The sequence below is a fragment of the Bradyrhizobium sp. AUGA SZCCT0177 genome, from assembly GCF_018130125.1.
GTDB lineage: Bacteria > Pseudomonadota > Alphaproteobacteria > Rhizobiales > Xanthobacteraceae > Bradyrhizobium.
On record NZ_JAFCMA010000002.1, the window covers coordinates 55326 to 167305 of the forward strand.

114 protein-coding genes and 1 tRNA gene (2 of these 115 cut by a window edge) are annotated in these 111980 nt (G+C 62.7%); 38 read left to right on the forward strand and 77 right to left on the reverse strand.

Annotated elements, in window-relative coordinates:
* The 4 genes from JQ597_RS02515 to JQ597_RS02530 form a co-directional block, all read left to right on the forward strand.
* Window positions 1–229, forward strand: the 3' portion of a protein-coding gene (locus tag JQ597_RS02515; RefSeq protein ID WP_212262595.1) for a lytic murein transglycosylase. The gene continues 1175 nt to the left of window position 1, outside the view; only the last 229 of its 1404 coding nucleotides appear in the window; its start codon lies beyond the left edge, outside the window; its stop codon occupies window positions 227–229.
* 297 nt (window positions 230–526) lie between these two features.
* On the forward strand, window positions 527–1030 hold the full coding sequence (locus JQ597_RS02520) for a DUF1993 domain-containing protein (RefSeq protein ID WP_212262597.1): 504 nt from the start codon (window positions 527–529) through the stop codon (window positions 1028–1030).
* A gap of 97 nt (window positions 1031–1127) precedes the next feature.
* The gene (locus tag JQ597_RS02525) at window positions 1128–1988 is read left to right on the forward strand and encodes an SDR family NAD(P)-dependent oxidoreductase (RefSeq protein ID WP_212262599.1); all 861 of its coding nucleotides are present in this window, start codon (window positions 1128–1130) and stop codon (window positions 1986–1988) included.
* An 86-nt stretch (window positions 1989–2074) separates the two neighbouring features.
* Window positions 2075–3175, forward strand: coding sequence for an alkene reductase (locus JQ597_RS02530; protein WP_212262601.1), 1101 nt, complete (start codon window positions 2075–2077; stop codon window positions 3173–3175).
* A 214-nt stretch (window positions 3176–3389) separates the two neighbouring features.
* Here JQ597_RS02530 and JQ597_RS02535 read toward each other — a convergent pair whose 3' ends face one another.
* From JQ597_RS02535 to glpD, 7 genes are all read right to left on the reverse strand, one after another.
* Window positions 3390–5186, reverse strand: a complete 1797-nt coding sequence (locus tag JQ597_RS02535; protein WP_212262603.1) for an ABC transporter substrate-binding protein — start codon at window positions 5184–5186, stop codon at window positions 3390–3392.
* 74 nt (window positions 5187–5260) lie between these two features.
* On the reverse strand, window positions 5261–5587 hold the full coding sequence (locus JQ597_RS02540; RefSeq protein ID WP_212262605.1) for a DUF2160 domain-containing protein: 327 nt from the start codon (window positions 5585–5587) through the stop codon (window positions 5261–5263).
* A gap of 9 nt (window positions 5588–5596) precedes the next feature.
* On the reverse strand, window positions 5597–6403 hold the full coding sequence (locus JQ597_RS02545) for a carbohydrate ABC transporter permease (RefSeq protein ID WP_212262606.1): 807 nt from the start codon (window positions 6401–6403) through the stop codon (window positions 5597–5599).
* Window positions 6403–7305 carry a carbohydrate ABC transporter permease gene (locus JQ597_RS02550; protein ID WP_192738501.1) on the reverse strand — a complete coding sequence of 301 codons (903 nt, stop codon included), beginning with the start codon at window positions 7303–7305 and terminating at the stop codon, window positions 6403–6405. The genes JQ597_RS02545 and JQ597_RS02550 overlap by 1 nt, the downstream gene beginning before the upstream one ends.
* Window positions 7305–8390: an ABC transporter ATP-binding protein gene (locus JQ597_RS02555; RefSeq protein ID WP_212262608.1), complete on the reverse strand. Its 1086-nt coding sequence runs from the start codon at window positions 8388–8390 to the stop codon at window positions 7305–7307. The genes JQ597_RS02550 and JQ597_RS02555 overlap by 1 nt, the downstream gene beginning before the upstream one ends.
* A gap of 12 nt (window positions 8391–8402) precedes the next feature.
* Window positions 8403–9488, reverse strand: coding sequence for an ABC transporter ATP-binding protein (locus JQ597_RS02560; protein ID WP_192738499.1), 1086 nt, complete (start codon window positions 9486–9488; stop codon window positions 8403–8405).
* Window positions 9485–11026 carry a glycerol-3-phosphate dehydrogenase gene (gene glpD, locus JQ597_RS02565; protein WP_212262610.1) on the reverse strand — a complete coding sequence of 514 codons (1542 nt, stop codon included), beginning with the start codon at window positions 11024–11026 and terminating at the stop codon, window positions 9485–9487. Before glpD ends, JQ597_RS02560 begins: the two co-directional genes overlap by 4 nt.
* 280 nt (window positions 11027–11306) lie before the next feature.
* On the opposite strand from glpD, the gene JQ597_RS02570 reads away from it, so the two are divergent.
* Complete coding sequence (locus JQ597_RS02570) at window positions 11307–12080, forward strand: hypothetical protein (protein ID WP_212262612.1); 774 nt, start codon at window positions 11307–11309, stop codon at window positions 12078–12080.
* 77 nt (window positions 12081–12157) lie between these two features.
* Here the strand turns inward: JQ597_RS02570 and JQ597_RS02575 are convergent, their stop codons facing one another.
* The gene (locus JQ597_RS02575; protein ID WP_349628772.1) at window positions 12158–12652 is read right to left on the reverse strand and encodes a RidA family protein; all 495 of its coding nucleotides are present in this window, start codon (window positions 12650–12652) and stop codon (window positions 12158–12160) included.
* 68 nt (window positions 12653–12720) lie between these two features.
* Window positions 12721–13551 (reverse strand): DeoR/GlpR family DNA-binding transcription regulator, encoded by an 831-nt coding sequence (locus JQ597_RS02580; RefSeq protein ID WP_212033172.1) that lies wholly within the window; start codon window positions 13549–13551, stop codon window positions 12721–12723.
* 252 nt (window positions 13552–13803) lie between these two features.
* Between JQ597_RS02580 and JQ597_RS02585 the strand changes: the two genes are divergently transcribed.
* Window positions 13804–14946: a hypothetical protein gene (locus tag JQ597_RS02585; protein ID WP_212262614.1), complete on the forward strand. Its 1143-nt coding sequence runs from the start codon at window positions 13804–13806 to the stop codon at window positions 14944–14946.
* Between the two features lie 238 nt (window positions 14947–15184).
* On the opposite strand, the gene JQ597_RS02590 is transcribed toward JQ597_RS02585, so the two are convergent.
* Complete coding sequence (locus JQ597_RS02590; RefSeq protein WP_212262616.1) at window positions 15185–15376, reverse strand: hypothetical protein; 192 nt, start codon at window positions 15374–15376, stop codon at window positions 15185–15187.
* 246 nt (window positions 15377–15622) lie between these two features.
* Between JQ597_RS02590 and JQ597_RS02595 the strand changes: the two genes are divergently transcribed.
* Window positions 15623–16057, forward strand: coding sequence for a YMGG-like glycine zipper-containing protein (locus JQ597_RS02595; RefSeq protein WP_212262618.1), 435 nt, complete (start codon window positions 15623–15625; stop codon window positions 16055–16057).
* Between the two features lie 3 nt (window positions 16058–16060).
* Here the strand turns inward: JQ597_RS02595 and JQ597_RS02600 are convergent, their stop codons facing one another.
* The 4 genes from JQ597_RS02600 to JQ597_RS02615 form a co-directional block, all read right to left on the reverse strand.
* Window positions 16061–16414, reverse strand: a complete 354-nt coding sequence (locus JQ597_RS02600) for an acyl-CoA thioesterase (protein ID WP_249136113.1) — start codon at window positions 16412–16414, stop codon at window positions 16061–16063.
* 68 nt (window positions 16415–16482) lie between these two features.
* Window positions 16483–18579: a 3-hydroxyacyl-CoA dehydrogenase NAD-binding domain-containing protein gene (locus tag JQ597_RS02605; RefSeq protein ID WP_212262623.1), complete on the reverse strand. Its 2097-nt coding sequence runs from the start codon at window positions 18577–18579 to the stop codon at window positions 16483–16485.
* Between the two features lie 2 nt (window positions 18580–18581).
* On the reverse strand, window positions 18582–19865 hold the full coding sequence (locus JQ597_RS02610; RefSeq protein ID WP_212262625.1) for an acetyl-CoA C-acetyltransferase: 1284 nt from the start codon (window positions 19863–19865) through the stop codon (window positions 18582–18584).
* On the reverse strand, window positions 19865–22132 hold the full coding sequence (locus JQ597_RS02615; protein WP_212262627.1) for an acyl-CoA dehydrogenase: 2268 nt from the start codon (window positions 22130–22132) through the stop codon (window positions 19865–19867). Before JQ597_RS02615 ends, JQ597_RS02610 begins: the two co-directional genes overlap by 1 nt.
* Before the next feature lie 1212 nt (window positions 22133–23344).
* On the opposite strand from JQ597_RS02615, the gene JQ597_RS02620 reads away from it, so the two are divergent.
* Window positions 23345–23500: a hypothetical protein gene (locus tag JQ597_RS02620; RefSeq protein ID WP_212262629.1), complete on the forward strand. Its 156-nt coding sequence runs from the start codon at window positions 23345–23347 to the stop codon at window positions 23498–23500.
* Between the two features lie 221 nt (window positions 23501–23721).
* Here JQ597_RS02620 and JQ597_RS02625 read toward each other — a convergent pair whose 3' ends face one another.
* The gene (locus JQ597_RS02625; RefSeq protein ID WP_212262631.1) at window positions 23722–24705 is read right to left on the reverse strand and encodes an ABC transporter substrate-binding protein; all 984 of its coding nucleotides are present in this window, start codon (window positions 24703–24705) and stop codon (window positions 23722–23724) included.
* 938 nt (window positions 24706–25643) lie between these two features.
* Here JQ597_RS02625 and JQ597_RS02630 point away from each other — a divergent pair.
* The gene (locus tag JQ597_RS02630; protein ID WP_212262633.1) at window positions 25644–26120 is read left to right on the forward strand and encodes a hypothetical protein; all 477 of its coding nucleotides are present in this window, start codon (window positions 25644–25646) and stop codon (window positions 26118–26120) included.
* Window positions 26121–26542: 422 nt separating this feature from the next.
* On the opposite strand, the gene JQ597_RS02635 is transcribed toward JQ597_RS02630, so the two are convergent.
* From JQ597_RS02635 to JQ597_RS02680, 10 genes are all read right to left on the reverse strand, one after another.
* Window positions 26543–27904: a tetratricopeptide repeat protein gene (locus JQ597_RS02635; protein WP_212262635.1), complete on the reverse strand. Its 1362-nt coding sequence runs from the start codon at window positions 27902–27904 to the stop codon at window positions 26543–26545.
* A gap of 166 nt (window positions 27905–28070) precedes the next feature.
* Window positions 28071–28328: a hypothetical protein gene (locus tag JQ597_RS02640; protein WP_212262637.1), complete on the reverse strand. Its 258-nt coding sequence runs from the start codon at window positions 28326–28328 to the stop codon at window positions 28071–28073.
* A gap of 160 nt (window positions 28329–28488) precedes the next feature.
* Complete coding sequence (locus tag JQ597_RS02645) at window positions 28489–29121, reverse strand: flavin reductase family protein (protein WP_212262639.1); 633 nt, start codon at window positions 29119–29121, stop codon at window positions 28489–28491.
* A gap of 120 nt (window positions 29122–29241) precedes the next feature.
* Window positions 29242–29847: a TetR/AcrR family transcriptional regulator gene (locus JQ597_RS02650; protein ID WP_212262966.1), complete on the reverse strand. Its 606-nt coding sequence runs from the start codon at window positions 29845–29847 to the stop codon at window positions 29242–29244.
* Window positions 29848–29865: 18 nt separating this feature from the next.
* Window positions 29866–33018, reverse strand: a complete 3153-nt coding sequence (locus JQ597_RS02655; RefSeq protein WP_212262641.1) for an efflux RND transporter permease subunit — start codon at window positions 33016–33018, stop codon at window positions 29866–29868.
* Between the two features lie 38 nt (window positions 33019–33056).
* The gene (locus JQ597_RS02660; RefSeq protein WP_212262643.1) at window positions 33057–34163 is read right to left on the reverse strand and encodes an efflux RND transporter periplasmic adaptor subunit; all 1107 of its coding nucleotides are present in this window, start codon (window positions 34161–34163) and stop codon (window positions 33057–33059) included.
* A gap of 283 nt (window positions 34164–34446) precedes the next feature.
* On the reverse strand, window positions 34447–35772 hold the full coding sequence (locus JQ597_RS02665; RefSeq protein WP_212262645.1) for an MFS transporter: 1326 nt from the start codon (window positions 35770–35772) through the stop codon (window positions 34447–34449).
* A gap of 131 nt (window positions 35773–35903) precedes the next feature.
* A complete protein-coding gene (locus JQ597_RS02670) occupies window positions 35904–37073 on the reverse strand; it encodes a winged helix-turn-helix domain-containing protein (RefSeq protein ID WP_212262647.1) in 1170 nt (389 codons plus the stop codon).
* A 57-nt stretch (window positions 37074–37130) separates the two neighbouring features.
* Window positions 37131–37361, reverse strand: coding sequence for a hypothetical protein (locus tag JQ597_RS02675; protein WP_212262649.1), 231 nt, complete (start codon window positions 37359–37361; stop codon window positions 37131–37133).
* A 153-nt stretch (window positions 37362–37514) separates the two neighbouring features.
* Window positions 37515–37889, reverse strand: a complete 375-nt coding sequence (locus JQ597_RS02680) for a hypothetical protein (protein WP_212262651.1) — start codon at window positions 37887–37889, stop codon at window positions 37515–37517.
* On the opposite strand from JQ597_RS02680, the gene JQ597_RS02685 reads away from it, so the two are divergent.
* A complete protein-coding gene (locus JQ597_RS02685; protein WP_212262653.1) occupies window positions 37864–38493 on the forward strand; it encodes an OmpA family protein in 630 nt (209 codons plus the stop codon). The genes JQ597_RS02680 and JQ597_RS02685 overlap by 26 nt on opposite strands.
* Window positions 38494–38706: 213 nt before the next feature.
* Here JQ597_RS02685 and JQ597_RS02690 read toward each other — a convergent pair whose 3' ends face one another.
* Entirely contained in the window at window positions 38707–39915 is a 1209-nt protein-coding gene (locus tag JQ597_RS02690) for a phospholipid carrier-dependent glycosyltransferase (RefSeq protein WP_212262967.1), read from the reverse strand.
* Between the two features lie 284 nt (window positions 39916–40199).
* On the opposite strand from JQ597_RS02690, the gene JQ597_RS02695 reads away from it, so the two are divergent.
* Both JQ597_RS02695 and JQ597_RS02700 read left to right on the forward strand, forming a co-directional pair.
* Window positions 40200–40922, forward strand: coding sequence for a FecR family protein (locus JQ597_RS02695; RefSeq protein WP_212262655.1), 723 nt, complete (start codon window positions 40200–40202; stop codon window positions 40920–40922).
* Between the two features lies 1 nt (window position 40923).
* A complete protein-coding gene (locus JQ597_RS02700) occupies window positions 40924–42102 on the forward strand; it encodes a hypothetical protein (RefSeq protein ID WP_212262657.1) in 1179 nt (392 codons plus the stop codon).
* A 104-nt stretch (window positions 42103–42206) separates the two neighbouring features.
* On the opposite strand, the gene JQ597_RS02705 is transcribed toward JQ597_RS02700, so the two are convergent.
* The 3 genes from JQ597_RS02705 to JQ597_RS02715 form a co-directional block, all read right to left on the reverse strand.
* Window positions 42207–42695: a VOC family protein gene (locus tag JQ597_RS02705; RefSeq protein WP_212262659.1), complete on the reverse strand. Its 489-nt coding sequence runs from the start codon at window positions 42693–42695 to the stop codon at window positions 42207–42209.
* Between the two features lie 25 nt (window positions 42696–42720).
* Window positions 42721–43152, reverse strand: coding sequence for a VOC family protein (locus JQ597_RS02710; protein WP_212262661.1), 432 nt, complete (start codon window positions 43150–43152; stop codon window positions 42721–42723).
* A 212-nt stretch (window positions 43153–43364) separates the two neighbouring features.
* Window positions 43365–43910, reverse strand: coding sequence for a cupin domain-containing protein (locus tag JQ597_RS02715; RefSeq protein ID WP_212262663.1), 546 nt, complete (start codon window positions 43908–43910; stop codon window positions 43365–43367).
* A 133-nt stretch (window positions 43911–44043) separates the two neighbouring features.
* Here JQ597_RS02715 and JQ597_RS02720 point away from each other — a divergent pair, with 133 nt between their 5' ends.
* The gene (locus JQ597_RS02720) at window positions 44044–44259 is read left to right on the forward strand and encodes a CsbD family protein (RefSeq protein ID WP_212262665.1); all 216 of its coding nucleotides are present in this window, start codon (window positions 44044–44046) and stop codon (window positions 44257–44259) included.
* A gap of 91 nt (window positions 44260–44350) precedes the next feature.
* On the opposite strand, the gene JQ597_RS02725 is transcribed toward JQ597_RS02720, so the two are convergent.
* From JQ597_RS02725 to ggt, 9 genes are all read right to left on the reverse strand, one after another.
* Complete coding sequence (locus JQ597_RS02725) at window positions 44351–44809, reverse strand: FKBP-type peptidyl-prolyl cis-trans isomerase (protein WP_212262667.1); 459 nt, start codon at window positions 44807–44809, stop codon at window positions 44351–44353.
* Between the two features lie 108 nt (window positions 44810–44917).
* Window positions 44918–45253 carry a low affinity iron permease family protein gene (locus tag JQ597_RS02730; RefSeq protein WP_212262669.1) on the reverse strand — a complete coding sequence of 112 codons (336 nt, stop codon included), beginning with the start codon at window positions 45251–45253 and terminating at the stop codon, window positions 44918–44920.
* An 8-nt stretch (window positions 45254–45261) separates the two neighbouring features.
* Complete coding sequence (gene katE / locus JQ597_RS02735; protein ID WP_212262671.1) at window positions 45262–47397, reverse strand: catalase; 2136 nt, start codon at window positions 47395–47397, stop codon at window positions 45262–45264.
* A 203-nt stretch (window positions 47398–47600) separates the two neighbouring features.
* The gene (locus tag JQ597_RS02740; RefSeq protein ID WP_212262673.1) at window positions 47601–48443 is read right to left on the reverse strand and encodes a hypothetical protein; all 843 of its coding nucleotides are present in this window, start codon (window positions 48441–48443) and stop codon (window positions 47601–47603) included.
* Window positions 48444–48652: 209 nt separating this feature from the next.
* Window positions 48653–49132 carry a low affinity iron permease family protein gene (locus tag JQ597_RS02745; RefSeq protein WP_212262675.1) on the reverse strand — a complete coding sequence of 160 codons (480 nt, stop codon included), beginning with the start codon at window positions 49130–49132 and terminating at the stop codon, window positions 48653–48655.
* Window positions 49133–49193: 61 nt separating this feature from the next.
* The gene (locus JQ597_RS02750; protein ID WP_212262677.1) at window positions 49194–49703 is read right to left on the reverse strand and encodes a YciE/YciF ferroxidase family protein; all 510 of its coding nucleotides are present in this window, start codon (window positions 49701–49703) and stop codon (window positions 49194–49196) included.
* A gap of 103 nt (window positions 49704–49806) precedes the next feature.
* On the reverse strand, window positions 49807–49959 hold the full coding sequence (locus JQ597_RS37465; RefSeq protein WP_249133498.1) for a SemiSWEET family transporter: 153 nt from the start codon (window positions 49957–49959) through the stop codon (window positions 49807–49809).
* A 352-nt stretch (window positions 49960–50311) separates the two neighbouring features.
* Window positions 50312–51559, reverse strand: a complete 1248-nt coding sequence (locus JQ597_RS02760) for an NAD(P)/FAD-dependent oxidoreductase (protein WP_349628774.1) — start codon at window positions 51557–51559, stop codon at window positions 50312–50314.
* Between the two features lie 232 nt (window positions 51560–51791).
* Window positions 51792–53378: a gamma-glutamyltransferase gene (gene ggt, locus JQ597_RS02765; RefSeq protein ID WP_212262680.1), complete on the reverse strand. Its 1587-nt coding sequence runs from the start codon at window positions 53376–53378 to the stop codon at window positions 51792–51794.
* 203 nt (window positions 53379–53581) lie between these two features.
* Here ggt and trhO point away from each other — a divergent pair, with 203 nt between their 5' ends.
* The gene (trhO, locus tag JQ597_RS02770) at window positions 53582–54334 is read left to right on the forward strand and encodes an oxygen-dependent tRNA uridine(34) hydroxylase TrhO (RefSeq protein WP_212262682.1); all 753 of its coding nucleotides are present in this window, start codon (window positions 53582–53584) and stop codon (window positions 54332–54334) included.
* Window positions 54327–54542, forward strand: a complete 216-nt coding sequence (locus JQ597_RS02775) for a SlyX family protein (protein ID WP_212262684.1) — start codon at window positions 54327–54329, stop codon at window positions 54540–54542. Before trhO ends, JQ597_RS02775 begins: the two co-directional genes overlap by 8 nt.
* Window positions 54543–54596: 54 nt before the next feature.
* On the opposite strand, the gene JQ597_RS02780 is transcribed toward JQ597_RS02775, so the two are convergent.
* From JQ597_RS02780 to JQ597_RS02785, 3 genes are all read right to left on the reverse strand, one after another.
* The gene (locus JQ597_RS02780; RefSeq protein WP_192738391.1) at window positions 54597–54863 is read right to left on the reverse strand and encodes a hypothetical protein; all 267 of its coding nucleotides are present in this window, start codon (window positions 54861–54863) and stop codon (window positions 54597–54599) included.
* A 98-nt stretch (window positions 54864–54961) separates the two neighbouring features.
* Window positions 54962–55096 (reverse strand): hypothetical protein, encoded by a 135-nt coding sequence (locus JQ597_RS38020; RefSeq protein ID WP_283813384.1) that lies wholly within the window; start codon window positions 55094–55096, stop codon window positions 54962–54964.
* Window positions 55097–55117: 21 nt separating this feature from the next.
* Window positions 55118–55339, reverse strand: a complete 222-nt coding sequence (locus JQ597_RS02785; protein ID WP_212262686.1) for a hypothetical protein — start codon at window positions 55337–55339, stop codon at window positions 55118–55120.
* Window positions 55340–55463: 124 nt separating this feature from the next.
* Here JQ597_RS02785 and hemE point away from each other — a divergent pair, with 124 nt between their 5' ends.
* On the forward strand, window positions 55464–56507 hold the full coding sequence (gene hemE / locus JQ597_RS02790; RefSeq protein ID WP_212262688.1) for a uroporphyrinogen decarboxylase: 1044 nt from the start codon (window positions 55464–55466) through the stop codon (window positions 56505–56507).
* A gap of 175 nt (window positions 56508–56682) precedes the next feature.
* Here the strand turns inward: hemE and JQ597_RS02795 are convergent, their stop codons facing one another.
* The 4 genes from JQ597_RS02795 to JQ597_RS02810 form a co-directional block, all read right to left on the reverse strand.
* The gene (locus tag JQ597_RS02795) at window positions 56683–58296 is read right to left on the reverse strand and encodes a GMC family oxidoreductase (protein ID WP_349628775.1); all 1614 of its coding nucleotides are present in this window, start codon (window positions 58294–58296) and stop codon (window positions 56683–56685) included.
* Window positions 58297–58433: 137 nt separating this feature from the next.
* Complete coding sequence (locus JQ597_RS02800) at window positions 58434–59210, reverse strand: enoyl-CoA hydratase (protein ID WP_212262690.1); 777 nt, start codon at window positions 59208–59210, stop codon at window positions 58434–58436.
* Window positions 59207–59647, reverse strand: a complete 441-nt coding sequence (locus tag JQ597_RS02805; RefSeq protein ID WP_312012189.1) for a MarR family winged helix-turn-helix transcriptional regulator — start codon at window positions 59645–59647, stop codon at window positions 59207–59209. The genes JQ597_RS02800 and JQ597_RS02805 overlap by 4 nt, the downstream gene beginning before the upstream one ends.
* Window positions 59648–59870: 223 nt before the next feature.
* Window positions 59871–62858 carry a bifunctional diguanylate cyclase/phosphodiesterase gene (locus tag JQ597_RS02810; protein ID WP_212262692.1) on the reverse strand — a complete coding sequence of 996 codons (2988 nt, stop codon included), beginning with the start codon at window positions 62856–62858 and terminating at the stop codon, window positions 59871–59873.
* A 328-nt stretch (window positions 62859–63186) separates the two neighbouring features.
* On the opposite strand from JQ597_RS02810, the gene JQ597_RS02815 reads away from it, so the two are divergent.
* Window positions 63187–63429, forward strand: coding sequence for a hypothetical protein (locus JQ597_RS02815; protein ID WP_212262694.1), 243 nt, complete (start codon window positions 63187–63189; stop codon window positions 63427–63429).
* Between the two features lie 24 nt (window positions 63430–63453).
* Entirely contained in the window at window positions 63454–63696 is a 243-nt protein-coding gene (locus JQ597_RS02820; protein ID WP_212262695.1) for a hypothetical protein, read from the forward strand.
* A 25-nt stretch (window positions 63697–63721) separates the two neighbouring features.
* On the opposite strand, the gene JQ597_RS02825 is transcribed toward JQ597_RS02820, so the two are convergent.
* Both JQ597_RS02825 and JQ597_RS02830 read right to left on the reverse strand, forming a co-directional pair.
* On the reverse strand, window positions 63722–64729 hold the full coding sequence (locus JQ597_RS02825; protein ID WP_212262697.1) for a glycosyltransferase family 4 protein: 1008 nt from the start codon (window positions 64727–64729) through the stop codon (window positions 63722–63724).
* Between the two features lie 24 nt (window positions 64730–64753).
* A complete protein-coding gene (locus tag JQ597_RS02830) occupies window positions 64754–66355 on the reverse strand; it encodes an alpha-amylase family glycosyl hydrolase (protein WP_212262699.1) in 1602 nt (533 codons plus the stop codon).
* Window positions 66356–66762: 407 nt separating this feature from the next.
* Between JQ597_RS02830 and JQ597_RS02835 the strand changes: the two genes are divergently transcribed.
* The gene (locus JQ597_RS02835) at window positions 66763–67803 is read left to right on the forward strand and encodes a 5-methyltetrahydropteroyltriglutamate--homocysteine methyltransferase (protein WP_212262701.1); all 1041 of its coding nucleotides are present in this window, start codon (window positions 66763–66765) and stop codon (window positions 67801–67803) included.
* Window positions 67804–67975: 172 nt separating this feature from the next.
* Here JQ597_RS02835 and JQ597_RS02840 read toward each other — a convergent pair whose 3' ends face one another.
* From JQ597_RS02840 to JQ597_RS02875, 8 genes are all read right to left on the reverse strand, one after another.
* Window positions 67976–68368 (reverse strand): VOC family protein, encoded by a 393-nt coding sequence (locus JQ597_RS02840; protein WP_212262702.1) that lies wholly within the window; start codon window positions 68366–68368, stop codon window positions 67976–67978.
* Window positions 68369–68453: 85 nt separating this feature from the next.
* Entirely contained in the window at window positions 68454–68717 is a 264-nt protein-coding gene (locus JQ597_RS02845; RefSeq protein WP_212037294.1) for a hypothetical protein, read from the reverse strand.
* On the reverse strand, window positions 68714–69703 hold the full coding sequence (locus JQ597_RS02850; RefSeq protein WP_212262704.1) for a DUF2778 domain-containing protein: 990 nt from the start codon (window positions 69701–69703) through the stop codon (window positions 68714–68716). The genes JQ597_RS02845 and JQ597_RS02850 overlap by 4 nt, the downstream gene beginning before the upstream one ends.
* A gap of 190 nt (window positions 69704–69893) precedes the next feature.
* Window positions 69894–70319: a DOPA 4,5-dioxygenase family protein gene (locus JQ597_RS02855; RefSeq protein WP_212262706.1), complete on the reverse strand. Its 426-nt coding sequence runs from the start codon at window positions 70317–70319 to the stop codon at window positions 69894–69896.
* Between the two features lie 63 nt (window positions 70320–70382).
* Entirely contained in the window at window positions 70383–70955 is a 573-nt protein-coding gene (locus tag JQ597_RS02860; RefSeq protein ID WP_212262708.1) for a carboxymuconolactone decarboxylase family protein, read from the reverse strand.
* A gap of 45 nt (window positions 70956–71000) precedes the next feature.
* On the reverse strand, window positions 71001–71534 hold the full coding sequence (locus JQ597_RS02865; protein WP_212262710.1) for a VOC family protein: 534 nt from the start codon (window positions 71532–71534) through the stop codon (window positions 71001–71003).
* Window positions 71535–71609: 75 nt separating this feature from the next.
* Entirely contained in the window at window positions 71610–73250 is a 1641-nt protein-coding gene (locus tag JQ597_RS02870) for a flavin-containing monooxygenase (protein WP_212262712.1), read from the reverse strand.
* A 13-nt stretch (window positions 73251–73263) separates the two neighbouring features.
* Complete coding sequence (locus JQ597_RS02875; RefSeq protein ID WP_212262714.1) at window positions 73264–74061, reverse strand: SDR family NAD(P)-dependent oxidoreductase; 798 nt, start codon at window positions 74059–74061, stop codon at window positions 73264–73266.
* A gap of 213 nt (window positions 74062–74274) precedes the next feature.
* Here JQ597_RS02875 and JQ597_RS02880 point away from each other — a divergent pair, with 213 nt between their 5' ends.
* Window positions 74275–75315: a LacI family DNA-binding transcriptional regulator gene (locus JQ597_RS02880; RefSeq protein ID WP_212262716.1), complete on the forward strand. Its 1041-nt coding sequence runs from the start codon at window positions 74275–74277 to the stop codon at window positions 75313–75315.
* An 87-nt stretch (window positions 75316–75402) separates the two neighbouring features.
* Window positions 75403–76371 (forward strand): Bug family tripartite tricarboxylate transporter substrate binding protein, encoded by a 969-nt coding sequence (locus tag JQ597_RS02885; protein WP_212262717.1) that lies wholly within the window; start codon window positions 75403–75405, stop codon window positions 76369–76371.
* A 61-nt stretch (window positions 76372–76432) separates the two neighbouring features.
* Here JQ597_RS02885 and JQ597_RS02890 read toward each other — a convergent pair whose 3' ends face one another.
* Complete coding sequence (locus tag JQ597_RS02890) at window positions 76433–77656, reverse strand: cytochrome P450 (protein ID WP_212262719.1); 1224 nt, start codon at window positions 77654–77656, stop codon at window positions 76433–76435.
* A 64-nt stretch (window positions 77657–77720) separates the two neighbouring features.
* Complete coding sequence (locus tag JQ597_RS02895) at window positions 77721–77930, reverse strand: ferredoxin (protein WP_192740598.1); 210 nt, start codon at window positions 77928–77930, stop codon at window positions 77721–77723.
* A gap of 163 nt (window positions 77931–78093) precedes the next feature.
* Between JQ597_RS02895 and JQ597_RS02900 the strand changes: the two genes are divergently transcribed.
* From JQ597_RS02900 to JQ597_RS02910, 3 genes are all read left to right on the forward strand, one after another.
* Window positions 78094–78732 (forward strand): TetR/AcrR family transcriptional regulator, encoded by a 639-nt coding sequence (locus tag JQ597_RS02900; RefSeq protein WP_212262721.1) that lies wholly within the window; start codon window positions 78094–78096, stop codon window positions 78730–78732.
* A gap of 117 nt (window positions 78733–78849) precedes the next feature.
* Window positions 78850–79770 (forward strand): hypothetical protein, encoded by a 921-nt coding sequence (locus JQ597_RS02905; RefSeq protein WP_249147171.1) that lies wholly within the window; start codon window positions 78850–78852, stop codon window positions 79768–79770.
* A gap of 69 nt (window positions 79771–79839) precedes the next feature.
* Complete coding sequence (locus JQ597_RS02910) at window positions 79840–80664, forward strand: SDR family NAD(P)-dependent oxidoreductase (RefSeq protein ID WP_212262723.1); 825 nt, start codon at window positions 79840–79842, stop codon at window positions 80662–80664.
* Here the strand turns inward: JQ597_RS02910 and JQ597_RS02915 are convergent.
* Window positions 80614–80847 carry a hypothetical protein gene (locus JQ597_RS02915; RefSeq protein WP_212262986.1) on the reverse strand — a complete coding sequence of 78 codons (234 nt, stop codon included), beginning with the start codon at window positions 80845–80847 and terminating at the stop codon, window positions 80614–80616. The genes JQ597_RS02910 and JQ597_RS02915 overlap by 51 nt on opposite strands.
* 206 nt (window positions 80848–81053) lie before the next feature.
* On the opposite strand from JQ597_RS02915, the gene JQ597_RS02920 reads away from it, so the two are divergent.
* Window positions 81054–81275 carry a hypothetical protein gene (locus JQ597_RS02920; protein WP_211997678.1) on the forward strand — a complete coding sequence of 74 codons (222 nt, stop codon included), beginning with the start codon at window positions 81054–81056 and terminating at the stop codon, window positions 81273–81275.
* Window positions 81276–81406: 131 nt separating this feature from the next.
* A complete protein-coding gene (locus JQ597_RS02925; RefSeq protein ID WP_212262725.1) occupies window positions 81407–82474 on the forward strand; it encodes a putative sulfate exporter family transporter in 1068 nt (355 codons plus the stop codon).
* A gap of 64 nt (window positions 82475–82538) precedes the next feature.
* Here the strand turns inward: JQ597_RS02925 and JQ597_RS02930 are convergent, their stop codons facing one another.
* The 5 genes from JQ597_RS02930 to mnmA form a co-directional block, all read right to left on the reverse strand.
* Entirely contained in the window at window positions 82539–83291 is a 753-nt protein-coding gene (locus tag JQ597_RS02930; protein ID WP_212262727.1) for a hypothetical protein, read from the reverse strand.
* A gap of 266 nt (window positions 83292–83557) precedes the next feature.
* A tRNA-Met gene (locus JQ597_RS02935) sits at window positions 83558–83634 on the reverse strand.
* 114 nt (window positions 83635–83748) lie between these two features.
* Window positions 83749–84114 carry a hypothetical protein gene (locus JQ597_RS02940; RefSeq protein WP_212262729.1) on the reverse strand — a complete coding sequence of 122 codons (366 nt, stop codon included), beginning with the start codon at window positions 84112–84114 and terminating at the stop codon, window positions 83749–83751.
* 72 nt (window positions 84115–84186) lie between these two features.
* Window positions 84187–84825: a class I SAM-dependent methyltransferase gene (locus JQ597_RS02945; protein WP_192737539.1), complete on the reverse strand. Its 639-nt coding sequence runs from the start codon at window positions 84823–84825 to the stop codon at window positions 84187–84189.
* A gap of 35 nt (window positions 84826–84860) precedes the next feature.
* Complete coding sequence (gene mnmA, locus JQ597_RS02950; RefSeq protein WP_212262731.1) at window positions 84861–86060, reverse strand: tRNA 2-thiouridine(34) synthase MnmA; 1200 nt, start codon at window positions 86058–86060, stop codon at window positions 84861–84863.
* 375 nt (window positions 86061–86435) lie between these two features.
* Here mnmA and JQ597_RS38215 point away from each other — a divergent pair, with 375 nt between their 5' ends.
* The 9 genes from JQ597_RS38215 to flbD all read left to right on the forward strand — a co-directional run bounded on the left by JQ597_RS38215 (window position 86436) and on the right by flbD (window position 96040).
* Window positions 86436–88058 carry a flagellar hook-length control protein FliK gene (locus JQ597_RS38215; RefSeq protein ID WP_212262733.1) on the forward strand — a complete coding sequence of 541 codons (1623 nt, stop codon included), beginning with the start codon at window positions 86436–86438 and terminating at the stop codon, window positions 88056–88058.
* A gap of 11 nt (window positions 88059–88069) precedes the next feature.
* The gene (locus tag JQ597_RS02960) at window positions 88070–88768 is read left to right on the forward strand and encodes a flagellar hook assembly protein FlgD (RefSeq protein ID WP_212262735.1); all 699 of its coding nucleotides are present in this window, start codon (window positions 88070–88072) and stop codon (window positions 88766–88768) included.
* Between the two features lie 954 nt (window positions 88769–89722).
* Window positions 89723–90127: a hypothetical protein gene (locus JQ597_RS02965; RefSeq protein WP_212262737.1), complete on the forward strand. Its 405-nt coding sequence runs from the start codon at window positions 89723–89725 to the stop codon at window positions 90125–90127.
* A gap of 331 nt (window positions 90128–90458) precedes the next feature.
* On the forward strand, window positions 90459–90734 hold the full coding sequence (sciP, locus tag JQ597_RS02970) for a CtrA inhibitor SciP (protein WP_002714638.1): 276 nt from the start codon (window positions 90459–90461) through the stop codon (window positions 90732–90734).
* Between the two features lie 181 nt (window positions 90735–90915).
* Window positions 90916–92532 (forward strand): flagellar basal-body MS-ring/collar protein FliF, encoded by a 1617-nt coding sequence (gene fliF / locus JQ597_RS02975; protein ID WP_212262739.1) that lies wholly within the window; start codon window positions 90916–90918, stop codon window positions 92530–92532.
* Between the two features lie 6 nt (window positions 92533–92538).
* A complete protein-coding gene (gene fliG / locus JQ597_RS02980) occupies window positions 92539–93621 on the forward strand; it encodes a flagellar motor switch protein FliG (protein WP_212034367.1) in 1083 nt (360 codons plus the stop codon).
* On the forward strand, window positions 93621–94250 hold the full coding sequence (locus tag JQ597_RS02985) for a FliH/SctL family protein (protein WP_212262741.1): 630 nt from the start codon (window positions 93621–93623) through the stop codon (window positions 94248–94250). Before fliG ends, JQ597_RS02985 begins: the two co-directional genes overlap by 1 nt.
* A 10-nt stretch (window positions 94251–94260) precedes the next feature.
* Window positions 94261–94611 carry a flagellar motor switch protein FliN gene (gene fliN / locus JQ597_RS02990; protein ID WP_212262743.1) on the forward strand — a complete coding sequence of 117 codons (351 nt, stop codon included), beginning with the start codon at window positions 94261–94263 and terminating at the stop codon, window positions 94609–94611.
* Window positions 94612–94660: 49 nt separating this feature from the next.
* On the forward strand, window positions 94661–96040 hold the full coding sequence (flbD, locus tag JQ597_RS02995) for a sigma-54-dependent transcriptional regulator FlbD (protein WP_212262745.1): 1380 nt from the start codon (window positions 94661–94663) through the stop codon (window positions 96038–96040).
* 79 nt (window positions 96041–96119) lie between these two features.
* Here flbD and JQ597_RS03000 read toward each other — a convergent pair whose 3' ends face one another.
* Window positions 96120–96341: a hypothetical protein gene (locus JQ597_RS03000; protein WP_212262987.1), complete on the reverse strand. Its 222-nt coding sequence runs from the start codon at window positions 96339–96341 to the stop codon at window positions 96120–96122.
* Between the two features lie 376 nt (window positions 96342–96717).
* Between JQ597_RS03000 and JQ597_RS03005 the strand changes: the two genes are divergently transcribed.
* Entirely contained in the window at window positions 96718–97101 is a 384-nt protein-coding gene (locus JQ597_RS03005; RefSeq protein WP_212262746.1) for a hypothetical protein, read from the forward strand.
* A gap of 10 nt (window positions 97102–97111) precedes the next feature.
* On the opposite strand, the gene JQ597_RS03010 is transcribed toward JQ597_RS03005, so the two are convergent.
* The 6 genes from JQ597_RS03010 to JQ597_RS03035 are packed head-to-tail and all read right to left on the reverse strand — an operon-like array spanning window position 97112 to window position 102489.
* The gene (locus JQ597_RS03010; RefSeq protein WP_212262748.1) at window positions 97112–97705 is read right to left on the reverse strand and encodes a flavin reductase family protein; all 594 of its coding nucleotides are present in this window, start codon (window positions 97703–97705) and stop codon (window positions 97112–97114) included.
* Window positions 97706–97712: 7 nt separating this feature from the next.
* Window positions 97713–98558, reverse strand: coding sequence for an ATP-binding cassette domain-containing protein (locus JQ597_RS03015; RefSeq protein WP_212262751.1), 846 nt, complete (start codon window positions 98556–98558; stop codon window positions 97713–97715).
* A 23-nt stretch (window positions 98559–98581) separates the two neighbouring features.
* Window positions 98582–99388 carry an ABC transporter permease subunit gene (locus JQ597_RS03020; RefSeq protein ID WP_212262753.1) on the reverse strand — a complete coding sequence of 269 codons (807 nt, stop codon included), beginning with the start codon at window positions 99386–99388 and terminating at the stop codon, window positions 98582–98584.
* Window positions 99385–100551: an FMNH2-dependent alkanesulfonate monooxygenase gene (gene ssuD / locus JQ597_RS03025; protein ID WP_212262755.1), complete on the reverse strand. Its 1167-nt coding sequence runs from the start codon at window positions 100549–100551 to the stop codon at window positions 99385–99387. Before ssuD ends, JQ597_RS03020 begins: the two co-directional genes overlap by 4 nt.
* Window positions 100548–101501, reverse strand: a complete 954-nt coding sequence (locus JQ597_RS03030; protein ID WP_212262757.1) for a sulfonate ABC transporter substrate-binding protein — start codon at window positions 101499–101501, stop codon at window positions 100548–100550. The genes ssuD and JQ597_RS03030 overlap by 4 nt, the downstream gene beginning before the upstream one ends.
* A gap of 40 nt (window positions 101502–101541) precedes the next feature.
* The gene (locus JQ597_RS03035; RefSeq protein WP_212262759.1) at window positions 101542–102489 is read right to left on the reverse strand and encodes a sulfonate ABC transporter substrate-binding protein; all 948 of its coding nucleotides are present in this window, start codon (window positions 102487–102489) and stop codon (window positions 101542–101544) included.
* Between the two features lie 434 nt (window positions 102490–102923).
* Between JQ597_RS03035 and JQ597_RS03040 the strand changes: the two genes are divergently transcribed.
* Window positions 102924–103892 carry an aliphatic sulfonate ABC transporter substrate-binding protein gene (locus JQ597_RS03040; RefSeq protein ID WP_212262761.1) on the forward strand — a complete coding sequence of 323 codons (969 nt, stop codon included), beginning with the start codon at window positions 102924–102926 and terminating at the stop codon, window positions 103890–103892.
* A gap of 314 nt (window positions 103893–104206) precedes the next feature.
* Here JQ597_RS03040 and JQ597_RS03045 read toward each other — a convergent pair whose 3' ends face one another.
* The 7 genes from JQ597_RS03045 to JQ597_RS03075 all read right to left on the reverse strand — a co-directional run bounded on the left by JQ597_RS03045 (window position 104207) and on the right by JQ597_RS03075 (window position 111011).
* Window positions 104207–104716: an Lrp/AsnC family transcriptional regulator gene (locus JQ597_RS03045; protein ID WP_212262763.1), complete on the reverse strand. Its 510-nt coding sequence runs from the start codon at window positions 104714–104716 to the stop codon at window positions 104207–104209.
* A gap of 131 nt (window positions 104717–104847) precedes the next feature.
* Window positions 104848–105789 carry an ABC transporter substrate-binding protein gene (locus tag JQ597_RS03050; protein ID WP_212262764.1) on the reverse strand — a complete coding sequence of 314 codons (942 nt, stop codon included), beginning with the start codon at window positions 105787–105789 and terminating at the stop codon, window positions 104848–104850.
* On the reverse strand, window positions 105786–106886 hold the full coding sequence (locus JQ597_RS03055; RefSeq protein ID WP_212262766.1) for an LLM class flavin-dependent oxidoreductase: 1101 nt from the start codon (window positions 106884–106886) through the stop codon (window positions 105786–105788). The genes JQ597_RS03050 and JQ597_RS03055 overlap by 4 nt, the downstream gene beginning before the upstream one ends.
* Before the next feature lie 37 nt (window positions 106887–106923).
* Window positions 106924–108108, reverse strand: coding sequence for an acyl-CoA dehydrogenase family protein (locus tag JQ597_RS03060; RefSeq protein WP_212262768.1), 1185 nt, complete (start codon window positions 108106–108108; stop codon window positions 106924–106926).
* Complete coding sequence (locus JQ597_RS03065) at window positions 108102–108899, reverse strand: ABC transporter ATP-binding protein (protein WP_212262771.1); 798 nt, start codon at window positions 108897–108899, stop codon at window positions 108102–108104. The genes JQ597_RS03060 and JQ597_RS03065 overlap by 7 nt, the downstream gene beginning before the upstream one ends.
* On the reverse strand, window positions 108893–109933 hold the full coding sequence (locus JQ597_RS03070) for an ABC transporter permease (protein WP_212262774.1): 1041 nt from the start codon (window positions 109931–109933) through the stop codon (window positions 108893–108895). Before JQ597_RS03070 ends, JQ597_RS03065 begins: the two co-directional genes overlap by 7 nt.
* Complete coding sequence (locus JQ597_RS03075; protein ID WP_212262776.1) at window positions 109911–111011, reverse strand: ABC transporter substrate-binding protein; 1101 nt, start codon at window positions 111009–111011, stop codon at window positions 109911–109913. The genes JQ597_RS03070 and JQ597_RS03075 overlap by 23 nt, the downstream gene beginning before the upstream one ends.
* A gap of 487 nt (window positions 111012–111498) precedes the next feature.
* Here JQ597_RS03075 and JQ597_RS03080 point away from each other — a divergent pair, with 487 nt between their 5' ends.
* Window positions 111499–111980 carry the beginning of an ABC transporter substrate-binding protein gene (locus JQ597_RS03080; protein WP_212262777.1) on the forward strand. 502 nt of this gene lie beyond the right edge of the window, so only the first 482 of its 984 coding nucleotides appear in the window; its start codon is at window positions 111499–111501; its stop codon lies beyond the right edge, outside the window.

The window sequence follows — 111980 nt, forward strand, 5'->3', positions numbered from 1 at the left end:
GCAACTGCCGCTCAACGAGCTCAAGGAATTGCAGCAACACCTGGTGCGCGCCGGTTTCAACGTCGGCAAGGTCGACGGCATCATGGGACAGCTCAGCCGCACCGCGGTGAAGACGATGCAGATCAAATACGGCCTGCCTGCGGATTCCTGGCCTACGGCCGAATTGCTGGCGCGCATGCGCGGGCCGCGCGCCGAGCCCGCGGCGGCTGTGATGCCGCAGGCAAGGTGATGTTACTCCCTCCCCCGCTCTTGCGGGGTCGAGACGAGCGAAGCTCGCTCTTAGAGGGGCGGGGTGAAGCGCTCTCTCCGCAAACGCATGTGCCAATTGATGGACCTGTACCCCCTCACCCGGATTGCTTCGCAATCCGACCTCTCCCCGCAAGCGGGGCGAGGTTAAGAAAGCGCGCCGGAAATATTTGACTACACTTCACGCCTTCCGAGCGTTGCAATCTCCTCTCCCCCGCCCCACTTGCAGCAGCGCAGTCTCTGCATGCCATAAAATTCCACACAACGAAAAGAGCATCATATGTCTTTCTACGACGCCACCGTTCCGGCCTATCTGCAAATTCTAGGTAGCCTCTCCGGCTTGCTCACCAAAGCAGAAGCGCATTGCGAGGCGAAGAAAATCCAGCCCGACGTGCTGCTCGCCTCGCGGCTTTTTCCGGACATGCTGCCGCTCTCGAAGCAGATTCAGCTCGCCACCGATTTTGCGGTCAGGGGCTGCGCCCGCGTCACCCACAGCGAAGTGCCGTCGACACCCGATACCGAAAAGACCTTTGAGGAATTGCGCCAGCGGCTCGCCAGGACCGTTGACTACGTCAAGTCGTTCAAGCCCGAGCAGTTCGAGGGCGCCGACACCAAAGACGTCACCTTTCCGATGGGGCCGGACAAGACCATGACGCTGAAGGGCCAGCAATTCATCTCGAACTTCTCGCTGCCCCAATTCTACTTCCATGCCGCCATAGCCCACGGCATCCTGCGCCATAATGGCGTCGAGGTCGGCAAGCGCGATTACATGGGCGCGAAGTGATCTGTTTCGCCTTGCAAGACCGGACGCCTTAGCGTCACAGGCTACGCCGTGCTAGTGCTCCCTTCAGCAAGAACAAAATGCTGAAGGGAGACCGCTCATGTCCACCACCACGCAAGCACCAAAGCAACTCGATCCCGCCGCTTCGCTTCACGCCGAAACGCTCGGGCTCGCGAAAGGTCGTGGCCGGCTGGAAGGCCGCCGCATCATCGTGGTCGGGGCCGGCCAGCGCAACATCGTCGACGAGGAGCCGCCGATCGGCAATGGCCGCGCGATGTCGGTATTGTTCGCGCGCGAGGGCGCGCATGTCGCCTGCATCGACATCAACAAGGACGCCGCCGATGATACGGTCAGGCAGATCACCAGCGAAGGTGGCAAGGCCTTTACCGACGTCGTCGACGTCTCCGACGCATCAGCGATTGGGCCGGCGATCGCGCGCTGTACGAAGCAACTCGGCGGGCTCGACGGGCTCGCGCTGAATGTCGGCATTTCCTGCGGGCTGTCGCTGCCCAAAATGACGGCGGAAGCCTGGGACAAGGATTATGCCGTCAACGTGCGCAGCCACATGCTATTCGCGCAAGCCGCGCTCGAAGTGATGGCGCCGGGCGGCGCGATCACGCTGACTTCGTCGATGGCCAGCCAGCGCGCCAATGGCCGCAACCCGGCCTATGAATCCTCAAAAGCCGCCCAGATCGCGCTCGGCCGCGCCATCGCGCGGGCCGGCGAGGAAAAGGGCATTCGCTGCAATGTGATCGCGCCGGGCTTCATCGATTCCCCGATGGGCCGCGATGCCAGCCGCAGGCGTGCCGACCGCGCGCTGACGGTGCCGTTCGGCCGCCAGGGCACCGGCTGGGAGGTGGCCTATGCTGCGCTGTTCCTGATTTCGAATGAATCATCCTACGTCAACGCCCACACCCTGTTCCTCGACGCCGGTCATATGGCCGGGATTGTGCGGGCCTAGCCTGCACCGGCCGAATGGCTGGGGCATTGCGCAATCCGCCGTAATGCCCAACTGTTCCCCATCATCCACCTTTCGGAAATCCCTTCATGAGCCAGACCAAACTATTCGAGCCCTACAAGCTTGGCGGAATCACGCTGCCGAACCGCCTTGTCATGGCGCCCCTGACCCGCAACCGCGCGGTGCCTGGCAGCTTTGTGCCGAGCGAGCTTGCCATCGACTATTACGGCCAGCGCGCTTCCGCGGGATTGCTGATCACCGAGGCCAGCCAGATCTCGCAGCAGGGCCAAGGCTATCAGGACACGCCCGGCATCTATTCGAAAGAGCAGGTCGCGGGCTGGCGCAAGGTCACTGACCGCGTCCATGAACAGGGCGGGCGCATCTTCATCCAGATCTGGCATGTCGGCCGCATCTCGCACGATTCATTGCAGCCGGACGGCGGCAAGCCGGTGGCTCCATCCGCGATCCGCGCCAAGGGCAAGACTTTCGTCAACGGCACCTTCACCGACATCTCCGAGCCGCGCGAGCTCGAGCTGTCGGAAATTCCAGGGATCATCGAAGACTTCAAGCGCAGCACCGAGAATGCGCTCGCCGCCGGTTTCGACGGCATCGAAATCCACGGCGCCAACGGCTATCTGCTCGACCAGTTCGCCAAGGACGGCACCAACAAGCGCACCGATGCCTATGGCGGTGGAATCGAGAACCGTGCCAAATTGATGCTGGAAGTATCGAAGGCGGTGGCAGCCGTCGCCGGCCCGGAGCGCACCGGCATCCGCATTTCGCCGGTGACGCCGGCCAATGATGTTTCCGACTCCAATCCGCAGCCGCTGTTCGATCACATCGTGGATGGGCTCAACGCGCTGAAGCTGACCTACATCCACGTCGTCGAGGGCGCGACCGGCGGCCCGCGCGATCACGCGCCGTTCGACTACGGTTCGTTGCGCAAGCGCTTCAAGCAGGCCTATGTCGCCAACAACGGCTACGATTTCGATCTGGCCACAAAGCAACTCGATGCCAACGCGGCCGACCTGATCGCATTTGGAAAACCGTTCATCTCCAACCCCGACCTGGTCGAGCGGCTGAAGAAGGGTGCACCGCTCAACGCGTTCGACAAGGCGACGTTCTATGGCGGCGGCGCCAAGGGGTATACGGATTATCCGACGCTCGGCGCGAAGCAGGCGGCGGAGTAGAAATTCGGTGCGCTCCCTCGCCCCGCTCTTGCGGGGAGAGGGTTGGGGTGAGGGGCTCTCTCCGCGAAGTCGGCGGTAGTTGCTGGACCTGTACCCCCTCACCCGGATCGCAAGAGCGATCCGACCTCTCCCCGCAAGCGGGGCGAGGTAAGAAAGAAAAAAGGCCGGGATCGCTCCCGGCCTTTAGTTTTTGCATCACTCACAATGGCGAAGTTTACTTCGCTTCCGCTCGCTTCGGCGGCGTTGCCGGCCACGACTTCACCAGCGTGTCGTAGTCGACGGTTTCGCCCTTCGGCTTCTCGTTCGCCAGCTTGCGCTGCGGAGCGACGTTGCCGTCCTTCTCCGACTTGGCGAACCAGAACTCGGCGGTTTCCTTCTTGTTCAGCTTCGGTCCGCAGGCGCCCTGCACGTTGGATTTCTCCAGACGCTCGAGCACGGAGTCCTGGGCTGCCGCCAGGGCGTCCATCGCGGCCTGCGGCGTCTTCGCACCGGACGACGCATCGCCGATGTTCTGCCACCACAATTGCGCGAGCTTCGGATAGTCAGGCACGTTGTTGCCGGTCGGGGTCCACTGCACGCGCGCGGGCGAGCGGTAGAACTCGATCAGGCCGCCGAGCTTCGGCGCACGCTCGGTGAACGACTTGTCCCAGATGTCGGATTCACGAATGAACGTGAGACCGACATGGCTCTTCTTCAAGCTCACCGTCTTGGAGGTGATGAACTGCAGATAGAGCCAGGCCGCCTTGCGGCGGTCCGCCGGGGTCGACTTCAGGAGCGTCGCCGAGCCGGCGTCCTGGTAGCCGAGCTTCATGCCTTCCTTCCAGTACGAGCCGTGCGGCGACGGCGCCATACGCCACTTCGGCGAACCGTCGGCGTTCACGACGGCAATACCGGGCTTCACCATGTCGGCGGTGAAGGCGGTGTACCAGAAGATCTGCTGGGCGATGTTGCCTTGCGCCGGTACCGGTCCGGCTTCGCCGAAGGTCATGCCTTGCGCCTGCGGCGGGGCATACTTCTTCATCCAGTCGAGATATTTGGCGATCGAATAGACCGCCGCCGGACCGTTGGTGTCACCGCCGCGCTCGACGGATGAACCCACCGGACGGCACCCTTCCATGCGGATGCCCCATTCGTCGACCGGCTTGCCGTTCGGGATGCCCTTGTCGCCGTTGCCGGCCATCGACAGCCAGGCATCGGTGAACCGCCAGCCGAGCGAGGGATCCTTCTTGCCGTAGTCCATGTGACCATAGACCTTGGCGCCGTTGATCTCCTTGATGTCGTTGGTGAAGAACTCGGCGATGTCTTCATAGGCCGACCAGTTCACGGGAACGCCGAGATCGTAGCCATATTTGGCCTTGAACTTGGCCTTGTAGTCCGGATTGGAGAACCAGTCGTAGCGGAACCAATAGAGGTTCGCGAACTGCTGGACGGGCAGCTGATAGAGCTTGCCGTCCGGCCCCGTGGTGAAGGATTTTCCGATGAAATCGTTGACGTCGAGCCCGGGGTTGGTGACGTCCTTGCCCTCGCCGGTCATGTAATCCGACAGCACGACGGTCTGGTTATAGCGGAAGTGGGTGCCGATCAAATCGGAGTCGTTGATCCAGCCGTCATAGACGTTCTTGCCGGACTGCATCTGGGTCTGCAGCTTTTCGACCACGTCGCCTTCCTGGATCAAATCGTGCTTGAGCTTGATGCCGGTGATCTCGGTGAAGGCCTTCGCCAGGGTCTTGGATTCATATTCATGCGTGGTGATGGTTTCCGACACCACGTTGATTTCCATCCCCTTGAAGGGCTGGGCGGCCTTCTCGAACCACTGCAACTCCTTCAGCTGATCCGCCTTCGACAGCGTCGAGGGCTGGAATTCGCTGTCGATCCAGCGCTGATTGACCGCATCGTCCGCACGTGCCGGCGCGGTCATGGCGACCGATGCCACGATCAGCGCAGCCGTGCTGGTCATCGTCAGAAAGCTCTCCTTGGTCAATGGCCCGTTCTTTCCTCTAAAACGTCGCATGTTGAGTCCTCCGGTTGCAGCGACAAACAATTTTCAGGCCCGGGTTGATCCCGGATCTGTCTTTTTTCGCCTCATCAGACGGTGCGAAAAACCGCCACGGCCGAAACAAGCGAAATCACGGTTGCGAGCCACAGGCTCGATATTTCAACGCCCTCTCCTATCGGCAGCGTCGCGATCGCATCGGTGCCGACAAAGGCGATCCACAACAGGTGGATGACCGCGGCGAGTACCAGCGAGATGAACAGCCGGTCGCCGCGCGTGGTCGGAATCTGCAACACGCCGACGCGCTCGGCCTCGGGATAGGCCGCCGCAAGCCAGGTCATGACACCCAGCGTCAGCGACAGCATCACGAAGAAGATCGCGGTCGGAAGCGTCCAGGCCATCCATGCAATGTGTTCCATGAATGCCCCCTACACTCGGCCGAGCGCAAAACCGCGCGCGATGTAGTTGCGGACGAACCAGATCACCAGGGCGCCGGGGATGATGGTGAGCACGCCGGCCGCGGCCAGCAGGCCCCAATCCATGCCGGCGGCCGAGACCGTCCGGGTCATGATCGCCGAGATCGGTTTTGCGTTCACCGACGTCAGCGTGCGCGCCAACAGCAGTTCGACCCAGGAGAACATGAAGCAGAAGAACGCCGCGACGCCGATGCCGCTTGCGATCAAGGGCACCAGTATCTTGATGAAGAAGCGCGGGAACGAATAACCGTCGAGGAACGCCGTCTCATCGATCTCGCGTGGCACGCCCGAGACGAAGCCTTCGAGGATCCAGACCGCGAGCGGGACGTTGAAGATGCAGTGCGCCAGCGCCACCGCCCACGGCGTATCGAACAAATTGATCGCCGAATAGAGGTTGAAGAACGGCAGCGCATAGACCGCCGCCGGCGCCATGCGGTTCGACAGCAGCCAGAAGAACAGATGCTTGTCGCCGAGAAAACGGTAGCGCGAAAAGCCGTAGGCCGCCGGCAACGCCACGGCAATCGAGATCACAGTGTTGATCAGGACATAGGTCAGCGAGTTGATGTAGCCGGAATACCAGCTCTCGTCGGTGAAGATGCGCTTGTAGTTTTCCAGCGTCGGCTGGTGCGGCCACAGCGTCATGGTGGAGACGATTTCGGCATTGGTCTTGAAGCTCATGTTGACGAGCCAGTAGATCGGCAACAGCAGGAAGATCAGGAAGCTGACGAGGATGATGCGGCGTCCGGGAATCGAATGCATCATTCAGCTCCCTGTTTGACCGGGCGCTCGGCCCCGGCGTTTGTCATCACGGTATAGAACACCCAGCACACGATCAGGATGATGAGGTTGTAGACCAGCGAGAGTGCGGCGGCCTTGCCGAGGTCGAATTGGCCGAGCGCGATCTTGACCAGTTCGATCGAGACGAAGGTGGTCGAGTTGCCGGGACCGCCGCCGGTCACCACGAACGGCTCGGTGTAGATCATGAAACTGTCCATGAAGCGAAGCAGCACCGCGATCAGCAGCACGCGATTCATCTTCGGCAACTGGATCGCCGTGAACACCGCCCAGCGCGAGGCGCCGTCGATCTGCGCCGCCTGGTAATAGGCGTCGGGGATCGACTTCAGTCCGGCGTAGCACAACAGCGCGACCAGGCTGGTCCAGTGCCAGACATCCATCACGATGACGGTGGCCCAGGCGTCGAACTCGTTGGAGACGTAGTTGTAGTTGATGCCCAGGCTGTTCAGCGTGTAGCCGAGCAGGCCGATGTCGGGCCGTCCGAAGATCTGCCAGATGGTGCCGACCACGTTCCACGGAATCAAAAGCGGCAGCGCCAGGATCACGAGGCAGGCGGCGACGCTCCAGCCGTCGCGCGGCATCGACAGCGCGACCACGATCCCGAGCGGCACCTCGATCGCGAGAATGATGGCCGAGAACAGCAGGTTGCGGCCGAGCGACGCCAGGAACCGTCCACCGAGATCGGTCGACGGGTCGAGCAATTCCTTGAACCAGCCGACGCCGTTCCAGAAGAACTGGTTGTTGCCGAAGGTGTCCTGCATCGAATAGTTCACCACCGTCATCAGCGGCAGGATCGCGGAGAACGCGACCACCAGAAACACCGGCAGCACCAGGAACCAGGCTTTTTGGTTGATCGTCTTGTCCATCAGGCTGTCCCCTCGACCAGACGGCTGTCGGCATAGACGTGAACATGCGACGGATTGAAAACCAGCCCGGCGGTTTCGCCGGAGACTGAAAACCCCGGCGGCACGCGCGCAGCGAACTTGGCGTCGCCGATGCGCACGCGCGCGAAGCGGACGCGGCCGAGATCGTCGATGCGCTCGATATTGGCGGACAGCAATCCCGGCGCGGGCGCGGCGACGTCGACGAATTCCGGACGCACGCCGACTTCGATCTTCGCGCCCGGCGGCAGCGAATCATAGCTGCGGTTCAACGCGATCGGATGGCCGCTGATGCGGGCCTCGCGGCCCGTCACCTCGGCCGGCACGATGTTCATGCCGGGCGAGCCGATGAAGTAACCGACGAACGTATGCGCAGGCTTGTCGAACAGTTCGGCCGGCGTGCCGCTCTGCACCACCCTGCCGTCATGCATCACGACCACAGTGTCAGCAAAGGTCAGCGCCTCGGTCTGGTCATGGGTGACGTAGATCATCGTCAGATCGAGGTCGCGATGCAGCGCCTTGAGTTTGGAGCGCAACTGCCACTTCAATTCGGGATCAATCACCGTCAGCGGCTCGTCGAACAGGATCGCGGCGACGTCTGATCGCACCAGGCCGCGGCCGAGCGAGATCTTCTGCTTGGCGTCCGCGGTCAGCCGCGTTGCCTTGCGGTCGAGATGCGGCGTGAGGTCGAGCAAATTGGCGATCTGCTTCACGCGCGCGTCGATTTCGGCTTTCGGGACGCCGCGGTTCTTCAAGGGGAATGCGAGGTTCTGCCCGACCGTCATGGTGTCGTAGATCACCGGAAACTGGAACACCTGCGCGATATTGCGCTTCTGGGTTGACAGCGGTGTGATATCGGCGCCGTCGAACAGTATCTGGCCGCGCGACGGGGTCACGATCCCAGAAATCAGGTTGAGCAGCGTGGTCTTGCCGCAGCCGGACGGCCCGAGCAGCGCATAGGCGCCGCCCTGCCGCCAGGTCATCGTCACCGGCTTCAGCGCAAAGGATTCGGGCGCGGCGTCATTGCCGCCGTAGGAATGTGCGAGATCGACGAGGTCAATGCGGGCCATGCGGCATCTCCCTCAAGCGTTGTCTTGGCTCGGCGCCGCGACCAGACGGTCGGCCGCGTCGAACACGAAAAGATTGTCGGGATCGAGCACGGCGTCGAGCACGTGGCCCGGCTCGAACTCGTGGACGCCCTGCAGCACCGCGACCCAGTTCGACGCGTCGCGGTTGAGATGCACGAAGCTTTCCGAACCGGTGATTTCGGTCACGGTGACGGTGGCCTGAAACGCGTGGCGGCCGGCGATGCCATTGGCGACTTCAAGCTGATGGGCGCGGAAGCCGACACGATAGGGCCCGTCGGCAAGCGAGGCATAGAGCCCGCTGGCCGGCGCCTGGATGCCGCCGGCATATTGCACCGTGCCGTTCTTCTTTTCGATGCCGACAATATTGAGCGGCGGATCGGAAAACACCTGCGCCACACGCAGCGTATCGGGATGCCGGTAGACCTTCGGGGTGTCGCCGGCCTGCAGGACCTGGCCTTCCCACATGCAGACCGTTCGGCCACCGAGCAGCAGGGCTTCGGAAGGCTCGGTGGTCGCATAGACGAAGATCGCGCCCGACGCCTCGAAGATGCGCGGCAATTCGGTGCGCAACTCCTCGCGCAGCTTGTAATCGAGATTGGCGAGCGGCTCGTCGAGTAACACCAGATCCGCGCCCTTGACCAGCGCGCGTGCAATCGCAGTGCGCTGCTGCTGGCCACCGGAGAGTTGCAGCGGCGTGCGGTGCAGATACGGCTCGAGCTTGAGCAGGCGCGACGCCTCCTGCACGCGCTTCTCGATTTCCGCGCGCGGCTTGCCCTGCACCCGCAAGGGCGAGGCGATGTTCTCATAGACCGTCAGCGAGGGATAATTGATGAACTGCTGATAGACCATCGCGACCGAGCGCTTGCGCACGTCGAAGCCGGTGACATCGTTGCCGTCGACCAGCACGCGGCCTGATGCCGGCTTGTCGAGCCCGGCGAGCAGCCGCATGATCGAGGTCTTGCCGGAAAGCGTCGGTCCGAGCAGTACGCTTAGCGTGCCGCGCTCAAGCGTCAACGACACATCGCGGATGGTCGCGATGCCGTCGACGGTTCGTGTGACGTGTTCGAGCGTGACGCTCATGTCCGTCCTCCCGCTTCACGCAGGGGTCGTTCACCGGACGTGCGATGGGCGGCCATCCATTCGTCGAGGACGGCGATTTCGCCCGCGGACAGCCGCAATCCGAGCTTGGAGCGGCGCCACGCGACGTCTTCGGCGGTGCAGGCCCATTCGGCCGACATCAGGTACCTGACTTCGCTCTCCGTCAAGGTCGCGCCAAAGGACCGGCCGAGATCGGCCGCCGATTTCGCGTTGCCAAGCAGCTTGCTGGCGCGGGTGCCATAGGCATGCGCCAACCGCTTCGCATGTGCGGGAACGAGGAACGGATAGTCGCGCGTCAGTTCCGCGGTCAGCGCCGCGATTGCGGAAACATCCATGTCGCCGCCAGGCAGCGCGGCCTTGCCGGTCCAGCCTTCCTTCTTTGAACTGCGCAAGTAGGGCGCCAGCCGTTCCAGCGCTTCTTCGGCCAGCCGCCGATAGGTCGTGATCTTGCCGCCATAGATCGACAGCAGCGGCGCGCCGCCCGGCGTATCTAGTTCGAACACGTAATCGCGGGTCGCGGCCTTGGCTTCGCTGGCGCCGTCGTCATAGAGCGGACGAACGCCCGAATAAGTCCAGACCACGTCCTCCGGCTTTACCGGTTTGGCGAGGTATTCGCTGGCGGACGCGCAGAGATAGGCGATCTCTTCGGTGGAGGCTTTCACCTTGGCCGGGTCGCCGTCGTAATCGCGATCGGTGGTGCCGATCAGCGTGAAATCATCCTGATAGGGGATGACGAAGATGATCCGGCCGTCGGCGTTCTGGAAAATGTAGGCGCGGTCGTGGTCGTAGAGCTTGCGCACCACGATGTGCGAGCCCTGCACCAGGCGAACCTTTGCGCGCGCGTTGACGCCCGATCCCGACGACAGCACCTGTTCGACCCAGGGGCCGCCGGCATTGACCAGCGCGCGCGCCTGGATCGTGGTGCGGGTGCCGCTTTGCGTATTCTCGACGGTGACGTGCCAGACGCCGTCGACCTGCCTGATCTCGACCGCCCGCGTGCGCGTGTGGATCTCGGCGCCGCGATCGGCCGCGTCCCGCGCCGTGAGCACGACCAGGCGCGCGTCATCGACAAAGCAGTCGGAGTATTCAAAACCTTTGGTGTAGCGGTTGGCGATCAAGGGTTTTCCGACCTCGTCATGCGCGAGATCGACCGAACGTGTCGGCGGCAGCAGATGACGGCCGCCGATGTGGTCGTACAGGAACAACCCTAGCCTCAGCAGCCATGCCGGCCGCAACCCCGAATGGTGCGGCAAAACGAAACGCAGCGGGCGGATGATGTGGGGCGCGATCTGCCAAAGGATTTCGCGTTCGATCAGCGCCTCGCGTACCAAACGAAACTCGTAATATTCGAGGTAGCGCAGGCCGCCATGCACCAGCTTGGTCGACCAGGACGACGTCCCGCTCGCCAAGTCATTCATTTCACAAAGGAAAACGGAATTGCCCCGGCCTACCGCATCGCGCGCGATGCCGCAGCCGTTGATGCCGCCTCCGATGATGGCGAGGTCGAAAATCCGATCCAACAGACGCTTCCCCGGCGATCGCCTCTTCACTTCGGCGATTTAACTTTCGGATCGGAGTTAATCACAAAGAAAAACGAAAGCAAGATGAAAACAGGAAGTGAAAGCGGAACCGGAAGTGGGAATTTGCATCGGTCGGGATGTATGGAGTTGGGGGTACATCACCGGGCCACCGCTTTTGCTTGGATGCGTTTTCTTCGCGCGAACCGGGATCCACTTCGGTTGAAAACGCCATGCGCCCGCTAAGAGTTCGTGAGCGAATGCCTGACATGATTTGATGTCGATGGCGGACGTTACGAAATTCGGCAGTTCAGATGGGCGGCTTTGCGGAGAATTGGCCGCGGCCCTCGCGCGGCGAGTGACCGCTCAACCTCACGGACCTCAGCAGCCCGGCGCCAAAGGCGCTGCATTCTACCACGATTCAATGTCAGCCTTCGAGGCGACGACAGAGGTGCTGACGAAGTTCGGCCTGCTGGAGCCGGTCCCTCGCGCCGATATGCCCGGCGAAACCTGGTATTGCCTTCACGCCTTGACCATTGACGCGAACGACATGCCGAAACTCCTGTCAAGCAGCGTTCCTCAAGGTGACGGCCGGCTGTTCGACTTGCTGGTCGCCTTCCTGCAGGTGTTTTGCCACTACGATTATCTCTCCGACCGGCATGCGCCGTTCTCGCCGCCGGCATACCTCCTGGCATCCATGTCCGTGCTGGCGCGATTAGGATACGCTGAAAGAATCGGCAATGAATTTCGTTGGTCAGAGCTCATCGGTCCCGCGATGCGTGCGGCCTATGTGTGGGATGAGAACTTTGTTTCTTTCGCCGAGACCGAACAAGCGAAGCTTGATGCAGAAGCAACGCTTGCGTGGCAGACGATCCCTGAATCAATTCAGGCTGCCCACTTTTCGGAGCGTCCGTTGAACAAGCTCGTTGTCGCCAAGCTACTTCATCAATGCTGGAATGGAGAAGTTTGGACCCCGCCATCGGAGAAATACGAGATAACGAACCAGTTCCAATTGGCTGACCGCATCATCCAGCTCGCGAACGGTCATCGGATTTGAGGTAAAGCGTAACGCGATCGATGCGCATCGGCGCGCGGCGCCGAAAATTGGACGCCACGCACCTTCGCGATGATCGCCTAACCCGCGGCGACGGCCTCGATCTCAAGCAGCCACGCCTCGTCGAAGATTCCGGCGATGACGACGGTCAGCGCGGTTTCCCGGCTGCCAAGCACCTCGCTTCGCACCGCGCGATTGAGCATGGTGTAGCGCCGATCCGCGAGATAGGTCCGGTGCATGACCAGATTGTCGAGCGTCATGTCGGCGGCCTTGAGCTGCGCTTCGACGTTGCTCCAGGCGAGCCTGCACTGCGCTTCAAAGCCCTCGGGCACGGCACCGTCGGCCCCGACTGGAATCTGGCCGCTGACAAAAAGCATCCTTGTATGACCTGCGACCTCAAGCGCCTGGCTATAGCCCGTCGTCGGCACAAGTGCCGCTTCGGAATTGATGCGTCGGATTTGCATTCGGTTCTCCTTTTTCCTGAGAGGACCTCGTGCACCGGCAGGTTCGTCCAGCACAAACCATTTTTTTTGCACTGCTGGATTAGATTTTCTATTCCAGGTCAGAATTCTCATGAAAAGGCCCCGGACGATGCCGGGGCCATTTCATGCTGGAACGAAGTGAAGTTCAGTACTTTCCGCGTCTAGCGCAGCCGCGTGACAGTCGAAGCCGTTTCCGCCACCGGCTCATCGATATCGGGGGCCGGCTTGTCCATCGCCTCAACCACCTCGATGCCGCGGGTGTGGCAGATGTTGGCGAGACCGGCGGGAAGCGCGGCGTCGGTCACGAAGGTCTGGATCTGGCTGAGATGGGCGATGCGCACCGGCGCGCTGCGGCGGAGCTTGGTCGAGTCGGCGACCAGCATCACGCTACGCGCGTTCGCGATGATCGCCTGCGCGGCCTGCACTTCGCGATAGTCGAAATCCAAGAGCGCGCCCTCTTCGTCGATCGCGGAGGCGCCGATGATGGCGTAGTCGACCTTGAACTGGCCGATCAGGCTGATCGCGGTCGAACCGATCACCGCGCCATCGGCGCGGCGCACCGCCCCGCCCGCCACGATCACCTCGATGCGCGGATGGCGATACAGCAGCATCGCGACGTTGAGGTTGTTGGTGATGACGAGCAGGTCCTCATGCGAGGTCAGCGCGCTGGCGACCTCTTCCGTCGTGGTGCCGATATTGATGAACAGCGAGCAGCCGTTCGGAATTCGCGAGGCGGCGGCAATGCCGATCGCCCGCTTCTCCTCGGCGGCGACGAAGCGCCGCGCTTCATAGGCGAGGTTCTCGACGCCGGAGGCGATGATGGCACCGCCATGGATCCGCGTCAGCGAGCGCTGGTCGCAGAGATCGTTGAGGTCCTTGCGGATGGTCTGCGCCGAAACCTCGAAACGCTTGGCGAGATCCTCCACCATCACCCGGCCGAAGGCGCGGGCGATGTTGAGAATTTCAGTCTGGCGGTTGGACAGTCCGGCCACGGGTGGCGCCTCAAGGAAGAAGTTTCTTATGGTGCGGTGGTTTGTGGTTCCGGTCAACGCGGCCGAAACCGGATGCGCCTGACATCATGGTTAACCATCTGTTAAAAAGGCGGCGTTCGAGAGGCATGATAAGCCCATTGGCATTGCGCCAGCCGCATTTTACCGGTGCGATTTTGCCGTTCTTAACGGTTTTGTGATTGCATTGCCGTCGCTAGGCCCGGGAAACGGGCCAGATATCGGAAAATCGCTGCAATGCGGGTCGATCGAATCTGGGAATTCCTCCAGCGGTTGAGCCCGCTGACGCGCAGCTGCCTGCTCACCGAGCTGGAGCGGCTGGAGGCGTGCGGCGTCGACATGCCGGGCACCGCGGACTTGCAGGCTAGGCTGCGGGCCGAACTGCGCCCGGACGGACCGAACGAGACCCCAACGCCGTCGAAATATTTCTTCGCGCCGCTGGAGCCGCTGGTCGTCGCGGGTGCGCCGGAGCATGCCAATACGGGCCGGATTGCGCGGACTTCACTTGTTCCGATCTGGGAATGGATCAACCGCGATCTGCTGCCGATCATGGCCCGCGACTACGAAGACCAGATGAAGCGGTTTATCGCTTCCAACCGGCCGCGCGACGCGCAGCAGGCGGCATCGATCTTCCAGACCAAGGTCGCAAAATCGCTGGAGGGAAATCTGGCTTCGGCCGATGGCGCGGAGCGGGCACGCAAGAAGCTTGCGGCCTACACGGCTTCGCCGTCGGTCTATAGCGACCTCGTCAAGATCATGGGCGCGCTGCGCGCACGCGAGGCGCTGGCAGGGTTCGGCAAAGCCTTGCCGGAAAAGATCCTGAAATTCAACGACGCGCAGGTCGACAAGGTTACGGCGCTGCTGGCTGCATTCCGGAAAAAGGATCCCGGCGCGGTGCCGTTTGCGCTGGCGCTGGTTGCTGGACGTCTCAAGACGCCCCGCGAGTTGCTCCGTCTTGCCACCAAACCCGCGCGCAGCCGGCGCGCCGTTGATGTTGCTGCCACGCCCTATGCGATATCCGTCTCGATGGTGCTGGACCAGATCGACGACAAACGCATCGCCTTGCGCGTTGCCCTGAAGAAAAACCGTGTCGTCGACGCGCGCGACATCCTGGCCGACATCGACAAGACAGAAGCAGCCGTGCAGGCCGCCATCCGCGAACTCGCTGCCTCCGAATGGGGCGCGCGGCTGCGCGACATCAGGAGCGCGATCGTGGCCGATGTGGAGACCGAAGTGAGCCGGTTTCCCGATGAAGTCGGCCACATCCTGCAACTGCGCGGTGCGCACGGCAATGGAATGTTGTCCGGCCTGGTCTGGAAAGGCCGCGATGCGATCAGCGATAGCGCCGCATTTTGCAAGCGGCTGATCGGTCAGAGCTGAACGCGGCTCCGGCGCTCGCGCGGTCCGCGAGACGCCTTTGAGTTATGTCGCGGTGCGCATGTGGCCGGCTGCATCGCTGCGGCCCAGCAAATTGGCATAAACTTCGATCCGGCGCGGACGCCCGATCAGATAGCCCTGCATTTCATCGCATCCCTCTGATATCAGCGTTTTGCTTCTTGAGGCCTTTCAGCATCAGCGTTGCACGCGCAACGTTCTCGATCAGCACGCCCTCGGTAATTCACGCGGCCAGCGTCAGAACGCCGGTGGCAAGACGTCTCGCCGCGCGCTCGGCTTCGCGCGCGTTGCGGAATAGCTGGCCTTCCAGCTGGTCGAAACGATGAGAGGCCGCAAAGAAACGATAGCCGCCGGGGCCACGCACGACGATCCCGGCGGTCTGCGAACCGACTTCGATAATGTAGGTATCCGACATATTATCCAGCCTCGATGGCATTCCGCGCAACTAACGGAGCGTCTGCCGAAATGTTCCTCAGCCCGGAAAGCCGCGCCTGCACGGAAACGTCATCGAGGATTGTCTGGCGAATCAGCGCCCGGCAAGGCCGGTCCAATACGGATTCGTGGGAAAAACGGCCCCTCCGCAGGCTTGACCTGCGGCAAAGTCGCCGCCAGTGTTCCTCGCGAATCCAGTGATTTGCGACAAACAGGCCGGAGAACGGACATGGTATCGAAATTGGCGGTTACGACGCTTCTGGCCCTCGCGATTTGCGCACCGGTCCAGCAGGCCGCCGCGCAGGATGCGATCGGCGGCGCGATCGTCGGTGGCGTGCTTGGCGGTGTCGTCGGCGGCGCCCTCGGTGGACGCGGCGGCGCGGCGGCAGGCGCCATCATCGGCGCCGGCACGGGAGCTGCGATTGCATCCCAGGGCGAGCCCCGCCCGGGCGGTTACCGCTATTACAACAACGGCTGCTATGTGGAGCAACCCGGCGGCTGGGTGGCCGTTTCGCCGCGTTATTGCGGCATGGAAGCGCAATACGTCGCGCCGCCGCCGGCCCGGGTTTACGACGACACGCCGCGCTGCATGCGCTCACGGAGCTATGATCCGCGCCGCGGCACGTTCATCGGCCGTGACGGTTACGAGCGTCCCTGCCCATAAGACTCAAGTCGAGATTGGAGCCCCCTCACGCTTGATGGCTTGAGGGTGGCCCTGCTCGTCGATCGAGACGTAGGTAAAATTGCCGTCGGTCACCAGGATCGACAGCCTGTCTTCACGGCGAAGCGACCACGCCTCGAGATGGACCGTGATCGAGGTCCGGCCGATCCGGACCAGATTGGCGTGCACCGAGACGAGGTCGCCGACATAGACGGCCTTGCGAAAATTCATCGCATCGATCGCGACCGTGACGGTGCGGGACTTCGCGATCTTGGAAGCAAACACGCCGCCGCCAATATCCATCTGGCTGAGCAGCCAGCCGCCAAAGATGTCGCCATTGGCGTTGGTATCCGCGGGCATCGCCAAGGTACGGATGCAAAGATCGCCGCGCGGCTCGGTTTCGGTGCTCAGGGGAGCATGCGTCTCGTTCACTTGAAATTCTCCCAGCCGGCATCGGGCGTGAATCTGCCGCCGAATTTTTCGGTGAGCGCGCGCAGGGTCGCGACCACATTATCCACGCCGCGAGTACGGGCATAATTCAGCGGGCCGCCACGGAACGGCGCATAACCAGTGCCGAAGATGACAGCGCCGTCGACCACATCGGCATTGTCGACGATGCCTTCGTGCAGGCACGCGACGCAGACATTCGACATCGGCAGCATCAACCGATCGATCATTTCGGCCGATGGCTCCGTCGTGGATGGCGCGGACGAAGACGTGTCCGCCTTGCCGTCCTTCCAGACATAAAATCCCTTGCCGGACTTGCGGCCGAGTTCGCCCTTGGCGACCTTTTCGCGCAGCCATGCCGGCGTCGGCGGCAGGGCGTCGCCGAATTTCGAGCGCAGCATGTCGCCGACATCGAGGCAGATATCGAGGCCGACCTGGTCGGCGAGTTCGATCGGGCCCATCGGCATGCCGAATTTTCTCGCCGCGGCGTCGATGACCGATTTGTCGATCTTCTCGTCGAGCATCACCATGGCTTCGAGCATGTAGGGCGTCAGCGCGCGGTTGACGAGGAAGCCCGGCGAAGACTTGACCGGCAGCGGCAGGCGGTCGATGGCGCCGACGAACGCCAGCGCCTCCTTCAACAGTTGCGCGTCGGTGCCGTCATGACTGACCACTTCGACCAGCTGCAGCCGCGACACCGGATTGAAGAAATGCAGGCCAAGCAGCCGCTCGGGCTTTTGCAAGGTCGTGCGCAGGTCCTGCAGCGGAATGCTCGACGTGTTGGTGGCGAGGATCGCGCCGGGCTTCATGATGGGTTCGAGCCCGGCATAGACCTTCTGCTTCAGAGCGAGCTTTTCCGGCACCGCCTCGATGATGAGATCGGCGCTGCGGACACCCTCGCCGCCCATGTCGGGTATCAACCTGTCCAGCGCATCGCGCACGCTGGTGCGCTTGCGCAGGATCTTGCCGAACAAGTCAGACGCGCGCTTGATCGCGCCGGCGATCGGCTCGGGCTTCATGTCTGCCAGCGTCACCCGCATATCCTGACCTGCACACCAGGCCGCGATATCGCCGCCCATGGCACCGGCGCCGATGACATGAACGTGGTTGATCTTGTTGCCGCTGCCGGCGAGCTTCTTCATCTGCTCGCGAAGGAAGAACACCCGGATCAGGTTCTGCGCAGTTGGCGTCACCATCAATTTGGCGAACGACGCCTGTTCGGCCCGCAGCATGCCGTACCTGTCACCGCCATAACTTTCCCAGAGATCGATCAGCGCATAGGGCGCGGGGTAATGTTCCTGCGGCGCCGCCTTGGCCGCCTCGCCGCGCATCCGCGAGGCGAGAAGTTTGCGCACCGGCTCCCAGTTCAGGACCGAGGTGAGCAGGCCGGGTGCGGCGCGCTTCAGCCGCCCGAACACGGCATCCTTCACCGCGCTGCGGACGTGCCGCTCCTGCGTCACCGCGTCGACCAGACCCAGCGATTTCGCCTTGCGGGCGTCGATGGTCTTGCCGGTCAGCATCAACGGCATCGACTGCATCGGATTGACGAGCTGCGTGAAACGCACGGTGCCGCCGAGACCGGGATGCAGGCCGAGCAACACCTCGGGAAAGCCGAAGCGCGCATCATCGATCGCGATCCGCATCTGGCAGGCCAGAGCAACCTCAAGCCCACCGCCAAGACAGAAGCCGTGGATCACGGCGACCGTGGGGATCCGCAGCGCTTCGAGCCGGTCGATGACAGCATGTGCCCGGCCGATTTCGGTCTCGACGGACAGCACATCGCTCGCACCACGAAACGCGTTGACATCAGCGCCGGCGATGAAGCCGGATTCCTTCGCGGAACGGATCACGAGGCCCGCGGGCCGTGCGCTTTCGAGTTCGCCGAGCACCTTGCCGAGTTCTTCGATCAGATCCGCCGACAGCGTATTGGCGCTGGCGCCTTCGCGGTCGAACAGCAGCCAGGCGATCCCATCGGAATCGCGGGTCAGCTTGAAATTCTTGTACGGTCCGCCCGCGTCGGGCTTCGGCCCGAGTTCGAGCACGCGATCGCCGAGAACGTCCATGATCCTTGATTCCATGATCACACCGTCTCTATCAGCATCGCGCCGCCCTGCCCGCCGCCGATACATTCGGTGGCGATGCCGCGCCGTGTGCCCAACCGCTTCATGGCGTTGACGAGATGCAGCACGATGCGGTTGCCACTGCAGCCGACGGGATGGCCGAGGCTGATCGCGCCGCCATCGACATTCATTCTGGTCTGGTCGATGGCACCGGCCGCACCGTCGAGGCCCAAAATCTCCTTGCAGAACTTTTCGTCGTTCCAGGCTGCGAGACAGCCCAGTACCTGCGTCGCAAAGGCCTCGTTCAATTCCCAGGTCTCGATATCGCCGAGCGTCAACTCGTTGCGCTTCAACAGTTCAGTTGCCGACAGCACCGGCCCAAGACCCATGATCGAGGGATCGAGCGCCGACCATTGGCTGTCGAGGATGACGGCCTTCGGCGTCAGGCCGTGCTTGGCAACGGCTTTCTCGGAAGCGAGGATCACCCATGACGCACCGTCGGTGATCTGCGAGGAATTTCCGGCGGTGACCTTGCCCCAGGGCCGTTCGAACACCGGCTTCAGTTTTGCCAATGTCTCGGCCGTGGAGTCCGGCCGCACGCCATCGTCATGGTCATAGAATTTGCCGTCGCGGGCAAAAGCGGTTTCGACCTCGCCCTTCAGCCAGCCTTGGCTCTGGGCATTGGCGAGCCGCTTGTGGCTCTCGGCGGCATAGGCATCGGACTGCGCGCGGGTGATGCCGAAGAGATGCCCGACCACCTCGGCGGTCTGGCCCATGTTGAGGTCGGTGATGGGATCCGTCAGCCCGCGTTCGAGGCCGATGATCGGTTTGAAGTAGGACGGCCGCACCTTGAGCGCGGCCATGATCTTTGCGCCGACACCCCGGGCACCGGCAAGGCCGGCGAACCAGCGCACGCCCTGCTGCGGCCACACCAGCGGCGCGTGGCTCAGCGCCTCGGCGCCACCGGCCAGGATCAGGTCGGAGACGCCCTCGCGGATGTAGCGGTAGCCGGTGTCGATCGACTGCATGCCGGAGCCGCAATTGATCTGCACGGTGAAGGCGACCATTTTTTCGCCCATGCCGAGCCGGAGCGCTGCGACCCGCGCCGGGTTCATCTCGTCGGCAACGACGTTGACGCAGCCCAAGATCACCTGATCGAAGGCGGTGGGCGCAAAGGGCTGCCGGGCCAATAGCGGCCGGCCGCATTGCACGGCGAGATCGACCGGGGTGAAGGGCCCGGGACCGGAACGCGCTTTCAGGAACGGCGTTCGGCTGCCGTCGACAATAAAAACCGGTCGCGCCATCAGCTCGCCGCCCTCTGCTCACCCAATTCCTGGAAGAATTGATGCACGTCGGCGGCTTTCCTGTAAATCGGCGACAGCGCCTCCGGCGCAAAATCGTCGACCTCGATCACTTTTGCGACAGCTTCATGCGCAGCGGCGAGCTTTTCGCCCTCGGACTGGGTGATGACGCCCTTCTGCACCGCCTCTTTCCAGTCGTGCAGCCGCGCGGCGTGCAGTTGCTTTGCGGCGCCCTCTGCGGCGGTCACCAGCAGGAACGCCTTTTCCAGCCGGGCAACGCCGCGATCGTCATCGACATGTGACAAATCCGCCGTCAGCCGGTCACGCGCCGCCGATGGCGACAGCACCAGCTGCGCGCAGAGATGGACGACCCGGTCTGATGGCCCGACCACCCGCGCCCCGAACGGCTGGATCAGGAATTTCAGGATGATTGCGACGAAGCGATTGGGCAGATTATTGAGGATTTCGGCGAAGCGGTTCTCGATCGTCTTGAAGCCGCTGGTCATGCACCATTCCAGTGCGGCGAAATCGGCTTGCTGGCGGCCTTCGTCCTGCCAGCGTTTCAGCGCGGCCGAAAGCAGATAGAGTTCGGAGAGGATATCGCCGAACCGGGCCGAGAGCATTTCCTTGCGTTTGAGCGCACCGCCCAAGGTCAACAGTGCCATGTCGGCGCAGAGCGCGAAGGCCGAGGAGTAGCGCGAGAGCTGGCGATAGAATTTGGTTGCATCACCAGCGTCTGGCGCCGGCGCGAACATGCCAAAGCTCCAGCTGCGGCCCCAGGCGCGGAACATGGTCTTGAAACTATGCCCGACATGGCTCCAGAACGCCTTGTCGAAAGCATCCAGCCCCCTGGCGCGATCGGCTTCACCGAGCGCGTTCATCTCGTCGAGCAGATAGGGATGGGCGCGGATCGCGCCCTGCCCGAAAACGATCAGATTGCGGGTCAGAATGTTGGCGCCTTCGACGGTGATGCCGACCGGCACCGAGCGATAGAGGTTTCCGAGATAGTTCTGCGGGCCGTCGATGACCGCCTTGCCGCCATGGATGTCCATGGCGTCGTCGATCGCAATCCGCATCCGCTCGGTGGCGTGCAGCTTCATGATGCCGGAAATGACCGCGGGATGATGGCCCTGGTTGAGCGCCGCGCAGGTCAGCCGCCGTGCGGCGTCGAGCAAATAAGCGGTGCCGGCAATGCGCGCCAGCGGCTCCTCGATGCCTTCGAATTTCGAGATCGAGATGCCGAACTGTTCGCGGATGCGGGCATAGGCGCCAGAGGTGCGCGCGGCATAGGCCGCGCCCGCGGCCGACAGTGACGGCAGCGAGATGCCGCGGCCGGCGGCGAGCGCCGTCATCAGCATTTTCCAGCCCTGGCCGAGGCGTTCCTGGCCGCCGATGATGTAGTCCATCGGGATGAAGACATCGCGGCCCCAGTTCGGGCCATTCTGGAATACCTGCATCGCCGGCAGATGGCGCTTGCCGATTTCGACGCCGGGAAGATGCGTCGGGATCAGCGCCACGGTGATGCCGAGCTCTTCCTGCGAGCCCACCAGATGATCGGGGTCGTAGGCCTTGAAGGCGAGGCCGAGCAGCGTCGCGACCGGGCCGAGCGTGATATAGCGCTTGTGCCAGTTGAGGCGCAGCCCCAGCACTTCGCGGTCTTCGAACTGACCCTTGCAGATAATACCGGTGTCGATCATCGACGCCGCGTCGGAGCCGGCCTCCGGACTGGTCAGTCCGAAGCAGGGAATGTCGCGGCCATCGGCCAGGCGCGGCAGCCATTGCTGCTGTTGTTCCTTGGTGCCGAACCGCATCAAGAGTTCGCCGGGCCCGAGCGAGTTCGGCACCATCACGGTGACGGCGGCGGTCAGCGAACGCGAAGAAAGTTTTCGCACCACCTCGGAATGCGCGTAAGGCGAGAAGCCGAGGCCGCCATATTCTTTGGGAATGATCATGCCGAAGAATTTGTGGCGCTTGATGAAGGCCCACGCCTCCGGCGGCAGGTCGCGCCATTCCCAATTGATCTTCCAGTCGTCGAGCATGGCGCAGAGTTCGTCGACCGGACCATGGAGGAAGGCTTCTTCCTCCGCCGTCAGCGTCGCCGGCGCGTAGCCAAGCAATTTCGACCAGTCGGGATTGCCGGTGAAGAGGTCGGCGTCCCACCAGACGTCACCGGCCTCCAGCGCCTCGCGCTCGGTGTCGGACATCGACGGCAACACGCCGCGGGCCCAGGAGAAGATCGGCTTGGTGATGAAATCGCGGCGGAAGCTCATGGCGGTCCTCATGAATCGGCGGCGCGGAAGGGCTATTTTAGCTGATGATGCGGGGTTTGGGTGAACACTTCGCCTTGAAAATAGGGCGAAATTGACGCGGACGGGCGGCGGGAGATAACGGCCGTGGGGCGTGTCAGTTCCGGAGCTGAGGGGTAGCGTGCTCGCTCTCCGCCTCGCGTCGTCCCGGCCTTGAGCCGGGACCCATACGCCGCGGCCCATCGGTGAGAACGCTGGCGTCAGATACCTTCTTCAACAACAAGGGCCGCGGCGTATGGGTCCCCCGATGCGCAATTGCGCATCTGAGGCCAAGCCCGGGACGACAGTGAGTGTGTGGCCGCATGTCATCCTAGATGCACGTCCGCATTCTCGCGGCGCATTACGCCCGAGCTTTGCCAGAAATTCCTTACCCTCTTCAATTCAGAGGGCGCAGGGAATGCCGGATGCGCGCTGCACCCGCGGTCTCATGTGCGATTGTGCATAAGAATGCTGCACACGAGCATACAGGGCAGCGGAGAACATCCGACATTCCCTGCGCAATGGCTTTACGGTTTATAACGCGCTCTCCCCGGTGAGACGGCCTCTATTGCCACCGTCGCCCCTCGGAAGCGTTGGCTCCCGAAAGACTTGACGCCGTTACGGGCGCCAGGACCACACGCTTTCACCGTACGCTTCAGCCGCGACCGTCAATCGCAACGTCAGCGTCCACCGCAACCCGCCCCTCGTCGTGACGATGGCCGACGCCCCTCTGAGTGGGACGGGATGGCAAGAATGTGCCGGTGATTTGGCTCGAAGGAAAGGAAAAAGTTTTTGATTTTCGGAAATTTCTGACTTGACACGATTTCTGACAATCGGAACTGATTTGCCCGTCGGGTCAATTTGTCGCGGGAAAGCACAGGACCATGCGGCAATGATGGGCGCGCGGCGGACCTCCGATGAAGCAGCGACAAGCCCCGCAGGTCGTCAATCATAAACCTAAGTATCATCGTCCCAAACGAATGTAAGGCACTGCTGAACGTCCGTGCAATGGTCCGATCCGTCCCTGTGCGAGAGGTTGTAGTTCAACGGCGTTATGCCGTTCGAACCGGGATCGAGCGGCGGAGCTGAGAAGGCCGCACACGCTGATGCGGCCAAGGCATTGGCTCGGCCAGTTGCTCGCGAATGTGAGCGCTGGGCGGAGTAACCCACCGCGAAACCTGCAAAGGAAGCACAGTCATGGACGTCATTATCCAGAAGATTAACGGCTTGTGGCACCTCATCGTCGGGTCGTGTCAGATCCGGACTCCGTTCCTCGAGACACAGCACCGCGCGCTGGTCGTTGCCTACGCCCGCCAGGTCTACCCGGGCGCCAAGATCCTCGAACGCGACTGAGCACTCACGCAGGTCAGGCGTGCTGCGCCGGCGCCCGGCCCCATTGATCTGCTAGCCGAAACCCGCATCCAGAGCGTTGCCGTTGTGCTCGGCCAACATCTCAGTTCGCGTCGATGCGGGCGTGCCCGTCGATGTCCGCTCACTTGGGCAGCTCGGACCTGCCGGGCGGACCGCGCCATGGCCAACAGGTGCCAACAACGGACCTATGCACTCCAACAAGCTCACTCAATCACTTCGTCGGCGCGGCCAAGCAGCGAAGTTGGTACACCAAGGCCCAACGCCTTTGCTGTCTTCATGTTGATGACGAGTTCGAATTTTGTGACTTGCTGGACCGGCAGGTTTTCCGGCCTTTCGCCGTTCAGAACCCGGCCAAGATAGTCGCCCACCTGTCGGCGGGCCTCGGCGTAGTTCGGTCCGTAACTTACCAATCCGCCATCAGCAGCGAATTCACGAATTGGATAGAGTGCCGGTATGCGGTGTTGAGCTGTCAGACCAACAAGGCTTTCGCGGTTTCGAAGCATCAATGCGTCAGCCGAAATCAACAACGCATCCGGCCGCACGCCAGCCATCCTTGCGAAAGCCTCCTTGAAATCATCGGGGCCTCCTGTCTCGACACGGAGCAGCTTCACTCCCAAGGTATCAGCCGCCAGTTCCAATCTCCTCAGAGTGTCCTCGTACCCTGATACGAGGCTTGTTGGATTATAGAAGAACCCAATAGACTTCGCCGTCGGCACCAGTTCACAAAGCATCTGCAGCCGTTTGGCCATTACCTCTACATTGAGAACTGAAACCCCCGTCGCGTTGCCGGCCGGTCTGTTCAGGCTTACGACGAAACCGCTTGCGACAGGGTCAAAACCGGTCAGAAAAATGATCGGAATTGACGTGGTGGCGGCCTTGGCGGCCATGATTGAAGGCCCTGCAAAAACAGCGATGGCATTTACTCGATGCCGAACCAGATCACGGGCCAACTCACCTAGCCGGTCCTCGTGACTATCGGCGCAACGGTATTCAAGCGCGAGATTTCGGCCCTCGACATAGCCCATTTCGGCCAAGCGGTTTTGGACCGAACCAAAATTTCTCCGTGCCCCCTCGAGCGATCCAACGTCAAGGACGCCCAGAGTCCGCGAAGCCGCCTGTTGTCCCAGGGCAGGAAGCGACCACGCGGCCGCGCTCCCAATTGCAGCGATGAACTCGCGCCGCCTCATCGATTTTTCCTCGGCCAACGACCGGCATTGTAGCCACTCCGACCGGCCATCTGGAAGTAGGCAGATTGAAGTCCAACAAATTCGGCTGTGGGTCATTCGCGTCGATGCTGGCGTGCCCGTCGATGTCCGCTCACCGCGGCAGCTCGGACATGCCGGGCGGATCGCGCCATGTGCGACAAGTGCCATAAACGGACTCGCAGGTTTCTACGCGATCATTCGCGCCCTGCTTCAGGAAGCCCTCAAGGCAGCCTGCGCATCCGTTCGCCGTCGGCGAGGCGCCACCGGATCATTTCCTCCTCCACGTCTTCCCTTGCTTGCCGAAGTGGCAGGAGCAGGCACCACGGCCGGGTTGTGGATTGGAATCCGTGCTGGCGCGGATTTGTTTGCGGACGTGACGGCATACACAAAAAGAAGGCCGCCTGCGTTGGTGCAAGCGGCCCAAGTCTAGGGAGGAAACGCCCAAGGAGGGCAGCGATAGCGCGAGGGGCGCTACCGGAGCCCCTAGCTAAGATGATCGCGATCGGCGGCTCAATTGGACGTAGGTAAACGTCGGGTATCTCAACGGGTCGCGGAACTATACGAAGGTTTATGGCGCTCGCCCTTAAAGCCGGCCACTTCCGATCATGAAAGGGGAGAACCCGGCCAGTATCCCCGTGAAGAGCCTACTGTTTATGAAGTATGGCTCAATTTGCGCACCGCGCGCGTACTCAACATCACGATACCAGCGTCCGTTACCGCCAGCGCCGACCGTGTGATCGAATGAGCCACGAGGTGCGTGAAGTGGATTGAGTCGCCCTGCCCGAAGCCTGGTGCCCGCCATCAACTACCGCGCCGGCGCGTGCCGAGTGACGTTCATCACAGTGGCACCGCGCAGGTTAGATGTAGATCACGAACAGGGACGGATGGGACCGCCCGACTGCAAACAGGGATTATCAGCTATGACAACACGCTCCGACGACCGTTGTAGAGACTTCGGAGACGCCGACTATAATTTGCGTCGCGCGCGCATAGCCGGTTATGTGCTGCTTGCCGGTCTTTTTCTTGAGGTTGTGAGCTGCATATTTTGGTTTCATGGCGTCGAGACCTTGGCTTCGTTGATATGCGTCGCGTTGGTGGCTGGAGGTGTCGCGGGCGAGATCTTCTTTGAATACAAGGCCAGACTGGCCGACAAGGGCACGCCCATCGTCGCCGCACCACCCATCAGCAGGGTTGATCAGCCGACGCCAGACCGCAGCTATTCGAGGAGCAGCGTGAACAGGACAGGCCTGCACTTCAGCATCGGGCTCGGCGAACTCCTTCGCAATCGCAATACGCCGTCTTCGCCGAACAATTCCAGGCTGCGGTCGCCATTTCCTGAACGAGCTCGCAGAAGCCTGCCACTGCGCCGCTGGCGAGAGCGCTTTGCGTCAAGCTAGAAAAGCTCGCAGGAGCCGAGCGGTCCGGAAGCCCCAGGAAGGGTGCGCGGAAGCCGGACCATCGCACAGGCGGCGCGTGTAAGCGCCCGCTGGACGGCCGGGTTCTGGCTAGTAGAATACGTGCGGGGAAACGAGGGATAGCCAATGCTGTTCAAGCGATTTCGACGGGCCGTCGAACCCAGTCCCAGCAAATGGAAGCGAATAGAAGAAACACCGATACCGTTGAGCCTCGGTCGGATCTGGCTCGTTGATAATGATGGCAGTATCACGCGCGCGATGGCATTTACCTGGCCGATCCTCAAGCGCCGCGAGCCGCGCAAATATCGGTTCTGGATGTCTCGTGAGCCCCACGCACGAGAACCTTCCGCTGAGGCTATTGCGGCTCTCAGAGTGCTTAAAGCCAAATAGACCGGAGCACGTGGCTAGAAGCGCGAGGCTATCTCAATCGCCAGCCGCGCGCTCTGCATCGCCAAACGTGACATTTTCTCAAGCAAGCTTCGCTGCTCGTTGGCGAGCTTGTAGAGACGAGCCGCTTCCTGCTCATTCTTTTCCAGGCCGCCGCGACCCTCTTCGTAGAACAGCCCGAGGTTTTGTTGCGCTGTCGGATTTCCCTGCTCCGCAGCCAGCTTGAACAGGCGCGCGGCCTCGCCGTCGTCCTTTAGCAGGCCGCCAATACCCTCGGCGTAGAAGTGCCCGAGACTGACCTGGGCACTGACGCTTCCCTGGTCGGCGGCGAGCCTGTAGAGGCGGGCGGCCTCGCGGTCGTCCTGTTGCAGTCCGCCATGACCCTGCCTGTAGAAGAGCCCGAGGTTGAATTGCGCGGCAGGGTTTCCCTGCTCCGCAGCGAGCTTGAAGAGCCGAGCGGCCTCGCGCGCATCCTTCTGCAAACCGCCAAGGCCATCGTCGTAGAAGTTCCCGAGACTGAGCTGAGCGCTGGCGTCGCCCTGGTCAGCGGCGAGCTTGTAGAGGCGAGCGGCCTCGCGTTCGTCCTTTGGCAGTCCGCCATGACCCACGCTGTAGAAGAGCCCGAGGTTGTATTGCGCTGTCGCGTCTCCCTGGTCCGCAGCAAGTTCGACGAGGCGAGCGGCCTCGCGCTCATTCTTTTGCAGTCCGCCAAGGCCCTCGTCGTAGAAGGAGGCGAGATTGACCTGCGCACTGGCGTATCCCTGGTCAGCGGCGAGCTTGTAGAGGCGTACGGCCTCGCGGTCGTCCTTTTGCAATCCGCCGCGGCCCTGGTCGTAATAGAGCCCGAGATTGTATTGCGCCGTGGCGTCGCCCTGCTCCGCAGCGAGCCTGTAGAGGCGAGCGGCCTCGCGGCGGTCGTTCGGCAGTCCGCCGGCACCCTCGCTGTAGAAGTGCCCGAGATTGACCTGAGCGCTGGCGTATCCCTGATCGGCAGCCAGCTTGAAGAGGCGGGCGGCCTCGCGGTCGTCTTGTTGCAATCCGCCACGGCCCTCGTCGTAGAAGACGCCGAGGTTGTATTGCGCCACGGGATTTCCCTGGCCCGCAGCGAGCTTGAAGAGGCGCGCGGCCTCGCGGTCATCGTTCGGCACGCCGCGCCCTTGCGCATAGACGATCCCGAGATCGACTTGCGCGCCGGCGTCTCCCTGGTCCGCGGCGAACTGAAGGATGCCAGCGGCCTCGCGGTCGTCCTTTGACGGTTCGTCACCATCCTGCTCATGGTGCACCGGATCGTTTGACAGCGTCTGCGTCGCAGCGCCATACGCCAACGGAAGCGCAACCACGAGCACGGCTGTGATGGAGAACAAAACCCGCTTGTTCATGTTCATCTCTAAAGCCAATTTGGCTGGATCAAGGGAGAAATCATTGCTGGCAACCGGCCGGCGTGGCCGACCGGAAAATTAGTCGAGTCCAGTGCCAAGCTGGTTCACGACCAGCCATTGTCGCGCGGGGCGATCGGGTTGAGCTGCATGCTGCGACAGCGGAGGCTCAGGTCTTTGGGAGCCACCACCCGAATATTGCAACAACGACGCACGCAGCCAGGGTGATCAAATTCCAGCCCATTGAAATCCAGTAACGGACCGGCGCTTCGTCTTTCTGAAAAATCCAGGTCTCGTAGTCCAGAATATCCTCGCCCTCGAGCTCTATTTTTCTTTCGACGAGGCCATTCCAGAATCTGCGGCCGCAATCGAAGCAAAAATAGATCGCGACGAGGCGAGCGACGATCTCACAAAGGAAAAACTGCATTCGACACCCGTCATCAAGCGCTGCTTCGATGACCAGGCCGTAATCGGCCGGGTCACGGCAGTCGTTGCATCCGCGCTACACGGTTTGGGTGTAGCCGGAACCGGTGTTGGTTCAATTGCAGGAACGATTTGCGAACCCCGCGAAGCGCGGAGTGAGACGATCAATCCGGCCGGATCATCTCGAACATGTTTTCCGGCTTGATCTCGAAATAGTCGCCGCTGCGGCCGGCGCGGACGATCGGGCGGGCCATCGCGGTCTGGTAGACGCCGTCCTTGATCATGGCCTTGTCGATGTGGACGGCGACGACTTCGCCGAGCGTCAGCCAGGCCTGCGCCTTGTCGCCGTTGGCGCCCTGCAGCTGGATGATCTGCGTCAGGCGGCATTCGAACGCCACCGGGCTTTCGGCGACGCGCGGCACATTGACGAGCTTGCCGGGTACCGCCGTGAGGCCGGCGATATTGAACTCGCTGACGTCGCGGGCAACATGGGCCGCGGTCGCGTTCATCTGCTGCGCCAGGTCCATGGTAGCGAGATTCCAGACGAACTCCTTGGTCTCCTGGATGTTGGCGGCGCTGTCCTTCCAGTTGGTGGAGGAGAAGCCGATGATCGGCGGCTTGTAGCAGAACGCGTTGAAGAAGCTGTAGGGCGCCAGGTTGACGTTGCCCTCGGTATCGCGCGACGAAATCCACCCGATCGGGCGCGGCGCAATGATGGCGTTGAAGGGGTCGTGCTTGAGGCCGTGGCCCTTGGCAGGCTCGTAAAAATGCAGGTCTTTCGGGCTCTTGGCGTCCATTTTCCGGTGTTTCCTTCAATCGGTGGGTTAAGCAAAGCGTAGCGTGCCCACCGCCCTAATTGAAGTAGGAATGGCGGGCACGGCGCATGCGCCTTTGCCCACCCTACGTCGGAAATCCGGCTATTTCGCCTGCCGCGGCTCCAGCGCGCGGAACAGGAAATCGATCATCTGGTCGATTGTGGCGGTAGGCTTGTTGACGGCCTGCGCGATCATCTGCGGGTGGAAAAAGCGGATCATGCCGGTGCAGGTACAGAGCGCGGCCAGCGGCAGGTCGGGGGCCTCGAACTCGCCGGACGCCACGCCCTGCCCGATCACCTCGCCGATCATGCCGGTGACGCACTCGATATGGGCGACGCAGACGTCCCAGTCCTCCTCCATCGCGATCGCGACCATCTCATGCAGCTTGTTATCGCCGACATAGCGCTCCGAGTTCATGCGATTGACGGTCGTGAGCAGCTCACGCAGCCGCTGCTTGGCCGGACCGGGTCTTGCCACGATCCGCCGCGCCTCGGTCTCGACCTCGCCCATCAGGGTGCGGGCCACACCTTCGTGGATCGACTTCTTCGAGTCGAAGAAGCGATAGACGTTGGCCGGGCTCATGCGCAATTCTTTGGCGATGTCGGCGACCGTCGTCTTCTGGTAGCCGAGCTGCCGGAACAGACGCTCCGCCACCACGAGAATACGTTCCCGCGTGTCGGTTTCCACATTTTCAGCAATCAGCGTCATGTCAGAACCAATGTTCAATTATTCCGCCGCGTCGGCAAGCGGAAATGCGAGCGGAGACGTGCTCAGATCCTTGGCAGCATGTTGCGGCGCAAGATCGGGCTGCTTGGTTTGGCCGCTTTCTTCCAGGCTCTTGCGGAACCAGAGCGCGTAGAGGCCCGGCAGGTACAGCAAGGTCAGGAAGGTTGCAACGAACAAACCGCCCATGATGGTGATCGCCATCGGGCCCCAGAAGGCCGAACGCGACAGCGGGATCATGGCCAGGATGGCGGCCAGCGCCGTCAGGATCACGGGGCGAGCACGCCGGACGGTGGCTTCGACGATGGCCTCCTTGCGCGTCATGCCATGGGAAACGTCGGTCTCGATCTGGTCGACCAGAATAACCGCGTTGCGCATGATCATGCCGGCCAGCGCGATCAGCCCGAGCAGCGCCACGAAGCCGAACGGCTGGCCCGCGATGTTGAGACCGAGCGAGGCGCCGACGATGCCGAGCGGCGCCGTCAGGAACACCAGGATCAGGCGCGAGAAGCTCTGCAGCTGGATCATCAGCAGCGTCAGCATGACAAGCGCCATCAGCGGAAACAGCACGGCGATCGAGGCGTTGCCCTTGGCGGATTCCTCGAACGCGCCGCCCGGCTCGATCCGGTAGGCCGGCTCGAGGCTATCGCGGATCTGCTGCAGTTTCGGCCAGATCTGGTTGGTGACGTCGGGCGCCTGCACGCCGTCAGCGACGTCGGTACGCACGGTGATCGCCATGTCCCGATTACGCCGCCACAGGATCGGCTCCTCATGGGCGTATTCGATTTTTGCAATTTGCTGCAATGGCACGGCTACCCCATTACGTGACGTCACGGTGAGGTCGCCGACATGGCCGAGATCGAGCCGCTCGGACGGAACCGCGCGGGCGATGACGCCGACCTTCTCGATGCCGTCGCGGATGGTCGTCACCGGCGCACCCGAGATCAGCATGCTGAGCGCCTGCGAGACGTCCTGCGGGGTAAGACCAAGCGCACGGGCACGGTCCTGATCGACCACGAGCTTGAGGTAGGGCGACTGCTCGTTCCAATCGAGCTGCGGCTCCAGGGCATTGGGATTCTGCCGCATCACGTCACGCACCTGATAGGCGATGTCGCGAACCTTGTTGGGGTCGGGGCCGATCACGCGGAACTGGACCGGGAAGCCGACCGGCGGGCCGAAATTGAAGCGGTCGATGCGTACGCGCGCCTCGGAGAGGTCGCCGCCGGCGACCGCCTTCTCCAGCCGCGCCTTGATGCGCTCGCGGGCGTCGACGTCCTTGGAGACGATCACGATTTCGGCGAAGGCCTCGTTCGGCAGTTGCGGGTTGAGGCCGAGCCAGAACCGCGGCGAACCTTGGCCGACATAAGAGGTGTAGGTCGCGATGTCCTTGTCGTCCTTGAGCAGCGCCTCGGCCTTCTTCACCGACTTTTCGGTGACGTTGAAGGCGGTGCCTTCGGGCAGGCGCAACTGCAGGAACAGTTCGGGACGTTCCGACAGCGGGAAGAACTGCTGCTGGACGTTGCCGAAGCCGACGATCGAGAGCGCGAACACGCCGACGGTTGCCACCACCACCTTGATGCGGTGGTCGACGCACCACTGCACCATGCTGCGCAGGATGCGGTAGACGCGCGTTTCATAGACCGCGTGCGGATCGTGGTTGTGGTGGACCTTGATGTTCGGCAGCAGCTTGACGCCGATATAGGGCGTGAAGATCACCGCGACGAACCAGGACGCCACCAGCGAAATCGCCACGATCCAGAAAATGCCGCCGGCATATTCGCCGACCGCGGAATTGGCAAAGCCGATGGGGAGGAAGCCAGCGGCCGTGACCAGCGTTCCCGTGAGCATCGGAAACGCAGTCGATTCCCAGGCAAAGGAGGCCGCGCGAACGCGGTCCCAGCCCTGCTCCATCTTCACCACCATCATCTCAACCGCGATGATGGCGTCGTCGACGAGCAGGCCGAGCGCGATGATCAGCGCGCCCAATGTAATACGGTGCAGATCGATCGACATCGCGTTCATGACGATGAAGACGATCGCCAGCACCAGCGGCACCGACATCGCCACCACGATGCCGGTTCGCCAGCCAAGCGCCAGGAACGAGACGAACAGCACGATCGCCAGCGCTTCGACGAAGGAGTGCACGAACTCGCCGACCGCGCGCTCGACCACCTTGGGCTGGTCGGCGATCTGCTCGACATTGATGCCCTGCGGCACCGCCTTCATGAAGTCATTGCTCGCGTTCTCGACTTCCTTGCCGAGCTCGAGGATGTTGGCGCCTTTGGCGGTGACCACGCCGATACCGAGCGCGGGCTTGCCTTCCTGGCGCGCCTTGAAGGTCGGCGGATCGACGAAGCCGTGGGTGACGGTGGCGATATCGCCCAGGCGGAATATGCGGCCGTTGCTCTCGACCGGCGTCTCGGCAACCGCCTTGGCGCCGTCGAGCGCGCCGGTGACGCGCAGCGGCACGCGCTGCGAGGAAGTTTCCACCGTGCCGGCCGGCGTGACGTTGTTCTGCTTGGCCAGCGAATCGAACAGCGCCTGCGGCGTGACGCCGATCGTCGCCAGCTTGGCGTGCGAGAATTCGACGAAGATGCGCTCGTCCTGGGCGCCGTAGAGATTGACCTTGGTGACGCCGGGTACCTTCAGCAGCCGCTGGCGCATGCCTTCGGCGGCCTTCTTCAGCTGCGCGTAATCGGCGCCGTCGCCGGTCATCATATAGAGGATGGAATCGACGTCGCTGAATTCGTCATTGACGTTGGGGCCGAGCAGGCCCGCCGGCAACTGGCCCTGCACGTCGGCGAGCTTCTTGCGGAGCAAATAGAACAGATACGGCACTTGCGCCGGCGGCGTCGAATCCTTGAACGTGACCTGCATCGCGGTGAACGCGGGCTTGGAATAGGTCTGCACCTTCTCGAAGTAAGGCAGTTCCTGCAGCTTCTTCTCGATGGGATCGGCGACCTGGGTCTGCATCTCCTGCGCCGTGGCGCCCGGCCAGATCGCGGAGACGTTGACCACCTTCACGGTGAAGAACGGATCCTCGGCGCGGCCAAGCCGCTCGTAGGAGAAGAAGCCGGCCACACCGAGTGCGATCATCAGGAACAGGATCAGCGTCGGATGGCTTACCGCCCAGCCCGACAGATTGAAGCGCTTCATGTCACTCTCCAACGTTTTCCGTTGTTACCGACCGCGGATCAGAACGACAGCGACGAGACGACCCTGACCTTCTGGGCCGGATCGAGCTTCTGCACGCCGAGCGCCACAACCTTGGCGCCTTCAGGCACGCCGCCGGTGATGACGACGGAATTGCTCTCGTAGGACTTCACGACGACCGGCTTCAGCGTCACGGCGCCGGCATCGTCAACGATGTAGAGCGAGGGATTGCCGCCCTGGCTGTACAGCGCCGACAGCGGCAGCTTCGCGACGTTCTCGGTGGCGGGATCGGACAGCGTCAACGTTGCGGTCATGCCGAGCGACACGCTGTCGCCGGCGCCGGGCAGCGAGAACTTTGCCAGATAGGTGCGCGTTGCCGGATCCGCCGTCGGCGCGATCTCGCGCAGTTTTGCGACGTATTTCTTGTTGGCGTCCGACCACAGCGTGACGGAGGCGGCGCCATCCTTCGCGCGGCCGACAAGTGTCTCCGGGATCGCGACCACGGCTTCCTTTTCGGCAAAGCGCGCGACGCGGACCGCGGTCTGGCCGGAGGCGACCACCTGGCCGGCGTCGATGAGGGTCGCAGTGACGACGCCGCGGGTATCTGCGATCAGCGTCGCATAAGAGAGCGAGTTCTTGGTCAGTTCGACCGAACGTTCGGCACGATAGAAGCGGGCGCGGGCCTCATCGGCGGCGGCGCGGCTCTGATCCATTTGCGCGTCCGTGGTCCAGCCCTTGGCGCGGAGATCCTTGGCGCGCTGCTCGGACGCCGAGGCCTGCGCCAGCACGCCGGTCGCGGCGCGGTATTCCGCTTCGGACTGCTCGGCCTGCAGCTTCAGATCGACTTCATCGAGGGTGGCGAGCGGCTGGCCGACATCAACGGTCTGGCCGACTTCCACGAGGCGCTTTGCGACCTTGCCCGGAACCCGAAAACCCATGTCGGTCTCGATCCGGGGCCTGATGGTGCCAACAAAACTGCGTTCCGGCGTTTCCGCCTCATAATGCACGGTGGCGACCAGAACCGGACGCCCCGGAGCGGCTTTTTCGGCCGCCTTTTCATTGCAGCCGGTCAACGCGAACACCGCCAACGCCAGCATTGCGCCGGTCAAGAGCCTGTAATAGCTGGAAAAAATGGATCGGGCGAACATCGAATTCTCCATCGGCTATATGCTGATGAAGATTATTGAGTGTTCACTGACGAATGTCAATATTCGTCAGTGAACACCAATTCGTGAGTTAACGGGAATTAAGGAGACCAAATCTCCCCGTCGCCCGGCCTTGAGCCGGGGCCCATAGCCACCGATGGTCGTTTTGCGAAAGCCGTGACAGCGTGCCCCTTACAATGGCCGCGGCGTATGGGCCCCGGCTCAAGGCCGGGGCGACGAAATAGATGTAGCCCGGATGAAGCGCAGCGAAATCCGGGCTACGGACTTACTTCGCCCCGCCGAACTCGGTCTTGGTGTCGTGGCCGCCGAGAAACACCAGCAGCCCCGCCGCAAGCGGCAGCAGCGACAGCACCAGCAAGCCGGTCGATGTGCTGCCGGTGGCTTCCTTGACCCAGCCGACCAGATACGGCCCGCCAAAACCCGCGAGGTTGCCGATCGAATTGATCAGCGCGATCGCGCCGGCTGCGGCCGTGCCCGACAGCCACGCCGTCGGCAACGTCCAGAACACCGCGAAGGTACAGAACACGCCGATCGCAGCGATCGTCAGCAGCACCATCGTCGTGACGGGATCGGTGATGTAGCTGGAGGCGCCGAGCGCGACGGCGGTGAGCAGCAGCGGCCCACCGACATGGGCGACGCGTTCGCGCGTGGCGTCGGAGTGCCGCGCCCACAGGGTCATCGCGATGGTGCCGAACAGGAACGGGATCGCGGTGACGAAACCGGTCTGCGCATTGCTGAGGCCGAATGCTTTCACGATCTGCGGCAGCCAGAACTGCATGCCGTAGAGCGCACCGACGAAACCGAAATAGACGATGCTCAGCATGATCACCTTCGGCGATGACAGCGCCTGCCCGAGCGTCAGGTGCTTTGCCGCCTGCTTGGTCGCGATCTCCGCCTGCAGCTTTGCCGCCAGCCACGCCTTCTGTTCCGATGTGAGCCAATCCGCCTTCTCAGGTTTATCGGTGAGATAGAACCAGGTGACGATGCCGAGCAGCACGGAGGGAATACCCTCGAGAATGAACAGCCACTGCCAACCCTTCAGCCCCATCATGCCGTCGAGCCCGAGCAGCAGACCCGAGATCGGCGCGCCGATCACGGTCGAGACGGGAACGGCGATCGCAAACGCGGCGAGGAACCGCGCGCGATATTCCGCCGGATACCAATAGGTCAGATAGAAAATGATGCCGGGAAAGAAGCCGGCTTCGGCGACGCCAAGCAGAAACCGGAGCACGTAAAAACTCAGTTCGCCACTCACCAGCGCCATCGCCGCCGAGATGATGCCCCAGGTCACCATGATGCGCGCGATCCAGCGGCTGGCGCCGAATTTTTCCAGCGCGAGGTTACTCGGCACCTCGAAAATGAAATAACCGATGAAGAAGATGCCGGCGCCCCAGGCGAAGATCAGCGGCGTGAATTTCAGTTCCGCGTTCATGGTGAGCGCGGCGAAGCCGAGATTGACGCGGTCGAGATAGGAAAAGAAATAGGCCAGGATCAGGAATGGAATGAGGCGCCATGAAATCGTGCGGATGGTCGAGGTTTCGATGTCGCTCCTGGCGCCGCCGGCGGCGGCTGACGTGGTGGCAAGGCTCATAAGTTTGTTCCCGGGTCGTTTGTTGCTGTTGCCGGGGTTTTGAGCATTGGCAAAACGGTGTCAATCCGATTTGCGGGAGCAGCGCATCCGCAATCGGATGGGGGCAATGCGCGGGACGCAATGGCTGCGCTTCACTCCGCCAGTTGAAACCGCTCGAAGCGATGCAGCTCTTCCTCGATGCGGCGCTTGAGCTCCTTGCGCGGAGCCTTCGCGGCGCCTTTGCCGACCCAGTTCCATTTCTGCATCAGCAATTTCTTTTCCTTGCGGTCGGTCTTCAGATCGATCGCGGCAACGATGTCTTCGCCGACCAGCACCGGCAGCGCGAAATAGCCGAACAGGCGCTTTTCCCGGGGTACATAGGCCTCGAAACGATGGCCGTAATCGAAGAACAATTCGGTGCGCTTGCGCTGGATGATCAGGGGATCGAACGGCGAGAGGACGTGCACGAGGCCGCCATCGTGCTCGCCTGCGGGTTGCTCCAGCGTCTCTGCCCGCGCCCAATGCTCCTGCTTGCCCGCGCCTTCGAGGGCGATCGCCACCATCTCCTTGCGGCGGACGCGCGCCTCGATCAGGCGGCGGACCGCGGCCTTGCTCGGCGCATCGAGATGGCAGATCGAATCGAGGCTGACGAGTCCCTGCGCGCGCAAGGCGCGGTCGAGCAGATAGGTGGTCGTCTCGAGGTTCGATGCCGGCTTCGGCGGCTTGTCCCAGCCGAAATGCCGCGTCATCAGCTCATATGTCTTCAGCATGCCGGTGCGTTCGGAAATGGTGACCGCGCCGGTATAGAACGCCAGTTGCAGCGCGCGCTTCGACGGCTTGCGGCTCGCCCACAGATGCTCCTTCTCGGTCAGCACGTCATCCTCGATGTCGCGTATGGTCAGCGCGCCGTCGCGCTTGAGCAGCCGCATCACCTTGCGGGTGTCGGCGGGGCTGACGGTCGCGAACCATTTATGGCCCTCGCGCTTGTGCAGCTTCATGCCCGGTACGAAGAAGCGAAAATCCTTCGACGGCACATAGGCCAGCGCATGGGTCCAGTATTCGAACACGCTCTTGTCGACGCTCTGGGCCTGCCGCAGGTCCGCGCGCCGATAGTTGGGAATGCGGCTGAAGAGAATGTGGTGGTGGCAGCGCTCGATCACGTTGATGGTGTCGATCTGCACATAGCCGAGATGCTCCACCGCGGCGGCAGTGGCCCCCGGCCCCTCGCCGAACGGGTCAGGCGTATCGAGCCGCTGGGCACGCAGCCAGATTCGCCGGGCCTCGGCCTTGCTCAGGGGGTGGGGCTTTGTCGCGCGGGGCATCGCCCGGCAATGTAATCGGATTCGCTCATCGGAGGAGTCCTGGATTTGGGAGCGAAATCAGCGTTTCGGCCGTTGAGTAACGCTGCCGGTAGCGATATCCGCCTCGCAGGACGCCTTGCCATGGTCCGGGGCGCGGCATTTGTAGACGCTGCCGGTCAGGCGATCGACCAGCCACGCGCTCTCTTCGGTCGGACCGTCGAAGGCGGTATAGCGGGTGCCGAGCGCGTTGATGAACGTCGACAGCAGGATCGCCGCCGCGATCATCGCCGCGCCGATCAAGGTCGGCATTGAACTTGCCGAGCCCGTGAGCTCCGGTGGAACGTTACGATAATTTTGATACTCGCGTTGACGCTTTACCGACTGAAACACCCGCCCGCCTGCTCTTGCTTGCCCAAACCTTTTCTTGGATTTTCTTTTGGGATTTTCTCGTGGAGAATGGTGCTAGGTGCCCATCATGCCGATTTGTTGTTCGCAGATCGGCGCTGACGCGACGGCAATGAGACCAGCAAACAGCAAAGAAGAAGCCGGGAAGCGGCGCGGGTTCGCTGATACCTGCAACACGAGGCAATTGCGCTTTGGATCATCGCGGGCGGCTGGCAAGCGCCCTTTACAGAAGTCGGAGGGAACACAGTGATCTAGATCACACAGAGTAACAGGGTGGACCCAAATCAACGGAAGCCAGCCGCTTTGAACGTGACCTAGATCACATTGGTCGATTTGAACCTGTCTTATCTTCGCAGCATCAAACCGCCAACCAGCCATGGCAGGCGTAACAGTGAGGAAGACGACAATGACCCGCTTTAATGGATTTTCCATCCTGACAATCGGCGCCGCGCTGTCGATGACGGCGGGCGTGGCGTTTGCCGGTGAGACCGTCTCGGCAGACAAGATCCTGAACGCGCTGAAGCCGACGTCGGCGACCCGCAGCCTTTCGATGGGCCCGCAGGCCAATACCGCCGCGCAGGCCAAGGAAGCCAACTTCGTCGATACGCTGCGCAACCGCAAAACCCGCTCGCTCTCGATCGGCGAGCGCCAGGAAATTGCGGAGCTCGCCGCGACCAAGCCGAAGATCGATCTCGAAATCCGCTTCGACTACAACTCGGCCGACATCAGCAAGAGTTCGATGTCGGCGGTGCAGGAACTCGGCAAGGCGCTTTCGGACGCCAGCCTGAAGGGGTCGACCTTCGTGGTTGCCGGTCACACCGATGCGGTCGGCAGCGACGGATACAACCAGGACCTCTCCGAGCGCCGCGCCGATACGATCAAGAAGTTTCTCACCGAGCAATACGGCCTCAACGCCTCCGACCTCGTGACCGTCGGCTACGGCGAGACCCGGCCGAAGGATCCGAACGCACCGATGGACCCGGTCAACCGCCGCGTTCAGGTCGTCAACATGGATACCAAAACCGCGTCGAAGTAAGCTCGCGCGCTTCGATCCGCCTGCCGGAAACGGCAGGCGGATTTTGCGCGCTTGAATGCGGACCAAATCCATCGTCGTCCCGGCGAAGGCCGGGACCCATAACCACCGGCCCATGAAGAGGGCAAGACGTCAGCCATCCCCCGTAACAATTATCGCCGCGGAGTATGGGTCCCGGCCTTCGCCGGGACGACTCGTTGAGAGAATCACGCCGTCCTATATCCAGTTCTGGAAAATCATCAGGCGGTTGAACGTCGCCATCGATGTTTCCACGAACGCGGCCGAGATCGGCAGCATTACAACGAAGCCCGCAAACCCTACCGCGACAAAGGCCCATAGCAGCCAGCGTGGCGTGTTGCCGCGGCGGAGCGCATAGACCAGCACGAAACTCGCGGTGGTCGCGGCCGGCAGATAATAGTAGATGAAGCCGAGCGTTCGCGGCAGCAACGCCCATGCGAGATACGGGCCGACATAAAACGCCAGCACCAGAAACGCATCCGCCCGCCGCGTCACGATCCAGTCGCGCAGGCAAACCAACAGCGCGATCAACGCCGGCCACAGGATCAGGGGATTGCCGAGAAAGACCACCGCCGAGATCCTGTCGTCGCCGACCTTGTCGAACAGATACCAGACCGGGCGCACCAGGAACGGCCAGGACGGCCACGAACTCATATAGGTGTGGCCCGCGATCGCGGTCGTGGTGTTGTCGCTGAAAATCCGCCGTTGCGCCTCGATGATGTCAGGGACCGACAGGCCGTAGAGCGGGACGAAGGTCGAGAGATAGGCCAGCGCCGGGATCAGCAGGAAGCAGGCCGCGAAATGCCAGGCCTTGAAACCGGGCCACAGGTCGGGCCGGTACCAGTCATCGGCATTGCCGTCGGCAAATTGCGTACGCCAGCTTTGCAACAGGCGAATCACCGCCACGATGACGACGCAGACCACGAGCACGAACAGCCCGCTCCATTTGCAGCCGATCGCAAAACCGCAACACAGCCCGGTCAGCGCGAACCACAGATGCGGCCGCTGCTGCCGGAAGCCGTGCATGAACGCGGCAATGGCGAACAGGCTGAAAGTCAGCGCGAAAATATCCAGCATCGCGATCCGCGATTGCACGAACAGCATCTGATTGAAAAAGGCGAGCAGGCTCGCGGCGATGGCCGGCCCCTGCGCCGCGAACAATGCGAGGCCGCACAGATACACCGCGACAATGGCGAGCGCGCCTGCCAGCACCGCCGGATAACGCCAGCCCAGCGGCACGTCGCCGAAGGTGTGGATTGACAGCGCGATGAACTGCTTGGCCAGCGGCGGATGCATCGGGTTGAGCATCGGCTGCGGCATCACGGGCAGAAGCATCTGCCGCGCCGCCGGCACGTAATGCACTTCGTCAAAGTAGAATTTTTCGGGCGTGGTGATGCCGATCAGCATCGCGAAATGCGCGAAAAAAAACAGGGTACCCGCGATGATGGCGGTGCGCGCAATTGTCTGATCGGGAATAGAAGTTGGTGATTCTGGCACTGTCTTCACGAACTAAATGAAATTGCGGCAGAATTGAGTGTGGGCGGTACAGATTTTTATGTCCATCGCATTGAACGCGATTCGAATCCGACGCCACTAACCGACGGGCTAGTAAGGCGCCGCTTGTGATAATTCTGCCACATCGCTTGCGCGCGCGATCCGGTACGATGTCGGGATAATCGATCGGCTTTGAAATGAAATCGCGTAACTACTCTGTTTTTCTTTTTGTGCTTGGCGCAATCGCGGTGCTGGCGGCAAGTCCGCTTTCAGCACAAACGCGCGTCGGCGAAGCCGCCGTCGTCAAGAACCAGGTTCTCCGTGTTGCCGGATCGGCAACCAGCCAGCTCAATGTCGGCGACGGATTGCTGCGCGACGAAATCGTGCGCACCGGCCTCGACAGCGCCGCGCGGCTGGTGATGTCCGACAGCACCAACCTTTCGCTCGGGCCGAGCGCGTCGCTCAAGCTCGACCGCACCGTGTTCGACGACGAGACCCATTATCGCGACGTCGCGATCCGCCTGACCTCCGGCGCGTTCCGCTTCGTCACCGGCAATTCGGAAAAAGCCGCCTACAAGATCACGACGCCGCTTGCGACCATCGGCGTCCGCGGCACCACGCTCGACATCCTGTCGCAGCGCGGCCAGACCGTCGTCAACTTAAGGGAAGGCCAGGCCTCGGTCTGCACCGTCAGCTTCGAATGCGTCCAGCTCACCAGTCCCGGCGATACCGCTGTCATCACCCTGAGCGGCGGCAAGACCACCATCAAGAAGACCAACAACCCGCCATGGACCTTCGCCAAGACCTGCAGCGCCGCGGCGGGGCTTTGCAGCGCGACGCAATATGCCAACGCCTCGCCGACGGTGACGCCGCCGGTCGATGACGGCAGCGATCCCACCGGCATGCTGTGCGGACGCTGACATGGCAAACCGCATCAAGGGCTTCATCGTATCGGCCGCGCTGACCGCGGGGGTTTTGTTTTGGCTGGCGCCGATGCAGGTATCGCCCGCGTCGGCGCAGTCTCTCGACGATTGCACAGAGTGCACCAATCCGAATCCGAACCCGTCCGGCTCTCCCTCGCCGACGCCGACGTATTCACCATCACCAGCACCAACCCCCACATATTCACCGACACCAACGCCCTCGCCATCACCGACCCCCATTGCGTCGCCAACGCCGACACCAACGCCGAGTCCGGGCCCAACCGGCGCGGATTCCAGCGCGGGATCGATCAACGATCTGGCCAAGCAGCGCTTCAACCAGATGATCACCAACCGCGTGCTCGGCACCGTGCTGCTCGGCATCAACGAGCAGGTCAATTGCGGCGATTGCGTCAGCGCCTTCGGTTCGGCAGGGTCGTTCTCGGCCGGCATTCACGGCCGCAAGAACCTGACCGCCAATCTGTCGCTGCTGGCGGGCATCGCCTACACCCATTACAGCGAAGGCGGCTACAGCGTCACGGCGGCCCCGATCGGCGCGTTCGCGCTGCGTTACGATTTCGCCGACTGGGGATCGTCACGGCCGTTCTTCGACATCGGCGCCATCCTGACGCCCTATGAGAAGATACGCTATCGCCGCACCTACGCCACCAGCCTCGGCGCGGTATCGCTGGACAGCCACACCACCGGCGACAATTACGGCGTCTATGGCCGCGCAGGCTGGATCAGCCGGCTGTCGCCGCGCGACGAGGTCGCCGCCTCCGTCGAGGTCTGGCAATTGTGGCAGCGCGTGAAGGGCTATGCCGATCCCGCCGCCGCGTTCAATCCGTTCGACGCCTCGATCGCCGGCGGCACCGACAAGACCAATCTGGTCAAGATCGGCGGACAGTGGACGCATCTGTTCGGCAACAATGTCGAGGCCAATATCAATGGCGGGTTCGTCCAATCGTTCGGCACGCAGTCCGGCATCGTCGCCACCGTGACCGGCAACGGCACCGTGGTGCCGACGATCGGCAACCAGGGCTGGTTCGAATATGGCGGCCGCCTCGGCTTCCGGATCAGCAAGGGCTGGGTCGCCGACCTCTTCGTCAACGGCACCGCCGGCCCGCAGCCGGTCGGCAACACCCTGCATGGCGGCGTCGGCTTGCGGATCACGTATTAGCGAAGAATGTAGGGTGGGCAAAGCGCAAGCGTGCCCACCGTTTTTACAACAGCGACCCGATGGTGGGCACGGCGCGAAGCGCGCCTTTGCCCACCCTGCTTTGCTCAAGCCGCCGACTTGCCTTCATAGGCGCGCCTGAGGCCTTCGATATCGAGCTTGACCATGCCGAGCATGGCCTGCATCGTCCGCTTCGCGCCTGCCGCGTCGGAACCGCCGATGTATTTCATCAACGCGGTCGGCACGATCTGCCACGACACGCCGAAGCGATCCTTCAGCCAGCCGCATTGTTCGATCGAGCCGCCATTGGCCGACAATACGTCCCACAGCCGGTCGACCTCGGCCTGGTCCTTGCAATCGATCTTGAACGAAACCGCATGGGTGTGTTCGAAGCGCGTACCGCCGTTGAGCGCCATGAAGCGCTGGCCGGCCAGCGTGAACTCCACCACCAGCACGGTGCCGGCCTTGCCGGCCGGGCCATCGACCAGGTTCTTCTGTATCGTCTCGATCCGCGAATCCGGCAGCAGCGAAACGTAGAATTTCGCGGCCTCCTCGGCCTCGCCGTCGAACCACAGGCAGGGTGAGATCTTGGACATGTTGTTTGCTCCGTGATTCCTGAGATCAGGCGTTGGCCGCAGCCGGTTGCGCCGCATTCGCGGCCGCGACGTCCATCCACATCACTTCCCAGATATGGCCATCGGGATCCTCAAAGCTGCGGCCGTACATGAAGCCGTAATCCTGCTTCGGGCAGGGATCGACGCCGCCGCCCGCCTTCTGCGCCTTGCCGACGACATCGTCGACTTCCGCCCGGCTGTCGGCCGAGACGCAGATCAGAACCTCGCAGGAAGTTTTGGCGTCCGCGATCTTCTTCGGCGAGAACTGCATGAACTTTTCATGGGTCAGCAGCATCGCGTGGATGGTGTCGGAAAACACCATGCAGGACGCGGTGCCGTCGCTGAACTGCTCGTTCATCACGGCGCCGATCGCCTGGTAGAACGCGGTGGCGCGGGCAAGATCGGTGACCGGCAGGTTGACGAAGATCATTTTGGCCATGAATGGGCTCCTTTCGAGGGGTTCGGATAGAGGACGAATGAGCCGGCATCGATCCGACATCGGTTTTGGAGATTTTTTCGGTCCGATTTTCCGTGTCATGACGGGGCTTTGCCAGGACTTCGACAAACTAACTTCGGCAAGCCGATACTGAAATGCCCGGCACGAGGCCGGGCATGACAACTTTAACCGTCATCGCGAGGGGCGACGAGAAGCTACGATTTCTTCTCCGCGGGGTCCCGGTGCACGGGATCGACCCACAGCACGGTCTCCGGCTTTTCGATCGGCTCGATGTCGAGGTTGATCGCGACAGCTTCGCCGTCGCTGCGCACCAGCACGCATTCCAGCACCTCGTCGCGGCTGGCGTTGATCTCCTGGTGCGGCACATAGGGCGGCACAAAGATGAAATCGCCGGGCCCGGCTTCGGCGGTGAACTGCAGCTGCTCGCCCCAGCGCATCCGCGCCTTGCCCTTCACGACATAGATGATGCTTTCGAGATGGCCGTGATGATGCGCGCCGGTCTTGGCGTCGGGGCGGATCGTCACGGTGCCCGCCCATAATTTCTGCGCGCCGACGCGGGCGAAATTGATCGCGGCCTTGCGGTCCATGCCCGCGGTCGACGGCACGTTGGGATCGAGCTGATTGCCGGGAATGACACGGACGCCATCATGCTTCCAGCGCTCGGCGTCGTGGCTGTGCGAGTGATCGCCGTGAGAATGATCGTGCGAATGATCATGTGGATGGTCGTGAGAACCTGACATCGCGCTGCTTTCCGTAAAATCGTTCGATGGCCAAGCGTACATAAAAACGTGAACAGAAACCAGCGTTTAGAGTGAACCGCTGGCGCATTGGTGCGTTGCTCTATCGAAGTACAAACATCAGAAGGAATGTTCCATGGGTAGCACGGCAGACAAGGTTAAAGGCGCCACCAACGAAGCGATCGGCAAGGCCAAGCAGGGCATCGGCGAAGCCACCGGTTCCGAGCAACTGCAGGGCGAAGGCGTGATCCAGGAAGTCAAAGGCAAGGGCCAGAAGGCGATGGGCGACGCCAAGGAAGCCACCAAGGAAGCCATCGACAAGGCCGCCGCGGCGGCGAACAAGAACCTCTGATCGCGCTGATTGCGTGAAACTGAAAGACCGGTCCTTTGGGACCGGTCTTTTTTTGTTTGCGCCATGGTCCGCAGCAAGCGAGAAGCGGCGGTTACTTCACCGCCAGCAATTCGACATCGAACATCAGCGTCGCGTTGGGCGGAATGACGCCGCCGGCACCGCGCGCGCCGTAGCCCAGCGCAGGCGGAATGATCAGCGTGCGCTTGCCGCCGACCTTCATCGAGGCGACGCCCTCGTCCCAACCCTTGATGACGCGGCCCTGGCCGATCGGAAAATCGAACGGCTCGTTGCGGTCGACCGAAGAGTCGAACTTCTTGCCCTTCTGGCCATTTTCATAGAGCCAGCCGGTGTAGTGCATGACGCAGGTCTGGCCGGGTTTCGGCGAAGCGCCGGTACCGACCGTGCTGTCGATGATCTGCAAGCCTGAAGCTGTGGTCATGGGTTTTCCTGCGGTCTGGGCCGATGCCGGGGCCGGAACAAGGGTTGAAGTAGCCGCCGCCGCCACGGCGGCAAACGCGCTCTGAATGATCGTGCGTCTGGAAGATCGCATCTCGTTGCCTTTCTCGATAAGTCGGAGCGTGTCTAGCGCACCGGAGCTGGTGTTGTCACCCCGTCGGCGCAGCCAAATACGCACGGAATCGGCGCGCCCCCGGCGTGGTCAATCGGCATCCTTTTTCACTTCTTTATCCCGATGCCGCTCGATCTCTTCGGGCTCCTGCTCGTCGAGGTGAGTAAGCTCCGACCTTGCATCGCGATCCACGCGCAAGAGCTCATCGAGCTTGGCATGAAGTGCCAGATTATCGCGCCGGTTGGTGCGCTGGATGAACAGCGTCATCATGAAAACCGCCAGTGTGCCGACGGCCTCCCAACCGAAGCTATCCCTGGCAAAGGCGAACCACAGCGCACCGTAGGCTATGACCCCAAGGAAGGCGGCGGGGTGTCCCGCCGCTTGCCCGACGTGGGTTGTCCAATGCTGCTCGGGTACCTTCGCCATCGCTCCTGCTATTTCATCTTGACGCTGGGCTCCCGGCCCCAAACCCGCAACTGACCCAGCTTGCCGACAAAGCCTGCCACGTCCCTTGGCGAAGCCAGCGAAATGAAGCCTTCGTCGATATCGGCCTCGGCGATCCCGGCTTTCCCAAACAGCGGCGCTGCCGCTTCCACGTGACCGATGAACTTGCAATGGGCGAACGCGTCGGCGACGAAATCGCGCGCCGTGGATTCCTGCAGCAGATCGTCCATTGCCGCAGCCGCCGGCAGCAGCGCAACCGCGTCGTACAATACCGAGGGACCGCCATCGATCATCTGATCGGCCTCGATCCAGCTGCCGTCGCCGGCCTTGGCTCCTCCGACTTTCGGGGCGATGATTTCGAACGTGGCGCCTTCCTTGGTGAGCGCCTTCTGCAGCGCTTTCAGCAACGCCGCATCGGTGCCGTCGGTGACGAGAATACCGAGCTTGCGGCCCTCGAACCGTTGCGGCCCGTTTTCGACGATGCTCAGTTTTGGGGACGGATCGAGGTCCTGCCGCGTCGGCATTGCCGCAGCGGCCGGCTTGGGCATCGCTTTCAGCCCGAGCCCTGTGCCGACCCTGCCCGCCAGCGTCTCGTCGATGTTGAGCAAATGCGACACCATTCGCTCGCGAATGGCTGATGTTTTCACCTTGCTGAGTTCGAAGGTCAGCGCCGCCGCGATATGATGTTGCTCGCCGCGGGTTTGGCTGATCAAGAACTGCCGCGCCTGGCTGTAGTGATCGGCAAAGCTCTCCGCGCGCAGGCGGCGTTTGGCGCCCTGCTCCACGTCCGCAAATGGCACGAAGCCGCGCTGCGCCGACTCGCGCGGTCCTTCGCCGAACGAGTTGGGCTGATAGTTGACGCGACCGACCGGGTTGCGCATCGCCATATGACCATCCTGCTGGAAATGAGCGAACGGACATTTCGGCGCGTTGATCGGAATATGGGTAAAGTTCGGGCCACCCAGCCGCTTCAACTGGGTGTCGAGATAAGAAAAATTGCGCCCCTGCAGCAGCGGATCGTTGGAGAAGTCGATGCCGGGCGGCACGTTTTGGGTCATGAACGCGACCTGTTCGGTCTCGGCAAAGAAATTATCCGGCATCCGGTCCAGCACCAGACGGCCGACCGGGATCGGCGGCAGCATTTCTTCCGGAATGATCTTGGTGGGATCGAGCACATCGAACTCGAAACGGTCCGCGAAGGCCTGATCGAACAGCTGAAACTGCAGTTCCCATTCCGGAAAATTGCCGGTCTGTATGGCCGTCCAAAGGTCGCGGCGATGGAAATCCGGGTCGGCGCCATTGATCTTCACGGCCTCGTTCCACAACACCGACTGCAGGCCGAGCTTGGGCTTCCAGTGAAATTTGACGAACGTCGACTCGTTCTTCGCGTTGACGAGACGGAATGTATGCACGCCGAACCCTTCCATGAAGCGGAACGAGCGCGGGATGGCGCGGTCCGACATCACCCACATGATCATGTGCATGCTTTCGGGGGTCAGGCTGATGAAATCCCAGAAATTGTCGTGGGCGGATTGAGCCTGGGGAAACGCACAGTCCGGCTCTTCCTTCACCGCATGAACGAGGTCCGGAAACTTGATCGCGTCCTGGATGAAGAACACCGGAATGTTGTTGCCGACGATGTCCCAGTTGCCTTCCTGCGTATAAAGCTTGACGGCAAACCCGCGCACATCGCGCGCCAGATCGAACGAGCCCTTTGCGCCCGCCACCGTCGAGAACCGCACAAAGGCCGGCGTTCGCTCGCCGGCGCGCTGAAACAGGTCGGCACGGGTGTATTTCGAAAGCGGCTTGTAGTTCTCGAAGAAGCCGTGTGCGCCGTAGCCGCGGGCATGAACCACCCGCTCCGGAATGCGCTCATGGTCGAAGTGGAATATCTTTTCGCGGAAATGGAAATCTTCGAGAAGGGTTGGTCCGCGGGGGCCGATCTTGAGCGAGTTCTGATCGTCCGACACCGGGCCGCCCTGGGCGGTGGTCAGCACCGGCACATCAGCTGTCGCAACCTGATGCAGCTCGCCGCCCTCGCCGCGACTGAGTTTCTGATCGTGAATCGTTACCGACCGGGCGGATATTGCTTTATCGTTGACGGCGGACTTTGAAGATTTGGCCATGAATTTTCCTAGTTAGAAACAATGGCACCAAGCGTCGGTCCATCGAAATGTCGAGGAAGGCAAAAATCCCCCGCGACCGCGGGGGATTTTCGGTTCTGGTTTCAACTGCCTATCGCAGCAGCAGGATCAGGATGATCAGCGGAATCGGAATTCCGACGAGCCAAAGAAGAATGGGCATGGGACTTTCCTTTCATGTTGCAAAATTAGCGGTGAGCCGCGCGTCGCCATGTACCGTCGCGAAGGGCACCGCCTTCGGTCGCAGCAAGGCTGGCGCAGAACGCTCCGATCAAAAGGGAAGCCACGAGCCAGAACGCCAGTTGCGCGGTGGCCTTGCGGGCGGCATCAGCATCTGCCTTGATCTGCGTGACGACATCGTTGACGCGCTTTTCGGCATCGGCCTGGCTCAGGCCCGTTCGCGCAGCAACGACCTTGGCGACGTAAGTTCTGTCAACCGGCTTCAACTCGCCACCGTTGCGAAAACCTGACGTGAACATGCGGGTCATTTCAGCGCGCGGATCCTGCGCATTGCCAGCGCTGGCGGACGCCGGGGAGTCTGCGCGCAGCAGCGCGTCGACGTAACCGTCCATCGGGCCGGACTGACTGGCCGCTGATGTCGCCGCCTGACTTACGCCGGACGCCGCCCCACCGATCAAGCTGCTTGCCGGCGATGCCAGAAGGATCGCGCCGAGCACGGAAGCGAACGCCCAGGCAATAAAGCCATGCGCAGTGTCACGAAAATAGACCTCATCGGTGTGAACGCCGGTCCATCGCGTCCGCAGGCGACCGGCGATATAGCCGCCGATCGAGGAAGCGAGCATCGCGATGACGATGAGATAAAGGCCCGTTCCGATCTTGAACGTCGTTGCTGACACACCAGACCCGCTCCAGGGCGACACGACGGAGAGACCCAGACCGATGCCGAACGCCAGCAATACCAGCGTGAGCGCGCAACTGACGACGGCGCCAGCAGTAACCGCGGGCCACGAAACGCCGGAGACGGACGGCTCGGCCGCATCGACTCCCGGTTGAATAACGACTGCATCCATAATAGCGCGCTCCCAGCTGACGGCAGATATTTCAAGTGCCGCATTGTTGTTCAGATGCCGCACCAATGTGCTGTGAGAACTTTGGTTCCGGAGCATTGCCTTCTTCTTGCCGAAAGGCATCGGAAGCACCGACTGAACACGAAAACGCGCACACCCTCGGTTTTTTCCGAGGGCGCTGATCGCTAATGTCTGTGTGACGATGGATCGGCCTAGCCTACCGCGCGATCCGCGGCATCCTTGGCTTTCTTGCCTGTCTTCTTCACGGACTCTTCGCCGGCCTTTTCAGCTTCGGCGCGCCGCTCGCACCTGTCTCGGATTTCCTCAAGCTCGTCGTCGGTGAGATGCTCGATTCCGACAAAGGAATTCTGCGCGGTGCTGACGCGAATGAGTTCGTCCAGCTTGACCTGAATGGCTGCGCTGTCGCGGTTCTGGGAGTTCTGGATCAAGAACACCATCAGGAAGGTGACGATCGTCGTGCCTGTATTGATGACGAGCTGCCATGTGTCTGAATATTGAAACAACGGCCCCGTGATCGCCCAGACCAGAACGACTCCGGTCGCGACCATGAACGCGGAGGCGCGGCCAGCCGCCAGCGACGTCTTGTTCGCGAGATCACCGAAGAAGCGACTGAAACCGCCGTGGTGCTCTACGGATCTGTTTTCCTGCGGATTGGCGTTTTGGCCGGCCATCGACGAAATCTGCCTTCAATGCCTGACCGCCCAGCGCAACGCGCCGGGCGGCACGATAGTTTCAGCTCGCGGCTTTGCGGTTGACGCCCTTGCGGAGCGCGACCGTGTTCAGCTTGGTGTTGGCGGCCTTTTCCTCGTTCAGGTTCGTCGTCAGGAACCGGACGATATCGTCGTGGCCAAGTTCTTCCGCCCATGCGATTAGCGTGCCATAGCGGGCAATCTCGTAATGCTCGACCGCCTGTGCGTTCGCCACGATCGCGGCGTCCAGCACCGACTTGTCTTCGATCTCGCTTGCGGTTGCATTGGCTTCCTTGATCAGGCCGTCGATCGCCGGGCAGTCGGTGCCGGAAGGTTGTTTGCCCAGTTTCTTGAATACCTGATCAAGCCGCTCGATCTGCTTGTTGGTCTCCTCGAGATGCAGCTTGAGGCCCTGCGCCAGATCGCGGTTGGTCGCCTGGTCGATCATCTTCGGCAGCGCCTTGGTGATCTGTTGCTCGGCGTAATAGACGTCCTGCAAGCCGTGCAGCAACAGGTCGTCCATGGTTTTGATGTCTTTTGAAAACAGTCCCATTTAGATCTCCTGAGCTCAAATTTGGAATCGATGCGCGTTAAACTTTGCTGGATGCGCAATGTTCCTACCTGATGTTCATTGAGATGGCGTCGGAATCTCGGGGCTAGTTTCCGGCTCGCAGGTCGCGAAACTTGAAGGCGAGAACGCTGGCCGAGAGTGCGGCTCCGACGCTGTTAGCAGCGACGATAACCCAGTCGCCTTTCAGCAAGCCGTAACCGATCCAGCACACCAAACCTGACGTCAGAACGACGAGCATGGTCAACGACAGATCATCGGTCGATCCGCGCGGCCACGCCTTCCGCACCTGCGCAATTTGAAGTAAGAGCGGCGGCGCAGGCTCCGATCCAGGGAGCGAAGTCCTGGATCATTTCGACAGCGCCATAAGGTGATTAAGCTGCATCCGGAGCCTCACTGCGGAATTGTCCGTCGCGGGCTCCGGACGCTCGCTACCTAGCGATTCATGAATAGTGCAAGAAGCAAAATGATCGGAAGCGGAATTCCGATTAACCAGAGAAGCGCGCCTTTTCCGAAACCCATGTCAGCCTCCATGTATTGATGACTGCATGGACAACGCGTGGCGCTGAGCCAGGTTCCAATAGTGCAACCGGTCAACCGATCGATCCGCCATCCCGGTCCAGCGCGAAATCGCGCAGCAAGGGCGAACTCGCGCCGGCAATCAGATCGCCGATCATGTGAGCGGCGAGATAACTGAACGTGATCCCGTTGCCGCCATAGCCGTAAGCCGCAAAGACGCCCTTGTGTCCCGGCACCGGTCCGATCAGCGGCAGCCCGTCGCGCGTAGTGTCGAACGTGCCGGACCAGCGGAATTCGGTTTCGGTGTTCGCGATCGGCCATAGCGCCACGAGCTTTTGTGCGAGAATCCTGGACTTCTCGGGGATCAGGCGGTCGCGCGCCTCCGGCTCGATCACATCCTCGCTGTCCTCGCCGCCGATGATGATCCGCCCTGCCCGCGTCGTGCGCGCATAATGATAATCCTTGCTGTTCTCCCAGATCAACGCGGCGTCTTTCCAGATGTTCTGCGGCTGCGGCGTGGTCGCGATCGCCCAGCTCGATGACACCGCATGCACCGTCGAATTGACGATATCGGGCATCGTATAGCCGGTCGCGAGTATCACCGAACGCGCCTCGATCTCGCGGCCATTGGCCATGGCGACGCCAACTGAGCGGCCGGCGGAGTCGAACGCCACGGCATCGCCTTCAAACGAGCGGGCGCCCCGCGCAACTGACGCCTTGAGAAGCCCGCGCGCCAGTTGCATCGGATCGGCATCGGCCGCGCCCTTTGATACGATCGCCCCTGCGCGCGCGATTCCAAAAGTATCGAGCAGCCTGGCATGGTCGAGATATTCGCCGGGCAGACCGGCGCGTTGGCGCAGGCGATGCTCTTCGATCAACTCGCCGCCGGTGTCACCGGCCGCCAAATAAAGCGAATCCCTGTCATGCAGATCGCAGGCGATGCCGAGCTGTGCTACCAGCGATTTCAGGCCGGTGACCGCGTTCAGGCTGGCGCGATAGGCGCGCGAGGCGCGCTCGAAACCATAAGCCTCGGTCAGCTCCGTCAGCGAGCGGTCGATTTCCCACAGCAGCATCGAGGTGCTGGCCGCGGTACTGCCGCGACCCGGCAACTCGCGATCGACGATCACGACGTCGAGGCCCTGGCGCGTCAGGCGCTCGGCGACCAGCGATCCGGTGATCCCCGCGCCGACGATCAGCGCATCGCATTTGAGATTCTCGCTGACCTCACGGCGCCCCGGATGTCCGGCCGCCGCAAACCACGGCGATTGTCCGCCGTGCAGATCGGCTTGTTCGGTGTCGTCGGTATCGAGAACGCTGATCACGGACCTCAGTGGGCTGACGCAGGAGACAAACCGGCGCACGTCCGCGCCCATCGCTTAACGAAAGCGATGGGAACTGGTTCCGAGTCGATGAGGTGAGAGGCAGCAGGCGGGCAGCAAACCTGCCCGATCGCTTGGCGCGTTGCTTCTGATTGCATCAGAAGCAACGCTCTAAACTTTATTTTGACGCGTTTTCTTCACGCGAACCGGTATCCACTTCGCTGAAAAACGCTCCTTAGTATCCCAGCGCGCAACCATCCTTGCGGGGATCGGAACCGCCGGCCAGCGTGCCCTTGTCCCAGTCGATCCAGATCGCCTGGCCGCCGCCGAGCGGGCCGACCACGCTCGTGGTCTTGTGCCCGATCTTCTTCAGGCCCTCGACGATGTCAGCCGGGACGCTGTCCTCGAGCTGGTAGACGCCCTCGTAGTGCAGGCCGCGCGGCATATCGATCGCTTCCTGCACGTCGCAACCATAGTCGAGCATGTTGGTCAGCACATGGCTCTGGCCCACCGGCTGATACTGCCCGCCCATCACGCCGAACGGCATCACCGCGCGGCCGTTCCTGGTTACGAGGCTCGGGATGATCGTGTGCAGCGGCCGCTTGCCCGGCGCGATGCAATTGGGATGGCCGGGCTGGATCCGGAAACCACCGGCGCGGTTCTGCAGCAGCACGCCGGTGTTGTTGGAAACGATCGCCGAGCCGAACGAATGCGCGATCGAGTTGATGAACGAGCAGACGTTGCGGTCCTTGTCGACCACGGTGATGTAGACGGTGGACGGATTCATCGGCGGCGCGACGTTGGGCAGGTCGAGCAGCCCGTCCATCCGGATCTTGCTGATGTGCTCCTCGGCGAATTCCTTGGCGAGAATGCCGGCGACATCGACGTGAACCTGCGCGGGGTCGCCGATATACTGCTCGCGCATCATGTAGGCGATGCGTGCGGCCTCGGCCTCGAGGTGAAAACGCTCGACGCTCAGCGCGGGATATTTCGTCAGGTCGAAGCGCGAGAGGATGTTGAGCATCACCAGCATGGTGATGCCCGGGCCGTTCGGCGGGCACTGCCAGACGTCGTGGCCTTTATAGATCGTGCCGATCGGCGAAGTCGTCTCGGTAGAGTGGGCTGCGAAATCCTCCAGCGTGTGCAGGCCGCCGATGCCGCGCAGGGTATCGACCATGTCGGCGGCGATCTCGCCGGTATAGAACGCGTCGCGGCCATTCTTGGCGACCGCGCGCAGCGTCTTGCCGAGTTCCGGCTGATGGATCACATCGCCGGCGGAGGCGGGCTTGCCGTGCGGCAACAGATAGCGCGCGGTGTTGGTGCCGTTCTTGAGTTTCTCGAAACCGTTCTTCCAGTCGAACGCGATGCGCGGCGCGACGATGTAGCCTTCTTCGGCGGCCTTGATTGCCGGCTGCAGGAGGGTATCGAAGCCCATCTTGCCGTGATCGCGCAAAATCGTATCCCAGGCGTCGATGGCGCCGGGAATGCTGACGGCGTGGGCCGAGGTCAGCGGCACCGAGTTGATCTTGCGCTCGAGATACCATTCGGCGTTTGCCGCCATCGGCGCGCGGCCGGAGCCATTATAGGCGACAATCTTGCCTTCGCCCTTGGGCTGGATCAGCGCAAAGCAATCGCCGCCGATGCCGGTCGATTGCGGCTCGATGACGCCGAGCAGCGCGCAGGCCGCGACCGCGGCATCCGCGGCGGTGCCGCCCGCGCGCATCACGTCGACCGCCACCAGTGCCGCGGCGGGATGCGAGGTCGCCACCATCGCGTTTTGGGCATGGACCGTGGAGCGGCCGGCGAAATGGAAATTCCTCATCAGGAAAGCTTTCTTTTCAGCGTTTTCTTTGGCCACGCCGGGGTCAGGCGCGGGCTAACCGCGGGTTCTTTGCATATTCATCCCGGGCAGGGCAATGGCTGGTATGCCAGAGATTTGGCCCCGAGGGCAGGCCGGCAAACGCAGGGGCTGGCGGCTGATTTTGCAGGGTTTCCCCCTCCCTGCCCGCCTGATAAACGGTCGCCATGCCCCTCAAGGTCGCCGCCTTCTACCAATTCGCCGCGCTGCCGGATTTCCGGGAGCTGCGCGAGCCCCTGCGCGCATTCTGCGCGGGCCTCGGGCTGAAGGGCAGCGTGCTGCTGGCGCATGAGGGCATCAATGGCACGTTGGCTGGAGACGCCATAGCGATCGACGCCCTGGCCGAGGAGTTGCAAGCAGGCACCCTGTTCGGCGGCCGGCTCGACAACCTCGAACTCAAATTCTCGCACGCCGCCGCGAAGCCGTTTGCGCGGCTGAAGATCCGGCTCAAGAAGGAAATCGTCACGCTCGGCGACGCGATTGCCGATCCGACCCGGCAGGTCGGCACCTATGTGGAGCCGGCCGACTGGAACGCACTGATATCAGCGCCGGACACGCTTGTGATCGACACCCGCAACGCCTTCGAGGTCGCGATGGGGACGTTCGAAGGCGCGCTCGATCCCGGCATCAGGAGTTTTGGGCAGTTCAAGGATTTTGCCGCACGGCAGCTGGATCCGGCCAAGCACCGCAAGATCGCGATGTTCTGCACCGGCGGAATTCGCTGCGAAAAGGCCAGCGCCTATTTGCTGGCGCATGGATTTAACGAAGTCTATCACCTCAAAGGCGGCATTCTTCGTTATTTGGAAGGCGTGCCGAAAGAACAAAGCCGCTGGCGCGGCGAATGCTTCGTGTTCGACGAACGGGTCGCGCTCGGCCACGGCCTGGAGGAGCGGCAACCCAATGGTGGCTCCCATGAGTGACACCAACGCGCTCGGCGAGCGCATCGACGCGCTGGAAATGCGGCTGACGTTTCAGGACGTAACCATCGAGACGCTGAACCAGACCATCACCGAACAGTGGAAGCAGATCGACGCGCTCACGCGCCAGCTCGCAGAGCTGAAGGAGCGGCTGCAGGACGCCGAAAGCAGCGTCACCGGTCCGGTCAACGAACGGCCGCCGCATTACTGAAGGCACAAAGAGAAACGGCCTCCGCGCAGGAGGCCGCTTCAAACTCAACGCGGACTAATAGCGCTCGCGCTCGATGATGACCTTGCGGTCAGGATCGTAATCGCGCTTACGCTTGATCACGACGGTCTCGTCGCGATCACGGTACTCACGCTCGCGGATCACCTCACGGTCGCGATAGCGGTCACGGTCGACGCGGCCGACGGTGACGCCAGCGCCTCCCGGTCCAACGCCGACGCCGACGCCCACATCCTGCGCACTCACCGGCTGAACGAAGGAAATTCCGGCTACCGCGACGGCAGCCATGACAAGATGCTTGATCATCGCATGTTCCTCTCTGTGAATTTATCTCTGTGAGTTATCTGGGAGCAATTCGCGGTGATATGAATTGTTCCGGCGCCATCACGCGCGAACCAATTGCGCTACGCACGCATGCCAAACCAGATCGCGAGCGCGATCATCATGGCCACGATCGTGGCCCAGACCACAGGCGTGACTTTCTTAGAACTGCCGCTACGCGGCGAGTTGTTGGCGGCATGGTTGAACTCAGTCTTCATCACATCACCTGCCAATAAGTGCTAGCGGAACACCGCGAGCACCTTGTCCCACAGCGTTCCGTTGGCGCGATCGCCGTCATGTTTCGACGGCGCCGGTTGCGCGGCGCTGGCGGGATCGGAGGCCGGAAAACTGCCCTCCAGCCCGGCATCGAGTTTTTCGTGCATTTCCCGATCGGCCAACAGCGCGTCACGGGGGTCATCGGCGTGCTTGTCATGCGCCGCGGGATTGAATTTCTCAGCCATGTGGTTCCTCCATTGCCGAGATAACGCCCCCGATCTGCGCCTGTTCCATATCTCGCCTTGGCCAAGCTGGAACCTGCTGTTATCAGAGGCATCAAATATCAGCCTTTCACGCAGGAACCTTTCGTTGACCCAGATATCCCAGAAGCCGTTTCTCGACGTGTTGTCCGGCCATCGGCAGAACGTGCCGCCGGTCTGGATGATGCGGCAGGCCGGGCGTTATTTGCCCGAGTATCGCGAACTGCGCGCCAAGGCCGGCGGCTTTCTCGATCTGTGCTTCACGCCGGAATATGCCGCCGAAGTGACGCTGCAGCCGATCCGCCGTTTCAACTTCGACGCCGCGATCATCTTTTCCGACATTCTCGTCATCCCCTACGCACTCGGCCGTTCCGTGCGCTTCGAGGCCGGCGAAGGCCCGCGGCTCGACCCGCTGGATACGCCGGAGCAGGTGACGAGCCTGGCCACGCAGGCCGACTTCAGCAAACTTGAACCGGTGTATGAAGCACTGCGCCGCGTTCGCCGCGAGCTCGATCCCAACATCGCGCTGATCGGCTTCTGCGGCGCGCCGTGGACCGTGGCGACCTACATGGTCGCGGGCCAGGGCACGCCGGACCAGGCGCCGGCGCGGATGATGGCCTATCGCCATCCTGAGGCGTTCTCGAAGATCATCGACGTGCTGGTAGAGAATTCGATCCAGTACCTGCTCGGCCAGCTCAAGGCCGGCGCCGACGTGCTGCAGATCTTCGACACCTGGGCAGGCGTGCTGCCGCCGCGCGAATTCCAGCGCTGGTCGATCGAGCCGGCCAAACGCATCGTCGCGGGCGTGCGGGCGCAAGCGCCCGATGCCAAGATCATCGGCTTTCCGCGCGGCGCAGGTGCCATGCTGCCCGCTTACGTCGAAGCCACCGCCGTCAATGCCGTCAGCATCGATTGGGCGGCGGAGCCGTCATTGATCCGCGAGCGCGTGCAGAACCGCGTCGCCGTGCAGGGCAATCTCGATCCGCTGGCGCTGATCGCCGGCGGTGCGGCGCTCGATCGCGCGGTCGACGACGTGCTGGCGAATTACGCAAGCGGCCGGCTGATCTTCAATCTCGGCCACGGCATCCAGCCGGAGACGCCGATCGCCCATGTCGAGCAGATGCTGAAGCGGGTGCGGGCGTACAAGGGCTGAGCCAAGCGCGAGACTGTCATACCCGCGAAGGCGGGTATCCAGTACGCCGCGACCTCTCGGATCAATCCCAACCGTCTCTGGAATACCGGATCATCCGCCGGAGCCAGTCATCGGCCGACCCGGTGGCGGATGATGACACCGGTGTTGCCGAAGCAGTCTCGGTCAGAACGCGCGTTTACCGCGCATCCTCCAGAATCATGTCGGAAGCTTTTTCGGCGATCATGATGGTGGGCGCGTTGGTATTGCCGGACATCAGGTCCGGCATGATTGAGGCATCGACCACGCGCAGGCCCTCGATGCCGCGCACGCGCAAGCGCTGATCGACCACCGCCAAGGGATCGTTGCCCATCCGGCAGGTCGAGGTCGGATGATAGACCGTGCTGCCGGTGCGGCGGCAGAAATCCAGCAACTCGTCGTCGCTCGCGACCTTCGGCCCGGGATCGACCTCGCCGACCGCAAACGGCTTTAGCGCGGGCGCCGCGAGAATCTTGCGCAATATCCTTATGCCATCGATGAAGGCGCGGCGGTCGGTTTCGGTCGCGAGATAATTGATACGGATTTCCGGCGCCACGCTCGGGTCCGCGCTCTTGATGCGCAGCGAGCCGCGGCTTTCGGGGCGCAGCTGGCAGACCGAGGCCGTGAAGCCCGATTGCGCATGCAGCTTCTCGCCCATCTTGTCGGTCGAGAACGGCAGGAAATGAATCTGGATGTCGGGCGAGGCCAGCCGCGGACTGGTCTTGAAGAACGCGCCCGAGGTGCCGGCCGCGATCGTCAACGCGCCCTTGCGGAACGCCGCATATTGCAGGCCGGCCATCACCCGCCGTACCGGATTGTTGACGATGTCGTTCAGCGTGATGGATTGGGCGCAACGCGTCACCAGCCGGACCTGCAAATGATCCTGCAGATCGTTGCCGACGCCTTGCGCGTCGAGCACCACCTCGATGCCGTGGCTCTTCAGGAGATCCGCCGGCCCGACGCCGGAGAGCTGCAGCAATTGCGGAGAATTATATGCGCCGCTGGAGACCAGGATTTCCTTGCGCGCCCGTGCAACGCGCACACGGCCTTCCTGCTTGTACTCGACCGCCCTGGCGCGGCGGCCTTCGAACACAATGCGCTGCGCCAGCGCCGAGGTTTCGATATGCAGATTGCTGCGGTTCTTGGCCGGGCGAAGATAGGAGAAGGCCGAACTGGCGCGGCGGCCGCGCTGCGTCGTGGTCTGGAAAAATCCGGCGCCTTCCTGGGTCGCGCCGTTGAAATCGGGATTGGTGGGAATACCGACCTCGGCGGCCGCGACCACAAAGGCTTCCGACAGCGGATCGGCATGGCGCCAATCCGACACCGGCAGCGGGCCACCTGTGCCGTGATACTTGTCGCCGCCGCGCTGCTGGTTCTCGGCCTTCTTGAAATAGGGCAGCACGTCGTCATAGCCCCAGCCGGCATTGCCGCGCTGGCGCCAGCGATCATAATCCTCGTGCTGGCCACGCACATACAGCAGGCCGTTGATCGAACTCGAGCCGCCCAGCACTTTGCCACGCGGCTGAAACACCTGCCGGCCGTTCAAGCCCGGCTCGGGCTCGGTCTGGTACATCCAGTTGACGGATTTTTCCTTGAACAGCTTGCCGTAGCCGAGCGGCACGTGGATCCAGAGATTGCTGTCCTTTGGTCCGGCCTCCAGCAACAACACCGAATGCTTGCCGTCCGCGCTCAGCCGATTGGCGAGCACGCAGCCGGCCGAGCCGGCACCGACGATGACGTAATCGAATTCGGCAGCGTCATTATTATTGTTCACTGGTTTCCCCCGCGCGCGTTGCCGGCACCTCCCATCACTATGACGAAGTGGGATGGTTGCGGGCGATACACCACTCGGATGCATCGCCACACGGGCCGCCTGCTAGGGAAAAGAGGTAGCGGGGGCGTCCGATAGGGTCAAGTTGCCGCAAGCTTTGAGAAATCCGGCGGGCGGCGCTCGGCGAATGCCGTGAAGGCTTCGCGCGCCTCCATCGTCTTCAACCGCTCCGCGAACCGTTCACTCTCTGCCAGTATCTGCGCCATCAACATCTCGGGATTGCGCATCAGCCGCTTGGTCGTGCTGACGGCACCGGCCGGTTGCCTGGCGAGACGTCCCGCAAGCGCCTTTGCCTCGGCATCGAGCCGGTCGAGCGGCACGACGCGGTTGGCAATGCCCCATGCAAGCGCGGAGGCAGCATTCACGGGTTCGCCGAGCGCAAACATCTCAAAGGCGCGCGCATAACCGATCCGAAGCGGCATCAGCAGGCTGGATGCGGCTTCCGGCACCAGTGCCAGATTGACGAACGGCGTTGAAAGCAGCGCGTTTTCGGCCAGCACCACGAGATCGCAATGAAGCAGCATCGTGGTCCCGACGCCGACGGCGCGTCCGTGGACCGCGGCAACCAGCGGGCGGCTGGATTGTGCGAGCGATTTCAGGAAGCGGCTGACGTGGCGCTCGCCCTGCATCTGGCCGGTGGCAATCGCCGCGAACTCGCCGACGTCGTTGCCGGCAGTGAACATGTCGCCTTCGCCCCGGATCAGGACCACGCGGACGGCAGGATCGGTCTCCGCACCCTGGATCGCGTCCGCCAGCGCGCCGTACATCGCGTTTGTCAGTGCGTTCTTCTTGTCGGGCCGCGCCATCGTCAGAGTCAGGATGCCGCCGTCGTTTTCGATTTTGATGTGTTCGGTCATTGCACTTCTCCTCTTGGAAACCTGGTTTGAAAACTGGTGAGCCAACGCGCGACGATTTCGATTTCGGCGTCGGTGAATCCCTCGGCGAGGCGTGCATTGATTTCGTCAAGCCCGGCCTTCGACTGCGCCAGTGCCACGCGCCCGACCGGCGTCAGCCAAAGCCGCCACGCGCGGCCGTCATCCGGATCGGCGCGCCGCTCGATCAGGCGAGCCGCCGTCATCCGGTCCACCAGGCCGCTGATGCCGGGCGGACCGAGGTCCAGCGCCGCACCCGCCTCGCCCATCAGCGCCCCGTCGTGTTGACCGAGGATAAAGAGCAAGCCGGACTGCGCGGCCGTGACCCCGTTCCTCTCTGTCTTCGTGGCGACCCATCGCTGCAGCCGCCGCTGGGCGACGTTGAGCAGGAAGACCAGCCGGCGGTCCGGGCGGGAGGTCACTCGCGGACGCGCTCCTGGAATTTAGTTCGCATGCGAAATATCTACCCGAAGGCTGGGAGCTTGTCACTACTGAATGTGACGTCGCACCTTCGGTACTGGGCGAGGTTCCGCAGCCGGACCGCCCCGGCGAACACCCCGCAATCCGGTCGCATGATGAGGGCTTCGACAGCATTGGTGCGCACGATCGGAGCTGCCGCGCCAAGGGCGGCTAGCCTCGCCTTCGCTAGTCGATCGCGAGCTCTGCCGCCCGGGAATCATCGGCGCCCGGCTGGAGCGACGGCGACGCCGCATGAGGCGGCCGCAGCAGATCCGCAATGCCGCCCGGCGGCAGCGGCTTGCTGAACAGGTAGCCCTGCATCTCGTCGCAGCCGTGCCGACGCAAAAACGCCTGCTGCTCGATGGTCTCCACGCCCTCGGCCACGACGGTCATGCCGAGTGCCTTGCCCATGCTGATGATGGCTTGCGCGATCGCCTGGTCCTCCATGTCCTCCGCGAGGTCGCGAACGAAGGATCGATCGATCTTGATGGTGTCGATCGGGAATTGCTTCATCAGCGACATCGAGGAGTGACCGGTGCCAAAATCGTCAATGGCGATATGAATGCCCCGACTCTCGATCCCGTCCAGCACACGCACGGCGCGCGCGACGTTCTGCATCACCATGCTTTCGGTGACCTCGAGCTGGAGCAGGTTCGGCGGCATGCCGCTGATCGCCAGCGCCGCATCGATGTCCTGCAACAGGCGTTCGTCGACGAACTGGCGCGGGGACAGGTTGACCGCCATCGAGACCGGCCGCATCCCCTGGCGTTGCCAAATCATGTTCTGCGCGCAGGCTTCCCTGAGCACCCAACGGCCGATCGGAACGATCAGGCCGGTTTCTTCGGCAAGCGGAATGAACTGGCACGGCGGCAGCATGGCTCCGTCCGGCGCGCGCCAGCGCAACAGCGCCTCGACGCCGGTGATCTCGCCGGTGTTCAGATCGATCTTGGGCTGATAATGCAGCAGCAGCTCGTCGCGCTCCAGCGCATGCCGGAGGTTGGTCTCCATCGTGAGCCGCTCGATGGGCTGGGTCCTGGTGTCGCGGGTGAAAAACCTGAATCCGTCCTTGCCATCGCCCTTGACGAGATACATCGCCGTGTCGGCATTCGCGGTCAGGGTCTGAATGTCGGTGCCATCAGCAGGATAGATCGCCACGCCAATCGAGGCGGTGACGTTACATTCGTGGCCGCTGAGCTGGATCGGCTCACTTAAAATCCTCAGCAGGTCTCGCGCGACGCCTTCGACGTCCTCCCGCCCCGAAACATCCTCCAGAATAAGGACGAACTCGTCACCGCCAAGCCGGGCGACGACGTCGCAAGCGCGCACGCTGCGCCGCAGCCGGGCGCCGATCTCGGTCAACAGCCGGTCGCCGGCGTCATGGCCGAGCGAATCATTGATGACCTTGAAGCGGTCGAGATCGATGAACAACACGGCCAATTGCCGATCCTGGCGCCGCGCCGACTCGATTGCAAAGTGCAGCAGCTGGTTGAACGACTCGCGGTTCGGCAGATCAGTGAGGCTGTCGTGGGAGGCGAGATATTCGATGCGCTGATCCGCGATCGTTTTCGCGTCGGCGCGCTCAAAATTCTCCAGTGCGAACGCGACATTGTCGGCAAGACGCTGCAGCAGCTCGGTCAATTCAGGAGTGAATGCGTTGCGTTCCCTCGACAGAAACAACAGCGCGCCAAGCGCCTCTCCGCCGCGCATCAGCGGCAATGCCGCGCCCGACATGGTCGCACGGTCCTTGGCGCGATTGTAGAAGTGGCTGTTCACCGGAAAGTCGGCGAGATAGTCATTGCTGATGCACGCCTTGCGCGTACGCATCGCGATGCCGGTAACGCCCTGTCCTTCCGGGTGATGCGCATGCGCGGACAAGCGGATATCGATCACGCGATCCCGTCCGGGACCCGCTGCCGCGACCACCTCCAGAAACTCGCTGTCGGGGCGCGCCAGCGCAATGACCGTGGACGTGAAATCACCGCCCAGCACCGCCGCTTCGCATACCCGCCGGAACAGCTCTTCGCGCGTGCTTGCCCGCATGATCGCTTCGTTGGTGGCGCCCAGGGCGGCCAGCAGGCGCGCAATCCGCTCCTTTTGCCGTTCGGCGGCGCTGCGCTCGGCCTCCTGCGCCAGCACATCAAGCCCGAACGAGACGTTTTCGACGATCCGCCCCATCAGGGCGGTCATCTCGTCATCGAGCCGGTCGCCGCCGCCGAAGAAGAAGTACATGACCCCTACGACCCTGGCGCCGGCGAACAGCGGGAACACCGCGCACGCCGCCAGCCCTGCTTTTTCTACCAGCGGCAACCACGGGCGCGAGCGCGGATCGTTGGGCACGTCGTTGCTAAGACAAGGCTTGCCTGTCCGGAATGCCGTCCCGCCCATGCCCTGTCCTTGCGGGATCGCGGGATCGCAGGAGAAACGCAGGCTCGCGGTGATTTCGGGATAGACGCTCGCCTGCGCGGCCAGCCTGAACCAGGTGGTGTCCGGCTCGGGCAAGAAGATGGCGGCGCCCAGCAGTTTTCCCTGCTCGACGGCGGCCTCGCAGACCCGCGTGAACATCTCGTCTTCCGAGCGCGCCCGCATGATCGCTTCGTTGGTCGCGGTGAGCGCGGCGAACATCCGGGTGATGCGCGCCGTGGCATTGTCGCGGTCAAAATTGTCGAGTGCAAAGGAGGCGTTTTCAGCCATGCGTTCGAGCAGGCCGACCGTTTCTTCGTTCAACGCATCGGGTTGTTCCAGATAAAACAGCAGCACGCCGATCGGTTTTCCGTGCCGCTTGATCGGCACGGCGGCGGCCGACCGGGCTCCGATCTGACGCGCCTGGACATGCCAGCGTTTTGTTCGCTCATCATTGGTGTAGTCGTTGGAGACAAACGAGCGGCCGGTACGAAATGCGGACGGTGCCAGGCCCGTTCCATCGTCCGAGTCCGCGTGAACCGAACTGGCATTGTCCGCGTTCTTCAGCGTATCGACGCCAAGACCGGCGCCGGCAACACAACGCAAACGGCCGTTGCCGTCGGCGAGCAGCATGCCCGTGCCGAGGAACTTGCCGCCAAACACCGCCGCGTCGCAAACCCTCTGAAAAAGCTCATCCTCCGATTTGGCCCGCAGGATGGCTTCATTGGTGGCGCTGAGCGCTCCGAACATGCGCGCCAAATTGGTACGCAACATCATCGATCCCCTATGTCGCGGAGCAAGTTGACGTTTCGCCGCCAAACCAGGGTTATGAAAAGCGGTAAACAAGGAATGAATCGGGCTTAAGAATAACGGGCGGCTAAGATTTCCGGATTAGTCGTACGTAGTTCCCCGGACCACATCTCGATCGGACGCCAGCCTTTGGAACTGGCAGCCCGGATGCGAGCATCCGCGCGATCCCCAAGGCCGCGGCCCGGCCCAAGAGAGCGGCCCAAAAGAGCGGTCCAAGAGAGCAGCCAAGTCATTGGTTGCCCTTTGGTCCCGGCGGGAGGATGCTGTCGGCTATGGGCAAAGGGAGCGCGACATGAGCAAGACAGGTCTCGACAATCGCCACCGCAACCACGACGGCGAAATCAGCCACAAGCACGGCGCCACGCTGGTTGGCACGTTTCGCAAGATTTACGGACAGGGTTTCGCCGCCGGTTATCCGCCAACCGAGAAGCTGAGCGACGTTTTGCTTCAGCTCAACGAGACGTCGCTGAGCCAGCTGCGCCGGGATTACGAGACCGGCCACCTCGAACACAAGATCGCGAAATCCGCGAAGTAACGCCTCGCACAGGTAAAGACCGGCATGGCAAAGATCCTGCTTTCGATGCAAGACTTGCAAGCGCATGCGTTGGCAGAGCTCCGCAATCAACCCGGCTGCTCGAACGTTCGCAAGATCGCCATCAATCGCGCCACGGATGAGCGGGCTGAAAACAATTGGTCGATGTGCGTGGTGTCCGCGGGCGACGCCGATGCCAACGCGGCGGCACGCGCCGCGCTCGATATCCAGAAGGCATTACGCCACGACTACAATCTGGCGGCGGAGTGACCGCGAGGGGTGTGCGCCCCGGTTCTCAGCCGAGGATTGACCGGTACAGGCCCAGATATCTATCGGCCATGCGGTCCACCGTGAATCGCGCCGATACCGCAGCACGGCAAGCAGCGCGATCGATCTCGTCGATGCGAGCTATCGCATCTACCGCCGCATCGAGGCTGTCGACCAGAAATCCGGTCACGCCATCATCTATGAGCTCGGGCATCGATCCGCGGTTGCGGGCGATGACCGGCGTTCCGCAGGCGAGCGCTTCTACCACCGACAGACCGAACGGCTCGTCGAAATTGATGAGGTGGAGCAGCGCGCGCGCGGAGCCCAGAGTCTTCGCGCGCACCGTTCCGCCAACCGGGCCAAGATAGACCACGGATTTGTCGTCGAGTGCGGACGCTACTTGCTCGTCGTAGTAATTCTGGTCCTGGACGATGCCGGCCATGATCAATTTCCGGCCGGACCGATCTGCCGCAGCGATCGCTTCAGCCGCCCCCTTGTCCGGGTGAATGCGGCCGAAGAAGAGCAGATCTTCGCTGCCGTGCGGATCGAAGGGGAAATCCTCCAGCGGAATGCCATGGTGGATTGTTGCGGCATAGCGCAGGTCCGGATGGCGATCGGCGTCACTGATGGCAACATAGTGGACGCGATTTTCGTATTCCTTGTAGGCGGGCAGGATGCGCGCGGAAGAGAAACCGTGGATCGTCGTCACCACGGGGGTTCCGACCAGCCGCGAGAAGGCGAGCGGGACGAAATCGGCCTGGTTGTGAATCAAGTCGAACTGACCAGCCTGCTCAAAGACGTGAGCGACATGGAGCATCTCCCACACCTTCGCGTCGATCGCGGGATTCTCGGAATAGGGCGCCGGGCAGACGGCATCGAGCTTGCCTGCCGTCCGGCTGTCCTTGGTGGCGAACAGGGTGACATCGACGCCGCGTGCGACCAAGGCCTCGGTCAAGAGACTCGTCACCTGCTCCCAGGGGCCGTAATGGCGCGGCGGTGTCCGCCAGGAGATCGGCGCCAGCATGGCGATACGCAAATGACCATCCTTCTCTACTGTGTGCTATCCGGCCTCGAGCACGACAGCTTCATTCGACCCTAGCAGGAGGGCACCGTCTTCGACCAGCGCCGCATCTTCGACCGTGGACAGGAGCACCCGGCTCCTATGCGCCCAATCCGGCAACGGCAGTCGATGCGATTGTGCGCCGAGATTGAGCGCCACAATCAGCCGCTCCGAATCGTGCCGGCGTTCGTAAGCCAGCATCTCGTCTTCCACATTCAACAGAGCGAAGTCGCCGATCGACAAAGCGCGGCGATTGCGTCTGAGCGCAAGCAATCGACGATAAAGCGTCAGGATTGAGTGAGGATCTTCCGACATCCGCGCCACGTTGCGCGTCGGACAATCGGCATTGAGCGGCAGCCACGGATTCGCTGTGGTGAAACCGGCATTTTCGCTGTCATCCCATGGCATCGGCGTGCGCACGGGATCCCGGCCCAACGCCAGACCGGGCTCACGCAACTCGCGCGGATCCCGCACTTGCGATGCTTCGATCATGACATCGCTCAAGCCAAGTTCGTCGCCATAGTAGAGCGTGGGCGTGCCTCGGAGTGTCAGCAACAACACCGCCGCGACGCGGGCCTGGGCCTGCCCACGCTTGGCCGCAACGCGCGGCCGATCATGGTTGCCGAGCACCCAGTTTGGCCAGCCAGCCAAAGGTAGCGCTGCCTCATAGCCGGTGATCGCCGCCGCCAGGGCGCGCGCCTGCCACGGCGTATCGATGAGCTGGAAATTGAAGGGCAAGTGCACTTCCGGGCGCTCACCGCCGTAATAGTGCATCAGACGATCGACCGGCAGGTAGATCTCACCGATCAGAACCCGTTCGCCTTGTCCCCTGGCGCCATAGCCGTCGGCGATTTCACGCATTTCGGCGGCGATCCGGTGCACCTCGGGCTGGTCTGTGGAATGGAGTTGAAGCAGGCGGTGCATTTCACCCATTTCGGGCCGATAGGCCGGGTTGGGCGGATTGTTCGAGAAATCTGCGGCCTTCACCATGTGCCAGAGCACGTCGATGCGGAAGCCGTCGACGCCGCGATCGAACCAGAAACGCATCACGTCATACATCGCCGCCCGCACGGCTGGATGACGCCAGTTGAGATCCGGCTGCTCCTTCAGGAAGGCGTGGTAGTAATATTGTCCGGTGGTTTCGTCCCATTCCCAGGCCGAGCCGCCGAAATCGCTGATCCAGTTATTGGGCGGTCCGCCGTCAGCCGCAGCATCGCGCCAGATGTACCAATCTCTTTTCTGATTTCCACGCGAAGCGCGGCTCTCGACGAACCATGGATGCTGGTCGGAGGTGTGGTTGGGCACGAAGTCGAGCAGAACCTTGAGCCCCCGCCGATGGGCTTGCATCAGCAGGTCGTCGAAGTCTGCCAGCGTCCCAAAGCGTGGATCGACGTCGCAATAGTCGGCAACGTCATAGCCGAAATCAACCATCGGCGACGGATAGATCGGGGAGATCCAGATCGCATCAACGCCAAGGCTGACAAGATAATCGAGCCGCTGCGCGATCCCTCTGAGGTCGCCTATGCCGTCACCGTTGGTGTCCTGAAAGGAACGCGGGTAGATCTGATAGATCACGCCATTCTGCCACCAGGGCGTGGTCATGCCGACGCCGCCTTTGGTAGACGCGCCGGTTGCCGTTTATTGATCACGTGAGGTCGTCAAAACTCATCCACCTATCCACCGCGTCAACCCGACGGATTGCGACGAGCAGCGGCAAAACGACTCTGTTCCTGTTGCGATCGGAAGTCGACGGTTTTCTCCCGTTCTCGCGGCGCGAAGCGACACTAAGCCCTATCCAGGCATCCGATTGGGCAATTATGATGCCATCCATGAGGTCAAAAGCCACGATCGCCACCGCCTGCAAGAGGACGCACTCGCGCGGCCCGAGGCTTTATCTGTTTGACGCGTTTTCTGCACGCGAACCGGAATCCACCCCCGGATCAAGTCCGAGGGCATGCTTCGCTTGAAAACGCTGTCGACGCCATAACAACAAGAGCAAGGATACCGTGATGACCCTGCCAACGCATTTGCTGCCGACCACCGTGGTCGGAAGCTATCCGCAGCCGGAATGGCTGGTCGACCGCGCGATGCTGTCGAAGGTGGTGCCGCGGACGCGCATGCATGCGATGTGGCGGCTGCCGCCGGAGCATCTGCAGGAAGCGCAGGACGACGCCACCATCGTCGCTATTCGCGACATGGAGCGCGCCGGCATCGACATCGTCACCGACGGCGAAATCCGCCGCGAAAGCTACTCCAACCGGTTTGCGACAGCGCTCGACGGCATCGACGACGAAAAGCCGGCGATGATCACCTCGCGCAGCGGGCATCAAACGCCGGTGCCGCGCGTGGTCGGCCCGGTGAGGCGCAGCGGGCCTGTCGAACGGCCCGACATGGAGTTCCTGCGCAAGAATACCGACCGTGCGGCCAAGATTACCCTGCCCGGTCCGTTCACGATGAGCCAGCAGGCCAGGAACGAGTTCTACAAGGACGACGAAGAACTCGCGATGGCGTTTGCGGAGGCCGTCAACGCCGAAGCGCTGGACCTGCAAAAGGCCGGCGCCGACGTGATCCAGCTCGACGAGCCCTGGGTGCGCAACGATCCGGACCTCGCAAGGCGCTATGCCGTCAAAGCCATCAACCGCGCATTGGCCGGCATCACCGTGCCGACGGTCGTGCATCTGTGCTTCGGCTATGCCGCAGTCGTGCCGGGTTCGACCAAGCCGGCGGGTTATTCGTTCCTTGCCGAACTCGCCGACACCAGCGCCGAACAGATTTCGATCGAAGCCGCGCAGCCGAAGCTCGATCTCGGTGTACTCAAGGATCTCTCATCGAAGAAGATCATGCTGGGCGTGCTTGATCTGGGTAATCCCGAGATCGAGACGGCCGCCATCGTCGCCGACCGCATCCGCAACGGCCTCAAGCATGTCGCGGCCGAACGTCTGGTGGTGGCACCCGATTGCGGCATGAAATACATGCCGCGCCACGTCGCATTCGGAAAGCTGAAGGCGATGTGCGAGGCGGCTGCAATCGTACGCAAGGAAATCAGCTAGAATGTAGCGTGTTTAGGTGGATTGAACCCGCCCGTCATCCTGAGGTGCGAGCGCAGCGAGCCTCGAAGGATGGGCCACGGGCACATTCATCCTTCGAGGCGCGCAAGAGCGCGCACTTCCCGAGCGAACGCAAATGCGTTCGTCCGGGGATGACGCGAGACCGTGCGAGGACTCAAACCTCGGCGTAGATCTCGATGACATTTCCCTCGGGGTCGCGGAAGAACAGCGCGCGATGGTGCCAGCTCGGTATGTCCCGGGGCGGGCTCAGGATCGTCACCCCCTTGGATTGCAACGTCGCATAACAGGAATCGATCAGATGCGGCGCGACCCGGAAGGCGAGCTGGACCGCAGCCGAGCCGGGCGCGATCGGACCATCGTGCCACGCAGCCCAGGGACCGCGCGGCCTCAAGGTGAGCAGCGCGGAGCCGACCTGAAAGCTGACCCAGTTCTCACTGTCGTGAGCGATCGGAAAGCCCATCACGTCGAGATAGAATTGCTTGGTCTCCTGCATCTTCGAACACAGCAGAACGGTGTAGTCGAGATTGCGAATGTCACCGAGACTCATGCAGCTGCCACCTCTGAGAAAAATCGATTTGAAATGACGCCGCGAGATGGCCAACGAAAATGATAGCTCTTTTGGGACTACATCGTCAAAGCAGCTTGGCGCGAACGAACAGCGCGCGCAACGCGGCGGTCGCCTGCACCGTCAGCATCGCATTGTCAGCGGCGCCTCGCAGCGTACGGACCGCATCGGCGTGCAACGACTTGAACTCGATCCATTCGACCGAGCTCAGATTGGTGATAAACTGATAGGCCTGGCCGACGGTACCAATCGATACCGTCTTGCCGTTCAAACTGATCTTGAACGTGGCCCGCAGCGGCGTGTCGGAATTGGAAACGTTGTTCGCAATCATGATGGCGACGTCGAACGCCGCGACGCGGTCAAGCCCTCGCTCAGGCTCGGCACCACGACGAGGCGCTTGACCTGCCCGTTTCGATAGGCCTGCAGGAACTTGTCATATTCCTTGATCGAGACGCAGCCGTTGGAATCGCCATTGGGCCCGAGCAAGTAGGAATGCACCAGCAATCCGGTTCGTCCGAGGGTGTCGGCATCACCCACTGGCGTCATGCGAAGCGCCGCGACACCGTGAAACAGCTTCTCCCGCGGCTTCAGATCATAGACGTTCGGCGGCGTCGCCCCGACCATGCGCATGCTGACAGAAGCGGGGTTGTCCATCAGGCCGCCGAGCCCTGAATGCGCCTCGAGCTTGACGCCGTTCGGCATGTAAACGGTCCGCGCCGAGATGTCGTAGACCGCGGTAACGTTGTCATATCCGAGCGCGCCAAGATCGGGCTTGTTGCCGAACAGGCCGTCGCCCGGCGTCAGGGACGCCAGCGAAAAACGCATCGGCACCATATCGGCCAGCTTCTGGAACATGGTCCGGTCGTCCGACCGCGCCGGCGGAGGCGGCTGCGGATCAACCCTCAGCGCCAGAACGGCTTCGGCGGGCCGCGACCTCGGCAGCGGAATCGCAGGCCCGGCCGGCGCTGCGGGCTGGTCGGCCTGCGCATCCGGCGACTGCTCGGCCAGCTGGCTTTCGATGTGACCGAACTCGGCGTCGAAATCCGTTCGCGCCGGACGGAAGACGGGACGCGAGGGATACCTGATGGACGGCGCGTTGCGCGCCGCGCCCGATCCGAACCTGTCATCGAACGAGAATGCGCCGGCGCTTTTGGCGGCTTGCGGGTTTCGTAGCCAGGCAACGAGATCAACATTCATCGCCCAGGCGGCCAGCGCCGACGTCACCACGAGCAAGGCAGCGGCAAAGGCGGCCTTGCCGACCAATGGAAAACCGCGGCTCGAAGCATGCCCGGTCGTGCTCGTGGTCCTGTAATCCATCCGTCCCCGGCTCGGCGCTTCGGAATCAGACCTGATTCTGCAAGGGATTCACCGAATAAGCCCAAATATAATGCAATTCAAAGTAAGGCATAATCGAGACACCGGACCACGGCTATGGTCATCAATCGAATCCGCAGCAGCCCCGGGCAATCTTGGTAAACAGCGCCGGTTCCCTGTGTGACGGGCACGCTCAGGGCCGGAGCGTCGGGCTGGTATTCGGTGCCGGTGCCTGTTCCATTTCCGAGTGTTCCGGCAGCTTGTCCGCATGCACCGATAGCGCGGGCCCGATCCAGATCGGATCGGCAAGATGGTCGCGGCGCGGATTGGTCGTGTTCGGATGGACCAGAACGCTCAACCTGCCATGATTCAGCATCAGCCAGGGCACCAGTTCAGGGAACACCTCTTTGGCAAAGGCCACCTGGTACATCGCCTGATCGTGGGGACCGACCTTGACGTCGTGCCACCGGCCGAGCGTCACCGAAAAGCGCTCGCCCATCCAGCCGCGCAACTGCTCGGCCTCGCCCCGCGTTGTCGCCGGATCGTAATAGATGTGGGCGTGGTAGCTGGCGATCTCGCTCAGGGATCGCGGACCATCCTTCTCCGGCAACTCGCTCATCGCAACCGCTCCGCCTCTTACCGTTCAAACCGGTCGCGATGATCGCTGGTGCCGACGGCGCGGTCAATCCGCAGAGGCGGCCTTCCCGCGCTTGCTGCTTTCGTAAACGGTCATCCCGGCGGCGGGATCGAGGTCGGTCTCGGTCGCCTCGGTCAGGCGCGCCATCATCATGTAGAAGCCGATCGTCATGATCGATTCGACGATTTCCTGCTCGCTGAAATGCGCGCGCATCCCGGCAAACACCGGCTCAGGCACACGGACATTGTCGACCACTTCCCGGCCGAAAGCCAGCAGCGCCTGTTCGGCTGCATTGAACGCGGCGTCGGCGTAATTGCCCTGTTCGATGCAGTCGATCTGCGGCTGCGTGACGCCGACCCCGAGCGCGATCGGGACATGCTGGCGCCACTCATAGGCGCCGCCTTCCCGCTGCGCGGCCTGGAGAATCAGCAGTTCGCGATTGACGTGGCTGAGCTTCTGCTTGTGCAGGATGGAGTTGGCGAACCGCATCGCGGGAATGAAGTTGGTTTCGGCATGCGCCAGCATCCGGAAGATGTTCAGCTTCACCGGCATCCTGTCGAAGGCCGTGCGGGTGTCGCCGCTGGTCTTCTCGGGGTCGATCAGGGGTAATCTGGCCATGTGCGTCTCCTTGTGTTTGCTGTTTTTTCGACGTTGACCGGCGGCTCAGCGAGCTCTGACGTCACGGATCGGCTCGGAGCCGTCCCAACCGGCGGCGATCTGCTTGATATGTTCGAAGAACCGTCCCTTGCCACCGCTGATGTCGGAGATCTCCACGATGGTGCCGGGATAGGATTCGGTGTCGAAATAGCAGAAGCGGCCCTGCTCGCCGCCGATCTGGCCCTCGTGCCCAACCTTGTAGCCCAGCGACAACGCGCGGTCGTAGAGAGCCTGATAATCCCTCGTCCAGTACGACATGTGCTGCATGCCTTCGCGGCCGGAATCGAGGAACTCCTTGTACATGGAAGGCGCATCGTTCCTCTGTTGAATGAGCTCGATCTGAAGATCGCCGGAATTGGCGAGCGCGATGCTCATCTCCACGCCGGACTCGGCACCGCGGTGACGGAAATAGTCGGTCTTGACCCGGTCGATGTAGAACCAGGGCCCGACGCCCATCACGTTGATCCAGTGATCCATCGCGGCGCGGATGTCGCGCACCACATATCCGTTCTGACAGACGGCGCCAAAAATGCGACTCATGATACCTCCGTTGTCGGCGGCGTTCGCCCGCTTCTTGCGGATCGCCGCGCCTGATGTTGTTTCCGCTTCCGCGCCTCAGGTCAGGTGAAAACCCTCATAGCCACGCGCGGCGATCTGCGCGCAGCGGTGCCGGTAGCCTTCCCCGACATAGGGCATGAAGACGCGCGGTTTTCCGGCGATGTTCGCGCCGAGATACCAGGAGTCCGCTTTCGGAAACAACGTTCGTTCGGCCATCTCGGCGACATGCGTCATCCAGGCGCGCTCGGCTGCGGGATCGGGCTCGATGATCCGAAAATCCTGCGCGCGCATATGGTCGATGCAGTCGGTCAGCCAGTCGACATGCTGTTCGCTGGCGTTGATCATGTTGCCGATCACCGACGGGCTGCCGGGTCCGGTGATGATGAACAGGTTGGGAAAGTCAGCCACGGCGATGCCGAGATAGGCGCGCGGTCCTTCGGCCCAGGCGTCCTGCAGACGAAGCTCGTTTCGTCCGCGGATGTCCATCGCGAACAGTGCCCCGGTGATGGCGTCGAAGCCGGTCGCGAACACCAGCGCGTCCAGATCAAACTGGCGCGCCGAGGTCTTGACGCCGTCGGCCGTCAGCGCCTCGAGCGGCTCTTCCTTGAGATTCACCAGATCGACATTGTCGCGGTTGAAGGTCTCGTAATAATTCGTATCGACGCAGATGCGCTTGACGCCCAAGGGATATCCCGATGGGCTCAGCGCCGCGGCGGTTGTGGGATTTTTGACGATCTGACGGATCTTCTCGCGCACGAAATCGCAGGCGACGTCGTTGACGGCCTCATGGGTCAGGAGATTCGGGAACGACAGCAAAAACCCGCCGCCTCCTTCCTGCCAGAGCTCCTCGTAGCGCCGCCATTGTTCGTCGCGCGAGGGTATCGGCGCCTCGAATGCGGACGAATTCACGCGGCCGGCATTCGGACTTGCGAGGCTCTCGCAGTAGGCCGGGAAAGCCGCATCAAACTGCTCGAAGTCCTCGTCCCCAAGCGCGCGGTTGCGCGCGGGCACGGAGAAATTCGGTGTGCGCTGGAACACCACGACGTGTTTGGCGGCTTCCGCGATCAGGGGAATCGCCTGCACGCCCGATGACCCCGTGCCGACGACGCCGACGCGCAGACCAGAGAAGTCGACCTCCTGTTCCGGCCAGCGGGCGGTGTGGTAGATCGGACCGCGAAAACTCTCAAGGCCTGGCGTCTTCGGGCTGTTCGGCACCGAGAGCGCGCCGGTCGCCATGATGCAGAAGCGGGCGCGGATCTGGTCGCCGCGATCGGTCCGCACCAGCCAGCGCCCGCTGGCTTCATCGAAGGAGGCTGAAACGACGCGGGTCTGAAATCGCAGCAAATCGCGCAGCTTGAAACGATCGGCGACGTATTTGGCGTAGTCCAGTATCTCGCGCCTGGCGGCGTATTTCTCCGACCAGCGCCAGTCCCGCCGCAACTCCTCCGACCAGGTGTAGGAATAATAGAGGCTCGGAACGTCGCAGCGCACGCCGGGATAGCGGTTCCAGTACCAGGTGCCGCCGACTTCGGGGGCGGCCTCGAAGCCTATCACGGATAGGCCCTTCTCACGCAGCCGGTGCAACGCATAGAGACCGCCAAAACCTGCGCCGACCACGACCGCGTCATAGTCGCCCTCGACTGCCGCGCGTTCGACGCGATCCCGGGTGTGGTCTTGCTTGTTCGCCTGAGTTTCCATGGTCTATTTCCTGTCAGCCGATCGAACGGCCGCCGTCGATCACGAGTTCGGTGCCCGTGACGTAGCGACTCTCGTCGCTGGCGAGCCACAGAATGCCGCTCGCGATATCTTCCGGCATCGCCTTGAAACCGAGCGGCACCGCGCGTTCGGTCAGTTTGTCCAGCGTCGCGCCGCGCGGCGGCCCTGAATCCGAACCCTCCTCGGCGGTGCCGATCAGCGTGTCCCAGATCGCGGTTTCGGTGATGCCGGGGTGAAGCGAGTTGACCCGGACGCCGTCCTTGGCGGCGGCGCATTCCAGCGCGACGGACTTTGTGAACAGACGGACGCCGCCCTTGGTCGCGCAATAACCGGACACGTTTGGCGAGGCCTTGATGCCCGCAATCGAAGAAACATTGATGATGCTGCCGCCACCGCCTGCGCGCATCAGCGGAAGCGCGGTTTTGACGCCGAGGAAGACGCCGTCGAGATTGACGGCAACCTGGCGTCGCCAGTCGGCGAGCGACATGTCGACGACGGGACTGGAGAGACCGATCCCGGCGTTGTTGACGAGCACGTCCAGCCGGCCGAACCGTGCTTTGGTTTTGGCGATCACCGACTGCCAGTCTTCCTCGCTGGTCACGTCGTGATGGAGATATTCCGCCTCGCATCCAGCCGACCGCAGTTCGCCCAGCAGGCGCTCGCCCTTCTCGTCCTGCAGATCGGTCGCGACGATCTTCGCGCCCTCACGCGCCAACACAATGACCGCGCTGCGCCCGATTCCGTTGGCGGCGCCGGTCACCAGCGCGACCTTGCCTTCGACCCGCCGTTTCATGCGTTCTGCCCGTTCACGCAAAATCCTCCCGGCCCGGTCGAGGGTTGTTCTTGGAAACGTTTCCACGATTGAGCTTGATGTTTCCACTGATGTCAATACTAATAGGCAAAGTGCTTCAAATAACGTTTCCAGATGCAGCTGATTTTGAGCCGACCGGGCTCGAATGCAATCGAATCCGGGCACTTAGGACGAGACAGCGGGCAAGCAGGACCGATGGCCAGAACCCAGCCGACCCCATCCCTTCGGCCGACCATCCGCGATGTCGCTGCGCAAGCCGGCGTGTCGGTCAGCAGCGTCAGCCGGGTGTTGAACCGCGAGCCGCACATCAGTCCTGAACTGCACGCCCGGATCATGCGCGTCGTGGACCGCCTCGGCTTCGAGCCAGATTCCGCCGCGCAGGCGCTGCGCTCGCGCGCCAGCAACACGATCGGCTGCATGGTCTCCGATATCTCCAACCCGCTCTACAGCGAGATGGTCAACGCCGCGGAAGAGGAATTGCAACGCGCCGGCTACGTCCTGATGCTCGGCGCAACCCGGCACGCCGAGGAACGCGAAACCGCGTTCATATCCGCGGTGCGCCGGCGGCGGATGGATGGATTGCTGCTGTTCGCCGGAGACAACACCCACAAGGATTTTACAAGCGCGCTGGCTACGCTCGACCTGCCCTGTGTCGGGATCGACCGCGAGGTGCCGGGCGCGCCGTCGGTGCGCGCCGATCATCGCGGCGGCGGCTTTGAGGTGACGCGCTATCTCATCGGCCTCGGCCATCGCCGTATCGCGCTGCTGACCGGGCCTGCGGCGGTGCTGCCGAGTACGGAGCGGGTAGCCGGATATCGGCAGGCGCATATCGAAGCCGGACTTGAGGTCGATCTCGATCTCGTCCGCCCGCAGGTGCACGGCTCGGGCATCGCCTTCAGCGACGTCTGCCAGTTGCTGCAAGGGCCTGCGCCGCCCACTGCGATCATCACGCTGGGAACGCACATGCTCGCCAGCGTGATGGACGCGCTCGCCAGCAACGGCATTCGCTATCCGAGCGACATCTCGTTGGTGTGTATCGGCGACACGGATCTGGCCCGGCACGCGACGCCGGCAATCAGCGCGCTGACATGGGACTTGAGCGAAATCGGCAGGATCGCCGCAAAAACCCTGCTTGAGCGGGTGCGCGACGGCGATCAGGCCCAGGACACAAGGCCGATTTATCTGCCGACCCGATTCATCCTTCGACATTCCTGCGCCGAGCCGCGCGCCAAGTGATTTGAGGAATTGCCTGCCCTGCCGATCTGCCAGATTTGACGACCGCTAACAAAAAAACAAGTACCGGGAAACCCAAGGGAGTTGCGTATGAAGTTCCGCACAACGATGCTGACGTTGCTGATGCTCGTCCTGGCCACCTGTTCGGCAAGGGCCGAGGACGCGTCGGACTACCCCTCCAGGAAAATAAAAATGCTGTTGCCGTTCGCGGCCGGTGGCGGCGGCGACGTCATCGGCCGGCTGCTGGCCGACAAGATGGGCAAACGCTTGGGGCAGACCATTTTCGTCGAAAACCGCACGGGAGCGGCCGGCACCATCGGCACGCAGATGGTCGCGACCTCGCCGGCGGACGGTTACACCATCATGATCGGCGGCATGACCACGCATGTGCTTGCGCCCGCGTCCTATACGAGCCTGCCCTACGATCCGATCAAGGATTTTGCAGTCATCGGCCGCATCGGAACGTCGGCGATCCTGGTGGTGGCCTCGAAGGATTTTCCGGCCAACGACCTGCGCGGCCTGATCGCGATGGCGAAAAAGGGCGATCAGATCCAGTACGGATCCTGGGGCGTCGGCTCGACCGGACATTTCTGCGCGGAAATCCTGTCGCAGAAAGCCGGCATCAAACTCGAACACGTGCCGTTCAGCGGCGCGGCGAAGGTTGCCAATGATCTGATCGGTGGCCACATCTCTCTCGGCACGCTGGATATGGCGACGGCGACGCCGCTGGTGAAGGATGGAAAAGTAAAGGCGCTGGGCACATGCGGGGATCGCTCGCCAAGCCTGCCTGATGTCGCAAGCTACAAGGACCAGGGGATCGAATTTGAGCGCAGCCTGTCCTGGGTCATGTACGCGCCCGCTGGCATCCCCGACATCGCCGCGAAGAAGCTTTCCGCTGCACTGCAGGAGTCGATCGCCGAAGCGGACATGACCGAAAGGCTGCTCGCGCTCGGCGTCACCGCGGACTTCATCCCCGGAGACCGGCAGCGCGACATCAACGTGCGCGACATCGAGGCCTGGAAGGTGGTCGCCAGAGAAGCCAAAATCGAGATCAAGTGAACGCGCGGCAATCCGGTCGAAATTGCCGGCGCGCCGCGCCCGAAGCAGGCTCAGTTCCTGCTCAGTTTTTCTTACCGAACAGCACCGGAAGCTGGCGCGGGCCACGCACCGTGCCTTCCGACCAGGTGACCTTGCCGGCCGGATCGAGCTTGAAGTCCGGAATCCGCTTCAGCCATTCCTCGATCGCGACCGTCATTTCCATGCGCGCGAGGTTGGAGCCGACGCAGCGGTGAATGCCGAGGCCGAACGCGGCATGGCGGTTCTCCTTGCGGTCGATCACCACCTTGTCGGCATCCGGGAACATCGCGGGGTCGCGGTTGGCCGCCGGGAACGACAGCAGCACCATGTTGCCCGGCTTGACCGGGCAGCCGCTGATAGTGGTTTCCTTCATCACTTCGCGCGCCATCGTGACCGGCGAATAGGCCCGCAAGAATTCCTCGATCGCGCTCGGCATCAATTCCGGCTCCGCGATCAGGCGGTCGCGGTCGGCGGGCGTATTCGCCAGATGCCACAGCGAGGAGCCGATCGCGCTCCAGGTGGTGTCGATGCCGGCAATCAGCAGCAGGCGCAGCGAACCCAGCACCTGGGAATCGTCCAGGGGATTGCCGTCCTTGTCCTTGGCCTTCATCAGCGTCGAGATCAGATCGTCGGTCGGATGCGTCTTGCGATGCTCGATATGGCCGGCGAAATAGGCGCTCATCTCCTGCACTGCCTGCACCAGCATGCTCTCGTTCTTGATGCTGAGCTCGAGGATCATGTGGATCCACTTGACGAACAGATCGCCATCCTTCTCGGGAATGCCCAGCATGTGGGCGATGGCGCGCACCGGAACATGCTTGGTGTAGCGCGCCGCGGCGTCGCATTGACCGTCGGCGATGAATTCGTCGATCAGTTCGTTGCAGATGGCACGGACCCGCGGCTCCAGCTTCTTCATCGCGTCCGGCGTGAACGGCGGAAGCAGCAGTTGCTTGGCGGGCTTGTGCTCGGGCGGATCTGACGTTATCGGAGGCGCGGCGTTGCGCTGCACTTCAGGCCGCACGTCGCGCACGATGACGCGCCGCGAGGAGAAATGCTCGGTGTCGTAGGCGATCTCCTTCACCGCCTGATAGGTGGTCGGCAGATAGCAGCCGAGGAAACGCTTGGTGTGCACCACCGGGCATTCGTTGCGCAACTCGTCCCAGATCGGAAACGGATTCTCGGTCCAGCGCGGATCGGTATGATCGAAATCGTTGACCCAATCGGTGACCGGAGGATGTTCGGGCATCATGCTGACGGAATCGGACATCGCGCAAATTCCTTTTGCTTGGTTCGTTCAGGACGAGCTTGATTTCAGGACCGGACTATCGCCCCTATTCTTCCTGCACTTCGATCGCGATTTCGGGGCAATTGGTCTGGGCGAGCCAGGCCTTGTCTTCCAGGCCCGCGGGGACCGAACCGTCGCCGACTTCATGGGCATTGCCGAATTCGTCGAGCTCGAACAGTTCCGGCGCGAGCGACTTGCAGCGTGCGTGTCCCTGACATTTGTCCTGATCGACGCGGATCTTCAGCTTTCCCGACATGCGAGCGCTCCTTCAAGCCGCGCGCGCTCAACCGGCGCGTCGCATTTCCTCATGTTGATTTGGGCGTTACCAACCGCGGCCGGTCCGCCTCTTCAAGTTATACCGTATTACATTATCGTCGCGATTGTGCTGTCAAGCGGAAAGTTATAGATCATTACACTGAATGCCGCCTCGCCCCGCACGTAAAGCGCTCAACACCTATCACCACGGGGATCTCCGCGATGCCCTGGTTCAGGCCGCGCTCGGGGAAGTGGAACTCGGCGGCCCCGAAGCGATCAGCATCAGCGCGCTGGCCAAGAGGCTCGGCGTCTCGCAGCCGGCTCCCTACAAGCATTTTGCCGACCGCGAGAGCCTGCTCACGGCGGTAACGGCCGAAGCCTTCCGCCAGTTCAACGCCATCCTGCGCGAGTCGATCGGAAAACCCTCCAGGCGTTCGAAGCTGTCGCGCCTGGCGCAAGCCACATTGGATTTCGGTCTTCGCCGCAACGGCGTCTACCGCCTGATGTTCGCCTCACGGATCATGGCATGCGCACCCAAGGGCAGCGAGCTGCATGTCGCCGCGATGGAAACCTTCGAGCTGCTGCTGGAATCCCTTGAAGCGCCCGCGGTCGGATTGCTGCGCGAACGCAGCGCCCTGCAAATCTGGGCCGCGCTGCACGGCGTGGTGATGCTGGCCGAACAGGGACTTCTCACCGGCCAGCTTGCCAATGTCAGCCGGGAAGAGCTGGTCGAAGATATCGTCAAGCAGACCAAGCTGGCGCTGGCGGTGGCCGTCAAGGCGGCGGACAAGAACGGCCGATAACGCTCGCCCGGTCCTCATGGTGCGGCGTCCGCAAATCCGTTACCATGGGGCTTGCGTAGCTGTTGCCGGAAAGCGGCTGCCTTGGATGCGAGTGGGCCGGTGCAGGTTCGATTGAAAATGAGATTTGCGCACACCCGGCCGGCGCGAACCGGCCGGCGGCTGGCGCTCGGGATATTGATGTCGCTGTGCTGTTCCGGTCTGGCGTCCGGCCAAAACAACGGCAAGGACAATGGCGAGGACGAAGATGCGCCGGCCAAGCCGAAGCCGGTATTGCCTAACATCTATCTCGACTTGCGGACGATCTACACCACCCTGCCGGCCGGTACGCTCTCGATCGGCTTCAGCGCGCCGCCACTATTGTCGACGCTGTCGAACCTGACATCGCTCGGGACCTTGTCGTCGCCGGCCAGCCGAAGCATCAATCTCGACATTCCCGTGACGGTTGACGTCAACGAGCAGCTGTCGGTCTATGGTGGCGTCAGCGGCGCTTCGTCCCAATCGGGCAGCCTGCCCTGGTCGTCGTTCGATATCTACGGTTTTACGGTCGGATTTCAGGCCGACCTCTATCAGCAAAACGGCGGCATGTTTCCAACGGTGACGATACAAAGCAATGCATCGCGATCGATTTCCGACGCGCCATTGGCCACGACCTCCTACAATACGATCCTCGAATTCGGCTACGCGCTGAACCCGGATGAAACGCGGGGACTGCTCGCCGGCGCGCAATACACAAAAATCATCGTCGATTCCATATTCGCTGAAGTGAAGCCTGGCTATGTGGGCTATGTCGGCGGCTACTATCAGTGGGACAACAACTGGAAGCTGACCGGCCGCTTCGGCGTGCAATCGTTCGGCGGTGCGCAGCTTCTCAATCTCACGCCGTTCCCGGCCTTCACCCAGCCGATCGTACGGCTCGATCTCGATCGCATGGACGATGACGACAACCGCCTGTTCGGCGTCACCGCGCAGATCGCCTGGACGCCGAAGCCGTCCTATCAGCTGACGGTGAGGACGCCGCTCTATGCGATCAAGAATTAAGGCGCATTCCGGCACCAGCGGATGCCGCCGCTGATCACACTGACACATTCACATCCAGGAGAAGACATCATGACATCCAGCGACGGCGCTCGGACGCTCAAGGACAAGGTTGCATTGGTGACCGGCGCGGGCCGCGGGCTCGGCCGCGCCTTCGCCGAAAAACTGGCTGCGATGGGCGCCGACGTCGCGATCCACGGCATGCGCGAGAACGGACCGGCGGAATATGGCGAGGGATCGACGCTGACGGCGGTCGCGGAAGATATCGCCAAGGCGTATGGCGTGCGCACCATTCGCGTGCTCGGTGACCTCACGCAAGGTGCCGACATCGCGCGCGTGGTCGAGACCACGACGCGAGAACTGGGGCCGGTCGAGATCCTCGTCCACAATGCCGGCGGCGACATCGCGGCCAAGGGCGGCAAGCCGGATCCGAACGACGCCATCGGCATCAAGGAAGAGGACGTGCGCGCGGTGCTCGATCGCAACCTGCTCAGCACGATCCTGACCTGCCAGGCGGTGGCGCAGGAGATGATGAAGCGGCGCCAGGGCCGCATCGTCACCATCGGCTCGGTCGCGGCCTTCAAGGGCCGCACCAACGGTTCGATCTATGCCGTCGCCAAAGCCGGCATGACGCATTACACGCGCTGCCTCGCCGATCAGCTGCGCTCCTACGACATCAATGTGAACTGCATCGCGCCGGGCGACACCCGTACCGGCCGCTTCATGGGCACGCGCGCGGTCGACCAAAATCGTCTGGTCGAAACCGGCACGCTCGACCGCATCGCCACCGTCGATGAAGTCGCGCGCGTCGTTGAAATGTTCGCGGGGCCGATGGGGGCGTTCGTCTCAGGACAGGTGCTGCGCGTCGACGGCGCCGGACAGTGCTGGGCGGCCTGATACCCGTTCTCTCAACTGGTCAAACTCGCCGGAGTGGTAGGTGGCGCCGTCAGGCGTAACGATTTCGACGTCCCAGCAGCCGTCCGATATCAGTTCATCGGCTTTTTTCATCGCGGCCAGCACCGACTCCCGCCGCAAGGTCACGGTTCCCGATGTATCGAGCGCGGTAATGAGAAATACCATGGACGGCTCCTGTTTCGGATTCGCACCAGTGTGGCTGGGAATACGGCCGGGTCAAGCGGCATGAATTGTGGGCCAGGAGAAGAAAACCCTACCCCCAAACGGCGGCGGGAAAGGGACTTCCACATTCTGGCCGCAGATTGCATACCGCTACCCTTGCTTCCGGGCCGAACTGGGCGACATTAGGGGCTCGTTCAATGGAAGCCGTCATGAGTCCGCCCGCCTTCGATCCCTTTGGAGAACTGGTCCCGACCGCCGATTCGGCGGCCGCGCCGGAACGCGACTCTAACTGGCTGAAATCGGCCGGTGTCGGGCTGTTCTGGGGGTTGGTCGGCGTCATCGTGCTGGCACGCGCGATGTACTTCGAGCCGGGCGCTTTCAGCTTCGGACAGGCCGTGGCGTGGGCGCAGGGCCTGTTCGGGTTGCTCTAGGGCGCGCACGCGGTACGCCCGCCCCTGCTGGAAGCCGGAAGAAGAATACTCTCCCTATCTTGCTGAATCGAAAATTTATTGGTGAAGCCGAGCAGGCCGGCGCATAAACTGTTCTCCAAAACGGGGGGCATGTGCCGCAACAAGACCACGAGACGGACGGGATAAGGTCGGACCCAGGCGCTTTCAGGCGCAGCCTGGCCCTCATTCCCGGCATCGCACTTTGCGGCGCGATCACCGCCGTTTCGCTTGGCGCCCAACTGGTCGAAGAGCGCATCTTCGCCCACCCCTATGTCGAAGCGCTGGTCATCGCGATCCTGCTCGGGATGGCGATTCGCACTGCCTGGCAACCGTCCGAGCGCTGGCGCTCCGGCATTGCCTTCAGCGCCAAACAGCTGCTCGAGGTCGCCGTCATGCTGCTCGGCGCTTCCGTCAGCTTTGCCGCGATCGTGGCGTCCGGCTACCTTCTGGTCGCAGCGATCGTCGCCACCGTCGTCATCATGCTGGCTGTCAGCTACGGCCTCAGCCGGATGCTCGGCCTGCCGACCAAACTGTCGATCCTGATCGCCTGCGGCAACTCGATCTGCGGCAATTCGGCAATCGCCGCGGTGGCGCCCGTGATCGGCGCCGATGGCGACGACGTCGCCTCGTCGATCTCCTTCACCGCGATCCTCGGCGTCCTGATGGTGCTGGGCCTGCCGCTGCTGATCCCGTTGCTCGCCCTGTCCGCGACGCAATACGGCATTCTGGCGGGTCTTACCGTCTATGCCGTTCCGCAGGTGCTGGCGGCAACGGTCCCCGCCGGTATCGTCGCCACGCAGATCGGCACGCTGGTGAAACTGGTGCGCGTGCTGATGCTGGGGCCGATCGTGGTCGCGCTCTCGCTCGTCGCCGCGCACCGCCGCAAGCGCCATGCCGACGCGACCAGGGCGGTTGCGATCAGCCCGTTCAAGCTGGTGCCGTGGTTCATCATCGGCTTTCTGGTGCTCGCCGCGCTGCGCTCGCTGCAGCTCGTGCCGGATATCGCGGTCGCGCCGGTTACAAAAACCGCGGCCATCCTTACCGTGCTGTCGATGGCCGCGCTCGGGCTTGGTGTCGACGTACGCGTTCTCACAACGGTCGGCGGAAGGGTCACCGCCGCCGTCACGCTGTCGCTGCTCCTGCTGCTCGGCCTGAGCATCGGACTTGTCCATTTCTTCTGATGAAGCCGCCGCCCTGGCAATTCGCAACTGGCGTGATCCAGCCACGCGTCAGAGCAGCTGATCTCTAGGCCGTTCTCATTCCGTTGGACAGGATCACCTGCAATCTGGGATCGCCCACTGCGAAGAACGCGGCTTCTATTCGTGCCGTCAGGTTCGGCTGCAATAGCCATTCACCAACTGTTTTGGCCGCCTCCTCGTGGCTCTCCAGGCAGGCAGAGTGGAGATAGGTCTTATCCCGCTCCTCGATCACGTACTCGCGCAACGCGGCCATATGGATGGCCGCGGCCGGGTCCTCGGCACCGACCCAATTGTGCAACAGCCGATCGATATCGCCGCCTGCGGTCACAACTAGCGTCACGACGCTCCTGATATTGAAGGCGAGGCGATATCCAGCAGGCCACACCTCCAGGTCGAGGCGGGTCAGGCTGTCGCTTAGGAATGCATCGAAGAAGCGGTCGATGCTCTCCACCTCCGCTCGAGGCCACTTGTTCCGGTGGTCGGCCTGGCCAAGCCGGCGCAGGCAAATATCCAGTCCGATGTGGTCAGGGTAATCACGCGCGGCGATCAGCTCGAAATAACGCGGCAGGAAGTAGCGTAGCTCCCGGGCGACCTGACCATCGTCATAGTCATGCGCGGAGTTGGTGTACTCGGCCAGCAGATCGGCCGGGATTGACCGCAAGGGCGTGTTGACCAGTTGTCGTTCTGTCTCCTCGGTCATGCAACAACGGCAATGGCATACGACGAGGTCACGGCCCAATCGATACGCGCCGAAGACCCGGTAGGCTTCCTCGATGGCGACCGTTAATTCCGAAGGCATGCTACAAGACGTCTGCTGATGGGTTCACAGAACTAACACAATATCCCGTTCAAGACCGTTATCCGGGAAACTCCGAGCCGGGCGCAAATCCGGATCGACGATGGCTGATGCGGCGCGCGTAATCCTGCAGCGGTCTGTGCCGTTGCTTCCGAGCGGCGGCCGGATTCAGGATCGGCTGGTGAAGGACGTGACCGTGCACGCCGAACCAAACGCCAGCGGCTTCTCCATCGAGATCAAAGGCAGGCTGAACCAGCCGGGATGGATGATGGTAGCGAGAGAGGGACTCGAACCCCCGACCCCAGGATTATGATTCCCGTGCTCTAACCAGCTGAGCTACCTCGCCACGGTTCACCGTCACGGCTCAACATACCGCAGTCGCGAACGCGCGGCATATAAGGAGTCGGTCGGGGGCCTGTCAAGCAAACCCGCCCGGTTCGAAAAGCGCCTGCAAACGGCGCTATTTGGGCCGGATCGAAGGATCGCCGCCGGGGCTGCCGGGCGGCGGAATCACCGGCGTTTTGCCCCCACCGGGCGCCGGTGCATGCATTTCGGGATCAATGCCGGCGGGCGGGCAAAGTACACCATCGGAACGGGCCAATCTTTCGCCGAGCGGTTCGGCCCGCTGGCCGGTGGTGGTGCCTTCCGGTGCTGCCGCGCCGGAATGCGGCGCTGGATGCATCGGCGCGCAATTGGCGGTCCGCGCAGCCGATGGCGGCGCGGTCGGAACCGGGGGAGTGGCCGGACCCGGCGGGGCCTGTGCCACCGCCACGCCGGAGGCCACCATCAGAACACACGACAGGAAGAGCGAGCGTTTTATTGCCATGGAAGGAAAACGGTCCGCAGCCGCGGAGGTTCCCGGCTGATTTCAAGACTTGCAATTTCAAGACTTGCAATTTCAGGACTTGCGGAAGCGGATCAGCGAAAAATGCCCCATCGGCGGCATCGGCCGCCGTTCGGTCAGGCTGACGCCGCCATGTTTGGCGGCCCAATTGGTCAATCGTTCCCAGGGGAATTCCGGCCGCCAGCCGAGTCGCCGCGCCAGCGGTGCGAAGGCGAGTTCAAAGACGCGCCGCGGGCCGCTTTCGGCGCCGATGTGATTGACCAGGATGAGTTCGCCGCCGGGCTTCAGCACGCGGATGAAATCATCCAGCGTGCGTTCGGGATCCGGCACCGCGGTGATGACATATTGCGCCACCACCGCATCGAAGAACGAATCCTTGAACGCCAGATTCTTGGCATCCATCACCGCGAGCGTTTCGACATTGGAAAGGCCGAGCGCGCGAACCCGCTGTTGCGCCCGGCGCAGCATCGGTTCGGAAATATCGACGCCGCACAATTTGGTGCTGCGCGAATAATCCGACAGCGACAATCCGGTGCCGACACCGACGTCGAGGATGCGCCCGCCGATCTTGTCGGCTTCCGCGATCGTCGATTGACGGCCGTGCTCGAACACCTTGCCGAACACGAGATCGTAGACCGGCGCCCAGCGCCCATAAGCCTTTTCGACCCCCTCGCGGTCGATGTCCGCAGTCATTCCCTTAAGCCCCCGCCCTTATGCCCCGCATTTTTTTAGCCGCGCATCACCTCGGCGAGCGGTGGCGCCGTTATATCCTGCACCCCTGCCCTCGCAACCTTCCGTGCGGTCGCACTCCTGATGAATCCGCCGCCGAGCACGCGCGCCTGCCCCGAGGGCGCGTCGTAAAACACGCAGGCCTGGCCCGGCGAAACGCCTTCTTCGCCGGCGACGAGTTCGACTTCATAGCCGCCATCGACCGCGCGCAGCCACGCCGGCTGCGGCGGGCGCGTCGAGCGCACGCGCACGAACATCTCGATGCCTGCGCCGATCACGCGCTCCAGCGCGCCGTCGCCGATCCAGTTGACGTCGCGCAGCTGGATACGGTCCATCCGCAGCGCCTCGCGCGGTCCCACCACGACGCGGCGGCTGGCGGCATCGAGCTTGACGACATAGAGCGGCGCGGCTGACGCGATGCCCAGCCCCTTGCGCTGGCCGACGGTGAAATGAACGATGCCCTGATGCTGGCCGATGACGTGGCCGTCGAGATCGACGATGTCGCCGGGCTCGATCGCGCCGGGCTTCAGGCGGCCGATGATGTCGGTGTAGCGTCCGGTCGGGACGAAGCAGATGTCCTGGCTGTCCTGCTTGTCGGCGACCTCGAGCCCAAAGCGCCGCGCCAGTTCGCGCGCCTGCGGCTTGGTCATGTCGCCGAGCGGAAAGCGCAGATAGTCGAGTTGCTCGCGCGTGGTCGCGAACAGGAAATAGCTCTGGTCGCGATCGGCGTCGGCCGCGCACACCAGCGCCCGCGATCCGTCAGCGAGACGCCGCGAGGCGACATAGTGCCCGGTCGCGAGTGCGCTGGCGCCAAGCTCGCGCGCGGTGGCCAGCAGGTCGCGAAACTTGACCGAGCGGTTGCACTCGATGCACGGCACCGGCGTTTCGCCGAGCGCGTAGCTGTCGGCGAAATTGTCGATCACCGACTCGCGAAAACGGCTTTCGTAATCGAGCACGTAATGCGGAATGCCGATCCGCTCGGCGACGTTGCGGGCATCGTGAATGTCACGGCCGGCGCAGCAGGCGCCCTTGCGATGGGTGGCCGCGCCATGGTCGTAGAGCTGCAGCGTGATCCCGACCACGTCGTAGCCCTCGGACTTCAGCAAGGCAGCCGTCACCGAGGAATCGACGCCGCCAGACATGGCGACCACGATCCGTGTGTCCTGAGGGCGGCCTTCGAGGTCCAGACTGTTCGGCATGGCAGGTCAATCGGCTTCAATCGCGAGGCAGCGCCGCGCGGCAAGAGTTCAAAAAAGCCTTTTACATATAAGGCCTTAAGGCCCGGTCCGGCCCTTTTTGGCCGGACCGGAAGCCCGCTCTTTAATATAGGCCGTATTCCCGGGAGGCAATCAGCCGGACCGGGTTTGGCCGGGCAATAGACGGCAAATCTTGCCGCCGGGCAGAAAAGGGGGCCGGCCCAGGGCCTCGGTGACCGACCCGGCGCCACCATAAGGCATTGAAATAAAACGATATTTTTTGGAGATCCAGCGTGGCCCGGTCCTTGCTCAGGGATAGCCAAGGTTTCAGCGCGAGGGTCGTCCGTGGTTAGTGTCACGTCAGAACTATTGGCAAACGTGTCTTTTCAAGGCGCGACGGCAAGGTCGGGGCGGCCGGATTCCGACCAGACGGCCGGAAACGACAGCTTTGCCGCGCTGGTCGACAGCAACAAGGCCGCTGCCAACAGCGACCACCGTCCCCAAGACACTGCGCCGCGCCGCGCCGATGATTCGCAAAGCCCAGCGGACCACCGGGCGCGCGACAACACCGCCGCATCGGACAAGGCGGCTTCGGACAAAGCGGCATCCGACAAGGCCGCGCGCAGCGACGCGCGCCAGGATTCCAGCGGCAGCAATGCCCGCGACAACGCCGAGGCGGACACCAACACTGACGCAACCCGCTCCAAGACGAAATCGGATTCTTCCAAGTCCGACACCTCGAAACCGGATGAGACCAAGGCGGAAGGCAAGCCCGCTTCCGGCGAGGACGCTGCAGCCACCGATCAGACCGAAGCGAAACAGGATACGGCAGCACTGGTAACGGCCAGCGCCGTGGCCACCGTGATTCCTGTCGCTACGGCAACAGTGGAAGCCTCGATCGCAAAAGCTCCCACCGATACCGCGACAGCGCCGCTTGCGATCGCCGCCGCCGCCATTGTCGCCACCGCCACGCTCACCGGGGCAACCGCTCCGGCGGCCGATGCCAGCGCAAATCCGGCTGCGACCGCCAACGCCGCCAAGACAGAGGGCGCGAAGATCGATGCCCAGATCGAGGTCAGCGTAGCCGTCACCGCGCAGGTCGCTCCCGCCGACACCACGGTCACGTCAGGCATCGCATTGGCTGCATCCGCGGCCGCGACGGCTGCCGGCGTGTCGAAAACCGCAACGCAAGCCAAGACGCCGGTCGCCACGAAGGAAGCCACTGCAACATCGGGCGAACCGGACAAGGCAGCCGGCACGATCGCCGTCCCCGCGGCTCCGGCGCCCGGCACCATCGTTCCATCAGTCACGCCGCAGGCCGAGGCCGCAGGCCAGCCGAAAGCCGAGAACGGCGTCATCGATGCCGCGAAGGCTGATGTCGCAGGCAACGGCGCGCCGGCACCATCGGCCAATGCGGCCGTGCATGCGCATCCGGTCACAGCCGATGTCAGCCAGACGCTGGCTGGCGCATCCAACAACGGCTTGCAGGCCGCAGGCGCGATCCAGACGCAACAGCCGGCATCTTCCACCGCACCAGTCCCGGCACCCCAGCTCAACGTCGCCGTCGCGACATCAGCAGCGGTGCCGCTCAGCGGGCTTGCGATGGAAATCGCAGCGTCGGCCAAGAGCGGCAAGAGCCGCTTCGAAATCCGGCTCGATCCGGCCGAGCTTGGCCGCATCGACGTCCGCATCGATGTCGATCGCAACGGCCAGGTCACCTCGCATCTGACGGTGGAGCGGCCGGAGACGCTGTCGATGCTGCGCCAGGACGCCAACCAGCTGCAGCGCGCGCTCGACAATGCCGGGCTTTCGACCGGCAATAGCGGGCTGCAATTCAGCCTGCGCGATCAATCCTCGCAGGGCCAGAACGACGGCAACCAGTCCAATCCCAATGCCCATCGGCTGGTCGTCAGTGAAGAAGACAGCATTCCGGCAGCGGTTGCCGGCCGCAACTATGGCCGCATGCTCGGAGCGAGCGGCGGCGTGGACATCAGGATTTAACGGAGAGCGTTATGGCAGTCGATGCAACCATGCCGACGACGATCGTCTCGGCGCCCGCAACGGGCAGTTCGAGCTCCAGCAGCTCCACGAGCTCGACCGCGACGACGGGGATCGCGGATAATTTCCAGACCTTTCTGACGCTGCTGACGACGCAGCTGCAGAACCAGAACCCGCTGGATCCGCTCGACACCAACCAGTTCACCCAGCAGCTGGTGCAGTTCGCCGGCGTCGAGCAGCAGCTCAAGTCCAACGACCAGTTGAAGTCGCTGCTCGAAATCGAAAAGAGCGCCCAGGCGACCCAGGCGCTGGTCTATGTCGGCAACACGGTTGCGGTCGACGGCAGCAAGGCGGCGTTCGACAAGTCGGCGACCTGGAATTTTCAGAGCGACAAGGACACCTCGGCAACCATCACGATCACCAACTCGGCAGGACAGACCGCCTACAGCGGCAACTACGCGCTGAAACAGGGCGGTAGCAGTTTCGTTTGGGACGGCAAAGGCAATGACGGCGTGCAGTGGCCGGCCGGCACTTACACGCTGACCGCCACCGGCAAGGACAGTTCCGGCAACAACGTGGCGATCTCCACCGAAGTCCAGGGCGTCGTGGATTCGGTCGATCTCAGCGCCTCCCCGCCGCTGCTGTCGATCGGCGGGCAAAGCTACACGACCGACAAGATCAAGCGCGTGGTGCGCCCGTCGACCACGAGCTAGTGCCTGCGCTTTCGTCGTCCCTGCGAACGCAGGGACCCATAGCCACCGGCTTTTGTTTTGCGAAGAACGCCTCATCTATCTTGCTTAACCGAGAGCACAACGCGGTATGGGTCCCTGCGTTCGCAGGGACGACGTGAAGTGAGACTTCGGATTCAATTGTCAAACAGCGAGAGGATGTGCGTTCGCATTCTCGCGGCGCCATACGCCCGAGCTTTGCCAGAAATTCCTTGCCCCCGAAATAAGAGGGCGCAGGGAAGACCGGGTGCGCGCTGCACCCGCGGTCTCGCGTGCGGTTTGCACAAAACAAAATGCACACGAGCATACAGGGCAGCGGAGAACACCCGGCCTTCCCTGCGCAATGGCTTTACGGCTTATGCCGCGCTCTCCCCGGAGACGAGTTCTTGGTTGACTCCCTCGCTGCCGTTCAGCTCTCGCCTACCCGACAGCTTGACACCTGCAACGGGCGCCAGGACCACACGGTTTTGCCGTACGCTTAGTCCACGCCGTCGTCGAGGCGTAAACCAGCGTCCACCGCAACCCGCCCAACGTCCGTGACGACGGCCGACGCCCTTCTGAGTAGGACGGGATGGGCAGATATATGCACCTGATTTACCTTCTGGTAAACAGAAATATTTTTTAACAGGACTTGACACGATTTCCGTAAACCAGAAGCGATTTGTCCGTCGGGTTGATTTGTCGCAGGCTGGCCGCAAGATTCCGCTTGCGCGCGAAGCGACGCACGTCGGTAGGGCGGATTGAGCCGAAGGCGTAATCCGCCGCACCGGTTACATACGCAAACGGGGTCTGTGCTATCAAACACTCTATATCGAATGATCGTCACGCGATCGACCAGCGGAGATTCTAGCGAAGATGATCACCTGACGATTACCTGGATGGCGGATTACGCCTTCGGCTCAATCCGCCCTACGAGTTCTGTGCGTCGATGGAACAAGAATGAAAGACGACATTGAGCTTTGGAAGCACAACGTCACTGCGCGCTGGGCGCAGACCGTTGAGTCTGGGATCGAGATCACTGGCGAGCGCAACAGGCGTCTAGGCCCGCTTTGGGAGTGCGCCAAGGTAACAATATACGTCGAACCATCGGATCATTTTGAGGTGGTTGATCTCGTGGAGAGCACCAGTAAAGCGCGGGAGGAGGGTTATCCGGACAGCTTCATATTCGGATTGCTCGATATGCTGATAACGTTGGAGCACGGTCCACTGATCAGAGTTCGCGTGACGTTGAAGACCGCAGAGTATGATCCCATTAATTCAACGAGGAACGCGTATTGGCAAGCAGGGCGCGACGCCGGAAGGAAGCTTGCGGAGACCGTTAGCCGAAGCCGGCGCCACACCTGACCTCCAAGCGGATTGGAGCCGTAGGCGTAATCCGCCGCACGGTTACAACGCCAATAGGCTCAGAGCGGAGACCGCAGCGAACAGCCCAAATGGCGGATTACTCCTTCCACCTCGCTCGTGGAGCGACCGCCGATGTAGTCGGCTCCAATCCGCCTACCCCCCACTCCTCCTCCGCCCGGCCCTGCCCAGCCCCTCTCGCAGACGCCCCGCCGCCCCTGTTCCCGGCATATTCAAGGAGATTCGTATTGAACCCTTGAGCTTAGGCAAATTTTAAGTCGCACGGCGTAGGTTATTACCGTGAGTTCAGTGGTTGAGAGTTTGTGAGTACGCCATGACAGAACCCCATCGCCCGAGGGTAAAATACGTCATCGGGCCTGACGGAAGTCCATTAACAATTGCGGACCTGCCCGCGCCCGGCACCAAACGGTGGGTGATCCGCCGCAAGGCCGAAGTCGTTGCCGCGGTTCGCGGCGGCCTGCTCTCCCTCGAGGAGGCTTGCAGCCGCTACACGCTGACGGTGGACGAGTTCCTGTCCTGGCAGTTCTCCATCGATCAGCATGGCCTTGCAGGCTTGCGGACCACCCGCATCCAGCAATACCGGCAATAAACTCTCCAAACCGGAAGATTTGATGAAAACCGGCTTCGTTTTGCGAAGCTGGTTTTTTTCATGCCGAAACTTCCTTCACCGACTTTAACGGTCGTTAACCATATGGAAACCATCCCCTAGGCAATAATTGCCCAGTCGGTCCCCGGGTACGAATCTTGGGCCGAATCCCTGGGGGCGGTTGGTGCAAAGTCTCGTTGCTTTCCTGAGAGGCCTGGGCGCGTCGCGGCTGATGGCGATGATCGCGGTGACCGCAGCCCTGATCGGCTTCTTCGCGTTCGTCATCATGCGCGTCACGACGCCGCAGATGACCACCCTCTTCACCGACCTCACGGCCGAAGACTCCTCCAGCATCATCAAGGATCTGGAACGCCAGGCGATCCCCTTCGAAATGCGCAACGAAGGCGCCGTGATCATGGTGCCGAAGGACAAGGTGACGCGGCTGCGGATGAAGCTGGCCGAAGGCGGCCTGCCCAAGGGCGGCGGCGTCGGCTACGAGATTTTCGACAAATCCGACGCGCTCGGCACCACCAGCTTCGTCCAGAACATCAATCATCTGCGCGCGCTGGAGGGCGAACTCTCCCGCACCATCCGCGCCATCGACCGCATTCAGGCTGCCCGGGTCCATCTGGTGCTGCCGGAACGGCCGCTGTTCTCCCGCGAAATCCCGGAGCCGTCGGCCTCGATCGTGGTCCGGGTGCGCGGCAGCCTCGAACCCCAGCAGATCCGCGCCATCCGCCACGTGGTCGCTTCCGCCGTCAACGGCCTGAAGCCGCAGCGGGTGTCGATCGTTGACGAGGGCGGCCGGCTGCTCGCCGACGGCGCCAGCAGCAATCCCGAGGGCGCGAGCGGCGACGAACGCCGCACCGCCTTCGAGAAACGGATGCGCAATGAGGTCGAGGCGATCGTCTCCTCGGTGGTCGGCCAGGGCCGCGCCCGCGTCCAGCTCACCGCCGATTTCGACTACAACAAGGTCACCCAGACCTCGGACAAGTTCGATCCCGAAGGCCGCGTGCTGCGCTCCAGCCAGTCCCGCGAGGAATCGTCGGCGACCGCCGGAGACAGCGGCCAGGTCACGGTCAACAACGAACTGCCCGGCAACCAGGCCAATGCCGGCGTCCCGGCGCGCGACCAGAGCAAGAAGAGCGAAGAAACCAACAATTACGAGATTTCCCGCGTCACCAAGACCGAAGTCACCGAGGCCGGCCGGGTCAACAAGATCTCGGTCGCGGTGCTCGTCGACGGCGCCTACACCAAGAACGAAAAAGGCGAGATGGTCTATTCCGACCGCAGCAAGGAAATGCTCGACCGCATCGCCACCCTGGTTCGCTCGGCGATCGGCTTCGACCAGAAGCGCGGTGACCAGGTCGAGGTCGTGAACCTGCGCTTTGCCGAAGCCCCGTCGGTGCCCCCGGTTGCCGAGCCGACCGGACTGCTCGGCATGTTCCAGTTCACCAAGGATGACGTCATGTACGTCATCGAGCTTGGCGTCATGATGCTGCTCGGCCTCGTCGTGCTGTTCATGGTGATCCGCCCGCTGGTCAAGCGCATCCTGGCCGCCGAAGCCGTTCCCGCGCTGGCCGGCGGCGCCGCCGTGCCGGCGCTGGCCGACGGCACCGCCGAAGGCACGCCCGGCCAGGCCCTGATTCCCGCCGGCGGCGCCGCCGCCTTGATCGACGTCGCCCAGGTTCAGGGCCAGGTCCACGCCCAGGCCGTGCACCGGGTCGGTGAACTCGCCGAACGAAATCCGAACGAGACCGCCTCCATTGTTCGTCAATGGCTCAGCGAACCTGTCGAGTGACCTGACATGGCCGTACCGCAAACCACCAACGCCAACGACATCACCACCGTCATCTCGGCGCTGGCGAGCCGTCAGGCGACAAGGCCCAAGGGCAAGCCGCTGAGCGGCCCGCAGCGCGCCGCCATCCTGATGCTGGCGCTGGGCGAACAATATGGCGGCAAGGTCTGGGCACTGCTCGACGACGACGAGGTGCGCGAATTGTCGATCCACATGTCGACGCTCGGCACCGTCGAGGCCGACGTGGTCGAAGACCTGCTGCTCGAATTCGTCTCAAGGATGTCGGCCTCCGGCGCCCTGATGGGCACCTTCGACGCCACCGAACGGCTGCTGCAGCAATATCTGCCGGGCGAGCGCGTCACCGGCATCATGGACGAAATCCGCGGCCCCGCCGGCCGCAACATGTGGGAGAAACTCTCCAACGTGCAGGAAGAGGTGCTCGCCAACTACCTCAAGAACGAATACCCGCAAACCATCGCCGTGGTGCTGTCGAAACTGAAGCCGGAGCACGCCGCCCGCGTGCTGGCGATCCTCCCTGAGGATCTCGCGCTCGACGTGGTCGGGCGCATGCTGAAGATGGAAGCGGTGCAGAAGGAAGTCATCGAGCGCGTCGAACAGACGCTGCGGACCGAGTTCATGTCGAACCTGTCGCAGACCCGCCGCCGCGACGCCCACGAGGTGATGGCCGAAATCTTCAACAATTTCGACCGCCAGACCGAAACCCGCTTCATCACCTCGCTGGAAGAGGAAAACCGCGAATCCGCCGAGCGCATCAAGGCGCTGATGTTCACCTTCGACGATCTGATCAAGCTCGACTCCGCCTCGGCGCAGACGCTGATGCGCAACATCGACAAGGACAAGCTCGGCATTGCGCTGAAGAGCGCCAATGAGGAGGTCCGCAGCTTCTTCCTCGGCAACATGTCGTCCCGCGCCGGCAAGATGCTGCTGGACGACATGGCCGCGATGGGACCGGTGCGGCTCCGCGACGTCGACGAGGCGCAGGCGCTGCTCGTCAACCTCGCCAAGGACATGGCCGCCAAGGGTGAAATCACTTTGACCAAGAACCGCGCTGACGACGAGCTGGTGTACTGATGGCCGCGCCCGCAAAATTCCTGTTCGACATGGACTTCGGCGCGCCGGACAAGACGCGCGAGCGTCCTGCCACGCCTGCCGAGATCGCGCAGAAGATCGCCTCGGCCGAGGCCCGCGCCTATCGCGACGGCTACGAGGCCGCGCAGCGCGAGGCCAAGGCGGAAAGCGACCGCCGCGCCGCGCTGGCGCTGGAAGAGATCGGTATTGCGATCAAGGGCATCGCCTCGCGCTTTGGCGGCATCGAAGCGCGGATGGAGACCGAGGCGGTCGACGTCGCGGTCGCGGTGGCCCGCAAACTGTGCGGCGAACTGATTGCCGCCGAGCCGCTCGGCGAGATCACGGGACTGGTGGGCGATTGCTTCTCGCATCTGGTCGCGACGCCGCACCTCGTGGTCCGCATCAACGACTCCCTCTACGAGGCCGCGCGCGAAAAGATCGAGCGGCAGGCCACGCAGAGCGGCTTCGAGGGCCGGCTGGTGATCCTGGCCGAGCCTGATATTGCAACCGGCGACTGCCGGATCGAATGGGCCGACGGCGGCGTGGTGCTGGAGCGAGCCGCCATCGAAGCCAAGATCAACGAACTTGTCGGGCGCTACATGGCGTCCCGCGATCAGGCCGGAAGGCCGTGAGGACTGAACCATGAGCGACACTGACACACATGTCCCGCTGCAGGACCTCAACGCCGCCAGTGCCGAGCCTGCGGATGACCTGGCCTACAATGAAGACGAACAGGCCTCGCGCATAGCGGCCGACCTGGAGGCCGTGTTCGACGTTCCGGTGCAGGTCTCGGCGGTGCTCGGCCGCTCCAAGATGGACGTTGGCGAGCTGTTGAAGCTCGGCCCCGGCACCGTGCTCGAACTCGACCGCCGCGTCGGTGAAGCGATCGACATCTACGTCAACAACCGGCTGGTGGCGCGCGGCGAAGTCGTGCTGGTGGAAGACAAGCTCGGCGTCACCATGACGGAAATCATCAAGGCGGAACGCACCTAAAACAACGGCACGCGCATAAGCGGCGCGAACAGACGAACAGGAGACTATGATGCGGCTTCTCATCGTTGGCACATTGAAGGGCCAGCTCACCACGGCCACCAAGATCGCGATGGACAACGGCGCTTCGGTGACCCACGCCGAGACGATCGAACAGGCGATGGCGGTGCTGCGCGGCGGCAAGGGCGCCGACCTGATGCTGGTCGACGTCGCGCTCGATATCCGCGATCTGGTGATGCGGCTCGAGGCCGAACACATCCATGTGCCGATCGTGGCCTGCGGCATCTCCAACGACGCCCGCGCCGCGGTCGCCGCGATCCACGCCGGCGCCAAGGAATACATCCCGCTGCCGCCCGATCCGGAACTGATCGCCGCCGTGCTCGCCGCCGTCGCCAACGATTCCCGCGACCTGATCTATCGCGACGAGGCGATGGGCAAGGTCGTCAAGCTGGCACAGCAGATCGCGGGCTCGGACGCCTCGGTCATGGTCACCGGCGAGTCCGGCACCGGCAAGGAAGTGCTGGCGCGCTACGTCCACACCCGCTCGGCCCGCGCCAAGCGGCCGTTCATCTCGATCAATTGCGCGGCGATCCCCGAGCACCTGCTTGAATCCGAACTGTTCGGCCACGAAAAGGGCGCCTTCACCGGCGCGGTGGCGCGGCGTATCGGCAAGTTCGAGGAAGCCACCGGCGGCACGCTGCTGCTCGACGAAATCTCCGAGATGGACGTGCGGCTGCAATCGAAATTGCTGCGCGCGATCCAGGAGCGCGTGATCGACCGCGTCGGCGGCACCAAGCCGGTCCCGGTCGACATCCGCATCATCGCGACCTCGAACCGCAATCTGGCCGACGCCGTGCGCGAAGGCACCTTCCGCGAGGACCTGCTGTTCCGGCTCAACGTCGTCAATCTGAAGATCCCGGCGCTGCGCGACCGGCCGGCGGATATCATCGAACTGGCGCACCATTTTGCGAAGAAATATTCCGAAGCCAACGGCGTGCCGCTACGCCCGATCTCCAGCGACGCACGGCGGGTGCTGACCTCCAACCGCTGGCAGGGCAACGTCCGCGAGCTCGAAAACACCATGCACCGCTCGGTGCTGATGGCGCAGGGCGACGAAATCGGCGCCGATGCGATCCTGACCCCGGACGGCGACCGTCTCGACCTTGCCAAGACCGCACCGGCCGTGGCGCATGCCACCTTCGCCGCCGAACAGGTGACCCGCGCGCTGGTCGGCCGCACGGTCGCCGACGTCGAACGCGACCTGATCCTGGAGACGCTCAAGCATTGCCTCGGCAACCGCACCCACGCGGCCAACATCCTCGGCATTTCGATCCGCACGCTGCGCAACAAGCTGAACGAATATGCCGACGGCGGAATCCCGATCACGCCGGCCGGCGCCGGCGACTATCAGCGCTTTGCGGCAGCGGGCTAGTCGAAGCGCCATCACCGTCATTGCGAGCGAAGCGAAGCAATCCATCGTGCCGCAACGGCAGTATGGATTGCTTCGTCGCTTACGCTCCCTTGCGCAAACGCCTTGCGTTTGTCGCAGGCAATGACGTCAGAATTACAGGGTCCCGCCGCGAATAACTCGGTGCGTCCGGCTTGCGGAAGATGTGGATGGGATCGCCGGGCTGCAGATCGCGCCCGGTGAAGACCGCATAGGCGTAAAGCGCGAGATAGCCGATCGCAAGCGCGCCGACGCCGTAGAATGCCCAGATCGCGATACGTTTCATCGGGTTACCACACTGCATTGGACGGGGCGCGCGACGTCGCGCCGGCAAAACCGCCGCAGCGGCAAAACAGTTTCAGGAAGCCTGCGTTCCAAGGCGCGCTCTCATTCCTTAGGGATCGGAAGTGAGCGTTCTAGAGCCTTTTCCGTTCCGATGGAATCGGAACGGAGCTCTAGATTCTTGTTCTGACGCGTTTTCTTCACGCGAACCGGTGTCCACTTCGCTGGAAAACGCTCTAGTCCGTGCGCTCGCTGAACGCCACGGCGACAAACGCCCTTCCCGCTTCCGTCACCGGATTTTCACATATTCCGGAGCGTGATTCCATTTGCCTCACTCAACCTTTTGTTGCTAATACTTACCCAACAACGGGAGAGCGATCATGGCCTTGTACGCGCAGACGAGTGGGACGCAGACGACCAACTCCGGCACTTTCGTTCCGATTCCCGGTCTGAGCATCACGATTCCCGAAGGGGTCGGCACCTCGGCGCTGGTGATCCTGAACCTGCCGATGCCGTACGCACAGGGCAACGACTACCCCGGCGCCACCGTCGGAATTACTGTGAACGGTACCGCGTTGGGCGTTGCGGCAAGCTTCACCTACAACGAACAGGAACCGTCGAGCACCGGTCGCGTGCCGACCACGCTGGTCGTCAGCGTGCCGCTAGCAGGTGCGCCGCAGACCATCGCCGGGGTTTGGTACGGCGTGCGCGGCAGCACCGTCATCATCGACAGCCCAGCAACGCTCAGCGCGATCTTGGACTAGATTTCCCGCGTCAGGAGCGAGCGGCCCGCGGTGGGGGCAGGCTGACTTCGGCCAGCCGCACCGCGTCCTCGTTCTGATCGATCGCGACATACTGGCCCTGCCAATAGGCCAGCGCCGCGGTGCGGGTCGATAGCTGCAGGTCCAGCACGCGGCCGATCAGAATGGCATGGGAATGCCGCTCGACGATTTCCTCCAGCTCACAATCGATCGCGGCCAGTGCGCCCACCAGCAGCGGCACGCCCGAAGCGCGCGTCGTCCACTCCGCGCCGGCAAACCGCTCTGCGCCCTTGAGCCCGTCCTTGCCGGCAAAGCGCTCGGCGACGTCGATCTGGTCCGACGTCAGGATACTGACGCCGAAGCAGCCGTACCGCTGCACCAGCGGCCATGAGGACGCGTTCCGGTTGACGCTGACAATCAGCGCCGGGGGATCGACCGACAGCGACGACACCGAGGTCACCGTCATGCCCGAAATGTCCCGGCCGCGCCCGGCCGTGACGACGCTCACCCCGCCCGTCAACTGTCGCATGGCGCCGCGGAAATCGTCTGACGAAACCTCTTGGGAAACCTGACGGTCGATCGCGATATGGCGGACAACGGAGTTCATGATGGCCTCACAGGTCGGAAGTGTCCTCGGTGCCTTGCAGCAGGTTCTTCAGGATCGAGCCTTCCAGCGCGGCGAGTTCCGCCGAACCCCGACGCCTCGGGCGCGGGATATTGACGTCAATGTCATGCGCGATGCGGCCGTCCTCGATCACCAGAACGCGGTCGGCCAGTGCCACGGCCTCGGCGACGTCGTGTGTCACCAGGATCGCGGTGAAGCCCTGATCCTGCCAGACCCGCTCCAGCAGCCGCTGCATCGAAATCCGCGTCAACGCGTCAAGCGCGCCGAGCGGTTCGTCGAAGGCCAGCACGCGCGGGCGGCTGACCAACGCACGCGCCAGCGCCACGCGCTGCTTTTGCCCGCCGGAAAGCACCGCCGGCCATTGTGCCCGTTTGTCGTCAAGGCCGACTTCGACCAGCGCGCTGTCGGCGCGGGCCTGCGCGTCCGGCGAGGTCCGCTCCCGGCCGAGGCCGACCTCGACGTTCGACAGCACCCGGGCCCAGGGCAGCAGCCGCGGCTCCTGAAACATCACGCGAACGTCTTCCGCGCGCGTTTCCTCGCCAAAACTGATGGTACCCGCGGTAATCGTTTCAAGGCCCGCGATCAGCCGCAGCAGCGTACTCTTGCCGCAACCGCTACGGCCGACGATGGCGACGGACTGCCCTGCCGGAATGTGCAGGTCGATGCCGCGCAGCACCTCGTTGGCGCCGAACGATTTGCGCAATCCCCGGATCGTCAGCGAAAGCCCGCGCAACAGGGCGTCCGCATCCCGCCGCAACAGCCGCGCCTGCTTGACGAACTCGGGCTGGTCCACGGCTTCGGCATCCGCGGGGCGAAAACGAAGAGCTTCCTGCATTTCAATCCTCAAAAGTTTCTGCCTCAATGTTTCTGGAAGGCCGGATGCCAGGACAGCGTCAGCCGCTCCAGCGCGCGTGAAGCGCTGTCGGCAAGCTTGCCAAGCAGCGCGTAGATCAGGATGGAGAGCACCACGACGTCGATCAGCATGAACTCGCGCGCCTGCATCGCCATGTAGCCAAGCCCCGACGACGCCGCGATGGTTTCCGCCACGATCAAGGTCAGCCACATGATGCCGAGCGCAAAGCGCAGGCCGACGAAGATCGATGGCAACGCGCCCGGAAAGATCACCCGGCGGAACAATTCGCCGTCGGTCATGCCGTAAATGCGGCCCATCTCGATCAGCTGCGGATCGACGGTGCGGATGCCATGCAGCGTGTTGAGGTAGATCGGAAAGAACACGCCGAGCGCGACCAGGAACAGTTTTGCCGACTCATCGATGCCGAACCACAGGATGACGAGCGGGATCAGCGCCAGATGCGGAATGTTGCGAACCATCTGCAACGTCGTGTCGGTCAGTTTGCTCGATAGCTGCGACAGGCCGTTGGCGAGGCCGAAAGTAAAGCCGATGCTGCCGCCGATAAGGAATCCGACGCTGGCGCGCCAGAAACTGACCCAGATATTGCGCACCAGTTCGCCTGACAGCAGCAGCTTCCATCCAGCCAGCGCCACATCGCTCGGCGCCGGCAGCACCCGCGCCGAGACGAAGTCGGTGACGCAGGCCACCTGCCAGAGCAGGATGATCGCAAGCGGCACGATCCATGGAATGAAGCCGTCGGCCCGCGGCAAGCGCAAGCGTCGGACACGCGGAAGACGTTCGATCAGACTCATGATTGCGATGCCTTGACGAGGGGACGATGTTCATTGGCGATGGTCTCGCCGAACGGGCCGGTATTGACGCGTATCGGCGTCACGTTGTTCGGCTGTTTCAGCGACAGCAGCGGAAACACCAGTTCGGCGAAGCGATAGGCTTCCTCCAGATGCGGATAGCCCGACATGATGAAGGTATCGATGCCGACATCCTGATATTCGCGGATCCGCGCCGCCACCGTGGCGGGATCGCCGACCAATGCCGTCCCTGCCCCGCCACGCACCAGACCGACGCCGGCCCAGAGGTTGGGGCTGATCTCGAGCTTGTCGCGCCTGCCGCCATGCAACTGCGCCATGCGCTGCTGCCCAACGGAGTCCATTCGCGAGAAGATTTTTTGGGCCGAGGCCACCGTCTCGTCGGTGACATGCTGGATCAACTCATCCGCCGCCTTCCAGGCCTCCGTGTTGGTCTCGCGGACGATCACATGCAGGCGGATACCAAATGAGAGTTTTCGTCCGCGCGCGTCCGCGACCGCTTTCACGCGATTGATCTTCTCGGCCACCTGCGCCGGCGGCTCGCCCCAGGTCAGATATTTGTCGACGGTGTCGACGGCGACATCGATGCCGGCGTCCGACGATCCGCCGAAATACAGCGGCGGCCGCGGCGCCTGCACCGGCGGAAACAGCAGACGGCCATCCTCGATGCGGATGTGCTTGCCTTCGACATTGACGGTCTTGCCCGCGAGCAGGTCGCTATAGACGTTGAGGAACTCGCGCGTCACGGCGTAGCGCGCGTCGTGATCGAGGAATATCCCGTCGCCCTTGTTCTCGACGGGGTCGCCGCCGGTGACGACGTTGACCAGCAGCCGCCCGTTCGACAACCGGTCGAGCGTCGCGGTCATGCGCGCGGCGACGCTCGGCGATTGCAGGCCGGGCCGTACAGCCACCAGATAGCGCAGCCGCTCGGTCCAGGGCGCGACGGCTGACGCCACCACCCAGGAGTCTTCGCAGCTTCGCCCGGTCGGCAGCAGCACGCCGTAATAGCCGAGCTGGTCCGCAGCCTGCGCGATCTGGCGCAGATAATTGAAGTTCACCTCGCGCCCGCCGGTGGTGGTGCCGAGATAGCGGCCATCGCCATGGGTCGGCAGGAACCAGAGGATATTGGCGTTCGATTGGTTGCTCATGAACCCGGCCTCCGTGCCGCGTCGGAAATCTTGATCTGTTTGGGAATGAGGCCGAGCGCGAAGAACGCGTCGGCGACCTGCTGCTGATCGGCGATCACGCTGTCGGTGATCGGCTTGATGCCGTAGGACTGCCGTTTCAGGGCGACCTCGACGACCGGGACCGGAAGACCGATCGCCGGCGCCAGCTGTTCGGCGACGGTGTGAATGTCGCCCTTGGCCCAATCGTCGACTTCGCTGAGTTGGGCCAGCACGAGATCGACGATTTTCGGGTCGGTGCCAATGAACTTCTTCGAGGCGAAATAGAACTGATAGTTCGAGACGATGCCGGTGCCGTCGGCGAGCGTCCGCGCGCCGGTGGCAGCTTCGGCGGCGGCCTGGAACGGATCCCAGATCACCCAGGCATCGACCGCGCCACGTTCGAACGCCGCGCGCGCATCGGCCGGCGCCAGAAACACCGGCTCGATCTCTGAATATTTGACGCCCGCCTTCTCCAGCGCCTTCACCAGCAGATAGTGAACGTTGGAGCCCTTGTTGAGCGCAACCTTCTTGCCCTTCAAATCGGCAACTGAAGTGAGCCTGCTGTCCTTCGGCACCAGGATGGCTTCGCCCTTCGGTGCCGGGGGCTCATAGGCGACATACTGGATCGGCGCCCCCGCGGCCTGCGCGAAGATCGGCGGCGCTTCGCCGGTGTTGCCGAAATCGATGGCGCCGACATTGAGCGCCTCGAGCAGCGGCGGCCCGGATGGAAACTCCGTCCATACCACCTGATAGCCCGCGGCCTTCAGCTTGCCCTCGAGCGTGCCCTTGCTCTTGAGCAGCACCAGCTTGCCGTATTTCTGGAAACCGATGCGGACGACCTTGTCCTGGCCGTAGCTGAGGCCAACCGTCGAGCCGACGATGGCGAGAGACAGCATGGCGCTCGCGATCAGGCGTTTGATGAAACGCTTCATGATGAAATCCTCTGCATTGATTGGAATGCTTTTCTCGAATTCAGGTCTGGGTATTGCGCCAGACGATGTCGCGAACCACGATCGGCTTCGGGATCAGCCCGAGCTTGAAGAAGCGATCGGCGACGGCCTGCTGGGTATCGATGATCGCCTCCGTCACCGGGCCGATCGCGAACGAGGCCCGGTTGGCCGCGACGGTCTGGACTTCCAGCGGAACGCCGGTCACGGCGGCGAGCGCATTTGCCACGGCGTCGCGATTTCCTTCCGCCCAGCGGGCGGCTTCCGTCAGACCCGCGATGATGTCGCGGGTGTGCTGAACGTTGGCGTTCGCGAAATCGCGGTTGGCGAGATAGAACGAATTGGTCTTGGCGACCTCGTAGGCGTTGATCAGGATCCGGCCGTTCTGCTTTTTCTCGCCGATCGCGAAGTATGGATCCCAGATCGCCCAGGCTTCGATGCTGCCATTGGCAAATGCCGGCCCAGCATCGGGCGGCGACAGATAGACCGGCGTGATATCGGCGTAGGTGAGACCGGCCTTTTCCAGCGTCGCAATCAGAACGTTATGCGCGCTGGTGCCCTTGGCAAATCCGATCCGCTTGCCTTTCAGATCGGCAATTGTGCGAATCGAGGAGTTGGCGGGAACCAGAATGCCCTGCCCGTTGGTGATCGGCGATCCCGCCACATAGACGATGTTCGCATTCGCGGCCTGGGCAAAGATCGGCGGGGTATCGCCGACCGCGCCGAGGTCGACACTGCCGGTGCTCATCGCTTCCAGCAACGGCGGGCCCGACGTGAACTCGATCCATTTGATGGCAATTTGTTTCGCGGCGAAGTGCTTTTCCAGAATAGCCTGCTGCCGCGCGATCACGAGCACCCCGGTCTTCTGATAGCCGATGCGGATTTCCTTAACCGGCGCCTGCGCCCGCGCACGCGGCGACAGCGCGACAACGGCACCGGCAACCGACAATCCGAGAAAATCCCGACGCTTCATCACATTCTCCTGAACGATCATGCTCGCGGCGATGCGCGATCATGCGATGCAAGAGATGATGGTGGCGCTTTGAAACGCTGTCGAGTGCTCCGCAAAAATAGCAATGACGGCACTGTTAGTCTGGCTCGCGACGACGCGTTTATTGCCGGAACACGATTTACAACGACGCATTTTTCTTGACGCTTACCCGAAGCCAATTCGTTAATCTTGAATTGGACAGCGACGGAACCTGATCCACCCGGAGTCATAAGCGACCGCCGCCGAGATCGACGAACGCCTATCAAATATGCGCCTGGAATTTCTCTCTGCGAATGCAGACCGGCGTAGCATCGTCATGCGGATCGCGTGACAACAAGAAAGAACGGTTCTATTGACCGCGGTTGCGCGGCCTCTAGCTTGTTTTGATCCCTTTAATGTCAGGCAGATCAAACTCCATGCGCAACCGCACCACATCGATTATCGGAGCCATCGCAGCCATCGCAGTCGTTTCAGCAACATCCGTGGCCGCGCAGACACCGCCATCCGATACGATTCGCATCGGCTATCAAAAATCCTCGACGCTGACGGCCATCCTGAAGACCAATGGCGAACTGGAAAAAGCGCTCGCGTCGCTCGGCGTCCGCGTCTCCTGGCATGAATTCACCAGCGGCCTGCCGCTGCTGGAAGCGATCAACACCGGTAACATCGACTTCGGCGCTGACGTCGCCGATACCGTGCCGCTGTTCGCACAAGCCGCGGGCGCCAGGCTTGCCTATATCGCGGAAGAAGCCGCCTCCCCGTCGGCGCAGGCCATTCTGGTCGGCGCGGAATCGCCCATCAAGACGCTGGCCGATCTGAAGGGCAAGAAGGTTGCGGTGACAAAAGGCGCCGGCAGTCATTTCCTGCTGCTCGCCGCGCTGGCCAAATCGGGCCTGAGCTTCAAGGATATCTCGCCGGCCTATCTGACGCCGGCCGACGGCCGCGCCGCCTTCATCGGTGGAAATGTCGATGCGTGGGTGGCCTGGGATCCGTTCCTGACCAGCGCCCAGCGCCAGTCCAACGCGCGGGTGCTGTCCGACGGCAGCAACGGCCTCGCGAGCTACAAGCGATATTACCTGTCGTCGGCTGCGTTTGCCGATCGGCGCGGCGACGTGCTCAATGCCATCTTCGGCAAGCTCGACGAGACCGGCAAATGGGTCAAGGCGCATCAGGACGACGCGGCCAAATTGCTGTCGGGGCTCTGGGGCATCGATGCGGCGACGGTGAAGGAAGCCAACAGTCACCGTTCCTACAAGGTCGGAATCGTCACAGCGCCCGGCCTGTCCGAACAGCAACGCATTGCCGACGCGTTCTTTGCGGAAGGATTGCTGCCGGTAAAGGTCAACGCGGGCGATGCGAAGATCTGGACGCCGAAGCGCGACTGATCGAACCGGTGGCATGATGTTGGGTTGAATGGTGTGGCGGCAGACTCGCTGCACCTCTCCCGCTTGCGGGGGTCGAGACGAGCGAAGCTCGCTCTTAGGTCGGCGCGAAGCGCCGGGTGGGGGCTCTCTCCACACGGGGAGTGTCAATTGTGGAGACACCCCCACCCATAGCCGATGCTACGCATCGGCGTTCTTAAGCTCAAGGACGGCGGCCGTAGGCCGCCTGCGCCTCCCCCGCAAGCGGGAGAGGGAGCGCACCTTCTTCGTGGCTCGCAACCAGACGTAAACTCAACACGCTCTAAGCGAGGCGGCTTCTATGCCGCCTCGAACGCCGGAACCGGCAATGCGGTGACCGACTTGATCTTTTCCATCGCGAACCGCGAGGTCACATTCTTCAGCGCGACGGCGCCGATCAGCTTCTTGTAGAAAAGATCATAGCTCCGCATGTCGGCGACGACCACGCGCAGCACATAGTCCACGTCCCCGGCCATACGATAGAACTCGATGACTTCAGGCATGGCGCTGACGGCGGCCGCGAATTTCTTCAGCCACGCATCTGAATGATCGTCGCTCTCCACCGACACGAACACCGACAGCCCGAGGCCGATCTTGTTCTGGTCGACCAGCGCGACCTTGCCGGTGATGATGCCCTCGTTCTCCATGCGCTGGACGCGCTTCCAGCACGGCGTGGAGGAAAGCCCGACGCGCTCCCCGATCTCGGCTACCGACAGCGATGCGTCTTCCTGAAGTACCCGCAGGATCTTGCGGTCGATCGCATCGATGCGGCGGGTCTGTTCCGGGCCAGACGTAACAACTTCGCTCATATGTGAAACTTTCTTCCAAATGCATTGCTGTCGACAATGCTATTCAGAAAATAATTCCACACAAGCCGGCCACCGTTTCGAAATTTGGCACGGTCGGAGAAAGACTTGCTGCGCGGAGCGCCTTCGCCAGCCTAAAGACCCGCGCCCTTGCCGATCGCCCCGGAGAACGAACGGTCGACGATGTCGGCGGCGTTGAGCTTCTGCTTGATCAGGCCCGAGCGGAAATAGAGCTCGATGGTTTGCTGTTCGTCGGCCACAACGCCGTCATCGATCGGCGCGACGCGGATTTTCGCCCGGCTCAGCCAGTTCAGCGGCACCGCGGGCGGAATGCTCATCAGCCTGCCCCACGTCTCGGCGTAGGCGCTGACATTGGTCTGTGACCACGCCCGCGCGGCCGTCAGCCGCCTGACAAAATCTTCCAGTTCCGGTCGCTTGTCGCGGATCGCGTTCGGCGTCGCGACCTGGAAGCCCAGTCCCGGCGTAAGACCCTCAGCCGTGATCACGCGCCGCGACTGGAACAGGACTTCTTCCTGACTCACATACGGCTCCCATGTCGACCAGGCATCGACGGAGCCTTGCGTATACGCAACCTTGGCGTCCGACGGCGCGAGGAACACGATCTGGACGTCGCTGGTCGACCAGCCCTTCGATTCAAGCGCGGCAAGAATCAGTTGATGACCGATCGAGCCACGGCCGGTCGCGATCTTCTTGCCTTTCAGGCTCTCGAAATCGCGGACGGCTGAGTCCTTCTGGACCAGCACCGCGAGACCCTCGCGGCTCTGCCGGATCGCCGCGATGGCTTTCACCGGAACGTTGGCCGCCGCGGCGAAGGTGAACGGCGCGTCGCCGACCAGGCCGGTTTCGATCGCGCCCGCGCTTAACGCTTCCAATAGCGGCGCCGCGGCCGGGAATTCCTTCCACTCGATCTTGTAGGGAACATCCCTGAGGACGCCGGCAGCTTCCATCACGGCCTGCGAATTCCCCTTTTGATCGCCGACCCGCAGGGTGGTCTGGGCATCCGCCGAGGCAATCGCACCCAGCAGCAGGCCCGCAACGAGAATGGCGCGCATCATTCCGCTGCCACTCCCCGGGCAACACTGCGTCCGGCGATCAGTTGACGCGTCAGCGGGATCAGTTCGCGGCCGTAGTCGATGGCATCGATCAGGGGATCGAAGCCGCGAATCAGGAAGTGACTGATGCCGAGATCGTAATAGTCGCCAAAGACTTCGGCGACCTGTTCGGGCGTGCCGACCAGCGCCGTGGTGTTGCTGTTGGCGCCGGTGAGTTTGGCGATCTCGGTCCATAGCCGCTTGTCGATCCGGGTGCCCTGCTCGGCCAGCGCCAGCAGCCGTTTCGCGCCGGCGGTGGCATGGCCGTCCGCCGGCTTGCGATATCCGGTCTTGTCCTGCAGCGCGGTGGCGCGGGCCAGAATTTCATCGGCCTTGACCCAGGCCTTCTCCTCGGTATCGGCGAGGATCGGGCGAACCGAGAGGCTGAAGCGCGGCGTCGGCCGGCCATGTTTCGCGGCAGCCCCGCGAACCCGCGACGTCACATCGCGCACCTGCGCATAGGATTCGCCCCACAGCGCGAACGTATCGGCATGCTTGCCCGCGACCTCGATTGCCGCGTCCGAGCCGCCGCCGACGAAGATCGGAATCCCGTCGCTGCGATACGGCTTCAGCTGCGAGAAGCCGTTCTGCACCTGGTAATACTTGCCGTCATAGGAGAACGGCTTTTCGCTTGTCCACTCGGCGCGAACCACATCCAGGAACTCGCTGGTGCGGGCGTAGCGCTCGTCCTTGTCGTCGATGACGTTGCCGTCCTGCCGCAGTTCGGTGGCGTTGCCGCCGGTGATGACATGCAGGGCGACGCGGCCGCCGGAGAGTTGATCGACGGTCGCAAGCTGCCGCGCGAGCAGCGTCGGCGCGGTGAAGCCGGGCCGCTGCGCGATCAAGACATTGAGCTTGTCGGTCACGCCGAGCACGTGCTGGCCGATCTGCAGACCATCCGGCGTGGTGGAATGGAACGCCAGCAGCGCGCGATCAAAGCCTGCGTTCTCATGCGCCTTGGCAACGGTCTCGACATAGTACCGATCGAGAATCGGGCCGTTCCGCACGACGGTTTCGGACGAATAATTGCTGCCGATGTATCCGATGAATTCCACTGACATGGGCTTGCTCCAAAATTTGGGATTGGTTCGTTGATATTCAGACGCCGAGCACGAGGCGTCCGGCGTTGACTCGCGTAGCGTCGTCCTGCGGGGTGTGAACCCGCCCGCACATGACATCGCGATAATGCCGCTCCAGCGGATTGGCGCGGGTGAGACCATGATTGCTGGTCAGCGACAGCGCGTCTTCGAGGATCGCGACCGCATTGTTGGTGACCGTGAGCTTGACGATGCTGGATTCGGACGCGCTGAGCTGCACGCCATCGTCGAAATCGCCCGCAAAGCTGTCGATCAGGCGGGCATTGACGGCCAGCCGCGCCTCGATGCCGCCGACGATCTCCTGCACCCTCGTCAGCGTCGCCAGCGATGCGCCGAGGTTGGACGGCTTCCGATTCCTGAGGAATTCGACCAGCCAGTCGCGCGCCGCACGGGCGACGCCGTCATAGATCGCGGCGACGAAGATCGCATGCACCACGGACTGGGTGAAATCCGGCACCCGCCATTCCTCGGGAGCGCGGACGTCGATCTCATGGTCGAGCGGGAACACGACGTCTTCGAACACGACGTCATGGCTGCCGCTGGCGCGCAGGCCAAGATGGTCCCACGTTTCGATAATCCGCGTGCCCGGCAATCCCGCAGGCACCAGGAACAGGCCGACGCGCATTTCCGGCTCGTCGGTCTTTGCCCACACCGCATACCATTTCAGGATCGGCGCGCCGGTCGAATAGATCTTGCGGCCAGAGAGCCGCCATCCGGTCTCGGTCTTTCGCGCGGTTGTCCCCGGCAGCCCGCCGCGCGCGGGCGAGCCCAGATCCGGTTCGACCCGCAGCGCATTGATCAGCGCCACGCCGTCGACCGCCTCCCGCGCCAGTTTGCGGGACAGACGCCCCGGCCAGCGTGTGCTGCGCGCCATCACCAGATGCTGGATGTAATGCATCGACAGCACCAGCGCCGTCGATGGATCGGCCTTGCCGAAGATGCCGAGGATGCGCGCCGTGTCGAGCGCACCCGCCCCGTGGCCACCCAGCGCCGTCGGCACGGTCAGCGCCAACAGACCCGCCTCGGCAAGCTCCTTGAAATTCTCATGCGGAAAACTGGCGTCGCGATCATGCTGCGCGGCGCGCGCTGCGAATTCGGAAGCCAGCGCCCGCGCGCAATCGTACGGCACCGGCGTGGCCTCCGCCGGCGGCTCCTTGCGTATCGAACTGTTGATCGCGCTCACCATGTCGCGTCCAATCCGAGCAGGCCGAGGATGCTGCGGCGAAGCTCCGCCAGCCTTGGATCACCGCGGTGCCGCGGATACGGCCGATCGACCGCGATGTCGGCCTTGATGCGCGCGGGACGATCACTGAACACGATGACGCGGTTGGCGAGGAACAAGGCTTCCTCGACGTCATGGGTCACCAGCAGCGTGGTAAATCCCTTGCGCTGCCACAGCGCGACGATCTCGGCCTGCATCGTGATCCGCGTCAACGAATCCAGCTTGCCGAGCGGTTCGTCGAGGATGAGGATCTTTGGATCGTTGACCAGCGCCCGCGCCAGCGCGACACGCTGCGCCATACCACCAGACAATTGATGCGGATAGGCATTGCGAAACTGCGACAGGCCAACGAGGTCAAGCGCGGCATCGACACGATGCCGCTGGGTCTTCAGGATGCCCTGCGCCTCGAGCCCAAGCGCGACGTTGTTCCAGACCGTTCGCCACGGAAACAGTGTTGGATCCTGAAACACCACGACCCGGGATGGGAACGGTCCGGTGACGGGATCGCCGTCCTCGCGGAGCACGCCCGATCGCGGCGCCTCAAGCCCCGCGACCAGCCGCAGCAAGGTCGACTTGCCGCAGCCGGAGGGACCGAGCAGTGCGATGAACTCACCGGGCTTGACGTTGAAACTGACATCGTCGAGCACCGGCAAGACATTGCCGTCGATGTCAAAGGCGTGGCTGATGCGTTCGACATCGAGCGAGGCACCGACGGCCGGATAAGTGACCGCTTCGGCAAGGGCATGCGCTACCATTTGACGACTCCCTTCTGCCAGATCAGCAGACGGTCGCGCGTCCGGAACAGCAGCGTGATCGCTCCCGAACACAGCAGCGACATCACGATCAACGCGGCATACATGTTGGCATACGCCGCCCAGCCCTGCGCCCATTGCAGATACCAGCCGAGCCCCGCCTTGACGCCGATCATCTCGGCAACCACCAGCACCGCAAATGACGATCCGAGGCCCATGAACAGGCCGACGAACACATGCGGCAAGGCTGCGGGAATCGCGACCTTCAGCACCAGGAACGACGGTTTCGCGCCGAGCGTTCGCGCCACGTCGTAATAGGCGTTGCTGACGCTCGCGACACCGGACCAGGTCAGCACCGTGACCGGAAACCCGGTCGCCAGCGCGATCAGGAACGTGCTGGCGCTCCAGCTCGACGGGAAGGTGAAGAACGCGATCGGCAGCCACGCCGTCGCCGGCAGTGGGCCGATGAACCGCAGCACCGGATGCACCCAGTAACCGACGCTGCGCGACCAGCCGATCGAGACGCCGGTCAGGAAGCCGACCGTGGCGCCGATGACATATCCGCCGAGCTGAAGCTTTACAGACGCGATGATGCTGTCGAGCAATTTGGGCAAATCATCGGTGTAGACCTCGATGATCGACTGCGGCGGCGGGAAGAACGGCAGCGGCAGCCACCCGAACTTTGCGGTCGCGACCTCCCACAGCGTCAGGAATAACGCCGATACCAGCAGCCACGGCGCACGCCGTTGCAGGCCGGCATTGAACCGCCCGAGCCGGCTGCCCGCCACCGTCGCCAGGAAAATGACGCCGGAGATGACGAAGGCCGCGGCCGCAAGCTGATGGGTGCGCGTCCAGTCACCGATATCCGGCCACCACAGGCACGATATGCCAAACCCGACCCACGCCAGGCTTGCGAACACGCCGGTCCCGCCTGCCGGAAACGAGACCGCCAGCGACAGCGGCCGCCCCGAAAGTGCTGCGCCTTCTTCCGCCGATTGCGCCAGAGCGACCGTCTTAGACGCCGAATACGTCGACATAGATCCGCTCCGCAAATTTCGCCGTATCGGTGCTGGCCTTGAAGACCGAAACGCTCTTCAGGTCGTCCGCATAAGCCTTCAGTTCCCGCTTCAACACTTCGCCGACGGGATGGTGATGATGGGTGTGGTAGCGGACCATGGCCTGCAGATCCTGCAGGCTCGCCGTCTTGGGGGCGTAAGGCTGGAACGAAGGCGCGGCGACATCAGGGTTTTGCGCGGTGTACATGGCGGCATCGAGCAGCGCCTGCGTGATGGCGCGTGCGACCTGCGGTTCTTCGCGAACCAGGCTGCCGCGCAATCCGAGGATGCAGCAGGTCTTGTCCTTGTATTCACCGTCGAGGTTGGAAGCGACCTCCTTGTAGGCGCTGTCCTTCAGCCAGATATGGGCAATCGGATCGGAGGCGAGGAACGCCTGAACCTCGCCCTTCTCGACGGCGAGCTGCAGCAAATTGCCGGGATAGGCGCGCCAGTCGACATCCTTGTTGGGATCGATGCCCTGCTTGGCAAGCTGGATCGAAAAGAAATTCTTGTCCGGCCCGCCGAGATCGCCGACCGCGACGATCTTGCCCTTGAGGTCGGCCAGTCTGTCGACGCCCGAATTGACGCGCGACAGCACCCGCATGCAGCCGCCATGGGTTCCAGCCGCGATCTTGACGTCAAACCCCTGCTCCAGCGGCTTCAGCCAGCGCAACGCCATGCCGAGCCCCGCGTCGCTCTTGCCGGTCGCGATCGCTTCCAGCAACTGATCGGTCGAGCCGCTGTAGTTGATCAGTTCGACGTCGAGATTGTGTTTCTTGAAGATGCCCTGGTCGATCGCCACCGGAACCGGCACGAGGCAGACCGCGCCGGCATTCCATGACAGTTTCAGCTTTCGCGGCGCCCCGGTGAGCGCCGGCGCGTTGGAAGCGGTCCTGCAGATCGGAAACTCCGAGAAGTCGATGCCGGGCGTGGCCGCACGAAACGGGAAGGCTTGCGCGCCAAACACGCCTAGCGGCGCGGCGAGCGCCGCGGCAGCTCCGCCGCGCAACAGCGTTCGGCGATCCAGCCGCGTTACGTCGTTCTTTCCATCTCGTGACATCCTGCACTCCTGCTCTCAAAACGGCATGGCGCCGCCGTCGGCGCAGCACGTGGATGCTGTGGCCCGTTATGTTCCACACTGGCGATCGGTTATTCGGTTCAATCCCCGCGAGACTCCGATCTCGCCCCGTTGATCTGACGTTCAAATGATGCGCGGCAGCAACGCCGTCGTCAATGAAATGGAATTTTGAATGTGAAAGCGAACGGAGAGATTATCTCCACATTGATATCGACGTGCGATGAAACGGTTTTTGCGCGCTCGCAAAATATGCAGCGCTTCCGCATCGATTCAATTCTTCCGATTTCGAACGAGTTCAAGCCGCACAGCAGACAATTTTTATTCGCGCGTGAGTAGCGAGGCGATCATTGCCGGTGCATCAAAATATTCAGTCAGCCATTTCATTGACTGCGGAGCAGTCGCTCGTACGCTTGGTGCGTCGCTGATTGCCTCACGCAATGCGGCGGATCACACCGGAAAGAACAAAGGCATGAACAAACTCGAATCAACAACGCGCTCACGCATCCGTAAATTTGGCGCCACGCTGGTCGGCGCGGCGCTGGGGCTGGCGATAACAGCTTCGGCCATGGCAGCGGACACCGTGACGCTGCGCGTCGGCGACCAGAAGGGCGGCAACCGTTCGCTGCTCGAAATCGCGGGATTGGCGAGGGATCTTCCCTACAAGATCGAATGGTCGGAATTTCCTGCCGCTGCGCCTATTCTCGAAGCGTTGAATGCCGGCGCGCTCGATGTCGGCTACACCGGCGATCTGTCGTTTCTCACCGTCTATGCCACCGGTGCACCGATCAAGGCGATTGGCGGCACGCGCTCCGATGCCCGCACCCAGGCGATCCTGGTCCGGCAGGATTCGCCGATCAAGACGGCGGCGGATTTAAAAGGCAAGCGGTTGGCCGGAACGCGCGGCGGCTGGGGCCAGTTCCTGATCGACGCGACGCTGGAGAAAGCCGGCTA

Coding starts and splice junctions, on each gene's coding strand:
- sciP (WP_002714638.1), top strand. CDS start 90,459: ATGACAGAACCCCATCGCCCGAGGGTAAAATACGTCATCGGGCCTGAC.
- JQ597_RS02890 (WP_212262719.1), bottom strand. CDS start 77,656: ATGTCCGATTCCGTCAGCATGATGCCCGAACATCCTCCGGTCACCGAT.
- fliN (WP_212262743.1), top strand. CDS start 94,261: ATGAGCGACACTGACACACATGTCCCGCTGCAGGACCTCAACGCCGCC.
- JQ597_RS02710 (WP_212262661.1), bottom strand. CDS start 43,152: ATGGCCAAAATGATCTTCGTCAACCTGCCGGTCACCGATCTTGCCCGC.
- JQ597_RS02615 (WP_212262627.1), bottom strand. CDS start 22,132: ATGAGCTTCCGCCGCGATTTCATCACCAAGCCGATCTTCTCCTGGGCC.
- JQ597_RS02655 (WP_212262641.1), bottom strand. CDS start 33,018: ATGAAGCGCTTCAATCTGTCGGGCTGGGCGGTAAGCCATCCGACGCTG.
- JQ597_RS02885 (WP_212262717.1), top strand. CDS start 75,403: ATGAAGTTCCGCACAACGATGCTGACGTTGCTGATGCTCGTCCTGGCC.
- JQ597_RS02855 (WP_212262706.1), bottom strand. CDS start 70,319: ATGAGCGAGTTGCCGGAGAAGGATGGTCCGCGATCCCTGAGCGAGATC.
- JQ597_RS02555 (WP_212262608.1), bottom strand. CDS start 8,390: ATGGCCCGCATTGACCTCGTCGATCTCGCACATTCCTACGGCGGCAAT.
- JQ597_RS02985 (WP_212262741.1), top strand. CDS start 93,621: ATGGCCGCGCCCGCAAAATTCCTGTTCGACATGGACTTCGGCGCGCCG.
- JQ597_RS02705 (WP_212262659.1), bottom strand. CDS start 42,695: ATGTCCAAGATCTCACCCTGCCTGTGGTTCGACGGCGAGGCCGAGGAG.
- JQ597_RS03015 (WP_212262751.1), bottom strand. CDS start 98,558: ATGCAGGAAGCTCTTCGTTTTCGCCCCGCGGATGCCGAAGCCGTGGAC.
- JQ597_RS02700 (WP_212262657.1), top strand. CDS start 40,924: ATGGCAAACCGCATCAAGGGCTTCATCGTATCGGCCGCGCTGACCGCG.
- JQ597_RS02880 (WP_212262716.1), top strand. CDS start 74,275: ATGGCCAGAACCCAGCCGACCCCATCCCTTCGGCCGACCATCCGCGAT.
- JQ597_RS02525 (WP_212262599.1), top strand. CDS start 1,128: ATGTCCACCACCACGCAAGCACCAAAGCAACTCGATCCCGCCGCTTCG.
- JQ597_RS02610 (WP_212262625.1), bottom strand. CDS start 19,865: ATGGCGCGACCGGTTTTTATTGTCGACGGCAGCCGAACGCCGTTCCTG.
- JQ597_RS02550 (WP_192738501.1), bottom strand. CDS start 7,305: ATGGACAAGACGATCAACCAAAAAGCCTGGTTCCTGGTGCTGCCGGTG.
- JQ597_RS02960 (WP_212262735.1), top strand. CDS start 88,070: ATGGCAGTCGATGCAACCATGCCGACGACGATCGTCTCGGCGCCCGCA.
- JQ597_RS02780 (WP_192738391.1), bottom strand. CDS start 54,863: ATGATCAAGCATCTTGTCATGGCTGCCGTCGCGGTAGCCGGAATTTCC.
- JQ597_RS02860 (WP_212262708.1), bottom strand. CDS start 70,955: ATGGCCAGATTACCCCTGATCGACCCCGAGAAGACCAGCGGCGACACC.
- JQ597_RS02675 (WP_212262649.1), bottom strand. CDS start 37,361: ATGCCGACCTTGATCGGCGCGGCGATGATCGCGGCGGCGATCCTGCTG.
- JQ597_RS37465 (WP_249133498.1), bottom strand. CDS start 49,959: ATGCTCGTCGTTCTGACGTCAGGTTTGGTGTGCTGGATCGGTTACGGC.
- JQ597_RS03075 (WP_212262776.1), bottom strand. CDS start 111,011: ATGTCACGAGATGGAAAGAACGACGTAACGCGGCTGGATCGCCGAACG.
- JQ597_RS02830 (WP_212262699.1), bottom strand. CDS start 66,355: ATGACCACGCCCTGGTGGCAGAATGGCGTGATCTATCAGATCTACCCG.
- JQ597_RS02845 (WP_212037294.1), bottom strand. CDS start 68,717: ATGATTGCGAACAACGTTTCCAATTCCGACACGCCGCTGCGGGCCACG.
- JQ597_RS02750 (WP_212262677.1), bottom strand. CDS start 49,703: ATGGGACTGTTTTCAAAAGACATCAAAACCATGGACGACCTGTTGCTG.
- JQ597_RS03035 (WP_212262759.1), bottom strand. CDS start 102,489: ATGAAGCGTCGGGATTTTCTCGGATTGTCGGTTGCCGGTGCCGTTGTC.
- JQ597_RS02940 (WP_212262729.1), bottom strand. CDS start 84,114: ATGGCAATAAAACGCTCGCTCTTCCTGTCGTGTGTTCTGATGGTGGCC.
- JQ597_RS02920 (WP_211997678.1), top strand. CDS start 81,054: ATGAGTCCGCCCGCCTTCGATCCCTTTGGAGAACTGGTCCCGACCGCC.
- JQ597_RS02815 (WP_212262694.1), top strand. CDS start 63,187: ATGAGCAAGACAGGTCTCGACAATCGCCACCGCAACCACGACGGCGAA.
- JQ597_RS03020 (WP_212262753.1), bottom strand. CDS start 99,388: ATGAGTCTGATCGAACGTCTTCCGCGTGTCCGACGCTTGCGCTTGCCG.
- JQ597_RS03000 (WP_212262987.1), bottom strand. CDS start 96,341: ATGAAACGTATCGCGATCTGGGCATTCTACGGCGTCGGCGCGCTTGCG.
- JQ597_RS02665 (WP_212262645.1), bottom strand. CDS start 35,772: ATGAGCCTTGCCACCACGTCAGCCGCCGCCGGCGGCGCCAGGAGCGAC.
- JQ597_RS02900 (WP_212262721.1), top strand. CDS start 78,094: ATGCCGCCTCGCCCCGCACGTAAAGCGCTCAACACCTATCACCACGGG.
- JQ597_RS02720 (WP_212262665.1), top strand. CDS start 44,044: ATGGGTAGCACGGCAGACAAGGTTAAAGGCGCCACCAACGAAGCGATC.
- JQ597_RS03045 (WP_212262763.1), bottom strand. CDS start 104,716: ATGAGCGAAGTTGTTACGTCTGGCCCGGAACAGACCCGCCGCATCGAT.
- JQ597_RS02695 (WP_212262655.1), top strand. CDS start 40,200: ATGAAATCGCGTAACTACTCTGTTTTTCTTTTTGTGCTTGGCGCAATC.
- JQ597_RS02810 (WP_212262692.1), bottom strand. CDS start 62,858: ATGTTGCGTACCAATTTGGCGCGCATGTTCGGAGCGCTCAGCGCCACC.
- JQ597_RS02740 (WP_212262673.1), bottom strand. CDS start 48,443: ATGGATGCAGTCGTTATTCAACCGGGAGTCGATGCGGCCGAGCCGTCC.
- JQ597_RS02835 (WP_212262701.1), top strand. CDS start 66,763: ATGACCCTGCCAACGCATTTGCTGCCGACCACCGTGGTCGGAAGCTAT.
- JQ597_RS02905 (WP_249147171.1), top strand. CDS start 78,850: ATGAGATTTGCGCACACCCGGCCGGCGCGAACCGGCCGGCGGCTGGCG.
- JQ597_RS02600 (WP_249136113.1), bottom strand. CDS start 16,414: ATGCCCGCGGATACCAACGCCAATGGCGACATCTTTGGCGGCTGGCTG.
- ssuD (WP_212262755.1), bottom strand. CDS start 100,551: ATGAGCAACCAATCGAACGCCAATATCCTCTGGTTCCTGCCGACCCAT.
- JQ597_RS02620 (WP_212262629.1), top strand. CDS start 23,345: ATGGACGTCATTATCCAGAAGATTAACGGCTTGTGGCACCTCATCGTC.
- JQ597_RS02785 (WP_212262686.1), bottom strand. CDS start 55,339: ATGGCTGAGAAATTCAATCCCGCGGCGCATGACAAGCACGCCGATGAC.
- JQ597_RS02625 (WP_212262631.1), bottom strand. CDS start 24,705: ATGAGGCGGCGCGAGTTCATCGCTGCAATTGGGAGCGCGGCCGCGTGG.
- JQ597_RS02820 (WP_212262695.1), top strand. CDS start 63,454: ATGGCAAAGATCCTGCTTTCGATGCAAGACTTGCAAGCGCATGCGTTG.
- trhO (WP_212262682.1), top strand. CDS start 53,582: ATGCCCCTCAAGGTCGCCGCCTTCTACCAATTCGCCGCGCTGCCGGAT.
- JQ597_RS02745 (WP_212262675.1), bottom strand. CDS start 49,132: ATGGCCGGCCAAAACGCCAATCCGCAGGAAAACAGATCCGTAGAGCAC.
- JQ597_RS02635 (WP_212262635.1), bottom strand. CDS start 27,904: ATGAACAAGCGGGTTTTGTTCTCCATCACAGCCGTGCTCGTGGTTGCG.
- JQ597_RS02595 (WP_212262618.1), top strand. CDS start 15,623: ATGGTATCGAAATTGGCGGTTACGACGCTTCTGGCCCTCGCGATTTGC.
- JQ597_RS02590 (WP_212262616.1), bottom strand. CDS start 15,376: ATGTCGGATACCTACATTATCGAAGTCGGTTCGCAGACCGCCGGGATC.
- JQ597_RS02520 (WP_212262597.1), top strand. CDS start 527: ATGTCTTTCTACGACGCCACCGTTCCGGCCTATCTGCAAATTCTAGGT.
- JQ597_RS03060 (WP_212262768.1), bottom strand. CDS start 108,108: ATGGTGAGCGCGATCAACAGTTCGATACGCAAGGAGCCGCCGGCGGAG.
- JQ597_RS02915 (WP_212262986.1), bottom strand. CDS start 80,847: ATGGTATTTCTCATTACCGCGCTCGATACATCGGGAACCGTGACCTTG.
- JQ597_RS02725 (WP_212262667.1), bottom strand. CDS start 44,809: ATGCGATCTTCCAGACGCACGATCATTCAGAGCGCGTTTGCCGCCGTG.
- JQ597_RS02775 (WP_212262684.1), top strand. CDS start 54,327: ATGAGTGACACCAACGCGCTCGGCGAGCGCATCGACGCGCTGGAAATG.
- flbD (WP_212262745.1), top strand. CDS start 94,661: ATGCGGCTTCTCATCGTTGGCACATTGAAGGGCCAGCTCACCACGGCC.
- JQ597_RS02945 (WP_192737539.1), bottom strand. CDS start 84,825: ATGACTGCGGACATCGACCGCGAGGGGGTCGAAAAGGCTTATGGGCGC.
- JQ597_RS03070 (WP_212262774.1), bottom strand. CDS start 109,933: ATGTCGACGTATTCGGCGTCTAAGACGGTCGCTCTGGCGCAATCGGCG.
- JQ597_RS02585 (WP_212262614.1), top strand. CDS start 13,804: ATGCGGGTCGATCGAATCTGGGAATTCCTCCAGCGGTTGAGCCCGCTG.
- JQ597_RS02730 (WP_212262669.1), bottom strand. CDS start 45,253: ATGGCGAAGGTACCCGAGCAGCATTGGACAACCCACGTCGGGCAAGCG.
- JQ597_RS02690 (WP_212262967.1), bottom strand. CDS start 39,915: ATGCTGATCGGCATCACCACGCCCGAAAAATTCTACTTTGACGAAGTG.
- JQ597_RS38020 (WP_283813384.1), bottom strand. CDS start 55,096: ATGAAGACTGAGTTCAACCATGCCGCCAACAACTCGCCGCGTAGCGGC.
- JQ597_RS02640 (WP_212262637.1), bottom strand. CDS start 28,328: ATGCAGTTTTTCCTTTGTGAGATCGTCGCTCGCCTCGTCGCGATCTAT.
- JQ597_RS02910 (WP_212262723.1), top strand. CDS start 79,840: ATGACATCCAGCGACGGCGCTCGGACGCTCAAGGACAAGGTTGCATTG.
- JQ597_RS02715 (WP_212262663.1), bottom strand. CDS start 43,910: ATGTCAGGTTCTCACGACCATCCACATGATCATTCGCACGATCATTCT.
- JQ597_RS02680 (WP_212262651.1), bottom strand. CDS start 37,889: ATGGAAAATCCATTAAAGCGGGTCATTGTCGTCTTCCTCACTGTTACG.
- JQ597_RS03055 (WP_212262766.1), bottom strand. CDS start 106,886: ATGTCAGTGGAATTCATCGGATACATCGGCAGCAATTATTCGTCCGAA.
- JQ597_RS03005 (WP_212262746.1), top strand. CDS start 96,718: ATGGCCTTGTACGCGCAGACGAGTGGGACGCAGACGACCAACTCCGGC.
- mnmA (WP_212262731.1), bottom strand. CDS start 86,060: ATGCCGAACAGTCTGGACCTCGAAGGCCGCCCTCAGGACACACGGATC.
- JQ597_RS02545 (WP_212262606.1), bottom strand. CDS start 6,403: ATGCATTCGATTCCCGGACGCCGCATCATCCTCGTCAGCTTCCTGATC.
- JQ597_RS02660 (WP_212262643.1), bottom strand. CDS start 34,163: ATGTTCGCCCGATCCATTTTTTCCAGCTATTACAGGCTCTTGACCGGC.
- JQ597_RS02930 (WP_212262727.1), bottom strand. CDS start 83,291: ATGCCTTCGGAATTAACGGTCGCCATCGAGGAAGCCTACCGGGTCTTC.
- JQ597_RS03030 (WP_212262757.1), bottom strand. CDS start 101,501: ATGAAGCGTTTCATCAAACGCCTGATCGCGAGCGCCATGCTGTCTCTC.
- JQ597_RS03010 (WP_212262748.1), bottom strand. CDS start 97,705: ATGAACTCCGTTGTCCGCCATATCGCGATCGACCGTCAGGTTTCCCAA.
- JQ597_RS02670 (WP_212262647.1), bottom strand. CDS start 37,073: ATGCCCCGCGCGACAAAGCCCCACCCCCTGAGCAAGGCCGAGGCCCGG.
- JQ597_RS02875 (WP_212262714.1), bottom strand. CDS start 74,061: ATGAAACGGCGGGTCGAAGGCAAGGTCGCGCTGGTGACCGGCGCCGCC.
- katE (WP_212262671.1), bottom strand. CDS start 47,397: ATGGCCAAATCTTCAAAGTCCGCCGTCAACGATAAAGCAATATCCGCC.
- JQ597_RS03050 (WP_212262764.1), bottom strand. CDS start 105,789: ATGATGCGCGCCATTCTCGTTGCGGGCCTGCTGCTGGGTGCGATTGCC.
- fliG (WP_212034367.1), top strand. CDS start 92,539: ATGGCCGTACCGCAAACCACCAACGCCAACGACATCACCACCGTCATC.
- JQ597_RS02540 (WP_212262605.1), bottom strand. CDS start 5,587: ATGGAACACATTGCATGGATGGCCTGGACGCTTCCGACCGCGATCTTC.
- JQ597_RS02570 (WP_212262612.1), top strand. CDS start 11,307: ATGGCGGACGTTACGAAATTCGGCAGTTCAGATGGGCGGCTTTGCGGA.
- JQ597_RS02850 (WP_212262704.1), bottom strand. CDS start 69,703: ATGGATTACAGGACCACGAGCACGACCGGGCATGCTTCGAGCCGCGGT.
- JQ597_RS02535 (WP_212262603.1), bottom strand. CDS start 5,186: ATGCGACGTTTTAGAGGAAAGAACGGGCCATTGACCAAGGAGAGCTTT.
- JQ597_RS02840 (WP_212262702.1), bottom strand. CDS start 68,368: ATGAGTCTCGGTGACATTCGCAATCTCGACTACACCGTTCTGCTGTGT.
- JQ597_RS03065 (WP_212262771.1), bottom strand. CDS start 108,899: ATGGTAGCGCATGCCCTTGCCGAAGCGGTCACTTATCCGGCCGTCGGT.
- JQ597_RS02605 (WP_212262623.1), bottom strand. CDS start 18,579: ATGGAATCAAGGATCATGGACGTTCTCGGCGATCGCGTGCTCGAACTC.
- JQ597_RS02650 (WP_212262966.1), bottom strand. CDS start 29,847: ATGACGCTGATTGCTGAAAATGTGGAAACCGACACGCGGGAACGTATT.
- JQ597_RS02575 (WP_349628772.1), bottom strand. CDS start 12,652: ATGAGAATTCTGACCTGGAATAGAAAATCTAATCCAGCAGTGCAAAAA.
- JQ597_RS02965 (WP_212262737.1), top strand. CDS start 89,723: ATGAAAGACGACATTGAGCTTTGGAAGCACAACGTCACTGCGCGCTGG.
- JQ597_RS02870 (WP_212262712.1), bottom strand. CDS start 73,250: ATGGAAACTCAGGCGAACAAGCAAGACCACACCCGGGATCGCGTCGAA.
- JQ597_RS02685 (WP_212262653.1), top strand. CDS start 37,864: ATGACCCGCTTTAATGGATTTTCCATCCTGACAATCGGCGCCGCGCTG.
- ggt (WP_212262680.1), bottom strand. CDS start 53,378: ATGAGGAATTTCCATTTCGCCGGCCGCTCCACGGTCCATGCCCAAAAC.
- JQ597_RS03040 (WP_212262761.1), top strand. CDS start 102,924: ATGCGCAACCGCACCACATCGATTATCGGAGCCATCGCAGCCATCGCA.
- JQ597_RS02800 (WP_212262690.1), bottom strand. CDS start 59,210: ATGACCGAACACATCAAAATCGAAAACGACGGCGGCATCCTGACTCTG.
- JQ597_RS02630 (WP_212262633.1), top strand. CDS start 25,644: ATGACAACACGCTCCGACGACCGTTGTAGAGACTTCGGAGACGCCGAC.
- JQ597_RS02645 (WP_212262639.1), bottom strand. CDS start 29,121: ATGGACGCCAAGAGCCCGAAAGACCTGCATTTTTACGAGCCTGCCAAG.
- JQ597_RS02865 (WP_212262710.1), bottom strand. CDS start 71,534: ATGAGTCGCATTTTTGGCGCCGTCTGTCAGAACGGATATGTGGTGCGC.
- JQ597_RS02895 (WP_192740598.1), bottom strand. CDS start 77,930: ATGTCGGGAAAGCTGAAGATCCGCGTCGATCAGGACAAATGTCAGGGA.
- JQ597_RS02530 (WP_212262601.1), top strand. CDS start 2,075: ATGAGCCAGACCAAACTATTCGAGCCCTACAAGCTTGGCGGAATCACG.
- JQ597_RS02560 (WP_192738499.1), bottom strand. CDS start 9,488: ATGAGCGTCACGCTCGAACACGTCACACGAACCGTCGACGGCATCGCG.